Origin of the sequence: Liquorilactobacillus oeni DSM 19972, assembly GCF_001436275.1 — a bacterium.
Lineage (GTDB): Bacteria > Bacillota > Bacilli > Lactobacillales > Lactobacillaceae > Liquorilactobacillus > Liquorilactobacillus oeni.
In genome coordinates this window covers 301,336-416,678 of sequence record NZ_AZEH01000039.1, presented here as the reverse complement: position 1 = coordinate 416,678, position 115,343 = coordinate 301,336, and the positions used below count along the sequence as shown (strand labels likewise).

Here is a 115,343-nt window from a genome sequence, read left to right as displayed (position 1 = left end):
TGTTTTAAAAACAGAATTAAAATACACTGGGCTTAAGCAGCTGTTTACTACGGCAATTGCTATTTCACTTGGACAGACAGTCATTGCTTTGCTTCCCCTTGGATTCAATGATATTATGTATGGTTACTTCAGGACACTTTGTGTGGGTTATGGTTTGTATGCAATAGCTAATACAATCATGCTGCTGTTGCTGTATTTTGCTGATAACAAAGGTGCATTTATTGGAACTCTTGTTTTTGCAATTTGTTCGCCATTGTGTACCTTTTTAATGTTTAAGTTTACATTGCTGTACTACGGCTTCGGCTTTGTAATTGCGTGCGGTGTGTTCTTTATCGTGATGCTGGGAAGGCTGACAAGTTTTACAAATAAATTATCTTTCCATCTTTTAAGTATGCAGCCGATTTTTAAAGAAGATAAGGTAGGTTTCTTCACCAACTTAGGTCTGAAGCTGGATAAATTTTTTGAATAGTATTTTTACACAAATAAAATAACTAAGTAACCTGGAAAAGCATGCTAATAGTTATTATATTTCGGGCATTAACTGCAATTTACCAGTCGTTCGTAGCGCTCTTTTTGATACAGGCATACAGAATTAATTTATCACTTGGGCAACGGGGGGATACTCGTGCTTGCTTTGATGATTACTTCTAAAAAAATACTCAATATTTGCAAACTTCTGTTTTGAATGATAAGGGTAACTAAGAGAACAATGTGGATGCATTACAGTAGTCAATTTTTTAGTAAAATTATAATCTTTTTTGCTTAAGCTTTTCCAAATAGCTATGTTATTATGATGGTAGAATATAATTTTGTTCCTCATTGCTGCTTTGAAAACACAAATCGATTAGTGTAATAGGCTTCGAAACGTTTCAAAAGCTAGAAATACATATTATGTGAAAGTTTAAGTTAAAAGCTTTTTTGGTCGATATACAACTTGGGTCAAAGAAGCTTAAAAGCTTTGCGCATAGTGGATCATTATTTGGTTTGAAGACTGCAAATTCTTTAAAAGAGCAGAGATATTTTTAATTAAAACTTCTTTTGAATATCTTTTGACATACTATGTAGTTGTTTTTGGCGCAATGATAAAATGAGGAGCGATTTAATTGGAGGATATTTTATTTGTCATTAAAGATAAGAAGACCAAGTTTACTAAAAAAGAAGGTATATTAGCGGCCTATGTAACGGTTCATTACCGAAATGTTCCTGAAATGTCGGTCCAAAAACTTGCAAAGGAAGCAGGAGTCAGCGCCGCGACTGTTGTACGGTTTTGCCATACGATTGGTTTAAAAGGTTATTTTCAATTAAAGCTCCTGCTTATGCAGTTGAAAGAAAATATAGACAGTTATGGTGAGATTAAAAAGGGTGAAAGTGTTCAGCAGGTTATTAAAAAACTTGAGCAGCAGAGTTCAAATGCGCTTAACCTTACTATAAAAGCACTTGACCCGCACGTGGTTGAATCTTTGATCGACCAGCTTCATGAATCATCAGCTGTTTACTTGTACAGCGCACACAATTCTGAGCTGATTACGAGTTATATCCAGCAAAAGCTTGAGCTACTTAAAATTCCAGTAATTAAAACTGCAAGTTATAAAAATGCTATGGGTTACCTTGAACAAGCGCCGCAAAAGTCAGTTTTTGTTTATATTTGTGAATTGATCAAAACACAAGAGGTCAAGCAATTGTTTACGATTGCACGCAAGAAAGAAATTCACTCTGTAATGCTTACAACTAATCAAAATACGGCAAAACTTCAACTGGCAGAAACTGTTTTATTGACTAAAAATATCAAAAAATCCAGTTTCTATCCGCAATTTACCACTGTCATTGAAATGCAGTTCTTTATGGCTCAGGTCATATTTTACGGCTACCTAGCAAAATATGGTGATGAAGTTAAGAAAAAAAAATAAAAATGTAGTAAGTTTGTTTACAAGGAAAAAGGAAGACGTGATGAAAAGGAGATATTTTTGAGTAATGTTTATTAGTAATTCATGGTTATTGGCAAGTGATTGATTATTTGAGCATATTAATATCTAAGACATAAGGTGCTAAGGAAAGTTCTGGATTAAAACCCAGTTTTTCTTTAGTACCTTATTTTTTATAAATGTGTTCTTAGCTAATTAAAAAGTAAAATTTAAATAAAAAATTCATAATATATTTAATAACAACGCGTTTATGTTATGCTTACTTAACTCTTACTTAATCCTTACTTTAACAACATAGAACGAATACAATTCAGGATTACAATAAGGCACGAGAGGAGAGATTTAAGTGAAAAACAGTAGTAGTTGGATAAAGAGAGTAGTTGGAGCAATCACACTGTTAATGGTGGCAGTGCTTTTCGCAGGATGTTCAAGTGCCAAGGGGGCAGCCAAAAAAGTAGTACATATTTCTTATTGGCATGTTAATGCGCAAACACAGGGGGGAGCCTCTGTAGATGAACTTGTGAAGAACTTCAATAAAACACATAAGTACATTAAAGTTACGGCTAAGTATAACCCCAACATGTACCAAGGATTGATGCAAAATTTACAGTCAGCGCAGGCTTCAGGCAAAGTTCCTGACATAGCTCAAGTTGGTTGGGCATATACGAATTATTTTGCAAGTAATTTCAAATATTTAACACCTACAGATGCACAAAATAAATTTGATAGCAGTAAAACTTTTATCAGCAAGAATTTCAGCAAAAGGACTTTATCTTTTGCCAAGGATAGTAAAGGTAACTTGGTAGGTTTACCCTATTCGTTAAGTACACCTATCTTGTACTATAACAAAACTATGCTTGATAAATATGGAATCAGTGCCAGCAGCCTTTCTACTTGGGAAGGTGTAAGCACAGCTGCTAAAAAGATTAAAGAAGCAAGCGGCGAATATGGCCTTTACATTCAAGAACCTGGAGATACGTGGGCACAACAGGCAATGTTATTAAGTAACGGCGCACAGATTAAAAAGAATGGCAAAGCTACTTTCGCAAGTGCTGCTGGTGTCAAAGCATACCAGTTCTATCAGGATATGGTTGTCAAAGATAAAACTGCGCTGCATACTCCTTGGGCACAAGGAATCGATGACTTCGTGAACGGGAAGGTTGCAATTGCTTATACAACAGTTGCGCAAGCTTCACATATTAAAAAGAGTGCCAATTTCAATGTTGAAGCAATCACTTCACCTCATTTCAAGGGAAGCACAGCTACAGTGCCAGTTGGTGGTTCAATGCTCGCAATAACAGCACAAAAAACTGAAAAACAAAAGGCTGCATGGACTTTTGAAAAGTATATGTACAAAAACAGTTCTTTAGTGACATGGACTAAAGGAACAGGTTATTTACCGCCAACACAAGGTGCACTTTCCTCACAAGCATTTAAGAGTTATTTAAATGAAAATCCAATGTTGAAACCGGCTACTAGCCAAATTAAAACAGCGGTTCCATGGACTTCATTTCCTAAGAATGGTTTGCAGGCAGAACAAACAATGATTGATGCTCGTGACAAGATTTTATCTGGAAGTAGTGTGCAGGATACATTGAAATCTGCACAGGAGAAGATCAATGAGCAGCAATAGTAAAAAAAATAGGTTTTTAACAATTGCTTATCTTTCGCCAACAGCGATCATACTGTTGGTTTTTATGATAATTCCAATAATTTATACCCTTTATTTGAGCTTTTTTGACTGGAACTTGATTGCGCCAACGAAAGATTTTGTAGGCTTAAAAAATTATACTAGTATTTTTACTGATCCAGTTAATCGTAAAGTATTATTAAATACGGTCTTTTATATTTTGTTATTACTAGTTTTAAATTTCTTAATTCCATATTTTATATCAATAATAGTTAAATTTTTCATCAGTAAGATGCAAACTTCATATAAAATTATCTTTTTTATCCCAAGTTTGTTTTCACTTGTAGTTGGAGCAATGCTTTTTTCATGGATCATGAATCCTGTTTCAGGCCCTGTAGCTTTCTTTGTGAGATATCTAGGAGTTGCCTTGCCGAATTGGACTAATTCCGGTGCAATGGCAATTGTGATGCTATGTTTGATAACTAATTGGAAAGTCTTTGGATATAATTTTGTACTGCTTTTGACGGGTTTAGGAAGTGTTCCTCAAAATATTATTGATGCTACAAAGATGGATAACATCCCTAAATGGCGGATGGTTTGGGATATTGTACTTCCACTTAATAAAAGTATTGCTTTTTACGTGCTGATTTTAACGATTGTTCAAGGATTGCAGTACGTCTTTACTCCAATCAGTGTTATCACACAGGGGGGACCATATTATGGCTCATCTAATATTTTGTATCACACATACTTAAATGCTTTTGTGCTTTACAAAACGGGGAATGCTTCAGCACTGGCTGTGATAACTTTCTTAATTTTTCTAGTATTGCTTTATTTAGAAATAAGATTTGTGGAAGGGCGGACGGACAGATATGAATAAAATCAAAGAGAATGGATGGCATATTTTATTGTTGCTCATCTGTCTTGTCTTACTATTACCAGTTATTTTTATGATTTCAAATTCTTTTAAAACTTTGCGGGAATCATATCATTCAATGTTGCAGATAATTCCACTCCATCCCACACTTAGTAATTACAGTACCTTGGGAAGGCAAGTAAACCTTTTACGCTTGATTTGGAATACATTCTTTATGGCAACGATTGTCACTCTTGGCAAGCTCGTCACAGGTTTATTGGCTGCGTATGCTTTTAAATATTTTTCTTTTACAGGGAAAAGATGGCTTTACTTCATTTTTGTTTCAACAATCTTCGTGCCATTTACAGTAATAATGATTCCTAATTATCTGGTTATCTCAAAGATTAATTTGTTAAATACAGCACTTGGAGTTGCATTACCCCAATTATGTGATGCAACGGGTATTATGCTCTTTTTAAAAGCAATGGATAAGATTCCTAAATCTTTAATTGAATCTGTGCATATTGATGGAATTCCTTCATACAAGATCTTAAAAGACATTGTGGTTCCGATTTTACGGCCAAGTATTATTAGTATTGGTGCGATATTCTTTATTAATTCTTGGAATGAGTATGTTTGGCCAACATTGATCTTGAAAGATAAGAGTAGTTTCACTCTGCCATTAGCACTCGAAAATTATATTTCAAGTGAAGGTGGAACTAATTTCCCTCTGGCAATGGCATTATCGACTATTATGATTATTGTTCCGCTGCTTATTTATTTGATATTCCAAAGATATATTTTAAATAGTATTAGTAGCTCAGGATTAAAGTAAGGTGGTTAAGGATGAGTAACAAGGTAGCTTTAGAATTAAAAGGGGTCACAAAAAAGTTTAAAAAAACTGATGTTATCAGCAACATGGACTTAAAAATAGAAAATGGTGAATTTTTGGTTTTACTAGGTCCGTCAGGTTGTGGTAAGTCAACGACTCTACGTATGATTGCGGGACTCGAAAAACCGAGTGATGGTCAAATCTTAATAGATGGTAAAGATTCACAAACAATTTCAAGTGTTGAGCGTAATATTGCGATGGTTTTTCAGGACTATGCACTATATCCCAATATGACTGTGTATCAAAATCTAGAGTATGCCTTAAAGGTCCACAAAGTTAAAAAAGAGGAACGTCAACGTAGGCTAGAAAAAATTCTTGAAACGCTTAATTTGAAGGCGTACCGTGACCGCTTGCCTGGACAGCTTTCAGGGGGACAAAAACAACGCGTGGCCTTAGGAAGAGGGATGGCTAAGAAAAGTAAAGTCTTTCTCTTAGATGAACCGCTCTCAAACATTGATGTGCAGTTGCGCGAAAAAGCAAGAGATGAGATTCAAAGTTTGCATGAAGAGAATCATCAGACAATTGTCTATGTGACACATGATCAATTGGAAGCAATGGCTCTAGGAGACCGAATTGCGATTATTAATGAAGGCAAGATTCAAATGATTGATACACCTGACAATATTTATAATCATCCGGCGAATCTTTTCGTAGCTCAATTTGTGGGTACTCCACAAATAAATGTTTTGGAAGTTACGTATCAAAGTGAACAAATTTTGTTTAATGAGCATCCAGTATTATCTATTTCAAAACGCCTGAAAGATATAGGCATTGTACCAGAGGAAAAACTCTTTTTAGGTATTAGACCTGAGCATGTAATTGTTACACATGAACAAACAAATCAATTTGCTCTACCTGCGCAAGTTGAACAAGTAGTTGATTACGGTCGCTATCAACAACTTACATTGAATTTAGGTGAAGAGCAGGCCATTAAGGCTATCATTACTAACAATGATTTTAGAGCAGGGGACTTAGGATATTTTTCTTTTATAAAAGAAAGAACTTTATTCTTTGACCATGTAAATAAAAATAATATTGAGAAATAGTTTTTTGAAAGGAAGCATAATAGTGGCAAATAAAAGGATTGTTCAGATTTCTGATACACATCTAACACCAGCCGGAGAGGTTCCTTCTTTTAATCAGCAATTAGATCCGTTTGATAAACTCAGCCAGGTTTTTGCTGATGTAAAAAAAATGGAAGTTAAGCCTGATTATGTTGTTATAACGGGAGACCTTATTCATGAGGGTACTACAAGTGATTACGCTGAATTAAAGAAAAATCTGCATAAAGAAGAACAAAATCTAGGTATTCCAATTTTTGTATTACTAGGTAATCATGACAGAACAGAACCCTTTTATGAGGGATTTTTAGGTCAGCAAGCAAAAAGTAAATTTTATCAAAAAGTGACTTTGAAAGGGATAGACAACTATTTCTTGGACACTACATTTGGAAATATTGAACAAGGTTATCTTGACCAAAAGCAACTAGATTGGCTTAGCGAGCATTTGAGTAAGGATAATAAAAATCCAGCATTAATTTTTATGCACCACCCAATTGCAGGAGCCTCTTTAAAGCATATGAGGTTTAGTGTTTTACAAAATGGTTCAGAATTACTACAAGTTTGTGGTCAAGGAAATGTGAAGGGGATTTTTTCAGGACATATCCATTTTCCGACAACGTATCTCACTGAAGGAATTTTAAACAGTGTTGCTGAGTCAACTGCATATCATATTGATTGCCGTAATAATCAGCAACATTACGTAAATGATGCTGTTGGCTACAATATTATTACTCTTTCTGAAGAGAATAATATTGGTGTTGAAAACCGTTATTTATATTGGGGACAAAAAATTGTAAAAGAAATTCCTATTGGAGAGACTGGTTTTGTTGATCCATCAATTTTTAACTAAGATTAGAACACCGTTAATTTATGCTTTTAAATAGATAAGTCAGTAAAGCAACTAGGCCAAAACATGAGTTTGGGTCTAGTTTTTATTTATTGTTTTTAGACCCAGTAGTACGTGCGAAAATGGCGTATTTAATGCGCAGCAATAACGAAAATAAGGTAACACATGGAGTCATTATACTATTTGAACATAATTTGAGGGACTTTAAGACATTATTTTCAATAGTTTCAATTAGTCTGATAACGTAATGGTACCATAAAATTTTAACTATAAATCATAAATGAAATTTTTTTGTATTTTTCATAATTATAGCTTATTAAATTATTCAAAAATCAATTTATGTCAATAATTTTCTTTATGATATGTTTATAGCCCTTTTTAATAGTGAGTTCTGCACAAAAAAAATAAAATAAGCATTATTTTATAAAAAACGTTGACAATAGTAAGCTGTTCCTGTAAAGTTCATATCATGATATATTTTAATAAACATATTTTTTTATATGTAAATAAAGGGAGATAATAATGAAATTAAAAAAGGTTTTTATGGGATCAGTAATTGTGGTAGTATTAGGGTTCGGAGCTTTTGGGGTCAAAGCTGCTGCCGATAGTTTTTGGAGTGGGCATGCCGATATCGCAGCAATTAACAATGATATTGACACTTTGGATGCTAGAATTAAAGCTAAGCAGGCACAACTTAACAGTCTTAATTCCCAATTGAGCGATGCTAAACAGGCTCTAGCACAGGCACAGAACTCGCAGAATGATCTTAAAAACCAGTTAACTGCATTGCAGCAGCAAAAAGACACAGAAGAGGCTGGCTTGCAACAGCAGATTCAAGAAAAAATTAGAGAAATTAATCAGGCAATCGCAGATGGAAATAATAAGGTAGATGCAAAACAACAAGAAGTTGATGCAGCAAACCAAAAAATTAGCAATCTAAACAGTCAGGTTGCTGATCTTACAAATAAATTAAATGATGCTAATAGTAAAGTTGCGCAAAAAGACAGTGATTTAGGGCAAGCATTAAAAGATGTACAAGATACACGCGCTAAAGCTGATAAAGCAGTAAGCGATAATCAATAATTATCGAAAAGCACAATCAATAATGTCCAATTCTCCCTTTGATATCCTTTTTAAAGGAAGAGTGTGCCAATAGCCGTTGGACTTTAAATAAAAAAGTCTGACTATTGAAGCACATTAATGCGCAACTTTCAGATTAAAATAAGAGGGGATAGGTCAAAAAGCTAATTTTTGACTCATCTCTTTTTTTGATAATTTAGCTGATAATCTTGTTATTCTAGCTGCTTTCCGCCATAATAAAAAGAAAAAAGTCAGAAGGGGGGCTTTTTTTGGAAAACATATTAGTTGTTATTCAAAGTATGGTTTCAAAATTTAGTAAAAAGGAAGTTTTGCTAGCAGCTTTTATCCAGTCGCATCCTCAAAGTATAGTTGAGATGTCTGTTCAAAAATTGGCTAGTGAAGCACAGGTCAGCGCTGCAACAATTGTTCGTTTTTGCCATAAAATTGGCTTGACGGGTTATGCCAGTTTAAAGTTAGCTCTTTCAGCTGCTCAAAAAAGTATTGTCACAGGGGATTATCATGAGATTGAACCAGGTGAGGCTGCCTCTCAAATTATCGACAAGCTTTCAACTCACATTACAAGTGCTTTAGAGTTGACTAAGAAGGGGCTTGATGTAACTGTTATCGAAAAAGTAGTTGAGTTATTGCACAAAACTGCTTCAGTACAGCTCTTTGGCTTGGTTGCATCTTCATTGACTGTCCAAGATATGTATCAAAAGTTTAACAGGATCGGCATTCCGACCATTCAAAGCAGCGACCTTCATATGGCTGTAACAAGTTTATCGGCAGCTTCACCCCAGACCCTGCTGCTGTGCGTTTCAAATAGCGGAGAATCAGTGGAAGTCATTCAGCTTTTACGATTGGCGCGCAAAAAGAAAGTCATCAGTATTTTACTAACCTCCCGTGCAGCTTCTGGTGCTGCCGAATTAGCCAATCATGTTCTTTTAACCAAAAGCGTTGGTGAATCTGCTATTCGGCCGGGGGCAACCACTTCAGTCATGATGCAGCTTTTTGTAGCAGATTTGCTTTTGTTCCGTTACGTTGCAAAATTCTACTCTGAAGTTGAAGGGAATCTAAACCAATCTCAGCAGAATATTGAAAAAGTTGAGCAAAAAAAACTGTTGTAGAGTGTTAAACAGTGTAAATTAATCAAATATTAACTGCTGGACTACATTAATCATGCAGGTGAAAGAGAATGTAATAATAGTCGTTAAGTAGAGAGGGCTGACTATTGAAACACATTAATTTGCATTTTTTAGGTTAAAACAGAAGGAACCGGACCAAAAGTTGACTTTTGGCCCGGTTCCTTCTGTTATTTAGGACAAGGTGTTGGTTCTTTAGAAAGGCTTATTTTTAGCAAAAATATACCGTTTACTTTTTGGTATAAGAAATATTATTTCTTAATAAAGTTATTTATCTATGTTTTAAAGAAACTTTATTGCACATGTTTAAAAACAATGCTATTCTACATGAAAGAACAGTAAAGAAAAGGTTTTCATAAATAAAGGGGTGAGTTTTTGGAATATGGTTTTTCTGTTTATTTGGATCATGCGCTAACTTCAAATAGCGGGATTTATATCAAGCAAATGTCAAAAATGGGCTTTAGCGGAATTTTTACTTCAATTCATTTGCCGGAAGATAAAGTTGTTAATTATCGTGAACGTCTCTTTCAACTGGCTGCACTGGCTCGTGAAAATCACCTAAAGTTAATGGTTGATATTGCGTGCGATTCTCTAGAAAAAATTGGTTTATCTTTGTCTGATCCGCAAAGATTATCTGACCTAGGAATTACCGGCCTGCGTCTTGATGAACATCTCTCTCCTGCAATTATAAATCGCTTGAGCAGCAAGCTGAAAATTGGTTTGAACGCCAGTACCTTGACGCAAGCTGAAATTGAAGAATTACATTCAGCGGGTACAGATTTTTCAAAGCTTGAAGCTTGGCACAATTATTATCCGCGACCCGAGACCGGTTTGGAGAAGAGCTGGTTTACCCGCAAAAATCATTGGTTGCAAAGGGCTGGTTTAAAGGTACAAGCATTTGTTCCAGGAGATGAAAAGATGCGCGCACCGCTTTTTAAAGGATTACCTACATTGGAAGAACATCGCAGTATTCATCCCTTAGCAGCTGCCTTGGATCTTTTTAAACTGGGAGTTTCCTGTGTGTATGTTGGTGACCCTCAAATTAAGGAATCAACTCAGAAACAATTTGCTGCATTTATTCAAGAAAGCTGTTTAACATTTCAAGTTAAACAAGTAATCCCAAACAGCCGCTGGTTTGATTACGTTTTAGGAATTCATCAAAATCGCTTTGATCCTGCACGTGACGTTATCCGCTGTGCTGATTCGCGAATGCATGCTGTGCCTTTAATAGCAAAAGAAATACAGCAACAGCAGCATAAAAGAAAAATTGGTTCAGTTACACTTGATAATAAGGAATATTTGCGCTATATGGGAGAAATTGAGCTCTGTCTCACAGATCTGCCTGCTGATGAAAAGGTAAATACTGCCGGCCAGATCAATGCGCGGGATTGTGATCTTTTGCAGCATCTTGAGCCTGGAGCAAAGTTTAAACTTGTGAAGATGCAAAAAGAAAGGAACAGTTAGCATGGCAAAAATTGATTTAGACAGTTTGGTGACAGAAAGACGAAACAGCCAAACAATGAATTTGGATGAACTATCGCTTGAAGAAGCGTGCCGCATTATGAATGCTGAAGATCAAAAGGTTGCGCAATGTGTTGAAAAACAACTTCCGCAAATTGAGCGGGCAATTGCTGCGGTGGTTGCTGCTTTAAAAAAGGGAGGCCGTTTAATATACATGGGTGCGGGAACAAGCGGCCGTCTGGGAGTCTTGGATGCTGCTGAGTGTGTTCCGACTTTTGGTGTTTCTCCTGAACTGGTTGTCGGCCTGATTGCAGGTGGTCAAAAAGCGATGACGGTTGCGGTTGAAGGTGCTGAAGATTCAGTTGCTTTGGGTAGAAAAGATTTAGAGAAATTGCAGTTAACAGCTGCTGATGTTGTTGTTGGTATAGCTGCAAGCGGCAGAACTCCCTATGTAATCGGCGGCCTAGACTATGCCCGCAAAACTGAAGCAACTGCCGTTTCACTGGCATGCAACTTGCAAGCCTTAATTTCACAACATGCTCAAATTGCGATTGAGATCGATTGCGGACCGGAGTTTTTGACGGGCTCTACCCGCTTGAAGGCCGGAACAGCACAAAAAATGACTCTTAATATGATTTCAACACTTTCAATGGTAGGAATCGGCAAAGTGTATAACAATTTGATGGTTGATGTCAAAGCAACGAATGCTAAGCTGATTGAAAGGGCTAAAAGAATTATTATGGAAGCCACTGCCGTTGATTATGAAACGGCAGCACATTATTTTGAGGAATCAGGGCATGAAGTTAAAGTTGCACTTGTAATGCTTTTGACCGGCAGTTCAAAAAAACAGGCACAGCAGAAACTAAGACAAAAAAAGGGTTTTGTAAAAGAAACACTCAAGTAAATGGATTGGGGGAACCTGCAATGGCTAGTAACAAGTTCGATGCAGCAAAGATTGCTGAGGAAATTTATAAAAATGCTGGTGGGCTGGAAAACGTGCTTACTTTTAATAACTGCATGACACGTGTACGTTTGAATATCAAGGATGACAGTCTGGTAGATACTGCAGCATTAAAGAAAATCCCTGGTGTGCTGGGAGTAGTTCACGATGAAGAACTGCAGGTAGTAATTGGACCGGGCAAAGTTAATAAAGTAGCAGCTGAAATGGCAAAGATGTCCGGGACAAAACTTGGAGAACAGCTGCCGGATAATGCAGGTTTTAGCGGCAAAAAAGCTGTGGCAGAAAAAGCAGCGCGCATCAAAGAACAGACTAAGGCAAAACAGAAGCCCTCGAAGTTCAAAACAATCTTGAAGGATATTTCAAATATTTTCGTCCCAATGATTCCAGCATTCGTCGGTTCAGGACTAATTGCCGGTATTGCTGCAATTTTATCTAATTTGCTGACTTCAAAAACAATTAGCGGTACAGAATGGACACAAATTGTACTTGTTTTGAATGTTATTAAAAACGGGATGTTCACTTATCTGGTAATTTATACCGGAATCAATGCTGCGCGTGTATGGGGAGCAACTCCTACACTTGGTGGTGTTACAGGAGCTGTAACTCTTTTGACCGGAATGACTCCGGATGCACCTATTAAAAACCTCTTTACTGGTCAAGCACTTGTTGCTGGACAAGGCGGAATTATCGGTGTAATTTTTGCAGTTTGGATGTTATCAGTGCTTGAAAAAAAATTACATAAAATTATTCCGGATTCAATTGACATCATTATTACTCCGATGATCGCGTTGCTTGTTCTTGGCTTGGCGGAAATTTTCTTGATTATGCCACTAGCTGGATTTGTTTCAGACGGATTGGTCGGCAGTCTAAAGTGGGTATTAAATGTAGGCGGGGCTTTCTCCGGCTTTGTTCTTGGTGCTGCTTTTTTACCGATGGTTATGCTGGGACTGCATCAAATTTTAACGCCAATCCATGTGCAAATGATTCAACAATTAGGTTATACCCCATTATTACCGATTTTAGCAATGGCGGGCGGCGGTCAGGTCGGCGCTGCTTTTGCACTGTGGGTTCGGCTGCGCCGTGATAAAGAAATGACGGAAATGATTAAAGGAGCACTGCCGGTTGGAATTTTGGGGATCGGTGAACCATTGATTTATGGAGTAACTTTACCGCTTGGCCGACCCTTTATTACTGCATGTCTCGGTGGCGGAATTGGGGGTGCCGTGATTGGGTGGATTGGCCATGTTGGTGCCATCGCAATTGGTCCATCTGGTTTGCCGCTGATTCCATTAATTGCTAATGGTTATTGGTGGGCATATGTCCTTGGTTTGCTTGCAGCTTATCTTGGCGGTTTTATAATCACTTACTTCTGGGGAATTCCAAAAGATAGGCTGGCGCAGCAAAAACAATTGGCTGATGAATTTAAAGATGCCGCGATTGAACCGCAAGTTAAGGAAAACGTAAAAGAGACCTTGACAGCTTTAACGGATGGAAAAATTCAAGGAGTTGAGTATGCATCAGATAAAGCTTTTGCTAGCAAGAAATTAGGGGACGGTTATGTAATTGTTCCGGCATCAAACAAAATTTACGCTCCTGTTTCCGGGACAGTTTCTTCAATCTTTCCTACAAAGCATGCACTGGGTATTACTTCAGACGATGGGTTTGAGATTTTAATTCACCTCGGTATAGATACAGTTTCTCTTAAAGGGACGCCGTTTGACATCCGTGTAAGAGAAGGTCAGCATGTTTCAGCAGGCATCTTAGTGGCTGTTGTAGATTGGAGTGCAGTCGAGCAGATGAATAAGTCGACAGAGACAATGGTCGTTGTTACTAATATGGATGCCGTAAAACGCTTGATCTTAAAAGTTAGTTCTAATCAAAGTGTTAATGCAAAAGACGAAGTTGCAGAAGTAATTACTAGGTAAAAAGATATGCGGGTTAAGATGAATCCGCAAATAGATATTGGTCTTAAATGAACTGTAAGAGTAGGTACGAATAATTTATTACAAGAAAAACTACGTAAATTCCATTTAATTAATAATTAAATATTAAAAAAAGCTGGACCAAAACTTATATTTTGGCTCAGCTTTTTTGGGCTCTTTTGCAGTTTTATATCAACGTGTTTCAATAATCAGTCTTTTCTTGGATTCTTACGATTCCTCATTAAAGATGCTGCTGCGACAGCACCAAGTACTACTATAATACATGAACTGATTGCAACTGCCATCATGCCATTATTATAAGCATCAATAACAACTCGTTGAAGATCTTTAGCAAAGGGCGCTTTTTCCATGCGTGTGGAAAAAGCAATTGAATGTCCTGAAAAGGCACCGGCATTTATCAATGCTTTTTTGATTCCTTTCAAAGCTGAATCCGGCATTTGAACTTGATGCAGAGACTTGTTCAGGTAATTTTCGTACCTTATATTCTGAATGAGCCCTAAGCCGACAATCCCAACTGTTGTTCCTAATTGTCTAAAGACATTAAGCAAACCGGAGACCATTCCCATTTCACGTGGTAAAGCATTTTCCATTCCAGCTGTATTAAGCAGCGGATTTACCATACCGTTAGCAATTCCCATCAATACCATTCCAGGCCACAGATCTGTAAAACTGACAGTTGGACTGATACTTTTAGCCATGAGGAAGAAGCCGAGGCCGCCAACCAAAAGACTGATAGCAATCATCCATTTTTTTGAATAACGCGCACTTAAAATTCCGGTAAGCGGGCCTAAAATAAGTGCCCAAGCGCTGATTGTCAGTTGCCGTATTCCGGTTTGAACAGCTGAATAACCGATGTAGTTCTGCATTAAAACTGTTAAAAATGTGTTATAGGCATAAATACCGGATCCTAAGGTAAAAGCGACAGCGATGGTACCAAGAAAATGCGGTTTTTTAAACATATTAACGTCCATCATTGGGTCTTTAACATGTTTTTCGACAATAACAAAGACAATTAAAATAATGATGCCTGCTCCTAAAAATCCGCTGATATTCGGATTCAGCCATGATAAGGCGGGATGGCTTTCTTTAACAATCAAAGCATAGATAATTGCAAACAAACCAATTGCAGAAAGAAACATCCCAACAAGATCAAGGCGCTGATTCTTACCATAACTAGGCGTTTCTTGAACATATTTAATAGTAAGTACAACAGCTAAGATTCCAAATGGAACATTAACATAGAAAATAGCAGGCCACCCAAAGTGTTCAACCAAATAGCCGCCGATTAATGGTCCGGAGGCGGAAGAAACTCCGATAATTGAACCAAGAATACCTAAAGCTAAGCCGCGTTTTTTTCCTTCAAAGTTAGAAGCAACAAGAGCCATTGATAAAGACATTGTACCAGCTCCGCCGATTGCTTGGATTCCGCGGCTGATGTCAAGAATTAATAAAGTTGGAGCCATCCCATTAATTGCTGAAGCAACCGTAAAAAGGAGCAGTGAACCTAAAAAGATTTTTTTGCGTCCGTACATATCACCTAATTTAGACATAATCATCAAAGTCACTGCATAAACCAGAGTGTATGAGTTCAGCACCCACTGTAAATTTGTAAAAGTAGTATTAAAGCCGCGAGCCATTGTGGGCAATGCAACATTCACTACGGTAATATCTAACAATCCCATGAAGACACCCAATCCCATAGCAATAAGGGCGACCCATTGTTTAGTGTTCTTTTGTTCAGTCATTGTAAATATACTCCTATAAGTTTATTCTTTGCTCTAAACGAATTATAGCGACTGAGGCTTGCTTAAATAAATTTTTAGCACCATTATTTTTCTGCAACATAAGCAAAATAAACAGCTAAATTAGCAGCTATGCGCTTAATCAGTAAGGAATATTAATTATAGCATAACTTTTTTAAAAATTATGCAGGGAATCTCTTCTGAAAAAAAATAAAATAAATTAATAATTTTTTTGATTATAACTAAATATAAAACTATTAAATAAAATGTAGATATAAGAATTAATAAATGATATACTTTTAGCAACATTAGAGGCTGTCACTGACAAAGTTACTTAATTTTCCGCCTAATAATGCTACTAAGAGACATTACATTTGGGAGAAAAGTTTTTTTGTGCCTGCTATTAATAAATATTCATTTTTTAATATATATTTTATAGCAGTTTTTTGTATATGATTACTAGATTGTTTATCAGCATCATTAGAATTTTTGTTTAACTATACCAAGGAGAATAAAATGAACCGGATCTTTTCTTTAAGTACTCTGATTCCGCTTTTAGTCGCGGGTTTTATTTATGAGATGTATGTTTATAGTGAAAGCGAGTTTTTGCTGAAAGCCGGTAAAAAAGTTAAAGTTGTGATTATCTTTATCATCTATATCGTACAAGAATTTTTACTGATTTTTATTTCGGATCGAATGACAGGAACCATTTGTTTTCAATATAGTTTAGGAGTTTCTGCATTTATGCTCTCAAGAAAGTATGCAGGAGCAATGGTATTAACAACGCCAATGTTAGTCAATCTTTACTTGCTTTTTATTGGCCAAGCCAATATCTGGTCGCTTTACATTGCAGTCATCAGTGTTGTCTTTATTATTGCAGGCATGAGGATTATTGTCAGGCGAACTACTATTCAAGATCTATTTCAGTATTTTTTTATTCTTTTTTTTGCCAACATTACTTCAATTGAGCCCTTAGACAAAATTGATCAAGGAAGTCTGGTACATTTTTATTATGGCGATGTTACCTGGGCAGTTGTTTTTGGAAGCTGTTTGATATTTGCTTTAACGTTTCTTTTTTTCCATGAATTTGACATTAAAAGACAAAAAATCAAACAGCTTGTATATGAAGAGTCCCATGATAAGCTCACAGGTTTGAGAAACTATCGTCAATTTCGCCGTGAACTTGATAGAATTGAAGAAAAGAGTGATCTTGCTTATATAATTTTGATGTTGGATATTGACGATTTTAAAATTATTAATGATACGTACGGACATACGGAAGGTAATGCAGTTTTAAAATATTTTGCAGATGAGCTTAAGGCGTGGCGCAGATATGTTCAAAAAGAAACGAATAAACGAGTTAAACTGTTTCGTTTTGGCGGTGAAGAGTTTTTAGTTTTAATTGAAAATATGGAAATTGATGACGTGTTTTGTCGCATCGAACTTTTTAAAAAAGAATTTAGTACGCATGATTTTGTAACTGAAGATGGCCAACACTTTGAAATTACATTTTCAGGCGGAATAACTGATGCAAGAGAAACAACGAGTATCAGGCTCGCTGTTAAATTTGCTGATGAAGCGTTGTATGCTGCTAAGAGCAGCGGGAAAAAGCGAGTAGTTAAGCGAAGTCAGCATAGCTTAGTAGTTAGCTCAAAAGCACTTCGAAATGATTTTATGCCTAAAGAAAGTTATGGCAAGTAAAGTCATATCAAAATTAAAGAGTGTGTGTCAATAGTCGGTAGACTTTGAGTATTAATTGCAAATTACGAACATATTCTGAATTTGGCTATGGGTAATTTTGCGATCAGGCAAAAAAGTCTGGTAATCAAAATACATTGATAATTTAATGTTAAAACAGCGAGGCTGGATCAAAAGTTAACTTTTGATCCAGCCTCGCTGTGCTATCTTACAGTTTCCATGTTATTATTTTTAATAAATAATTCTTTTTGTTTTTTATACTTTATTCAGCTTCTTCAATAATCGGTGTTTCTACAGATTCAACATACTTTGCCGAGACTGGGGTATCGTAAAGAGGGGCACCTTCTTTATTTACAAAGATTGAAAGGGCTGCAATGTCATCCATTGCTTTTTGTACTGCAGCTTTATCCAATGCTGTGTTGGCATACTGCAGGCGAAAGTGACTTTTTGTTTTGCTGCCTGCTACGTTAAATACGAGATCCAATTGTTTCATTTATTTTCCTCCTTTTATTGATATACTGGCTAGCCGACATTATTGACACTGGTAAGATTGATCTGGCTGGTAGGCAAACCGGTCAGAGTGGCGAGGATATCTCCAAAAGCCGCAATGTTCTCATCGGATACATCTGCTTTAACATTGTTGAAAGTTCTCTTACGTTCGTTTCCGTCTTCTTCAATAGTTACTGCTCCAATGCTTGATTTGATCCATGTTTTAGCCATCTGTTATCGCTCCTTTTTATTTTTTGTAAGTGCTGCAGCTGCTTACACATATATAGACGTAGGGAAAGCAGAAAGTGTTAACAAAAAAATATACCGGTAAGCATTAAATTTTATACTATCTAAAATAATATCCGTTTATTTTAATGTGCAATCGTGTTAACCTTGAAATACTATCTCTTTAGGTTGATATTTTTTAAATAATTTCTACATTTCGTATTAAAAGTCAAAAAAAGTTATAATTAGCAGTAGATGAGGTGAAAGAATTGGTAGCAACTAGAAACATGGAATATCCGGATCAAGAGTTATATAATTTTGTCTTGAAAGAAATGAAAAAACGTAATATTAATAAAAAAACAGTTGGTGAAGCAGTATACGAACTGCAACACCAATACTTTCCTAATTTAAAACCAGAAGACTTTGGTAAGGAGCTTCCTAAAGTCTTGAAAAAACGTGAGGTCTTAAATTTGCTTGCCACTGGTTTTGTTTTGGATAATCTGGCTACTGAAAAAAAACTGCCGGAGCCGTACCAGCAGATTGTTGAGAATGACCTAGGCCAGTTTGGAGTGGATGAAACGCTTGCTATCGCAGTCTCACAGTTATATGGTTCACTAGGCAATACTAATTTTGGTTATGGTGATAAAGTGAAAGTCGGTTGGGCAAAAAATTTGGATACAGATACGAAACATAATCGGGTCAACACTTTTGCAGATGACTTATTCTTAGCGTTGGTTTCCGGAGTAGTTGGAAGATTTGGGCATGGACGTCCATTGAAAATGTCTGGTGAAGAAGAAATTCAATAAGAAGCTAAAAGAAAAGAGGATGGGTCAGAAGTTATATTTTGACCCAGCCTCTTGTTTTAATCTGCAGTATGCGAATTAATGTGTTTCAATAGTCAGACTTTTTTATTTAAAGTCTAGCGGCTATTGGCACACTCTTTTTCATTTTAGGTGAATAAATTAATTTTAAAGATGAAACCTTGAATTTACATTTCATGACATTTAGTAAGTTCTTATTTTTGAAAATTGCTTGACGCTTTCAAAAAATAAACATCGTGTAATTGTTATTTTTTGTTTAGAAAAAGAAGTTTTACCTGGTTTTAACGAAAAGTTATGTGATAAAAGGTAACTTTAAAATTTCTTATTATTTGACTTGGTTAAAAAATGATTATAGAATTATGAGCACATCGATGGAGGGTGATGTTACAATGAGCGACATTTTTAGAAAGAAAAGCGTGGAAGAATTAACTGCGCATGCAACACCGTTGCGCCGAACTTTACATACAGTGGATTTAACATTTTTGGGAATCGGCGCAATTATCGGTACTGGGATTTTTGTTTTAACAGGCAAGGGAGCGTTAACTGCCGGTCCAGCATTATCCTTATCATTTTTAATTGCAGCTATCTGTTGCGGGTTTGCAGGTCTGTGTTATGCAGAGTTTGCATCAATTGCACCAGTAGCTGGCTCAGCTTATACTTATTCATATCTTGCATTTGGAGAAATAATTGCGTTTATTATTGGCTGGGATTTAATTTTGGAATATGCATTAGGCGCGGCAACCGTATCGGTCGGGTGGTCCGGTTACTTTGTTAACTTGTTGACAAATATGGGTATTCATATACCGACTGTGCTAACGGCAGCTGCGGGAACTACAGCTGGGGTTCACACTATCTTTAACTTACCCGCATTCTTAATTGTTTTAGTAATTACTTGGATCATTTCTGTAGGTATTAATCAAACAAAGCGTGTGAATGATACGATGGTAGTTATTAAGCTGGCAGTTATTGTTCTTTTCATTGTTTGTACAGTATGGTTTATTAAGCCACATAACTGGGTTCCTTTTTCTCCATTTGGTCTTTATTCATTTAATCATGGAACTGCAGCTGGTATTATTCCTGCCGCTTCGATTGTCTTCTTTTCTTTCATTGGATTTGATTCTGTTGCTTCCAGTGCTGAAGAAACGGTCAATCCCAGCAAAACGTTACCACGCGGGATTCTGCTTTCACTGCTGATTTCAACAGTTTTGTATATTATTATGACTTTGATTATGACCGGTGTTGTTAAGTATACAGTCTTTGCAAAGTTTCTGAATGCACCTATTCTTGCTGTTTTACATGAAACAGGACAGACATGGTTGTCAGTCATTGTCAGCATCGGTGCAATTTTAGGAATGACTACCGTAATCCTTGTACAATTGTATGGTCAATCACGGATCACTTATTCAATGTCACGTGATGGTCTCTTTCCCAAATTCTTTGGAGAAGTACATGAACGGTACCTTACACCGTTTAAGGGAACTTGGTTTTTTGGAGTTGTGACAGCTATTGCCGGTGGTTTTATTAACCTGAATATTTTAGCTGAACTGGTTAACATTGGTACATTGACAGCCTTTATTCTGGTGTCTGCAGGGATACTTTGGATGAGAAAATCACATCCAGAGCTGCATCGTGGTTTTAAAGCACCTGGTGTTCCAGTTACTCCTATTATTTCAATCGTCTTCTGTATTGTATTAATTGCTGGTTTGAACTGGGAGACTTGGGTTCGTTTCTTGGTTTGGTTCCTTATTGGAATGGTCGTCTATTTCCTTTATGGGAAAAAGCATTCATTGATGAACGACTAAAATAATTGATGTTATAAAACGAGGTTATGCCAGATTATGGTGCGGCCTCGTTTTTTGTTTTGAAGTAAGCGAAAGAAAATAAAAACATCAGTTTATATTTGCTTTTTAAAATAAAATACTAAAATCGACATAGAAAAACACTTTCGGTTTCAATCCAGTTCTGCATTAGTAGTACCTTCATTTTCAGCAGTAAAATATTACTGCCTAATAGTATAGTTATTTTTCGGACAGGTTTTATTATTTAAAATACTTTTTATGTGTGTTCCTAATAAAAAAGCAAGAAATTAATAGATCATATATTAGCAGGGTAAAAAATATAATATAATATAAATTATAAAAATTTGAGGAGGGCTAATGCAATGAAACGTGACAAAGAGACAACCCTTAGTATTCCAATGAAACAACGAAGAACATCGTCTTGGGATATGTTTGCAACTTGGGTTGGAGCGAATGCTAACAACGGTACTTGGTATATTGGAGGAGTACTCGCAGCGTGCGGTTTTGTGCTAGCTTTAAAGGTATTGCTTTTTTCATCGACTTTATCATATGTTTTTCTATCATTAGTCGGTTTTATCGGTTACAAAACAGGTGTCTCAACAATGGGAATCAGCCGTGCATCTTTTGGGATACGAGGCAGCTACTTGCCTTCCTTGATTAATTTCACCCAGTTTATCGGTTGGACTGCTGTCAACACTTTTATTGCTGCGACTTCTGTCAGTTATCTGCTGCATGATCTTTTAGGTTGGCCGCTTTATGGTCATGCAGGTGGAGTTAAAGGAATGGTTGTTGGAATTATTGTAATGAGTATCCTACATATTATCAGTATCTCCAGCGGTTCGCGTTCCATACAATTAATTGAACGAATAGGAATCATACTTGTTTTTATTTTTGTTCTATGGGAATCGATTGTGGTTTTCCGTACGGTTTCACTTCATCAAATAACGGCGTGGCAGGTACCTGCTCACTTAAAAATGAACAGCGGCGTGGCAGTCGATACAGTAGCAGCTTTTAACTTGGCTTGGGTAACTGCAGGAGCCGATTTTACACGTTTTACTGCAAAAAAATCTTCTGCAACGATTATGCCGTTTTTAGGTGCTTTGTTTGGAGTTTTGTGGTTTGCGTTCATTGGTCTGATTGCTACAATCAGCATTGCAATTGCTTCGGGCGTATACGATCCAAATAATTCTGATCCGAGCACTATTGCAAGTAAGCTTGGTTTGGGCCTGCTTGCTTTGATTGTAATTATTTTAACCAGTATGACAGCTAACGCTGTTAACTTATTGGCTGCCGGTTCGGCACTCTCAAATGTTTTTCCAAAACTAAGCCTTAAGACTTCATTATGGATTGTGGCGATTTTATCGACACTTGTAACTTTTATTCCGATGATTTTAGGCAGCTTTTTGACGGCTTTTATTGCCTTCCTTGATTATATTGGCATGGTATTAGGACCGATCATCAGCATAATTATTGTTGATTTTTATCTGCGCAATAAGAAAAGCTATCGAGTTTCTGATCTCACAGTTAAGAATGGCCGCTACTGGTATTCTCATGGAATTAATTGGGTTGCAATTTTCTCGTGGATTTTGGGAGCAGCGTTGTTCTTCCTGCTGCGGCAGCTTGAGGTTCTTAATACTACAATCGGCGTAACTTTTATTGATATGCTAATCAGTGGAATTATTTATTATTTTTTAATGGGAATTGGCGAAAGAAAGAAGAGACAAAATGTTAATTAGAAATGTGCATATTAACAACCATAAAGAAGTTCAAAGCGTAAGGATTAAAGATGGAAAGTTTGCAGAAATTTCTGCTAGATTAAAACCGCAAGAAGGAGAAAAGGTACTTGAAGGACATGAAAATTTATTGCTGCCGCCTTTTATAGACTCGCACATTCACTTGGATGCAACGCTAACAGCAGGACAGCCTGAATGGAATCAATCCGGAACATTGTTTGACGGCATTCGGATCTGGTCAGAACGTAAAAAAGATCTGACTATTCAGGACGTAAAGGAGCGTGCCAAAAAAACAATTTTACAACAGCTTAAGTTTGGAATACAGTATGTTCGGAGCCATGTGGATACTACAGATCCGCATTTAATTGCTTTGCAGGCTTTATTAGAACTTCGTGAAGAATTAAAAGATGCAGTGGACCTTCAGCTGGTTGCTTTTCCACAAGAAGGAATCCTTTCTTTCCCGCAGGGCAAAGAGCTGTTAGAACAAGCACTTAAAGAAGGTGCAGATGTTGTCGGGGGGATCCCGCATTATGAATTCAACCGTTTTTATGGGGCTGACTCTTTAAAATATTTGATTGAACTAGCGGAAAAATACGCAGTTCTAGTTGATGTTCACTGTGATGAGATTGATGATCCTGGTACTCGTAACCTAGAAGTACTTGCAACTTTGGCTTATGAAAGCGGCTTAAAAGAAAGAGTAACTGCCAGTCATACTACAGCTATGGGTTCATATAATGACGCGTATACTTATAAACTTTTTCGTTTGCTGCAACTTTCACAAATGAATTTCGTTGCAAATCCGTTAGTTAATATCCATCTTGGCGGCCGTTTCGATACCTATCCTAAACGGCGTGGATTGACACGGATCAAAGAATTGACACAAGCACACATCAACGTTTCTTTTGGTGAGGATGATGTCCAAGATCCATGGAATCCTTTGGGAAATGGTAACATGCTTGATCCCTTACAGATGGGTGTTTATGCGGGACAGTTAATGGGTTATGAACAACTGCAGCATTCTTTTAACTATATAACTTATAATGCAGCGCGCACTTTACACCTTGGCGAACGTTATGGTATTAAAGTGGGGCTGCCAGCAAACTGTATCTTATTAAATGGCACAGACTTCTACCGTGTTCTTAATAAACATTCAGAGGTTCTTTTCAGTATCCGTCGCGGTCGTATACTAGCACAAACCCAACCAGCCCATACTGAACTTTTTATTGAACAGGAAAGAGAAGACAAAAATTAGTTAAGGGAGATTTTCAAGGTGAAAAGGATTGGTTGGATTGACATTGCACGTGCTTTAGCAATGTTGATGATTGTAACTGGGCACACATTATTCAGCTTTACATATTCGCCAGTAGCACGTGTGATCTTTGCGGTGCATGTGCCGATTTTCTTTGTGCTTTCGGGTTATTTGTTCAAAGAAAAAAGATGGAAGATAATTTTCAGCAAGGTAAATCATAATTTATTATTACCATACAGTGCGACATGTTTTTTAATTATTCTCTTTTCGTGGTTTGCGATTCATAACCCAAATAATTGGATTTTCAGAACCGGTATGGAGACACACCAAGTGGTATTAGCAGCTTTCTACGGTTTAGGAACACCAATGCAACTGCCAAACAAAGCCTTTACGATTCCTGCAATTGGAGCTATCTGGTTTTTAGTATCAATGTATTTTGGCGATCTTTTGTTTAATCTTTCTTTTAAGATAGTGCATAAGTATAAACATAAATTGATGTTATTGTGGTTGATTTCAATCATTGAATGCTGCATAGGTTTTTATTTAGGTGGTGTTTTGCATCTTCCCTTGCCATGGTCATTACCAGCAGCTTGTGTCAGCCAAATTTTTTACATCGCCGGTTTTACAATCAAAAAATATGATTTTATGGAAAAAAACGGTTTATGGGTAGTAGGCGGGCTTCTTTTATGGTTATTTTCAGTTCATTCAGGATTCTTTTACTTGAACACAGCTTACGCTGACAGTCCTTTTGCAGCAATGCTCGGCGGAGTTGGGGGCAGTTTTGTTTTGATGCGTTTTTCAAAATTTATTGAAAAGATTACAACACATTTCGGTATGGCTGGAATAGGGATGTTTGAGGCTTATGGCCGCCTCTCTCTCATAGTTTTGTGTGCGCATTTATTTGAAATGATGCTCGTGAGATTCGGTCCTGCAATTCACCAAGTTTTAGTGCCTGTTTGGGGTGAACTTGGTGCAACAATTGCAACAATCGGTTATCGAGTATTCTTTACGACCTTTGCAATACTTTTGATACCGCGAATCCCATTTTTACGCTCTTTTTACTTGAACAAGCGTTTTCCGTTTAAGGAAGCGGCTGAGAAGTTGAGTAATAATCCCAATTAACCCCCTCCGAGAGCTCAAAGTTGAAATAAAGTAGAAAACGGTGCGACAATAGAAAAAAGTAAATGAAGGAGTGTTGAGGAGAATGGATGAAACAATGAAAGCAATCGGTTTTTTGCAGAATCTTCCGATAGCGGACGAAAAAAGTCTTTTTGAGTTTGAAACAAAGAAACCTAAGGCAACGGGCCATGATTTATTAGTAAAGATTGAAGCAATTGCTGTTAACCCGATTGATGTCAGTATCCGAAAAAGTGCAACAAAAAAGCTGAAAAATCCGCGAATTATCGGTTGGGATGCTCTCGGGGTTGTAGAAGGCTGCGGCGAAGAAGCTACTCTTTTTAAAAGAGGAGAGCGGGTCTTTTATGCTGGAGCCGTTAACCGTCCCGGGTGCAACGCAGATTACCAACTAGTAGATGAGCGTCTGGTTGGGCATGCGCCTCAGAAGCTTTCAATCGTGCAAAGTGCAGCAATGCCATTGACATCTTTAACGGCTTGGGAGTCTCTTTTTGAAAAGTTGGGTATCAATCCTGATGCACAGATAAATAAGGGAAAAACGATCCTGATCATTAACGGGGCAGGAGGCGTGGGTTCCATTGCCACACAGCTTGCTCATTGGGCAGGCTTGCAGGTCATTGCAACAGCGTCTCGACCGGAAACAGTTAAGTGGACATTGGAACATGGGGCAGATGAAGTTCTCAACCACCATAAGAACCTGACAGAAGAATTAAGAAAGGCTGGTCATCAATCTGTAGATTATATTTTAGGCCTTAATGATATTGATGGTCACTGGAAAGAAATGGCAGAAATGATCAAGCCTCAGGGTAAAATTGTTTCGATCACAGGGAACAAACAACCGTTAGATTTGGGGCTCTTAAAGCCTAAGAGTGCAACTTTTTCTTGGGAATGGATGTATACTAAATCTTTTTACCAGCTTTCAAATATGATTACACAACATGAAACTTTAGAGAAAATTTCTGCACTTTTGGATGAAGGGGTTTTGAAGTCGACGGTAACTAAAGTCTTCGAACCGTTGAATGCCGCTAATTTACGTCAAGCACATAAAATGATTGAAACTAATAGGACAATCGGGAAGATTGTTATTCGCAAATAGTGTTTAAGATTTTAACTGTATAGCACATTTTGTTAATAAAAGCTGGGGGTCATGAGGATGGTAAAGGTATTATTGCTGGTTAAACCTAAGAATGAAGAATTACAACAGCTGCAAAAAGAATTTCAAGGAGTTACTTTTTCAACAGATCTGCAAGCTGCCCGAGATGCTGAAGTAATTTTGGGTTGGAACAGCAAATTGTCGCAGACAATTCTGGAGAATAAAAAACTACGCTGGATTCAAGCTAAATCAGCTGGAGTAGATTACTTTCCACTTAAGGAATTGAAAAATCGCGGTATTATTTTGACTACAGCTTCTGGAATACATTCACGCTACATCGCTGAAACTGTGGGAGCATATATTCTCATTGAAAACCGCGGGTTGAGGCCTATCATCAAAAATCCCGGAAAATGGATTGAACCGCAAGTCTTGGAGACTACAGAACAAACTGTGTTTATCTTTGGCACGGGTCATATTGGCACTGAAATTGCACGTTATTGTAAATTTTTTGGCATGAAAGTTATAGGTGTTAATCGTCATGGCGCCGATAAAAAGTTAATGGATATTTTTGATGAAGTTATTACTATGAATCAATTTAAGGAGCAGTCAAACGAAGTTAAAGCAGATTATGTAATTAATATTCTCCCAGGAACTGCAGCAACTAGGCATTTTTTTGATAAGGAAAGATTGAAAAAATTTACCCCTGATTATACATTCATTAATGTCGGCAGAGGAAGTTCAGTTGTAACTGCTGACTTGCAAAAGTTGTTGGCAGATCATTATCTGCGCAGTGCATACCTTGATGTCTTTGAAAAAGAACCATTGCCGGTTTCTTCGTCATTATGGCATTCACAAGAAGTTGTAGGTACTCCGCATATTTCAGGCTTGATACCCCATTTTAATGCTGCCTTATATCCACTTTTTTCTGAGAATCTCCGCCATTATTTCGCGGAAGAACCATTGCACAATACAATAGATTATGGAAAAGAATATTAAAAGGGCCGGGTCAGAACTTATGTTTTGGCTTTGTTTTTTGGGCTCTTTTGCAATTTCATATTAACGCGTTTCAATAGTCAGTCTTATCCGCTTAACCACGAATTACTCATAATTTTAATTTGAACCTATGTTTGTAATTAGCAGTTAATTGCTCGAAGTCCAACAACTAGTGGAATACTTCTTTTGTGCTTGTTTAAGACTGTAATAGTACTGGTTCAAAATTGATTTGGATTGAAAAAGAACAGTTATAGGTCAGTAAGATTACATACAGTTGTTAGAATACTGTCAGTGTGCGGATAGATTTTGCAGACTGATGAAGTTGACTGATACTGAGTAAATAGTTTTAAGAATTAATAATAGTTGTCAACGTTATGATTAGTTATAAAAAATACGATTAAGGTCAGTTGGATGAAAATAACAGAAATTAGTATAAATAAAAAGATTAAATGATGTAGGATACTGCAGAAGTGAATAATCAACTAAGTTTTGTTTAACTATTATTTAACGTAATAATTTGCGGTTTTTGCCAATAAAAGCCTTGTTGAATAAGAAAATCATTTGCTACTAAAGATTTTACGATTTCTAAATTATTGGTTCCTTCAATTACCAGTTCCAAGCCGTAGTGGTCTGCAAGTACATGCCAAGCTTTTAAAAAGGATAATAAAACTTGGCTGTCCAAGTTTTTAAAAGCTAAAAGTGAAATTTTAATACGATCAATGTTATGCAGGTTATCTGTAATTAATTTTAAAGTATTCTGTCCGCTGTCTATATCGTCAATTACCGTTGTAAAGCCCATTTTTTTCAGGCGGTTCAGGTAAAGTGTTGGTAGACTGTTTTGCATTTTAATACTGTTAGATTCAAGCGGGATTGCTTCAGTTAATTCAACTGCGATGTTTTTATTAAAAGCGGTCAGCTTCTTAAAGAAATTCCAGGTGGAAAGAAAACCCAGTTGTTGGGGGTCGATATTGATATCAAACTTTGAGGCTGCATGGCTCTTTATTACATTTGTTAATTCTGATGAAAACCATTTAAGCAATGCAGCATTGCTTTCTTCTCGAGCAGTCAATAGTTTGAATTCCTTGTAAGGAAAGCAATCATTTATTTTTGATCTTATTAGTATTTCGTAGTCGATAACATCGTTCATGGTCAGATTATGTTGAATTCTAACGACTGGCTGACATGCTAAATAAAAGTCACTTAATATCTTATTTGTATTTACTAATTTATAACTGTCCAATATCATCATTCCCTTTAACTAAAGTATCGGTACTTTTAACGATAATTTAAGATTGCTTTAGTAAATTATTTTCATTTTAAAAATAAGAATTTTGAAATTAATCTTCAGAAATGAATTTATTTTAGATAACCGTTATAATGAAAACTAATTAGGTTAATAAGCTAAGCGCTCAAGTTTTAAAGAAAGGGGCATGAACATAATGTTTGCTATACAAATAAAAGATTATGGTGATGTTAATGTTTTAGAAGAAGTTGAGGTTCCTCGTCCAGAAATAAAACCTAAACAGGTATTGGTTAAGCAGCACGCCACAGCAATTGACCCTTATGATGTCAAGTTTCGTCTGGGGCTTATGGGAAAGGATAAGAAAACACCGTTAATCACCGGTTCTTCTGCCGCTGGAGAAATCGTTGCAGTAGGCAGTGAAGTGGAACGCTTTAAAGTGGGTGATCGGGTTGCAGCAAGTCCGCATCTGCGTTCTTATGCAGATTACGTCGCAATAGGACAATCAAAATTAGCACAGATTCCGGCAGCTGTCGGTTATGAAAGCGCCGCTGCTTGTGCAATGGGAGTACAGACGGCTTATCAACTGACTGAACAGGTTCTAGATCTGAAAGAAGATCAAAAACTTTTGATTCATGGAGCTGCTGGAAGTATTGGTTTTGCTGTTTTACAATTCGCCAAACATCATGGAATAAAAGAAATTTATGCTACTGCAAGCGGGCAGGGTGTCGGTTTTTTACGTAATTTTGATTCACGAATTAAAGTTATTGATTATCAAAAAGAAGACTTTACAAAGAACGTTCCTCAGTTTGACAGAATCGTTGATCCGGTGGGAGGAGAAGTACTGCAAAAATCTTTAAGTGTGTTAAAATCTGACGGAAAACTCATTTCAACGGTTTCTACCTCAGATGATCCTCGTGCAGAACAATTTTTCTTTAAATCGAATGGTCATATTCTGGAAAAAATTTTACAGCAAGTAGCAAAAAATGAACTTTATCTTGAAATTGCCGCAAGTGCACCATTCAACTTGGAAAATTTAAAGTACTTTCAGCAAGCTCAGCATGTAGTCGGCAAGCTGGTGCTTGTATTTTAAAGTAAAGATTGTCAGCTGTTAAAGGCACTGTTTAAGGACGGTGCTTTTTTGTTTAGGTATATGAAAAGAGTTGGATTGAAAAGCGGATTATGATAAATTTTAAATATTAGGAAGTATATCTTAAAAGAAGTCAGTAAGTAATTTTAAAAAATTTTCAAACTTATTAAAATAACAGGTCTCGGAACAGAGGTAGATAAAAATGAAGCAAAGATATAAGATAAATAATCTTCTTGAGTTGAAAGTACCTGAATTAACTGATGCTAAAAAATTATATGAATTGATTGAACATAGTAGACAAGAGATGCAAAAATGGCTGCCTTGGGTTAAAAAAACATTGTCAGCAGCTGATGAGGAAGCTTTTATTCTTTATTCTTTGGGGAGGATCCAAGACGGTAAGCTTTGGTCAATGACAATCTGTGTTGATGGAGTGCCGGCAGGAAGTATTGATATTCATGAAATTAATGTTCAAAACGCACATGGACAAATAGGGTATTGGCTAGGCAGTCGTTTTCAGGGTAAAGGCATTATGACTCAGACACTTGAGGCTACAGTGGCTATCGCATTTGAAGAGCTGGGTTTGCACCGTTTGGAACTGATTGCTGATAATAATAATCAAAAAAGCAAGGCAGTTGCCGTGCGCGCAGGTTTTGCCTTTAACTGTATTTTGCAAGACTATCTTTTAAGTCAAGATGGTTTTCATGATGCTGTTCTTTATTCAAAGCTTTCTGCGCTGAAGAAACCGCAGTTTATTGAACCGATAAATTTATAAGAATGAAGGTTAAATCCGGGTTTTTAAAACTGGGGGGAATCTATTATGAAAATTAATTCTCTTTAATTAAGTTAAGTACAAGCTGCCTATAATTGGCTGAATTTCCGGCAAATTAATGAATTAATATATTACATATTTTTTGAATTTAGGAAGTGTAAGGATGAAAATACTGGGAATTTTGGGAGCACATAAAAGAAGTGGGATGACAGCTAAGATGCTGGAAACCGTTTTGCAGGCAGTTGAACAACCGAACACTGTTAAAATAATTTATTTGGAAGACTTGGTAATTAAGCCTGATATTGAGGGAGTACCTAATCCTGAACTTGACCAGATTGAAAAAGAATTGTTGGAAACCGATGTCTGGGTATTTGCTGCTCCGACATACTGGGGAACTTTAAGTGGCGTAATGAAAAATTTGTTTGATTGTCTGCGTCAGCGTCTTGTACGTTTCGATCATACGGGTGCCAGCCATCCTGACAGGTTTAAAGATAAACATTATGTTAGTTTAACATGTTGCTATACTGGTGCTTTTGAGAATCTGATCAGCGGAGTTACTGATCAGACATTCAAAACTATTGACAAAGTAATGAGTGCAGCGGGTGTCATCAAGGTTACTGAAGCTGTTGTTACAAATACTTGGGGTAAGACAGCTTTATCTTCAAAAAAAGAAAGAGAGTTTTTAGCAATTGGGCACAAGATAAATAATGCAAAAAGGAGAGATGATCGAACAGTGAAACGTTATGTTGAACTATTTTTTATGGTTGCTGCTATGTCTTTGATCACTATGCTGCTGCAAAGGATGTGCAGTTCCTTTCTATCATTAACCAATTTTTGGTTTAATTATGTTTCGTTTACAGTGATCTTTTTTGTTTTACTGGCTTTTTTACTGCATTTTGTAACATTTGTAAAGCATCGGCGCCATTAGATCTTAAAAAAATGTGGTTTGTGTATAGAAAACTAGAAAAGTGTGTCAATAGTCGGCAGGTTTTGAACATTAACTGCAAATTATGAATGCAAACTGAATTTAACTATAAGTAAAAAAATAGGGGGCGTGCCAATAGTCGTTAGACTTTGAGTATTAACTGCTAATTACGAACATAGTCCGAATTTGACTATGAGTAATTTGTGGTTAAGCGGAAAAAGCTGACTATTGAAACACGTTAATATGAAATGAAACACGTTAATATGAAATTGCAAAAGAGTCTAAAAAACTGAGCCAAAACATAAGTTTTGACCCAGCTCCTAGTGCTACTTTTCAATATTCAATCAATGTATCTCGTTTCTATAATTATTGTTCGGATAAACTACTGCACTGGTTAATTATTTTTTTGTTGTGCCCATTTAGCGGCATACTGTTTACCTGCAGTCAAATCATATTGAATTAAAAGATAATCATGCAATAGTTTGCGCTGTTTTGGGGTAAGACTCTTTTTGCTAATAATTTTATTTTCTTGAGAAACAAAGACGTTATATGAACCCTTGGAATTTGCATCATAAGTCGGGTTCGTATTCATTGCCGGCAATTTTTGTGTGACATCCGTTAAGAGAGCATAGTAAGGAGTAACTTTGTTATTACCAGCGGCTAAAGCAAGTGCAGGAAATTGATAAGGACTCGCAACATTTCGTTTTAAAGCTGTATTTTCTTGATTTGAATAGATAAAGTAGTCGGTTTCATGCAGCTGCAAACCATATTTTGACATACTATCGCCTGCATAAATTCCTGGAAGATGATCACCATACCAGACCAACGTGACAGGACGCTTGATCTGATTAATTTGATTGATAAGCGAATGCAACGCCCAGTCAGTATAGTGAATACCCTGAACAAACGTTTGCACTTTGCTGCTGTCTCCCTTAGCAATTGCACTTCCAGAAAGTTTATACTTTTTAGCATTATAGTAATTATTATAAGGCTGATGATTTTGCATAGTTGTCAGTTGAATAAAAGTAGATCCCTTTTGATGTTCTTTGGCTTGCTTGAGTGCTTCTTGATAGGCGGACTGGTCTGAAATGAAACCGCTTCTGTCGATTTTATCCGTATACTTTAGCTTATTTTTGCTGCCAACGTAATAAAATTTTTGGAAGCCAAACTTTTTAAAGACATTAATACGATTATAGAAAGTAGCCGTAAAGGGATGGATTGCAATTTTATTATCGAAAATGTCTGTAAATGCAGGAGCAATTTTTTGCTGCGGAACCAGTTGGTAATACGGAAGGCTGATTTCCGGTGACAAATTGCTGTAGGACAAGCCGGTAAGAGACTGCCATTCAAGGTTGGCGGTTCCGCCGCCATATCCGGTACTAAGCATTACACCCGATGGATTGTCATCTTTCAAGCTTAGTAAATAAGGGATCGGGTTGGGGCTTACTTTCAGGTTAGGAACACGATTAGGGTTACTGTAGCTTTCGCTTAAAACAAAAATAACTGTTTGATTTTTCAAGCTTTTTTTCCGGCTTCTATTCAAAGTTGCTGCTTTTTTTGTATACTCCTGTTGGATTCTTGTAATTTTTGCTTTTGAATATCCAGCCGGCTTAGCCATTATTTTGGAATTCATTTCATTGAAAAATTGAATAATGGGACCATTTGTCTGTGCGTTAGCAGTAGCTTCCCAAAAAATGTTTTGTACTGAAAAAGCATTTTGAATCACAGGGCGGACTATATTTTTTTCATTTGACCAAAGGGTGCAGACGAGAAATAAAGCTGAGCAGCAAAAAACAAATATTCGTTTATGCCAGCTGTGATGGACAAAAATATATTTTTTTTCAACTCTATGTGTAATCAAGATACTTAGAGTTAATAAGAATATTAAGATTCCGATAATAGTATAAAATGCAGCTGCGCCAATCATATTTGCTAATTCGCTAAGTGAGGTGATTGCTGAAAGATCTGCAGGAAGGATTGGCTCATTACGCAGCACGATTTTTAAGTATTCAGAAATAGAGATAAAAATTGAAATACCAGTAACTAAAAAGAGTGAATAGGTAAAACGATTAATCAGACTGTAGATGGCGAAAAAGAAACAAACAAACACCAAAACATTTAAAAGAAGCTGATTTTGTGAAGATATGAGTGTTTGCCGCACCATTTCCAGCGAGTAGGTGTTATTACCGCTTTTAACACAGATAAATTGTATAGCGGTCAGGATTGTACCCCAGAAGATAATAAGCAGCAGACGCCAGTTTTCTTTCAACAGTCGAATGACGAAAGTTTCAAATTCAAGTAAACATTTTAAATGTGGAATCTCAAAATGCTTGATTAATGCTTGGCATGATTTAAGCCGTGTTGCAAGTTCAAATAAAAATGTCAGTAACAAAGAAATTAAAAAGAGACTACCAACAAGTAATGCAAGCTTAAATGTCCAGTTTGTCAATGAAAGAGTGCTTTGGAAAAAGAAGTTTGTTTTTAAATGGTACTTAACTGTTTGAGCACTGACAAAAAAGTAACCAACTAAAAATATCCACGATGTACTGGGTAAAAGATGATCAAACCAAGCACGCGGGAATGTGAACTGCTTGAAAAGCCGAAAAAGCAGCAGGCTTATTAGCAACGCTAAGGGCGAGGTGCTGCTTAAGAAACGACTCTGCAAATCCGGAGATGTTTGTGAGATCGGTTCCAACTTTAATAAAAGTAAAACAAGAAAGATACAGAAAATAAGACCAGCAATTGTTTTAGAATAGTACCATCTCTTTTGCTTTGAATCCGTTGAAGCATTATCATTATGCAAACTTCCAAGCAAAAACAATGCTCCCAGCCAGACTAAGCTGCTGCCAGAATCAATTCCCCAAATAGAATGCCTGAAGAGCATGGGAACTATCACTGTCAGCCATACTGTCAAAAGAATAAGAGATTTTTTAGCACCGGCAGGTAAAACATTTGTTCTTTTAGCAATTGCAAAACCGCATAAATACCAAATCAGCATGGATACTGCAAAAGGAAAATCATTATGGCTGAAAGGAAAAAGCAAAATCCAAAAGTCGCTGGCTGAAAAGGATTTGTAAAAACAAATTGCAAGAATGACTGCGCTTAACCCAGTGGCAAAATAAAAAAGGCCACTTTTACTTAGATTTTTAATAGGATCTTTTTGCAAAATTGCACGAGAACCCAGGTATAAGGCAATCAAATTTGTTCCCGTAGCACTTACAATTAAGATCAGCCAATAAATAAAATAACGCCATGGTTGAGACTGCATATCGGGGGGAAGCGTTGCAATACTTAAAACCTGATTAACTGTAAATAAAAGCAATGCAAGGATTGGTACAAATGAATATGGAGTTTTTTTCAAGGGGATACACCTTCCAAATTAAAACTAATATCAGTTAATAATAGCACACAAATAAAATACTTTTAATTAAAAGGGAAGTTGTTTTTAGTATATTAGATAAATATATGCTATTAGTTTTTTACGTAAGCTTGACGTACTTTTTACCAAAATAAAACACTTGGCAATATTTTTTTATGTAGAATCAAGTTAGTTACCGGAAAGGAAGAGAATTTTTGAAATTTACTTTTACTAAGGAAGAAAAAAGCTGGATTTTATATGATTGTGCTAATTCGGCCTATTCATTGATTATTGTAACTGCAATTTTACCTGTCTACTTCAAATTTGTTGCAGGTAATGCTGGTGTGCCGGCACATGATACTACAGCTTATTGGGGATATGTGAGTTCATTTTCTACACTGATTATCTCAATACTTGCACCTTTACTGGGGTCTTTGGGTGATTATCTTGGCAATAAAAAACGTTTTTTCCGGTATTCTTTATGGATGGGCGTCATAATGACGGGAGCATTATTCTTTGTCCCTACTGATCAATGGCAATTGTTACTTTTTACATATACCCTTTCGCATGTTGGATACCAAGCAGCAAACCTGTTCTACGATGCATTTATCACGGATGTGACTAACAATGAACGAAATAATTTAGTTTCATCATACGGGTTTGGAATTGGTTATATTGGCAGTGCACTACTTTTTATAGTTGCTATGCTGCTAATTAATACTTCTGCTTTCGGTTTAATTTCTTCCACCCAGACAATTAGATTAGTATTTATAATGACCACGCTCTGGTGGCTGGCTTTTTCTATCCCGATGCTGCGTAATGTCGAGCAGCATTACGGGTTGGTTAAACCCCGTTCACCTCTAAAAGAAAGCTGTCACAGAATACTGGAGACATTTAAAAAAATTCGTAAATACAAGCAGGTAATTGGTTTTATGATTGCCTATTTCTTCTTCATTGACGGTGTCGACACAATTATTACTATGGCAACTGCATTTGGGGTTGACATGGGAGTAAAAACTAATACATTATTGCTTGTGCTGCTGGTTTTGAATATTGTGGTTTTCCCTTGTACATTGGTTTATGGTTGGCTGGCCCAAAAATATGGAACGAAAATAATGCTGCTGACAGCTATCGCTGTTTATTTCTTTATCTGTTTTTATGCCCTTTTTATGAAAACAGTTCTTGATTTTTGGATTCTAGGACTCTTAGTAGGATCTTCTCAAGGAGGTATTCAGGCACTCAGCCGTGCTTATTTTGCACGTATCATTCCTAAGAAACAGGCTAATGAATTTTTTGGATTTTATAACATTTTCGGTAAATTTTCGACTGTTTTAGGACCAATTTTATTTTCGATAACAACCCAGCTGACAGGTTATTCTCAGCTAGGTATTGCCAGCCTAGCACTATTATTTCTTTTGGGGGGCTTTTTTATGCTCCGTTTAAAAGAGGCTCCCATAACACAAGACACAAAGGAAGTAAAAGAGTAGCATTTTTTATCAAGAAGGTGAAAATAATGAAAGAAGATTACATTAAAATGATCAGAAGATTAGTAGGGCATACACCGATTATTTTGAACACTGCTGCGGGTATTGTACTCAATGACAAACACAAGGTTCTCTTGAATCTCAGAGCGGATACTCATAATTGGAGTTTACCTGGTGGTTTTCTTGAATATGGTGAAACTTATGCACAAGCTTGTGTTCGCGAAGTTAAAGAAGACAGCGGATTAGATGTAAAAACAAAATTGCTGTTAAAGACTTTTGATCGAGGGACAGTGGAGTATCCTAATGGTGATGTTGCCCAGACGATCACACAGCTGTTTTTGGTTCGACCTATCGGAGGAGAGTTGTTAGAAAAACAAACCGACGAAACATTAGCACTTAAATATTTCTCCTTTAATGAATTACCTGAGCTGCTTAATATTCAAACAGCAGAGATGATCGCACTTGCCGATAAATGGGTAAAGGACAATTATGATTTATGAAACCAGTAAAGGGATTGGGGCAAAATATAGTTTTTGACCTGATCTCTTGTTTTTTGACCTGGAGTATATGAATTAACGTGCCCCAATAGTCGAATCTGCCTAATCATGAAAATTACACATATAGCTGAATCGCAAAAAGCGTTCTTTTCAAAATCTTTGCTCTTTCGCCAAAATTACGCTACACTTTAATTATAATATAAAGCTGTAGCTCTAAAATAATTCAATTTCGAAGGTGTTTTAATGGAAAACTGGGAAAAGCAAAGAATAAGCACTTTTAAGACGTACTTCCTAGCTGGAATTCTTCCTTTGTTTTTAATGATACTTGTCTGGATAGTTAAGGGAATAGTCCCTTTCGGCACCAATAATTTTTTGGTGAGCGACCTAGGTACCCAGTATATTCCCTTTTTGACAGAAATGCGCCGGCAGATTTTAACAGGCCAAATTAACGCTTATAGTTTTTCTTTAGGTCTAGGCGATAATTTTTTCCCAGTAGCTGCTTATTATTTGATGAGTCCTTTCAATTTAATATGCCTTTTTTTTAGATCTGAGCAGGTGCCTCTAGCTGTAGAATTTATTATTTTACTTAAAATAAGTGCGATGGGACTCACTTTTGCTCACTATCTTTTACAAAAATGCCCTCAAAGAAAACAGATTTGGCTTTTTGCGACAGTGTATGCCTTGAATGGTTTTGTAGCGATGAATTTTTATAATATAATGTGGCTTGACGCGCTTATATGGCTCCCTTTAGTGGTATTAGGGCTTGAAAGGCTGACTCTACAAGGGAAACGCTGTCTTTTTGTAATAAGTTTGACTATCGCAATTTTTTGCAATTACTATTTAGGGTACATGATTGTTTTGTTTACTGCTTGTTATTTATGCTATCTATTAGGGCAAAGAGAGCATACGGGCAAACAAGTTATTAGGATTTTATTGACCTATTTCAAGACACTGGTACAAGTTGTACTTTTAGTGAGCTGTTTGCTTTTACCTACTTTTTTGGGGATGCAAAAGACTGCCAAGACTGGGATTAAAGCTAACTGGTTTTTGCCGCTGCCAGAATTTGGAATAAGTTTTTTTAAACAAATGGGTGTTTCCGGCAGTTCTTACTTGCAGCGATTGGATCATGCTCCTAGTGTCTTCATGGGAAGCTTAGTAGTGATTTTAGCAGTTTTTTATTTTCTTGATTCTAGATGCAATAAAAAAGAAAAAAAGGCAGCTTTTTTGCTGCTTTCATTTCTATTTCTTTCACTTTGGCTGCGGCCGCTTAATACTATTTGGCATTTAATGAATCGGCCGGCTGGTTTTCCTTATCGTAATTCGATTTTTTTGATTTTTTTTACAATTTCTTTAGCAGCCGAGCGATGGCAATTGAGTCAGCATTTTGATAAAAGAAAAATGCTGCTGGTTGCTGGAATTTTTGGCAGCTTGCTGCTGATTAACATTGTTTTTGTTCCATCAGATTATTTCTGGGTCTTATTGTCCTTTGCCGGGATTGGTTTGGTTGCAAGTGCCTTAGTATTTTTGCAAGGAAGAGTACAAAATGCAGTATTGATAATCGTGACCTTAGCAGCATTAAGCGCTAACTTGTATGGTAGTATGGCAGGCATGAAGCTAGGAAATCAAAACAGTTACGAAAGCAGCTATATAAACATACAAAAAAAGATTTTGCAAGCTGACCCCAAGAAAACGATTAGTTATCGTTTACTAGGACGAGGGAACTTTTTTACACACGCTTATCGACAAACTTACAATGATTATAATGATGGATTGTTACTTGGTTATGAAGGGCTTAGCCTTTACAGTTCGACCCTAGATAAATCCGTTAGGCGTTTTCTTATTAATATGGGTTATTTCAGTAAGAATGTACGAAGGATCAGCAGCATTGGCGGATCAGATTTTTCTGATTCACTATTGAATGTGAGGTATTACTTGAGTCAGAAAGATAAAAGCATAAAAATTATAAGGAACCCTACTGCTATAGGAAATGGACTCTTGACGTCTGCTGCTATTAAGAAGGGCAGCTTTAATAAGAGAAATATTTTTGAAAATCAGGAAAAAATTTGGAAAATACTTTTGCCTGGTGAAAAAACACTATTTCAGAATGTGCAGGTTTTGAAGGTTAAGCGTTTAGAAAGGGACAAGTATCTGGTTAAAATTAAAGCTCCTGCAGCCGGGATTTTGTATTGTGCCCAAAATTATTTGGATGAAGATGGGACGCAGCAACAAGTGCTGAAGAAAATAAAAAAGATTAGGGGCACTGAGACTATACAAATAAAGTTATCTTCTTATTCCCGGAAACAATTTAAAAGTAAAAATCTCAAAATTTTGAATCAGGCGCGCTTGCTTGCGGGAATGAAGAAGCTTAAAAAAAATGAATTTCAGCTCAAACATAAAAACGGCAGTTCGTGGCTGATCGGTGAAACTAAAAATATTGATACAAAAAGAATGTTGACATTCAGCATTCCCTTTGACACAGGCTGGCAGGTTTTTTGTAACGGTAAAAAGCTAAAAACAACTCGTTCATTAGGCACCTTTTTAGCTGTATCGCTGCCTAAGGGCAACTCAAAAATAATATTGCATTATCAGACACCAGGCAGCCGGGCAGGGTTGATTTTAAGTTTACTGGGTACTTTCTGGTTGGGAATTGAGTGGCTGTTATTGAGAAAAAAGAGTAGCAGCTGATTTTCTTTGAGATTTTTTTTAATTATATATGTATTTGCTGAAAATCAATAAAAAACTGAAATAATTGCAAACTGAAAGAGTACTTTACTTGACTTTAGAGAGCGTTTACATATACTTAAAGTGTAAGGAGAGATAACTCCATAATAAAAAGTTAGCCACCATATGAGTGGAAGAAGGATTTAAAATATATTTGGGGTTATAGTACTCCTTGAAGGCTGGTGCGTTGTAGATAGTTGCTGTTGAACTCCAATAAAGCTCTTCACACCAAAAGGTTTCACAGATCGATAGAACAAAACGACACTAGCCGAAAAAGGGGCTGTAACAAAACTTGGGTTTTGCTGCAGTTCCTTTTTATTTTATTTTTAATCCTTTATTAGTGTAAGTGAAAACTTTTGAATTTAGCATGATTCTTTAGAACTTAAAGAGTAGAGCTTCTACCATCTTATTTTTTGCTTAGTTTGTTCAGCTGCTAATGTTATTTTTGGAAGAAAGGGTGCTTTAAAATGTCTTCAGCACAAAGTGTTTTTCTAGCCGTTTCTATTCTAGCCATTTTATGTATGTTTTCTATAATACTAGGCCTTTCTTGGGGATTATCGTTTGAAGCTGTTATAGTAGGTGCAGTGACTTGTTTTGTAATTGCATGTCTTTCAACCTTAACAGCATTAATAATTGGGGTTGTTAAGCTTTTTAAGTAAACTTAAGAGTTATCCGTGTAAAAAGGTAGCCCCAAAAAATAAAAGACTGAAATATTATAATTACTGGTTTCAGTCCCTTAGGTAGTTAAAAAAATATATTTTTCTTAGCTTGAGGCAAGATTAAGTTGGCAAAGATTGTATAAATTTCACGATTAAGGCTTGTTTGAAGAAGGGTTTAAAGACTTTTTAATTTCTTTCAAGGAGGACACCATCTGCTCATTTTGAGCGATTATAATCCAATTTTGTTCAACTAGTGCGCGTAAGAATTCTACCTTCATTTCATTGCTTTCAGTATCAAAGTCTACGTGATCACTGTCACGCAACAGCCTATGTTTTTGAAGATTCCCCATAATAGCTTCAATTTGCTCGGATGTCTCTTTGCTGACTTCGTTAAGCCCGCGATCTGCAAGTATACCCTTGATTTTATTGTTATTAAAGATCCCCATTGTCTTGCTCCTTTCTGTCAGAGTTCCCAGTCGCTTTCTTCATTCACTCTTATTGTATCATTAGACTAATAATAATTTTAAAAAAACACTCAATGGTCCGTAAAAGAAGGTTTTTTACTTTTTAAATTTTGTATTAAGCGCTATCATTTTACTTGATTAATTGTTTAGACCATGTGATATTTAACTAAGTTATGTTTATCTTTGAGCAAACACCCCCAACTCAAAATGGAGGAATTAATTATGAAAAAAATAGCAGTGATTGGTTGTACTCATGCAGGAACTTACGTAGTTAAGGAAATTCTGAAGGAACACAAAGATGTGCAGGTTAAAGTTTTTGAACGCAACCAGGAAATCTCTTTTCTTTCCTGTGGGATTGCACTTTATTTAGGCGGTCAAGTAACAGATCCGGCAGGGTTGTTTTACTCAAATCCTCAAGAATTGCGTTCATTGGGTGCGGAGATTTTTGCACAGCACGATGTAATCGCTATCAATTCAAAGGACCATACACTACGAGTTAAAAATTTACAGACTGAAGAAGTCTGGGAAGAAGATTATGATAAGCTGGTAATGACGACAGGATCTTGGCCGATTGTGCCCCCGATTAAAGGTATTAAGAATGACAAGGTTCTGTTATGCAAAGATTGGAGCCACGCTCAAGAATTATTTGAGAGAGCCCCCAAGGCAGACAGGATTGCAGTCATTGGTGCAGGCTATATCGGCGTGGAACTTGCGGAAGCCTATAGACTGAAGGGACATGCAGTTACCTTGATTGATGAAAAAGAACGGGTTATGCCGAAATATTTTGATGAGGCTTTTACAACTAAAATTGAAAAAACTTTCACAGAAAAAGGAATTGATTTAGCACTTGGACAAAGGGTAATGGAATTTAAAGACGAAAAGGGTGAAATACTGGTTAAAACCGACCAAACTGAAATTCCAGTTGACCTAGCTATCCTGTGTATTGGCTTTCGACCAAACACTAGTCTTCTTACTGGTCAGATTGATATGCTTCCTAACGGCGCAATTATCACAAACGAATATATGCAAAGCTCAAATCCGGATATCTTAGCAGCGGGTGATAGCGTTGCTGTCCATTTTAATCCGACTGAAAAACCTGCTTATATTCCATTGGCTACTAATGCGATTCGTCAAGGAATTCTGGTAGGAAAAAATTTATTTGCACCTAGAGTACGCAGTATTGGAACACAGGCAACCTCGGGGCTGGTACTTTTTGGAATCTCGCTGTGTTCGACAGGATTGACTGCAGCCGCGGCAAAAGAACAAGGGATTGAAGCTGCACAGGTAATTTTAGAGGATAATTATCGTCCGGAATTTATGCCTACTACAGAAAAGGTGCTTATGTCGCTTGTTTATGATCCAAAGTCGCTGAAAATTTTGGGAGGAGCATTTCTTAGCAGACAAGATATTTCGCAAGCAGCTAATCTGTTGTCACTATGTATTCAAAATAAAAATACAATTGATGACCTTGCCATGGTAGATATGCTTTTTCAGCCTCATTTTGACAAGCCGTTTAACTATCTTAATCTTTTAGGCCAAGCAGCTCAAAAACATCAGACTGACCAAGTTTTGCAGTAGAGGTTAGTTAGCGAATTTTGATTGAGCGGGCACTGCGAGGTATTTACTACTCCAAACACCAAATGTTTTGTATACTAAGTGTATATTCTGTACGAAAATTTGGTTGTTGGGGGGTTTTTTATGGATAAGGAGAGTAGGTGGATCCGCTTTTTAGGCGGCCGCAACTTGATTTTCACGATATTGATAATTGGGCTGATCGGTGCTGTAATCCTATTGTACAGTAAGGTCAGTTTTATATTCATACCTATTGCGACGATTTTGGTAAATATTTTACCACCAGCTGTTTTTGGGCTGATTTTATATTATCTGATCAATCCATTGATAGTCAGATTTGAAAAGTATTTAGGCAGAACTTGGATTATTTCACTTGTATATCTTCTTATCTTAGGGCTTTTAACTTTTGGAGGGATAGAGCTGGTAATTCTTGCAAGGACACAGCTGCTTGATTTGTTAAATCAATCACCGCAAATTTTGCAAGGATTTCAGCGAAATCTAGATAAGATAACCAATGCTTTGCCTTATACGAAAGAAATTGAAAGGTCATTTTCAAGTATAGATTTATCTGGAACTAAAATTAACAGTTTTGTAGAAAAGTACTTGCAAAGCGGAGTAAAAAGTTTTGGGGGGTTCTTTTCAGCACTTTCCACGATGCTCCTAACTGTTATTGTGGGTCCTATTATTGCCTTCTTTTTATTGCGGGATAAAGAGAAATTTTTGAAGACTGTTCGAAAACTTGTTCCACCAGTATTCAGGTATGACTTTAATGAATTAGGGAAAATCGTTGACCAGCAGATTGGGGGATACCTTAAAGGACAAATAATTGTTTCAGCACTCCTTGGTTTAATATACTGGCCCTGCTTTTTACTGATTGGTTTAAACTACGCCGGCGCTTTAGCTTTATCAGCGGGTTTCTTGAGCGTCATTCCCTATATTGGTTCTTTTGCTGCATTTTTACCAGGATTGATTATTGCGTTTCAGAGTTCACTTTGGATGGCCGTGAAATTCGCACTCGTATGGTTTATTGTCCAATTCCTGCATGGCCAATTTATCGTACCGCGGATTATGGGGGACAATCTGCAGCTGCACATGATTACTGTTTTGTTGGTCCTATTAGTAATGGGAGATCTGCTTGGGATAGTAGGAGTCGTCTTTGGAATTCCGATTTACTGTCTTGTCAAAGCTGTTACCATTGATCTTTTCAGCCACTTTAAAAAACGTTACAATCGTTTTTACGGCAAATATGGTGAATATGAAGAAACAGGATTTTCAAAAAAAGACTATTTAAAAAAATAAACGGTTTACTTTTGATTTCTATTTGCTTTTCCTCACGGACTGTGAAATAATTGCTAAAGCAATTATCAAAATAAAAGACGACAGTGATCGTCAATTTTGGAGGAATCGAATAATGCAACAGTTAAAATCACCGGCACAAAGCCGGCTTAGTAGTGAACAGAAGTGGGTCATCGCGTCTACCTCAGCAGGTTTTTCACTCGAAAATATGGATATTATGTTTTTATCCTTTGCACTTGCACCCATTATTGCAAGCCTGCATATTTCGAGTGCAGCAGCTGGAATGATTGGTTCAGTTACCAATCTTGGTATGCTGGCGGGTGGCGCGCTTTTTGGTATTCTAGGAGATCGTTTCGGCCGCGTACGGACTTTTTCATACACTATTTTTATTTTTGCTATTGCAACCGGAATGATGTATTTTGCGAATAACCTTGCCTTGATTTATGTATTGCGTTTTATTGCCGGTATTGGGGCTGGCGGTGAATACGGGGTTGGGATTGCCTTGATTGCTGAAAGTTTTGAACAGCAGCATGTAGGCCGGATGACGTCTGTTGCTGCAATCGGCGGCCAATTTGGTGCAATTTTAGCTGCTTTGTCAGCCGCATATATTATTCCGCATTATGGTTGGAATACTCTTTTCTTGGTAGGATTGATCCCGGTAGCCCTGACGTATTTTGTCAGGCAAAATCTGCATGAAAGCGAAGATTTTATGAAAACTCACTTAACAGTTTCCTCAAAAAACAAAGTTTCATTCAAACGGCTTTTTGAAACACCCCAAATTGCTTTACAGACACTGGGATTGATGGTTATGACGATCGTGCAGATTGCAGGTTATTTTGGATTAATGAATTGGCTGCCTATGATAGTGCAGCAGAAACAAGGTTTGAGTGTTTCCGGTTCTTCCTTATGGATGATTTCAACAATTATTGGTATGTGTTTAGGAATGACAGTTTTCGGCAGCCTTTTTGATCGTTTTGGCGCACGAAAAGCATTCAGCATTTTTCTGCCTGCTTCAGCTTTAGTCACTTTTGCAATTGTTTTAGCGCAATCAACTTTGCAATTAGTAATCATTGGTGCAATCGTTGGATTCTTCTCAAATGGAATGTTTGGTGGATACGGAGCAGTGATCAGTTTTCTTTACCCTACTGAAATTCGTTCAACCGCAAATAATGTCATTATGAATGTAGGAAGAGCAATCGGAGGATTTTCTTCAGTTATTATCGGAATCTTAATGGATCATTTTTCTTTATTCGTGACGATGGGTTTTTTGTCCGCTCTGTATCTACTTAGTTTTACCGTAATGCTGCTTTTGCCTGGCTTGGCAAAAATCAGAAACAATCGCCCTTTAATTACAGAGAAATAGAATGGTAATTTAATACAGATTTGGTTGAAAGCAGGCTGACATGATAAACTGCGAGCGCAGCAAATATGATACTTGTGGCGATTGTGAAGATCTGGCATTTTGAGAATTTCAATAGCAAAAGCCTGTAGCTAGTACAAAGAGGGCGGGGTAAAACACGATGTTTGACTCATCTCTTAGTAAAAGATCACTTTAAAATACTTTTGTTGTTATTTTCAAGGAGGCAGGCCACAATGAATAAGCCAAATAAATTAAAAAAGGGCGATAAAATAGCCGTTGTCAGCCTTTCAAGCGGAATTTTAGGAGAAAAATCGGTTGAACACGAACTGGCATTGGGGTTGAAACGCCTACGAGAATTTGAGCTGGAGCCCGTCTTGATGCCGAATTCTTTGAAGGGATTGGCTTATTTAAAGAAATATCCGCAAGCAAGGGCTGCAGACTTGAAGCAAGCATTTTTAGATGATTCGTTTGCAGGAATTATCTGTGCTATAGGCGGCGATGATACTTATCGTCTGCTTCCTTATTTATTAGAGGACAAGGAATTTGTAAACGCAGTTAAAAAACACCCTAAAATCTTTACTGGATTTTCAGATACCACAATTAATCATTTATTATTCTATAAACTTGGAATGGTCAGCTACTATGGGCCTAGCCTGCTTAACGATCTGGCTGAATTAGAAATAAAAATGCTGCCGTATACACGCAAAACTTTCTTACGTTTCTTTGATAATTCTGTGCCGCAAATTGTAAAGAGCAGTTCTGTTTGGTATGAAGAACGCATAGACTTTTCGAAGGCTTCAATTGGGGTACCTAGAAAAATACATACGGAAAGCTTAGGTTATGAAGTTTTGCGAGGAGAAGGTATCGTTACAGGCAAATTTCTGGGCGGATGTCTTGACAGTTTGTACGATATAATTGCTGGAAAGCGCTATAGTGACGAAGCACAGCTCGTTTCTAAATACGGTATTTTTCCTAGCAGCGACGAATGGAAGGATAAAATTCTTTTCATTGAAACAAGTGAAGAGTGCCCTTCTCCAGCTCTATTCAGTAAAATGCTGTCCGCATTAAAAAAACGCGGTGTATTTGACCAAGTCAAGGCAGTTTTACTTGGCAAGCCTCAAAATGAATGTTTCTATAGTGAATATAAACAAGAGCTGGTTGAACTCACAAGAAGTGAAAATCTGCCGCTTATGACAAATCTAAACTTTGGACATGCCTATCCCCGTACGATTATTCCCTATGGTTTGTCAGCGAGAATTGATTTCAATAATGCAAAGCTGACAATTACAGAATCTTTATTTGAAACAGAATAACTTTTATTCGGGGTAAAAGTCATTTCCAAGGTAATTCGATAATAGAAAGATCATTTTTTGAAAAATAAAATTAAAAAAATAACGCCACAAATATTAATTTTGTTGTTATAATTAGTGCAAAGACATTTACAGGAGGAAAAGCATTGGGTATCCAGACTGATTTAATCAATATAAGTAATGGAGTCCAGCAGACCTCAGGATCTTCACAGAAAACAGCTGCCCAGACTCAAGAAGAACAACAGCTGTTTTCACAGCTTTTAACTGAAAAATTAGGTCAAACAGCGCAGCTAAAATCAACCGGTCGCACGATTTCTGTTGTAAAGGGTGACACTGTTTCAGAACTGGCTGAAAAATATGGATCATCTGTCAGTGCCATTGCTCAAAATAATCAGTTACAAGATCCGAATCTAATCTTAATTGGCCAGCAGCTTGTCATTCCGGCTAATGTGTCAGGGCAAACGACAAGCAATAACTCGGTTCCAAGTGTGAGCAGTATTTCGGATGCGACTGCTGCTTATACTACAGTTGCTGCAGATAATTCCAAAGAAACAGCAGAAAAAGAGGCACGTGCTTATATTGTCCAGCATGAGTCAGGTGGAGATTATAACGCACGTAATGGCAAGTATATCGGTAAGTATCAGTTGGATCAGAGCTACCTGAGCGGTGATTTTTCACCAGCTAATCAAGAAAAAGTAGCCAATGACTATGTTTCAAAGAGATATGGTTCTTGGGTTAGTGCAATGGCACATTGGAAAGTAAATAGCTGGTATTAATTTAAAGCAAAAAAATTAGAGATATAAAGACAAAAAAGAGGTAGTTTTAGAAAGAACGCAGTGGAATTTTGATGGCTGCGTTCTTTTTTATTTGAAAGTTAAATTTTGCGCATCTCTATAAGTTATGAAGAATCGCGTTATGGAATTACACCTGAAGCATTAATGTACAAATACTGCTTAGGACTAGTTATAATGAAGTGTGTAGTGGTTAACAAAAAGGGAGGTTATACAATGGCTTATAAAATAAAAACTGAACTGCGTGATGTCGGAGCACAAGTAAAAGTCCAAGTAAGAGAACATACTTTTTTAGCAGACGAACCAGTTCGCTTGAAAGGAACAGATGCTGGCCCTAATCCGGTAGAATATTTTTTAAGTGCGCTCGGCAGTTGCCTTTCAATCACAGCAGCAGACATTGCTAAACACCACCCTGAAATTAAACTAAAAAAGTTTGAAACTGAGATTAATGGTCGTGTACGTCGTTTCTCTGATAAAACGTCAAAGATTGATCAGATTACGATTAAGTTTAACCTTGACTCTTCTTTGGAAAAAAAGAGGGAAGATGCATTCATTAAATCAGTGATTAAATATTGTACAGTGCATTCATCTTTGAATGCTGACATAGAGATCAAGTATCTTTTTCCAGAGGGGGAACCGTGAAACATAAAGAAGGTTGAAAATTTTTATGCAACTTATAGTAACCTTTAGGAAACTGGTAGTTTAGCTAAACAAAAATTTTTACAGTGGAGAAGTATATTTTTGTAATTATTAATGAGTGCATTTTTGCCATCTATTGCATATTGCAATTATCAATATTGCAATATGCAATAGATGGCAAAAATCTAAACCAGAAAGTAACCAAGACTAAGATTGCAAAATTTTATGCACTCCAAATTATTGTTTGACATTCTTACACTGCTCGCAGTGATTGACTTTTTCAGCTGTATCCTTTTAAAATGAATGAGTATGCAGATGTTTGATGCACTGAGAAATTGCAGCAGTAGATTCATCTTCTTAGTGTTAAGTATTTAACCTCGTCTAAGAGTATTTAGGCATACTAAAGGGGAGAAGTAAGAATGATTGAGATTACACCGATTAACATCGGTTCTTTTAAAACTTGGCTGGATGTGAAAAACGCGCGGCAAGAAGATGCGGTTGTGCTGCAAGAAGAGTACGGCTTGACTCAAGATGTTATGGACTATGCAATGGATATTGATGAACCATCAAACTATGACTATGATAAAAAATCCAAATCGCAATTATTCATTTATCATTTACCCTATAAAACACAGCAGGGATATTTGACGATTCCTGTAGCTATCTTGTTAAAGGGCAGTTTGCTGATTACACTGACACATTTTTCAGATGACCACGTAGAAGATATTTTTCGTAGAGATATTTTAAAAAAAGCTTACACAAATATTAATTTAACTGTTTTAAAACTGCTCAAACATCTGAGTGATGTCTTTTCATTGCCCACACATGAACTTAGACGTCGCAGAAAGGAACTTAACGATTTGTTAAGCGAACGGGCAGAAAACAAACACTTGATTGAACTTGCTAATTTAAGGAAGAGTCTTATTTACTTTGCAAGTTCATCACAGAATAACTACATAATGCTGCAAAACCTGAAAAATAAATATTTCAGCCGAACTTTTCATGAAAATGAAAGCGAGTTTCTGATTGATGCCCAGATTGAAGCTAATCAGGTGCAGCAGTTAGTAGAAATGGAGTCAAAGATCGTTGCACAGTTGATTGCAACTTTTGATACGATTTTAAGTAATAACTTGAATGGGATCATGAAACTTTTAACAATCTGGTCTGTTGTTTTGGCAATTCCAACTATTATCACGGGTTTTTACGGTATGAATGTAAGTTTGCCGTTAATTCACGCGCACATGGCATGGATAATTATTGTTGGAATTACTTTTATATTAATTCTCTGGGTTTTGATGGTATTGCACCGGCACAGGATTATTTAAAAAATAGGATACAAAAAATACGTTTTAAGATTACCTAGATAAGGTATAATTAAGCTGTACTTTGGTTAATAAGAAATAATAAAGCACAAATTGAAAGATAGAGGAGAGATTTTTGTGAAGATTGTTTTAGCAAGTGACCATGCAGGGGTAGCCTTGAAAAAAGAAATCAGTGAATTGCTGACTTCCATGGGACATGAGGTTGATGACTTGGGACCCTTTACCAGTGATTCAGTTGATCTTTCTGATTATGTTTATCCTGCAGCTTTGAAAGTTGCTAAAAATGAAGGCGCACGTGGAATTTTTATCGATGGTGTCGGTTATGGCAGTGCAATGATCGCTAATCGAATTTATGGCATTGACGCTGTGGTTTGTCAAGACCCGTTTTGTGCTAAGCTCGCCCGCCAGCATAATGACAGCAACGTCTTGTGTTTAGGCGGTAAGATAATCGGTTCTGCAATTGCTCTTGAAATTGTTAAAGTCTGGATGACAACTGATTTTTTGGCACAGGAAAAATATATTCGCCGTGTAAAGAAAGTTAAACAGATTACGGAAAAACACCTTAAAAAATTAGACGAGATTAATTAAAATCACAGCTAGTGTATTAAGCAAGTAATGATATATATTTTTAGCAGCCTGTGTCGTTCAATGTTTCACTAACAAAAAGTCGAAACCAGGCAAAGTGTATGGTTAATTAATCATTGGAAGACTTTCAAAGGTGTATTGTCTTATCTAGATTAAAAAATTTTTAATGTAATGGATTTCGCTAACCATGAAAGAAGGCAGAGTGAAAATGAAGACAGAAGAAACTTTAATTTTAATAAAGCCTGATGGAGTTGCCGATGGGCACATTGGGGAAATCATTACGAGAATTGAACGCAAGGGCTTTGAAATTGCTGCTTTAAAAGTAACTTATGCAACTGACCGGCTTTTGCGGGTACACTATGCATCTAAAGCAGATAAAGAATATTTTAAGGATATCTGTTCATATATGAAGGAAGGCCCTATTGTTGCACTTATTGCCAAGGGAGTAAATGTAATTGCAGCTTTTCATCGTATGGCAGGTGCTACAAGCCCTATAAGTGCACTTCCAGGGACAATCCGCGCTGATTTTGGCAGGGAATATGCTGATGGTAATTTGCGCAATGTTGTCCATAGTTCAGATGAAGTTCAAAGTGCGGAAAAAGAAATCAAAATCTGGTTCCCAGAACTGATTTAGAAGTAAAATTCTGCTAGAATAAGCTTAAATTGTGGAATAGGGTGAGCAAATGGCACAACAAGGTTTTTCTGATTTTGAAAGAGCAGCGATGAAAGAAAGGGCAAAGGAGCTTAGGGAAGAAAGCAACAAAAAGAAGAATCCGCAGGCAGATCTCTTTGAAAAAATCGCGGAAATGCCAGAAAAGGAGGCTTTTATTGCTTCTTCACTACATTCGCTTGTAGAAAAGACCGCACCAGAATTACATCCGAAAACATGGTATGGAATGCCTGCTTATGCTAATGATGATGGCAAAGTAGTATTTTTCTTTCAACCAGCGACAAAGTTCAAGTCTCGCTATAACACTCTTGGATTCAACGACAGTGCTAACCTTGATGATGGTAAAATATGGCCCACATCATACGCCCTCACTGTTTGGAACGAAGAAATCAGCAACTTTGTTTCCATGATTATTAAGAAGGCTATTTCTAAAAACTAAAAACCAAATTTGAATTGAACAAAAACGCTTTGTACCTGTTCCAATGGGGTATAAGGCGTTTTTTTATCAGCATCTATAAATTGACTGCCTAGTCATTGACTTGCAGGTCAACATGGAATATACTCGGTTTGAAAATTAAAAATACCTTGGATGTAATTTAAGGAGGAGAATGACGATGTCAGAAAAAATTCTAGAAATTAAAAATTTACAGAAAAAATTCGGTAAATTTGAAGCTTTAAAAAATATTACTTTTGATATTAAGAAAGGAGAAGTTTTTGGTTTTATTGGACCAAATGGCGCGGGAAAATCTACCACAATCCGAATCCTTTTAGGAATTTTGCATGCTAATGGCGGCAGCGCAAAAATCTTTGGAAAAGACGTTTGGCAGAGTGCTGTTAGTATTCATAAAAGGCTTGCATATGTACCCGGTGATGTTTATCTGTGGCCGAATTTGACTGGCGGGGAAATCATCGATCTTTTCTTGAAATTGAACCAGCAAAGACATTCCGCAAGAACCGATGAATTAATTAAGCAGTTTGACCTTGATCCGACAAAAAAGGTACGAACCTATTCAAAAGGTAACAGACAAAAAGTTGCTTTGATAGCTGCGTTTTCAACAGCTGCGGATTTTTATATTTTTGATGAACCTACAAGCGGTCTTGATCCGCTCATGGAAGAAATTTTCCAAAAAAACGTAATGCATTTAAAAAATGAAGGGAAAAGTATTCTGCTTTCCAGCCACATTCTTTCCGAAGTTGAAAAAATGTGCGATCGAATCGGCATTATTAGGCAAGGAAAAATTATTGAAACAGGTTCGCTAGATGATATGCGGCATTTAACAAGGACAGTTTTTGTGCTGGAGACGCAAAAACCGCTAGAAAGTCTTTCTCAGCTGGAAGGTGTATATAATTTCAAGCCGGTTTTGGATAAAGAAGGTGTAAATAAGGCAACTTTCACAGTAGATTCTGAAAATATAAATTCAGTGTTAGAAAAATTAGTTGCATATAAAATTATTAGCATTCAAAGTACACCGCCCACTCTAGAAGATCTTTTCATGCGTTACTACAATCAAAAAGAAGGGAGCCGTTAGTCATGAGATATAATCTATTCAATCAAACTGGTTATATTATAAGGTTTTATCTAAGGCGTGATCGTTTTTTGATCGTTGGTTGGCTGATTCTTATTGTGGGACTGATGGGAGGAGCAGCTGCTAAATTTGATAGTATCTATGGTACTAAAGCTGCTCTTGCTTCAATCGTAACTACTTTAAAAACTCCTGCAATGAAAGCTATGTTCGGTTCGTTCACAGCAAAGCCGCCTTATACATCCGCTATCATTTATGCTAGTGAAATGATGGTTTTCATGGGTTTGGTATTTGCGATGATGAATATCTATTTTGCAGTTAAAAACTCACGTACAGAAGAGGACAATGGCACTTTAGAATTGATCAGAGCGCATTCGGTCGGTAAACTAAGCCCTTTAATTGCGGTAATTATAGAGCTTTTTGTTATTAATCTTATTAACGGTGTGTTGATTGCAATTTCCTTGGAGTTTGCAGGGATGACTGGAACAGATATACTGGGAAATTGTCTTTTTGGATTAGGACTTGCTGCATTCGGCTTTATGTTCGGCATGATGTCTCTTTTAGTATCACAGTTGGCCAATAACTCGCGAGGAGCGACAATCTTAAGTTACTTAATTTTAGGATTTACGTATATTGCCCGCATGCTGACAGATGTAAAGAATACTAACTACACTTGGATAACAATGTTCGGCTTGATCGAGAAATTGGAAATTTATACTGAAAATAATTGGCTGCCGGTGTTATATATGGTACTTTCAGCACTATTGCTATTATTTGTAACTATTTTTGCAAGTACCCATCGAGATGTTGCAGCAGGCCTGATTCCGACAAGACCTGGAAGAAGGAATGCTTCCTTTTTATTAGCTAATCCATTCAGTCTTATTTTACGCCTTGAAAGAATCAGTTTAATTATCTGGACTTGCGGACTGTTTGTTTTGGGAATCAGTTATGGTTCAATTTTTGGAAATATTGGGAATCTTTTAAAAACAAATCCTAGTGTTGCAAAGCTGATCGGATCTTCTGCAATCAAAAGCAGTAATCATGCTATTATCCTAAACTTTGCAGCTACTTTATCCGTAGTTTTTGCAGTAATTGCAACAATTCCAGCTGTTATCACAATTTTGAGGATTAATAATGATGAAAAAAAAGGCTGGCTGGAGCAGATTCATGCTAGGGGGATTTCTCGTTCGAACATCTTTTTTAGTTATATCGCAGTGGCTTTGCTTTGCGAAGCTCTTTGTCTTTTAGTTGCTTTGCTTGGTATGGGGTTTGCAGGTATGAGTGCAAAGGATCCCGTTTCACTGTTGCGATTCTTGCGCGCATTTTCAGGATATTTGCCGGCTATATATGTTGTTTCTGGAATTGCCGCTTTATTTACTGCACTTTTTCCCAAAATACAAAATATAGTCTGGATACTACCTATTTACGGTCTTTTTTCAATGTACTTTGGAAATCTTTTGAATTTTCCAAAGTGGGCAAAGCAACTGACACCTTATGGCTGGGTCAACCGCGTTCCTCTTAAAGAAGTGCAGTGGAATAATGGGGTAGTGATGATTGGGCTGACACTGGGTTTGTTTTTAATCAGTTATTTAATCTATTCAAAGAGAGATTTGCTTGAAAGTTAGGAATTATTTTTGGCTGAACGTATACTATCCAGCTATTACCAAAAAATTAAGGGGAATGATATAAGATGGCAAGTTCAAAAAAAAGCCCTAAAGATCCGCAAAAAATAAAAAGAATTATGAAAAGCTCACTTTATATCTTTGCGAGAAACGGGTACCAAGGAACAAAGACCGACCAGGTTTCTCAAATGGCAAAGGTTTCCAAAGGCACACTTTTTCATTACTATAAGAGCAAAGCGAACCTGTATCTTGAAACTTTACGTTACGCATTAAAGCAGATTGAAAAAGCTGCAGATTATTCTGTTTGGACAGATTCAAAGGATCTTGTGGAAATGATTGTCAGAGGAACCCAATATAAGATTGAACTTCAATTAAAATACCCGGTTGAATTCAGGTTGCTGATTCGTGCATACGCGCCCAACAACTCGTTGCCTTTAAAGTTGCAAAAAGAGATTCAGAAGATGTATGTACAAAGCAATCAAAAAACTTTAGGGGTGCTTATTACTCCCATCCTAAAAAGAATGCCGCTGCGTAAGGATTTCCCATTGCCTATGATAGAAAAAGCAATTGCTGCAATAGAAGAAGCAGTCCAACATGAAGCTCGTGACTTTATTAAAGAGCACCCTGAGGCCGTAATCAGTGACTTTGAGGAGATTATTGCTCAAGCAAAAATTTATATGGATATCTTGCAACGTGGTTTTATTGCTGATAAATAATACTTTAAAAAAGTAATTGCATATACTTAACAAATGGCTATTGATATATAAATGACGGGGCTGGGTCAAAAGTGAAATTTTAGCCTAGTTCCTCTACTTATTCCGGATAAATGTGTTCCATAAGTCAAAATTTTCCGTCTAACCTCGAATTACTCATAGCAAATTACTCGCTATGTTCGTAATTTCTTGTTAGTACTCAAATTTTACCGACTTATGTCACACTCTCTTTTATGTTTTTCAGAGGGTTTTTAAGGTTTAAAACAGATATTAATGGTTAAAGTAGATAATATTTGCAAAAAATTTGACGGTGCTTATAATAATAAGTGAGTGCTCACTTACTTATAAATGAGGTGAAAAAATGTCAACAGTTATTAAAGCTTCAAACTTGGTTCAGGGCTACGGTAAAACTATTGTTTTGAAACAAGTCAACTTAGAAATTAAAAAGGGTGAAATTCTTGCTTTAATAGGACCCAGCGGTTCTGGCAAAACCACTTTAATCAACTCAATTATGGGAATGATTAACCCTCAAAAAGGCGAAGTTACTTTATTGGACACTAGAATGCCTAACCGTAAGATATTGTCTAATATTGGATTTATGGCACAAACAGATGCGTTATATTGGACAATGACCGCCAGAGAGAATCTAGCCTTTTTTGGAATTATGCAGGGAGTTCCCAAGAAACAATTAAAAAAAAGAATTTCGTACGCAGCTGCAGTTGTGAACCTTGAACCAAGTTTGAATAAACAAGTACAATATTTTTCTGGAGGGATGAAAAGACGCCTGTCACTTGCAATCGCCTTGGTAGCCGATCCACAGATACTGATTTTGGATGAACCCACGGTAGGAATTGATCCAGAACTGAGGCAGCAGATCTGGAAAGAACTGCATCACCTTGCTTCTGAAGGCAAAACCATTTTGCTAACGACACATGTAATGAATGATGCTTGGGAAGCTGACAATCTTTTTTTGATTCGCAAAGGAGAGGCAATTGCCCAAGGCACACCGCGGACACTTATAAAAAAGTATGAAGTACAGACCATTGAAGAAGTATTTCTAAAGGCAGGGAGGCTTCAAGATGCGCATACTAGCAATGATTAAACGCATCATCACGGAAATGCTGCGTGATAAAAGGACCTTAGCATTGATATTCTTAGCTCCGTTAGTAATTTTATCTTTGTTCTATTTTATGTTCCAATCTAATGATAACGAAACGGCAGTACTCGGTGTTCGTAACGTTGATGCTGCACTGGTTAAAAATCTTAAAAATAAGCAGCTTAAACTTCAAAAGGTAAAATCGTCAAAACAAGCCAAAGAACTCATAAAACAATACGATTACGCAGGAATACTCTCGCAAAAAAATGAAAAATTAACACTTACTCTTCAGAATAGTGATCAGAATAAAAGCGCCCGGATCAAACAGAGTCTACAACTTGCGCAGATTAAATTACGCGGTAAAACTGCAAGTGCACAGATCAAAAAACAGATGAAGCTGATCCGACAGCTTAGCCGACAACTTGGTTCGGATGATAATCACGGATTCGCACAAAAAAATGCTATTACGTATACCACTGAAACACACTATGTTTACGGCAGCAGTAATTCAACTTTCTTTGACACACTTTTACCAATTATGATCGGTTTCGTCGTTTTTTTCTTTGTTTTTTTAATTTCAGGAATCTCGCTTTTGCGTGAAAGGACTAGCGGAACCTTAAATCGTTTGCTGGCAACACCGATAAAACGTAGTGAATTAATCAGCGGATATCTTCTCGGTTTTGGGATCTTTGCCTTATGTCAGACTGTCATAATTGTTTTATTCAGTATTTACGTTTTCAATATTCAGATTCTTGGAAGTATTTGGAATGTGTTGTTAATTAATATTCTTTTAGCACTAACAGCCTTAACGATTGGGTTATTTGTGTCAAGCTTTGCTTCTTCAGAATTTCAAATGGTACAGTTTATCCCATTAATAGTGATTCCACAGATTTTCTTTTCTGGGATTATTCCGGTTTCCCAAATGGCTAAGCCGTTACAGATTTTTGCTCGGTTTATGCCTCTTTATTATGGTGGACACTCTCTTTCAGAAGTGATTGAAAAGGGCGCAGGTTTAAGCAAAATCAGTCTTAATTTAGGGATACTTGCTATTTTTATAATTTTCTTTCTGATACTTAATCAACTTGTACTTCGCAGATATCGAAATGTTTAGGGGGCTTAGGAGAGAAAAATGATCATCAACAGTGTTAACACGCTTTTTGACCAGGCTTTAACCAAAACTTCACTCTCTGAAAAGCAAAAAAAAGTTTTAAAAGCGAGTCTGCTCCTTTTTTCAAAGAATGGCTTTGACAGGACCAGCACAAAAGAGATTGCTGAAAAAGCACAGGTGTCAGAAGGAACTGTCTATAAACAGTTTAAAACAAAAGAAGGTATACTGGCAGCAATTCTCAAACCATTTGTAAAATCAGTTATTCCAAGCGCTGCTGCAGAATTTATCACTGCTCTGTCGCAGGCAAACTATCCCTTGCTTGAAGAATTTTTGACCCAAGTAGTTCAAAATAGAATGGAATTCGCAATTGAAAATAAATTGCAGTTAAAGATTTTTGCGCAGGAAGTGCTGCATGATAAAAACTTGGCCTATACTTTAAAGCATGAAATCGGTGGAGAATTGGTAGTAAAGATGGGCCTAGCTTTAAAATATTATCAAAAACAAGGTCAACTGGTCGCCTGGGCTCCTCAAAGGATTGCACAATATATTATTAGCACTGTTATGGGGTATTTAGTCCCATGTATATTGTTAGACCAGCCTCTCGATGTACCCGAGGCCAGCAAAGAAGCAGTAGAATTTTTAATTAAAGGATTAAAAAAGAACAGCGAGTAATTTTTGTAAGAACCTGTAACGATAAAGGTCAAGCTTTCAAGAAGACTTTATTACATTTTCGAAGTATGATTGTTGGGAAAGTATGAGACTCGTATTCGGAATCTCAGCCTTTTTAATATCTTTATTGAAAGGGGTTTCTTAAAGATGTATTACTCAAGTGGAAATTATGAAGCATTTGCGCGTCCCAAAAAACCTGACAATATTGAGCAAAAGTCCGCTTATTTAGTGGGTGCCGGGTTAGCCTCGCTCGCTGCAGCAGCCTTTTTGATACGTGATGGCCAGATGAAGGGAAAAGAGATTCATGTTCTAGAAGAATTATCTTTGCCGGGAGGATCATTGGATGGAATCTTTAACCCAGAAGACGGATTTATCATTAGAGGCGGTAGAGAAATGGAGAATCATTTTGAATGCTTGTGGGATCTTTATCGTTCTATTCCATCGTTAGAAGAAGAGAATGCCTCCGTCCTTGATGAATTTTACTGGTTGAATAAAGAAGATCCTAATTCCTCAAATTGCAGGATGATTTACGATAGGGGTCAACGTGTTCCCGATGATGGAGCTTTTACTTTAGGCGAGTCAGCCAGAGAATTGATAAAGCTGGTATTAACTCCAGAAGAAAGTCTCACAGATAAAAAGATTGAAGATGTTTTTTCAAGTAAGTTTTTCACTTCTAATTTTTGGTATTATTGGTGCACGATGTTTGCTTTTGAAAAGTGGCATTCTGCAGTTGAAATGAGGCGTTATGTTATGCGCTTTATTCATCATATTAAAGGACTGCCCGATTTTACTGCATTAAAATTTACCAGGTATAATCAATATGAATCATTAGTATTACCATTAGTCAGCTATTTGAAAGATCAGGGGGTTGATTTTCAGTATAAGACCACTGTTACTAACATTATAGTCGAAGTTGAAGATGGCAAAAAGGTTGCTAAAAGTATTCAGCTGAAAAAAGCGGGTTTAGAAAAGGAACTTTCGTTAACAGAAGATGACTTAATATTTGTTACTAATGGTTCTATCACCGAAAGCACGACACACGGCAGTCATGATTCTCCTGCTCCAATAAACAATAGACTGGGCGGCAGCTGGAAATTATGGCAGAACTTGGCCAAGCAGTCAACTGAATTTGGACATCCGGAAGTTTTTTGTGAAGATCTTCCATCAAAGAGCTGGTTTATTTCAGCTACTATGACTCTGCAGAATGCAGATATTGAACCTTATATCGAAAGGCTGACACATAGAGAAATTCATAGCGGTAAAATCGTAACAGGAGGAATAGTTACGATCAAGGATTCTAATTGGCTAATGAGTTTTGCTGTTCACCGTCAACCGCATTTTAAAGCACAAAAGCCTAACCAAACTACTGTTTGGATTTATGGTTTATATTCGGATACTTTGGGAAACTACATTCAAAAGAAAATTGTGGATTGCTCAGGAGAAGAAATTGCGGAAGAACTTTTGTATCACTTAGGGATCCCTGAAACTAAAATTAAACGATATGCTCAAAATTCTTGCACGGTTGTCCCAACTTATATGCCATTTATCACCTCTTATTTCATGGTTCGGCATCTTGGAGATCGCCCTTTGGTAGTTCCAGACGGCTGTGTTAACTTGGCATTTATCGGTAATTTTGCGGAGACAAAACGAGATACTGTTTTTACTACTGAATATTCTGTTCGTACAGCAATGGAAGCTGTCTATACGCTGCTGAATATTGACCGCGCGGTACCAGAAGTTTTTGGTTCTGTTTATGATATACGGCAATTGCTGAGTGCACTATATTATCTTAACGATGAGAAAAAATTGACAGAACTTAACTTGCCGATACCTAAGCTGTTTTTAAAATTGGGGCTTAAAAAATGCAAGGGGACCTATTTAGAAGAGCTGCTTAAAGAAGCACACTTGCTATAAAATAATCATATAAAAAGGCTGCGGAGATTGAGAAATAAGCTGGGTCAAAACCTATGTTTTGGCTCAGCTTTTTTGTACCTTCTTGCAGTTGCCATATTAACGTGTTTTAATGCTCAGCCTTTTCCGCTCAGCTTTATTCCATAGAAAGCAGGATAATTAAAATTCAGTTAAAGCATGTGTATAATCTAAACAAAGATCTGTACAAGGAGGCGGTACTTTTGATGCAATGGCTTTTTGGAGACAATCAGATTGAATGGTGCTTACGTTTGGTTTTAGCAACTATCTGTGGGGGAATAATCGGCTATGAAAGAAGAAGCAAGATGAAAGCAGCCGGTGTGAGGACACATATTTTAGTGACAATGGGTTCAGCTTTGATTATGATTGTTTCAAAATATGCTTTTTTCGACATTGCACAAAAAAACGGGATGTCACTTGATCCTTCCAGAATTTCTGCCCAGGTAGTCAGCGGAATTGGTTTTATTGGTGCAGGTGCTATTTTAACGAAACACAAAATTATTGATGGCTTGACAACTGCAACCGGTTTATGGGTAGCAGCTGGAATTGGTCTGGCACTGGGAAGCGGGATGTATACAATTGCTATCGCGGCTACTGCGTGTGTTCTGTTGACCCAGGTGGTCATTTCGCGAATAGATTCTCATAAAATTCGTGGTAAAACAGGGATAAACATTTTTATCAGCTATCGAGGCAAAATGACGGAGATAGAAGATTTGCAAGAACGTTTAAAAAAGAGAGAATATCCGGATGTTAATTTTAATACTCTTTACTATGAAGAGGATCATTTTAAATTAAGATTGCATATCGCAATTTACAGCAGACAGGAGTTGAATCGTTTGTTTGACTATTTGGCGCAAGACCCTAAGATGATATATATGGAAGTTGAATAAAAAGATGAATGAGGAAGTCTAACATGTTTAAATTAGTTTTAAACGTTTTCGAAAAAGCTACAACACAACATTATCAACTATTGCTGGATGCAGATCCTTCCAAAAAAGCAGTTGATTCATACTTAGCACGCGGTATTTGTATTGAAGCTAAAAAGTCTGGGTCTGGAGTCCTTGTGGGGTGTGGTAGTCCTTCTTTTAACGCGTCCTGAAACGCTCGAAATTGTCAATCTTGCAGTTGTAAAAGAGTACCGTCAACAGGGAATCGGAACTTATTTAATAAACTATTCCTTAGAATGGGCGCGAAATAAACAGGTTAAAGTAGTTGAGGTTGGTACAGGAAGTACAAGTTTTAATCAGCTTTATCTTTATCAAAAGTGCGGTTTCAGAGTAATAGGAATTGATTCCGATTTTTTTGTAAAGCATTACGAAAAGCCGCTGTTTGAAAACGGCCTTCAGTTGCGTGATATGCTTAGGCTGCATCAATATTTATGATACTGCTGTAAGAGGAGCAGACTAGTTGGTTAGTAGCAGTTGAAAATGATATATTTAAACATATAAAGACTTGCAGGAAGGAGAGATTAAAAATGTCAATTTATGATTATGAAGCCACTTTGGAAAACGGCGAGACTTATTCTCTAAAAAAGTATGAAAATCATCCTTTAGTAATTGTCAATACTGCTACAAAGTGCGGTTTAGCTCCCCAATTTAAAGAACTCGAAAAAATCTATCAGGAGTATCATAAGAAGGGACTGATTGTTCTTGGTTTTCCTTCCAATCAATTTCACCAAGAAGTAAGCGATAGTAAGGAAGCTGCACAAAGTTGCCGAACAACATACGGAGTTTCATTTCCAATGCATCAAATTCATGATGTCAATGGGGAAAAGGCACTTCCGCTTTTTAAGTATTTGACAAGCCAAAAACCTGGTAAATTTACTAACGCTATTAAGTGGAACTTTACCAAATTTCTAGTAGATGAAAAAGGACAGGTAGTGGAACGTTTTGCGCCTACTACTGTGCCGCAGAAAATGATTCCTAAAATTGAAAAATTACTTGAAAAACAGCAAAGTTAATTTTGCTGTTTTATAGGCTCGCTGAACGTTTACTTGAAAAGTAAGGAGGGTCAGAATGGACTTCACACGAGATAATTTAATGTATGCTGCAATTTTTGGCTGGTTCAGCTTCGTTTGGTTTGGATGGGCACAAGAAGCACCACCGTCTGAGTGGAGAATCTGGCTAGGAATTGGAGCGGCTGTTGCTTTAATCACAGGAATAGCTGGGGCAATATTAAGTTTTTATCATTGGCATTCAAAGACTGCATTGGCTGCCATAGCTAATTTTAATTGGTACCTGATTATTTTCGCTGCTGAGGTAATTTTAATTTTGGCAGGTTCTTTGCTTCTTTTGTGGCTTCATAAAGAAGAACAGGTTGCCCCTTTTATTTCGCTGCTTGTTGCACTCCACTTTGTCGGACTTAAGTTCGTATTTCAAGATGAACTTTTGTTCCTCCTGGCTGGTTTGATGCTGATAGTGACTTTTGCTGCTTATCCTTTGGCAAACTATCTGCATGTTTCCCTCAGCGCACTTATAGGCGGAGGAAACGGCGTAATTTTGCTTGGTTTTGCGTGGGTAGGGTTGCTGCGCTTTCTTTCGTAGCAAAAATATCCAACTTATTAGACAAGCAGCAGTTGAAGAATTTATTTTTATGCACTTTGTTTAAATTCATTCAACTGAAAAGACGTAAAATAACATTGAGTTTCGGTGAGAGTTCTTAATACCCAGTTGTACTTTTTAAGCAGACATGGTAAGTTAATAATATTAAAAAACGAAACGAGGGATCCTGACGTTGAGAAATTAATCCAATTTGTTGAAGCTGCATTCAGATTGTTTTCCATTCTTGTGGAGCAGTGTGCAGATTTTCAGGATTAGGATTAATTTCTCAACCGAGGGGTTTTTTGTGTTCCTTAGGTTTCGTTAATTTCACTTCTTTTTCTGAAAATAGCTAAGATATTTGTATTTTTCAGAAAAAGGTGAACTGAATGACTAAAATTGAAATTAAAAATTTGACCTTTGGCTTTAATATTCGTGAACAAACTCTTTTTGAGAATATTTCATTAACAATGGACACAAATTGGAAGCTTGGTTTGATTGGACGCAATGGGCGCGGAAAAACAACGTTCTTAAAACTTTTGCAGGGTGAATATCCGTATGACGGCAAAATTGAAAGACAAGTTGCCTTTACCTATTTTCCTCAAAAAATAAATGATAAACAACAGTTGACATATTATTTGCTGCAGGAGCTATCGGCTTTTGAGGATTGGAAGCTCAAGAAGGAATTGAACCTGCTTCATTTGAATCCTGACATTTTGTGGCGCAGTTTTGACAGTCTTTCGGGTGGTGAGCAGACTAAGGTGTTATTGGCCGTGTTGTTTGCTGACGAATTTAATTTTCCCTTGATTGATGAGCCAACTAATCACTTGGATTTGCTTGCACGCAAACAAGTCGCACATTACCTGCAAGAAAAGCGGAAGGGTTTTATTGTTGTAAGTCATGACCGCAGCTTTGTAAATAGTATAGTGGATCATGTGCTGGCACTTGAAAAAAAGCAGGTAGTTTTGTCTCAGGGCAATTATGCAATCTATGAAGAACAAAAGAACATGCGTGATAGTTTTGAAGAAGAAGAGAACGTCAAGTTAAAAAAAGAAATTGGTAGATTGAAAAAAACTTCCTCTGAAAAGGCCCAGTGGGCGCATGGACGCGAAAAAGATAAATACGGATCGCCTTCTAAGCTGGGCAGCGGAGCTGTTTATGATACTGGTTTTATCGGAGCCCGGGCAGCCAGAACGATGAAACGTTCTAAAACACTTGTAAAACGTATGGAGAAGGAAACGGCAGCTAAAGAAAAACTGTTGAAAAACATTGAAAAAAATGAATCGCTTAAAATGAATTTTAAACCAAGCCATCACGAACTGTTGTTGAAAGCTGAGAATTTACAGTTATTTTTTGAAAATAAGCCTTTATTTGCTCCTGTTAACTTTGAGTTACGGCGAGGTGAACGTCTTTTGCTTAAGGGGCGTAACGGTGCAGGGAAATCTTCTCTTGTCAAATACTTGTTAAATGATTTTAAAGGCACAGCAAAAGGCAATATTATTAAGCCGCAAGTCTTGAAATACAGTTATGTGCGGCAAGATTATGAAGATAACAAGGGAACGTTGCAGCAGTTTGCAAAAAGATATCAATTGGATTATACAGATTTAGCGAACAATCTGCATAAACTTGGAGTCGAACGTGATGCTTTTGAAACTCCTATTGAAAAAATGAGTATGGGACAGAAAAAACGAGTAGAATTGGCAAAATCGCTTGCGGCATCTGCTGAGTTATTTATCTGGGATGAACCATTAAACTATTTGGATGTTTTTAATCAAGAACAATTGGAAGAACTTATTAAAACGGTTAAACCCACTATGCTGATCGTTGAACACGACGATGCTTTTATAAAGAATATTGTTACAAAGAGTGTAATTTTATGCTGAACGTTCAAGCCATGGCAAATCAATTGTTGCCTGCGAGAAACAGTTTATTAAATACTTTATTCTCAAGAACAGAGGTATTAAGAGCTAATTTGTACTATACTAAAATGAAAATATAAATTAGCAGGGGAAAATTAATGAAAAACTTTATCTTTGATTTTGATGGAACACTGGCAGATTCTGGAAAAACCGGGGTCCTTGCAACTCAGGCTGCTTTTCGTGATTTTGAATTAAAGCAGCCTTCTGCAGCGCAGGTTCAATATTATATGGGCATTCCGATTGAAATTTCATTTAGAAAAATGTCGGATAGAGAATTTTCTAATGCTCAGTTTGAAGAATTGCTAATTACTTTCCGTAAACATTATAAGAATCTTGAATTGAGCAGCCTTTCCTTATTTCCTAAGATGAAGGATGTTTTGGAACAACTTTATGCTGATGGAAAAAATCTTTTTGTTGTTTCCAGTAAGCATTCAGTAGCATTGCAACGCAATCTTGAACGTTTAGAAATTGCACAATACTTTAGAAGTGTTTGTGGTTCTGATCAGGTTGCACATTTTAAACCGGCACCAGATGGTATCCTGAATTTAATAGCACGCTATAAACTAATTAAAAAGGAGTGCATTATGATTGGTGATGCAATTTATGATCTTCAAATGGGAAAAGCTGCACAAGTGCGGACTTGTGGTGTTACTTGGGGAGCACATGAACGCAGTCTTTTACAAAACGAGAGTCCAGATTACTTGGTTTCACAAGTTCCAGAACTGCTAAACTTGGAATAACTTAAAAACGTATCAGGTAAATTGATGGAACTGGGTTAAATTAGTGTTTAACTCAGTTTTTTGTATTTTCTTGCAGTTTCCATGTCTAAATTTGACTAGTAATTCGCAGTTAATGCTCAAAGTCTAACGGCTATTGGCACATTTTCTGAGGTTCCGTGAGAAGAAAGGACTGATCATAGTGACAGAAAAAGTTTATGGAGAACGGGTTAAACTTGCATTTCTTCCAGTTGAATTAACAAGTAAGGAGTACCAGATTTTTAAGAATCCACATGTGGTTAAGTACACGAAACATGGGGCGTTCAAAAATGCAGATGAAGCTCTTAAATTCATTATGAAACATAATCAAGAAAAAGATTTTTTTGGTGTCTATTTAAAAAGGACCAATGAGTTGATTGGAAATTGTTAGCTCATTGTTAAACAAGAAACAGCTTCAGCTGAGCTGGCATATACTTTGGCAGAAGAATTCTGGGGAAAAGGATTAGGAACTGAGACTGCAAGAACCCTAATTGATTATGGTTCCAAGACTTATTCATTGAAAAAGATAATTGGTGCGTGCACTACTGGAAATATCGCTTCTAAGAAAATTCTGCTTAATAACGGTTTTCATTTTATTAGGCAACAAGACAATGCTTTTCAAAAGAAAGAACTCTCCTATGCTCTTTTGTATTTTGAAAAAAGATTGAGAAAATAAAAAACAAGAGGAGTTGTGCCAAAAATTATATTTTGGTCCAACTCCTCTTGTTTTAGCTTGATAGTATACGAATTAACATCGTTTCATATAGCCGAATATTCCCACTTAACTATGTTAGTAATTCGCAGTTAATGCCCGGGAAATAACGAATGTTGGCATATTCCCTTTTGTTTTTAAAAAAATTGATTTTTAAAGATTCTCAAGAGTATGCTTTTTATCCTTACCAGCAAGAAAGTATCCTACAGCGTAAATGGACCATGCCCAGACGATATGTCCAAAGAATTCGGAGAAGTGTTCATCAAAAGGTTGGTTCCATGGTGCGGGAACTGTTCCCATCGCTGGCATGATGATTATATGAAATGCTATCCAAATAGCAATCCCATAAGCAGCACCTTGCCAAAGAGTAACTTTACTCCAATATTGTGCTAGAAATAGGAATAAAGCAGCGAAGACGATCGAGAAAGCAAAATGAATAATAAGAGCAACATAAAAAACTTTCTGATCTGTAGAATAGTAGACAAATGCATGTGTTGTGGCATGTGACATCCCAAACTGCTCCAGTAGATGCTGAGGCGGATTTGTGGCATTGCGTGCTAAAGTCCGTGGCGGCAAAAGTGCTTCCCAGCCAATTTTGACCATCCCTGAAATCATACCAGCAATAAAACCGTACCAAATACTTTTTAATGCAATTGCACTAAATGGAGCTTTGGGTTTTGAAAATTGAAACATCAGATCACCTCATTAAAATTAAATACATTTTTAGTATAGAAGTATGTGAATTTTTTATCAAGAGCAAAAAGAATTTTTTTCAGCAACTTTCTTTTTAAAAATGAAAGCAGCTTTTTATTTTCCATAATACTTCTAAATAACAACAAACAAAAAGGATAAGCGCATTCATTGCTGTAAACAGTCTTGTATGCTATAAATAAGAAAAATCTTATTGGAATATTATGTTAGTTCTTATAAAAATCAGAGTAGTGAAACTTGAAACGACTTAACGTTGGCAAAAAAATTTTTTTAACTACCCACCATGGTGAGCTTTAATGAAAGTGAGGGAGAAGTATGACAATACAGCCTCTCAGTATTGATATTCCAGGTGAAGAACTTGTTTTTCTCAAAAAGCGTCTCAGACAAACGTTGCTTCCTTCAAGTTTATGTGCAACAGATTGGCATCTGGGTATAAAGGCCGACTACTTCACAAAAGTGATCTCTTATTGGAGTACAGATTATAATTGGAAGAAAGAAGAGGACAAGCTTAATCAATTCAACCATTTTCGGACAGCAATAAATGATTTTGAGATTCATTTTATTTATGAGCGTGGTGAAAGTAAGAATTCGATTCCTCTGCTTCTCACACATGGGTGGCCTGACAGTTTTTTAAGATATACTAAAGTAGTTTCGCTTTTAACTAAAAAAAGAAAGTTGAATGTTTCACAAGAATTTTCTTTTGATGTCATCATACCATCTCTTCCTGGTTTTGGCTTTTCCAACTATCCTAAGGTAGAACAATCAATTAATAATAAAACAATTGCAAATTTGTGGCACGAATTAATGACCAAAGAATTAGGTTTTAGTAAGTATATTGCAGCAGGTGGGGACCTTGGTTCGGGAATTTCCCGTTATTTAGCCGTTAATTTCCCTGCTGATCTGTTAGGAATTTATCTTAACGACGTTGGTTTAATTAGGGAGTTGTTAACTCCTAAAAATAAACAGCTGACACAAGCAGAACACGATTACCAAGATAAAACTTTGAAATGGATGGATAAAGAAACTGGTTATATCAATATCCAAGCTACCAAACCACAAACTCTTTCTTTTGCACTTGCTGATTCTCCAGCTGGAATGGCTGCTTGGATTCTTGAAAAGTTCTACACTTGGAGCGGTAACGATACACAGTTAGAATTGGATGATGTCTTAACGAACATTATGATTTACTGGATAAGCAATTCGATTTCTACAGCAAACAGAATTTATTATGAAAATAGCCATTTCTTGCCGGCAATTGATAAAATTGCAGTTCCCACTGGTATGGGTATTTTCCCCGAAGATCTAGTTTTGCCTCCAAAAGACTGGGTAAAAAGTCATTTTAACTTGATTCATTGGACAGAAATATCGAAAGGGGGACATTTTACAGCATGGGAAAATCCGCAGGAATATGCGGATGACCTTGCTGAATTTGCACAAAAACTACTATAAGCTCGTCTTTTTAAAAAGAGTTCTCTTGTAAAAAGCATCCGCTGCTTTTACAGAGATCTCTTATTTTTAATTACTTTTGTATGAACTACTGCATCTTATCAGCAAGCTGAATTATGGCTTTTTTTAAATTGAGTGTAAATAAGTTTTAAAATAGGACGTAAATTAACGTTTTTAAACTTATGTTATAATAAGCAGTATTGCCAAATTTTAAAGGAGTGAATATTTTATTAACGAAAAAAATAAAAAGATCAGTTTATTTAGCCTGGTGATGTTGGGTCTAGGTTCGCTTATCGGTTCCGGTTGGCTTTTTGGCTCATGGGAAGCAACCAAAGTTGCTGGACCAGCGGCACTTATTTCGTGGATTATCGGAGCAGTGATTATTGGTGTGATTGCATACAATTACATTGAATTAGGTACAATGCTGCCTGAATCTGGGGGAATGAGCAAATATGCACAATATACACACGGCTCACTTTTGGGTTTTATTGCATCATGGGCAAATTGGATCTCATTGATCACTTTAATTCCAATTGAAGCAGTTGCAGCCGTTCAATATATGGGTTCGTGGCCTTGGTCATGGGCAAAATTCACCCACTCTTTTGTTAGCGATGGTACGATTACCACTGCCGGGCTTTTGATTGTATTCTTGTTCATAATTATTTTTACACTATTCAACTATTGGTCTGTTTCTTTATTGACGAAGTTTACTAGTTTTATTTCTATTTTTAAAATTGGTGTGCCGTTATTAACAATTCTGATGCTTTTTCTTTCAGGTTTTCACCCTGGTAATTTTGGAAATAATTTGCAAACTTTCATGCCGTATGGTTCTGCTGCAATTTTTAAGGCAACAACAGTTTCAGGAATTATTTTCTCTTTTAATGCTTTTCAGACAGTAATCAATATGGGAAGTGAAATAGAAAATCCCAAAATGAATATTAGAAGAGGAATCGTTTTTTCCTTATTGATAAGTGCAATAATTTACATTCTTTTGCAAACAGTTTTCATTACCTCCTTATCACCACAGATGATTGCAAAAACAGGATGGGATGGGATCAACTTCAGCTCACCTTTTGCAGATTTAGCTATTTTGTTAGGCATTCACTGGCTCTCGGTTCTTTTATATATGGATGCGTTTGTGTCTCCTTTTGGAACAGGAGTCTCATTTGTGGCTTCAACAGGCCGTGCATTGGCAGCCATGATTGATAATAAGCACTTGCCGCATTTTTTGGGCCACATTGATAAAAAACTTGGGATTCCTAGGGTAGCGATTGTGACTAATTCATTATTAAGTATGGTTTTAGTTTCTGTTTTTCGTTCATGGGGAACATTGGCTAGTGTAATCTCAACTTCAACATTGATTGCTTATTTGACTGGCCCGGTTACTGTAGTGTCCTTTCGTAAGATGGCACCTGAATTTAATAGACCAGTTCGAAATTCCAACTTAAAATTCATGGCACCCTTAGCTTTTGTGCTATCATCCTTAGCTGTCTATTGGGCCATGTGGCCGACAACTATTCAAGTAATTCTTGTTATCTTGATTGGACTACCATTTTATGTTTATTATGAATGGAAAACTGACTGGGCTAAAACAAAAAAGCAGATTGCAGGGAGCTTGTGGATGATTTTTTATCTGATTTTTTTAACGCTGATTTCTTATATCGGCAGTAAAGATTTTAACGGACTAGGAATTATTGGCTATCCGTATGATTTTCTAGTAGTTATTATCGTTTCCTTATTTTTCTATCATTGGGGCACAGAAAGCCGTTTATTTACTAAATATTTTAAACAAGCCAAAAAAGTTAATAACCGAACAAGAAAACGAGCAGACAAACAGGAAAATAATTTAGAATAGAATTCTTTAAAATCGGGATGGAGTGCATATAAGCAGTGTCGCTTTTTTACAGATATTTATTATATGCTGCTGATTTTAGAAAGTGTGACATGAATCACTAGTGTAAAGGCTGGGAAGTACAGTGATATGAAAACTATAAGATAATACAAAACAGGGCCACGACCAAAACACAATTTTTGGGTCGGCCCTGTTTTGTATAGGAGCTGCTTTTCTTATTTTTGTATTAATAAAATGTTTTATTTTAATGAAACATGAAATTAAATGATATAATTTAGTTAAACATGTAATTATTTATATTTGTTGCCAAAATTCAATGAATTGAATAGAGAATGCAGCTTAAACGTTGAAAATTAAATAAAGTAATTGTTCGAATAAGGGATAGAATGCGTAATTAACGCTGCAAAAATAACAAATCGATTTCCAGAGTTCCTTTTTATTTGAATGAAAGGATAGAGAATATGAGCAAATACGATGCTTTGTGGATGTACTTTCATGATAGGACAGAACCTCAGATTAAGCTTAGCTTTGCTAAAATAAAAAAGATCGCTGGCATTGAATTGGATCATTCCTTTTTAAGCTATAAAAGGGAATTATTACGTTATGGATATACGGTCAGCAAAATTTCACTTAAAAATCAATATGTGATTTTTAACAGGATTGAGTAGTTTAATGCTACAGCTAAGGCCGCATATATTATTTTCATCTTCATTTTAAAATTATCATAGACAAAAGAGCTGCAGTTAAGTTGCCAGAATTTCGGCAACTTATTTTTCTATAAAAATAGAGCCTGGCATTGACGTGAATCTGCTTTTACATCAAGCTGGGCTTTTTATTTTAGAAAATCAATTTTTGCTGCTAAAGTGCAGACCATTCCTACCGTATCCCCATTTATAAATATAACTTGCAAGTTCTTCAGGTGATTCTTTAAGCCCGGTTTTCAACCAGTATCTGACTGAACCGATAATTCCATTAAGACAATATTCAAACATATAATGTTCCTCTGCTTTATTTTTGAAATCATAGTCTTGAATTTCTTGGTCATTTTTTAAAATTTCACTTTTGGCATTAGTTAAGAATTCTGTTAAAAACTTAGGGTCATCAGTTAATACGAAAAGAGCAACAGCAGATCTTTTTTTCACAACTTCTAAAATACTTGTCAAAACATTCTTTAGTGAATCCGGACTGGTTCTTCTATTAATAATGGTTAGTAATTTTTGAGTGGTTTCTTGTTCCATGGCACGCATGCAATCAGGGATATCTTGGTAATGAGCATAAAAAGTGGCACGATTCACGTCAGCAAGTTTACATAATTCAGTAACAGTGATTGCGCTAAGCAATTTTTTTTTCAACAATTCTATTAAGCTGCTTTGGATTATAAGTTTTGTCATCTGTACTCGGCGATTATTTTTGGTTCCAGGCATATAACACTTCTCCTTTATACGGTAAATTAAACATTTTTTCAGCAAGCGTTTATTTTTAAACATTCTTGAGATAATTGTCGGTTGAAAAATACTTTTCTTTATTCTAACATATTAATATCATTTAAACACATTGTTTAAATGATGTCACGGTGTAATAACAAAAAGTTAGAAGGAGAGTAAGTCATGAAGGGGAGTAAAAAGCAATTCATCATTCAAGCGGTTGTTTGGCTGTTTATTATGTGTACTGCAATTGTCTTGTTGCCTAACGTTAGCCAGTTAGTGCGTGACAAGGGTCAGACAAAGCTGCCAAGCAGTGCTAAAAGCCAGGTCGCACAAGTTATTCAGGATGATTGGGGCCGCAAGCAAAATAATACACGGCAGGTAGTCTTAGTCTTTAATAATGGAGATTCACCATTAACAGCGACACAAAAAAATGACATCACAAAGACCATTAGCCATTTTAAAAATAATAAAAATAAGTATGGAATCAAAGCAATCACAGCACCTAATGATAGTTCAGCGACAAAGAAACAGTTGATCTCAAAAGACAAATCAACTGAACTTGTACAGCTGATGGTTGACAAGAAACAGACGGTTCAAAAGATGACTGCTAAATTGTCTGCAGGTGCTAAGACACAAGGCGTAAAAACGTATGTGACAGGAAGCGATATTCTTAATGATGACTTCATTCAGGAAACTGAGCAGGGTTTAAAGAAGACAGAATTAATTACAATCATCTTTATCTTTATTATCTTGGCATTAGTTTTCCGTTCACCTATCACTCCAATAATTTCATTACTTTCGGTAGGAGTTTCATTCATTATTTCATTAAGCATTGTAATGAATTTAGTTGAAAAGTTTAACTTTCCGTTATCAAACTTTACCCAAGTTTTCATGGTTGTAGTTCTTTTCGGAATTGGAACGGATTATAATATTCTGCTTTTTGACCAGTTTAAAGAAGAACTCAGTCGTGATGACAATGTTCTGAATGCCACAAAGAATGCTTTAAGAATTGCCGGTCGAACAATTCTTTACAGCGGATCGTCAGTTTTAATCGGTTTTTCAGCTTTAGGTTTGGCAAATTTTTCGGTTTATCGTTCTGCAGTCGGCGTTGCGGTGGCAGTTGCGATCTTATTGCTAGTTCTGCTGACTTTAAATCCTTTTTTCATGTGGATTCTGGGACGTCGAATGTTTTGGCCTACTAAAAACTTCGGCAGTGGAAATAGCAGCCGTTTGTGGCATGGAATTTCGCTGCATTCTGTCAGACACCCATTCATTGCGCTTTTAATAGTAGCAATCGTTGGTGTGCCATTCTTATTAACGTATGATAATCAGTTAAACTACGATACTCTTGCAGAATTAAATGATTCTATTCCGGCAAAACAGGGTTTCAGGGTCGTGCAAAAGCATTTTTCAAAGGGAACAGCAGAGCCTTCTACTTTGTATATCAAAACAAATCGTCCCTTAAATAATGAAAAGGACCTAAAAGAACTTGATGCCTTGACTAAACGTCTAAAGAAAATTTCAGGAGTTAAGACAGTGGCTTCGGTCACCCAACCGGGCGGAGCTGAAATCAGTAGCTTATACGTTAATAAACAGCTTAAAACTGTTACGAATGGAATGGATAGTGCCAGCAGCGGTCTCAGTAAAATCGGCAGCGGGTTGAGCAGTGCTGACCAGCAGCTGGGAAATGCAAACCTGCAGCAGGGTGTGAATGGTGCGCAGAAATTAGCAAGCGGCACTAATACGTTAAAAAATGGCAGTCAGCAGCTTGAAAGCGGTGCGACGACATTGGCAAACGGGGCTTCTGCGCTGCAACAAGGAACCAACACCTATACCAATGGTATTAATACCCTCAGCAGTGCATTAAATACTCTGAATAGCAAACAAGCTCAAATTTCTTCTGGAGTAGGAACTTTAAATAATGGTGTTTCAAAGCTGCAAAATGGTTCGCAACAAGTTGCTGCAGGTCTGCAGGAACTGCAAAGCAAAGTTAATGCAGCTTCTAGTACCGGTGATACTTCACAAATTCAAGAATTAAAAAGCAAGTTGGGACAACTAAACAGTGCAATGGCTGAATTAGAAAAGTCGACTGGTAGTTCTACTTCATTACCGGATATGAACGGAATAAAAACAACTGCTGACGCATTAACAGCTTCAAGTACAAGTACTGAAAATGACGCAAAAAATTTGCAGGGTGTATTAGAAGATTTACAGAAAAAGGGTTCTGATTCTGCTACTCAGCAGGCAATGCTATCTCAAATCTTTGATGCAGTTGCCAAAAGTGGTACAGCTTTAAATAATTCACAAAAAGTGGCACTCTCTACTGTAATGGGTTCAATAATGGAGAATAATAATCAGCAACTTAAAGGAGCCTCAGAAGCTGCAGAAAAATTACAGACAGATCTTGCGGCACTTTCAACAAATGGCACTGATTTGACAAAAGAATTGGGCCAACTTAGTGCTCTTAGTTCGCAATTGACAAAATTATCAGACTTAAATAAACTCGCAGCAAATTCTATTCAAGCAAACAATGCCTCAATGCAGGCTTTGGATAAGCTTAGCCAAGCAGTTCAGGGCATGCAGCAGATTAAAGGTGCTTTGAATGGAAGTGCTGGCCAAACAGGCTTAACCAGCGGCTCACAACAGGTTGCCAGCGGTTTGGATCAACTTAGCTCAGGCACAGCTGAAATGTCCAGCCAGTTATCACAGTATACTAATGGGGTGGCAACTATAACTGCAGGTGCTAATAAGTTATCTGCTAACTCTGCTTCTTTGACTAACGGAACAGCACAATTGGCTGCAGGTAACAACCAGCTGGCTGCTAAACAAAGTGAATTGACGGCTGGGTTATCAACAGTTAATAATGGACAGGCAACTATGGTTACTTCTCTTCAAGGTTTGGTAGGACAAATGCAGACCTTAAAGAATGGTTTAGGTGCTGCAAGCACCGGTACTCAAAAGATCAACCAAGGTGTTGGTACAGCTAACAATTATTTGACAAAATTAAAAAATTCCGCGGCCGCTAAAGTTTACTATGTTCCTAAGAGTGTTTTAAACGGTAAGGAATATCAGCAAAGTATTGATAACTACATGTCAGGTAATAAGCATGCAACAAAGATGACAATTGTGTTAAATGAAAATCCAAGCTCTGCAAATGCTATGGATAAGGTTTCCTCTATTCAAAATCAAGTTCAAAAATCCTTAAAGGGAACAGCTCTTGCAGGAGCAACAGTTGCAATTGGCGGAGAAACATCTACAGTTAATGATCTCCATAAAACTGCATCAAATGATTTTCTCAGAACAGCAAGCATCATGTTAATTGGAATTTTGATTGCATTGATGGTTATTACGCGTTCAGTATTGCAGCCTTTCTATATTTTAGGTACACTGCTGCTTTCTTATGTGATGGCCTTAAGTATAACAAAACTTATCAGCAGCGTTGTACTTGGACAAAGCTTATTAACGTGGAACACACCATTCTTTGGCTTTATCATGCTGATAGCATTAGGGGTTGATTACAGTATCTTCTTGATGATGAAATATCGTGAATTTGCTAAGATTTCAGGAACTCCGATTGTCAGAATAGTGCGTGCTGCAGCAGTAATCGGTACAGTGGTTCTTTCAGCAGCCATTATCTTAAGCGGTACTTTTGCGGCGTTGATTCCATCGGGAGTTTTGACCTTGATCCAGGTAGCATTAGTTGTGATTATTGGATTAATTATTCTTGTCTTTGCAATTCCAACTATTATTCCGAGTCTTATTCGACTGACGTATCCTTTGGATGATAAAATGGAGAATGAAGAAAAATTTAAAGAAGCTGTAGAAAAAAAAGAGAAAAGAAAAAAAGATAAGTAATTATTTTCTAAGTATTTTGAAATAAAAGTCCCAAAAAGCAGCCTATACAAGGCTGCTTTTTATGTTATTTTCCAATTAAAATATTCTTAAATCAGAGGTTAAAGTAGTAGAAAATAAAATTGCAGTAGTTGCAGATAGTCATGGAAATGTAACTGCATTAAAGGCTGTACTTCAAGATGCTTTAAAAAAAGGTGCAAGTGAATTCTGGTCATTAGGGATATCGGTTTTAGTGGAGCAAATTCCAGAGAATGCTTCGAGCTGCTTGCAGAGCAGAACACAACACAATATTTGTTGGGAAACTGGGAAACAAGTTATAATGAAGTACTTGCTGAAAAAAGCTTTAACCCAGACGACCCCAGTGATGTCTATTTTGTAATGCTTGTTAAATATGAATATGAGCATTTAAATCAAGCTTGGAATAAAATAATTGCTGATTTACCTCTAAATTCAAAAAAGTGGGTTTGCGATAGACTCTTTTCTTTATCACACAATCTTCCTGAAAAAAACTATGGACCAGATTTACTGCCAGCTCAACCGCAAGATAATTTTGAACAATTAGTACTTGATCCATAAATTGACGTGGCGCTTTATGGGTACACTCATACTCCCTTATGGCGGTATACTAAAGAAAGAACAGCTAATCTTGAACCCCAGTTCGATCGGAGAGAGGTTCTTCCCTAGAAAACGTTTAATGAAAAATCGCAGTGCAAGTTATTTATTATTGTCGGTTTCTGAAAGGGGTATTACTGAAATTGGCTTTCGGCGTGTGGCCTATGATGGTGAACGTGAAATAAAAAAGGCGGCCGCGCAAAATTTTCCATATTTAAATTTGTACAAAAAAAACAGTTTTGACAGGTGCAGTGGAAACACATAACCAAAAATTATTAGCAAAAAGCAATCATGAAATGGGCTACTGCGCTGAAGCGCTGGCTTTTATCGAAAGTTTAAAATAGTGTTGCAAGATGCATCTGGTCAAAAGAATCCCTCACTACGCTACGTAAACAAGAAAGCTAGGCTGATTAATTTTGTAAAAGTGATAAGATAGAAACTGATTGTTTATTAAAAAATATAGAAGGGTTTGGTATCGACGTGATAACCTTAAAATCAAAACGAGAGATTGAAGGAATGAATAAGTCGGGCGCAATTCTTGCAGCGGCTCATTTAATGTTAAGAGATAGACTCTATGTAGGGATGGATACATGGGAGATCGAAAAAATGGTAGATAATTTTATTCAAGAACATGGAGCAACTGCTTCGGAAAAGGGTGTAGACGGATACAAGTATGCCACTTGTATCAGTATTAATGAAGAAGTTGCACATGCAATTCCCCGTAAAGGACTGAAACTTAAAAACCATGATGTCGTTACTGTTGACTTTTGTGTAAATTGGCAGGGATATCAAAGTGATTCTGCTTGGACCTATGTTATAGGCGAAACCACTCCTGAAATAGAACACTTGCTTGCTGTTACTCATAAGGCACTTTATCTTGGAATTGAACAGGCAAAAGTCGGCAATCGAGTCGGTGATATTGGTTATGCCATCCAAAACTATGTTGAAAACGAAGAGCATATGGGTGATGTCCGTGAACTAATTGGACATGGAATCGGGCCGTCAGTGCATGAAGAACCGGACATTTTCCATTACGGCAGACCTCATCACGGTTTGCGTTTAAAAGAAGGAATGGTAATTACAATTGAGCCAATGGTAAATGCTGGCGGCTCAAGCCATATTGACACTGAATTCATGCCTGATATTGACTGGGAATACTATGTTTCAGAAGACCGCAGCTTGTCGGCTCAGTTTGAGCATACTTTAGCGATAACAAAAGAAGGACCGAAGATACTTACTTCACAAGATAAAATATTCGATAAAAATTTTTTAATTTAAATATTTCCGCTAACCTTAAGTTTATTTGATTCTCAAAACTGCAGTTAGCGGTTTTTTTCGCGTTATTTAGTAATCAGTTTGCCTTATGAAGGTTAAAGATCCTCCACCTTGAAACAAATAGTGATTCAATTCTTAAATAATTAGTCTTTAAGCCGATTAATTATATAAATAGCATTTTAGTTTTAGATGGAGGAAAAAAATATGAGCATTACAAAAAAGATTACTTTGGTAGTAACGGCCATAGTTTTCTTCAGTGCAGCTGTTCTTGGAATCACAAATTATTTTTTCAGCTATAAAGAAACGTTAAAATCTGCGGGGATCGAGCTAACCGGATGTGCTAGTATTACGACTGGGATTGAAACACCTTCTTACTTGCTGCAAGTTGAGCAGGGCAATCTGAACAACTTAAAAAAACTTGAAAATCAAGTAGACTGGATTGTACAGCACAAAAAAATTTTTTCTGAAGCGTATGTTTTGGATCCGCAGGGGAAGCTTTTAGTGGCTGATAAGCATGCTCGTCAGCTGGGTTTTAAAAGAGGTGATAATTTTAACCTTTCCACAGCTGCACTTAAACAGATAAAAAGCGGTAAGACATATTATACGAAAATTTATAGCCTTAGAGGTAGAAAAGTAATTACAGGATACGCGCCCGTTTATGAAAAACAGCAGGGTTCTTTAATGTCTGGCATGCACGGTATGTCTGGAAAGGGAAAAGTAATTGCAACTAATGCAATTGATTTTGATGGCGGAATCGTCAGTTCCAGAACTTGGGAAATGAATAAATTTATCATTCTGTTAAGTATTTTACTACCGATTATTGCTGCTATTATTACTATTGTTTTTGTGCAGTGGCTAACACGTCCTATTAAGAAAATCGGTGATCATGTTGAAAAGGTTTCAAAAGGAGACCTTTCACTGAAATCATTAAAAGTAAAGTCAAAAGATGAGCTAGGCCAACTGGCACATGATTTCAATAAAATGGTTTCTCAACTGCAAGTGTTAATTCGTAATGTTGCGCAAACCAGTAAACAAATTACATCAAATTCTCAAGGCTTGTTAACCGGGTCAAAAAAAGCAAAATTATCAACTGAACAAGTTGCTGCTCAGATTGATGAAGCAAATAAGAGTGTCGAACAACAGTCTTTTTTGACTAAACAAGCTAACAATGAGCTTGGAACGATGTCAGGTCAGGTTGAAGAAATCAGTAGTCATATTAATGCCGCAGCACTTAAAGCTGATAAAACAAATTCTCTTTCCCAAAATGGAAATGCAGTTGTTAAAAGTACAATCGAGCAAATGAATAGAATTAGGCAGAACAGTATCGAAATAAAACAGATTGCTGTGAGTCTTAATGGGAAGTCCCAAGAAATTGATAAAGTCATGACTCTCATTAATGGAATATCAAAGCAGACTAATCTTTTGGCTTTAAATGCTTCAATTGAGGCAGCACGAGCGCAAGGACACGGGCGCGGCTTTGCTGTTGTTTCTGAAGAAATCCGACAACTCGCTGATCAGACTGATGTAGCTACACGTGAAGTTGCGGATGTCATCGTTGAAATTCAAAAAGAATCTAATCAATCGGTCAAAAAAATTATTCAAGGTGAGAAAATTGTCAAAGATGGTCTCTTACTAATTGAAAAAACGAGTGATTCCTTTACAATGATTTCAACTAAATCCAGTGAGACCTCGCAAGATCTTGGGGAATTACTGCAAGAAATTTTGCAGATTCAAAATAAAATGACAAGTATGGTAGAAGAAGTTGCTCATATCACAGACTTTGCTGAAAATATCGCTGCTAATACAGATAAGATAAGCCGATCCGGCAAGCAACAAAATATAATGATGCAGGAATTCGTTTCGGTAGCAGAGAGTCTGTCAAAAATCGCAAGCGAATTAACCGGATTAGTTAATAAATTTAAATATGAAAAATAAAAATAAGTTTCATTGGTATACGTCAAAACTAATTTTTTGAGAAAATTGTCAATAAAAAATTTCCATTTCTGCGCTTAATAATTACGTGTAGAAACGGAAACTTTTTATTTTTTATGAAAAAATACCAAAGTAAAAACTTATCTTAATTAATATCTCTTGCGGATCAGTAGATTAATGATTACAAGAAACACTTGGAAATTTACCAGACAGCGTCAACAGATTTTGTATGTCATTTGATTATTGACAAACCGGTGTTATAAGCGTTAACCTACACGTAATATCTAGGTTAAAATAGTTAATCCATTGAGTTGTGCTCTTTAAGCTGATGTCTTTATCAACTTAGGAGAAGTTGTGTGCTTTAAAATATAAACGAGGTGACGCAATTGCGTAATTTAGAAAAAGCAACAGGACTAATCGCGCAAGAAGATCAGTACTACGCTCGTTCTGCCCGTATCAAGTATTTTGATTTAGTTGTTGATCACGCTCAAGCAGCGACACTGGTAGATGTAGATGGCAATCGTTATATTGACCTATTGGCGAGTGCTTCTGCAACTAATGTCGGTCATAGTGATGAAAGAGTTGTCAAAGCAATTACACAGCAAGCACAAAAGCTAATTCATTATACACCGGCATATTTTCACCATACACCAGGTATTGAGCTAGCACGCAAGCTTGCAAAACTTGCTCCAGGTCCATCCACTAAAATGGTTACTTTTGGCAACTCCGGTTCTGATGCTAATGATGCAATCATCAAGTTTGCACGTGCTTACACAGGTCGGCAGAATATTGTTTCTTACATGGGTTCTTATCATGGATCTACCTATGGGTCAGAAACACTTTCCGGTGTCAGTTTGAATATGGTTAGAAAAATTGGCCCCTTGCTGCCGGGAGTTGTTCATGTCCCGTATCCTGACCTTTACCGCAAATACCCCGGTGAAAGTGAGCATGAAGTTGCAGTACGCTACTTTGAAGACTTTAAACGCCCATTTTCATCTTTTTTGCCGGCAGATGAAACAGCTTGTGTTTTGTTGGAAGCAATTCAAGGTGACGGTGGAATTGTTAAAGCACCGGAGGAATATCTGCAGCTGGTTTATGAATTTTGTCATGAACACGGAATCTTGTTTGCAGTTGATGAAGTTAATCAAGGACTTGGCAGATCAGGGAAATGGTGGAGTATCCAACACTTTAAGGGAATCGAACCAGACTTGATGTCAGTGGGCAAATCGCTAGCTTCAGGATTGCCATTAAGCGCTGTTGTCGGGAAAAAGGCAGTCATGGAATCTCTTGACGCTCCAGCACATTGTTTTACTACAGCAGGGAATCCAGTATGCTGTGCTGCTGCACTGGCAACTTTGAAGATTATTGAAGATGATCAGCTCGTTGAAAGATCGGCTTCTATGGGCGAATATGTTAAACAACGATTTCTTGATATGCAAAAAAGTCATCCGGTCATTGGCGACGTCAGGATATGGGGATTAAATGGCGGTATAGAATTAGTTAAAGATCAAAAAACTAAGGAACCGGATAATGAGGCTGCCACCAAAGTTATTTATTATGCATTTGCGCATGGTGTAGTTCTTATTACCCTTTCCGGTAATATTTTGAGGTTTCAGCCGCCACTGGTTATTCCACGCGAGCAGCTTGACAAAGCACTTTCTGTACTAGATGATGCATTTACTGCAGTTGAACAGGGGACAGTCGCGTTGCCAGCTGATAATGGAAAAATTGGATGGTAATATTTTAGTCTGTAAGAAAATAACAAAAAGCTAGAATCTTGAGAATTATCTTCAAGGTTCCAGCTTTTTATTATTTTACAAGAGATATTTTAAATTCGTTGTTTATAAGTACCATCTGTAGTGTTGATTGTCAATATATCACCAACTTGAATGAAGTTAGGTACTGTAACAACCAGACCTGTTTCCATCGTAGCCGGTTTGCCGCCATTTGCAGCTGTAGCTCCCTTAATATTCGGCTCTGTTTCTGCAACTTTCAAGTTAATAGTCGCAGGCAGGTCCACACCAATTAATTCTTCGCCGCAAAAGCTTAGTTGAAGCTCCATGTTAGGAATCAGATACTTGATTTCTTCTGTAACCTGTTCCAGCGGAAGTTCATATTGTTCATACGTGTCGAGGTCCATGAAAACAAGACTCTGGTCTTGTCTATAAAGAAACTGTGCTTGCTTCTTATCAACAACTGCCAGGTCAACTTTTTCTGTTGGCCGCATTGTTGTCTGTACAATTGCACTTGAACGCACATCTCTCAACTTCATCTGCATAACTGTATTGCCCTTGCCAGGCTTATGATGGTTGGTTTTCAGCACTTTAATAAGTTTCCCGTCTTTTTCAAAAATCATTCCTGCTTTTAAGTTTATTGCTTCTACCATGTTTTAATCTCCCTTTTCTTGGTTAAGTATCAAAGTTGCTAATTTCAAAGGGTTGAGGGAGGTGCTAGTGATAAAGCAAAACCGCGATGTGCCATCTTCCTGCCACCAATCATTTATGTATTTCATCTTTTTTAAGTGTACCATAGTTAACTGTGAATGCGAAATTACGTTTTTAAAGCAGATAGACACGTTAAAATTCAAAAAAACGTCATATAATAGTTATTATATCTGGTGACAATTTTTAGTTACGGGGAAGTTTAAAAATGTGCTTAATATGTGAAAGAATACAACAGATTAAAAAGGGTGATAATAGATTTTTTGTAAAAGAACTTGCTACAGGATATGTGGTAATTGGAGATAATCAGCATTTTAAAGGATATACACTATTCCTTTGCAAAAAACATGTAACTGAACTGTACTGCCTTGAACCGGACTTTAAGCAAAACTTTTTAGTTGAAATGGCACTTGTTTCTGAAGCAGTCAGCCATGCATTTAAAGCAAAGAAAATGAATATTGAACTATTAGGCAATGGCAATTCCCATCTTCACTGGCATCTTTTTCCAAGGCAAGATAGGGACCTTGAAAATTACGGAATAAATGGTAAAGGTCCTGTGTGGTGGTACCCGAAAGAAAAAATGTTTGCTGAAGATAGTTTGGTGAAAGAACAGGAACTAAAAGAGATGAAAAGCAAGCTTTTGTCAGAGTTAAATAAATTGATTTGAGAACTTTTTAAACAGAGTATTTTATTTTACACAAAGGGGTCAAACAAGTTGACTAAATTAATTATTATTCGTGGTAATTCCGGCAGTGGAAAAACAACAACTGCAAAAAAATTACAGTTTTTTTTTAGGACAAGCAATGCTTGTATCTCAAGACGTTATTCGGTTAGGAATTTTAAACGTCAAAGATCATCCAAATAATTCGGCTGTAGAATTGATAAAACTGATTTGTGAATTTGGCAGGGACAAAGTCGATTATGTTATCTTGGAAGGAATTTTAGGTGCTCAAAAATATAAACAGATGATTTTAGAATTGCTTCGATTTTTTAATAATGAAGCTTTTATCTACTACTTTGATATACCTTTCGCTGAAACTTTGAGGCGGCATAGCAGCCGAAAAAAGGCACAAGGATTTGGAGCCGCAGAAATGAAGAAATGGTGGCTGAAAAAAGATTTTTTAAAATTACCCAATGAAAAGAACCTAGGTGCAGAGCTTAGTCAAGATGAGATTGTTAAACTGATTATTAAAGATGTTACCAGTTAGGATAATATACTGTATTTTTTTGTTTGGACATTCTGACACTAGTGCAGTTGTTTAATTTTTTGAGCAGGAGTGCTAGATTGAACTCTTAGCTTAGGTTATACTGAATAAAAGAAAGGGCTTTAATTACAGGAAAATATCTGGTATAAGCAGATCAAATCTAAGGGGGCTTCTGGAAATGGACAACAAAAATGAAACACTTCTTGAAGATCTCTATAACTTGATTTTGAATCCGGCCACTCGTGACTGGGAACGCTCATTACTGATAAGAACAAAGAATGCACTTACTGACGGAAAGGATTTTACGTCGCAAATTGCTAAGCTAGAATTTGAACTGAGGCCTCTTGCAATTAGGAATAATTTAACTCCTGATGTAACAGACTTTTACCTGAAGATTACTGGAGAGGCAACAGGAACTCAGCATTTTGACATAGCAAAACATACAGGCCAGAATTTACCTTATCAAGAGCGTGCCATTTTTGCAGGAGGATGTTTCTGGTGTTTAGTTGAACCCTTTGAAGAAAAACCGGGGATTGTTTCGGTTCTATCCGGCTATACAGGAGGAAAACAACCGCGCCCGACGTATGAGCAAGTAATAAGTAAAGCTACCGGACATGTTGAGGCAGTTGAGGTGATTTTTGATACCCGAGTGGTTAAATATGAGGAATTAGTTGAACTTTACTGGCAACTGACAGATCCTACCGATGAACTTGGCCAGTTTGATGATCGTGGCAGTAATTACCGTCCTGTTATCTTTGTTAAAGATGAAACGCAAAGAAAAATTGCGCAAGCTTCTAAAAAAAGATTAGCGGAGTCAAAACGTTATAAGAAGCCGATTGTGACTGCGATCGAACCTGCAAGCATTTTTTGGCCTGCAGAAAATTTTCATCAGCAATTTTATCGCAAAAATCCTGCCAGATATAAACGGATAAAGCGGACTCGACAGCAGTATTTGGCGTTTCAACATTTACGCGGCAGCTTTCGCAGGATGTTCAGCAGTTCATAAATAATGAAGTTGACTGTTGCACTTTATTGTATGCGCTTTAATAATTTTAAAGTGCAAATTCTAAGATGTACCGGAAATTATGCAATTACTGTGCCGAAACAAGATTGACCTGCAGCAAAAAACGAGACATATAATTACCAAGGAGGACGAAAATGATCAAGCACATTTTTTTAGATATGGATAATACACTCTTAAACTCTGCCGGAAATCTTTCAACAGGTAATATAAGCACAATCCGAAATTGCGGTGTTCCAGTCACACTGGTAACTGCTCGTCCGCCAATGGCTATGCGGACTGTTATTGAACAATTGGAACTAACTGACGAACAAGTTGCTTTTAATGGGGGATTAATCTTTAAGGCAAGAGGAGCTCGTTACCAAAAAATTTTCAGTAAAGGGATTGCCTTTGAAAAGGCTGCTTACATTTTAAAAACTGTTCAAAAAAAATTTCCTAAAACTTCAGCTAACTGGTTTACTATAAAGGATTGGTATATAGGAAGAAGAAGCAGTGAAATCGAAAGAGAAGCAGCAATTACACACTTAAATCCGCGGTTAATGCCGCTAGAGCAGCTAGAGCAGCTGAAAGAAGATATGCTTTATAAGATAATGCTGATCAGTCCTACAAATACTGAAACGGATGTCATCTTAAACTACCTTTCTGGTCTTCACATACAAGGAGTGTCAATCACCCGTTCAAATAGTAATTACTTGGAGCTGACAAACGATTGCATTTCTAAAAGAAATGGAATTGCGCATATTCAAAAAAACAACCGATTAGCTAAAAGTGAGCTTGCAGCTTTTGGAGATGGGGAAAATGACATTGAAATGTTTAAGGTTGTAGGGACTGCTGTAGCGATGAAAAATGCTGCTGAAATGGTTAAAAATTATGCTGATTTTGTGACGCTCTCTAATGATGAAGACGGAGTTGGCTATGGAATAAAAAAGATACTGATGTCCGAAGAACTGTCTTTTCATAGCGGATTACAAGGCTAAACCTTTTTACAAGTAATTCAGATTATAAACAAGCAGTTTATCCTAAAAAACTTACTTGCCAACTAAAAATACTAATAATTGGTTTTCCTAATAAAAAGTGAATATGGTATATTAGTTAGGTAGCGGATATAGAGTTTACATCCGCTATTTTTAAATGATTTTATAATCGCTCCGCTTTAAAAATTTTTTAAAGTTCGCAATATTATTTAGAAAAGTTAAAAGAAAGAGAGTTTTATAGCATGACTGCAAGAAGCAAAAGAAAAAAGAGAATTAATCTGATTACTGTATTATTTTTACTTGTTTTTTTTGCGCTAAAGGGCAATTGGCGTACCATAGAGGCTAATCTGAACGAAACGTTGAATACAGTGACAAGTACCTTTGAAAGTGATAAAGACGATAAAAAGTCAGCCGGCGATAAGACAACTGAAACACAGCTGGCAGAATTAAACTACATCTCAGGGGAAGGTGCAGTCTTAAATATAAACAACGGTAAAAGCACTTTAAATTTTGCCAGCTGGAAAAAGAACCAAGTAATTTACAGTAATTTAGATGCTCTTAATAGAACTGCAACAGCAAATACTGCCTATCTCGAGCCGCGCAATATTGCAGACGATAGTTTACGCGAACGTCAGTACATACAGCCTACTGGCTGGCACCAAAAGCTTGTGAATAAAAATTCGATTATTAATCGCGGACATTTGATTGCTTATTCATTGTCAAAAGGAATTGCTGAGGATGGTCAGTACAGACCTGACCTTCAAAGCGGTGACCAAAACAACCCTAAAAACTTGTTTACCCAAACAGCATTTGCAAATCAAAGAATTCAGACGGTTTACGAAAGCAAGGTTCGAACGGCGCTTAAGGAAGGACATAAGGTAATTTACTATGCACATGCTATTTTTCGCAGTGACGAATTAATGGCACGAGGGATACACCTGCAAGCACTTTCTGATGATGGCAGCCTTAACTTTAACGTCTTTATTTACAATGTTCAGCCAAATATTAAGTTTGATTATGCAACTGGGCGTTCTGTAATTGACAAAAACATGCAAGTACCGGTTCCAAATAACTATTTTAGTTTAAAACTAACAAATTTAAACTTAAAGGCCTAGCCTTTGAACATTGCAGTGATTATAGCAGCATACAGCAAGTTGACAATTCTTGCCTTTAATAAACATAATATACCAGATAGGATATACGTAATTGAGAGGTAAAAAACCTGCTGTTTTGTGCAAGTAACTTAAATGAGCAGTTATCGTATATAAGGATAATTATTCTTATAATTTAGAGCTGAAAGTTAGGCTATTCTTTTTGTATTATTTGAAATATATTATTCAGAAAGGTTAAAGAAAAATGCAAGAAAATTTGAAAAATGATGCAAGTGTTCTCTTTTTTGGTTTCCTCGGCGGTTGTCTGCGCTATTTTTTTACGTCATGGTTGGGCCCTGATGGAACTATTCTAGTTAATTTAAGCGGTTGTTTTTTATTGGCATTTTTAACATATTTCTTTTTAACATTCAAAAACTTTTCAGACTGGCTGTCTATCGGATTAGGAACTGGTTTAATCGGGTCTTTCACAACATTTTCGAGCTATAACCTTGACCTTTTAAAGTTTATATTACTGCATGCAACAGGCACCTTGATTTTTTACCTGCTGGTCAGTATTCTAGGGGGCGTTTTTTTTGCCTATACTGGTGCTTATACCGGCACATTTATTGGCAAAAAGTTAATGAAAGGAGCGAAGCATTCATGATCTTTTTAGTGGGTCTAGGATCAGCAATCGGCTCGCTTCTGCGTTTTGAAGTGACCAAAGATGTAAAGAAACGTTATCAGCAGAACTGGCCATTAGCAACTTTTTTAATCAATTTAAGCGGCGCATTATTACTAGGAATATTATTTGGCTTTCAACTGCGGACAAAGACGTTCTTGTTTTTAGGAACGGGAATACTTGGTGGTTTTACAACCTTTTCAACGTTGAACACGGAAATACTCGGGCTTTTTAATAATAAACATCTGCATATTGGTATGAGTTATTTGGTTCTAAGCTATTTTTGCGGTGCAGTACTGCTATTTCTCGGCTATTTCTTGGTAAAAGACTTTTAACTTTTTAAATATGACGAGTTGAACGCAAGTATGTCAAGCCAATCTAAAAATAAGAGAGTGTGCCGATAGTCGTTAGGCTTTGAGCATTAACTGCGAATTGCGAACATAGTCAAAATTTGACTATGAGTAATCCGTGTTAAGCGGAAAAAACTGACTATTGAAACACGTTAATATGGGAACAGCAAGAGAGTAAAAAACTGATATCTTAAAAATTTTTATTAAATCCTTATCAAAGAAATAAAGTTGTGTTCATCAGATATTCACATTTATCGCCTATATTAGTTACAGTGAAACGAGCTAAGAAAGGTTCACTAAAGGAGATAATGATTATGGAAAAGGGTTCAGACATTGTTTCAGCAAAAGTCATCGGTATTAAGAAGCAAAAGTTCATTTGTGAAACAGAGTCCAAGGAAATTTTGGTGATTAAACGGCCATTGAAATTAAAAAGCGATAAAATATTTACGCAAATTATGTTTGATATATTACAAAATGAATTATGGATTCCAGTTAACCGCAAACTAAGAAGATTTATTAAGTATGACTGGCTTGACATTTCAGTTAAGCAATTTGCATTTTAAAACATAGACTAGCAGCTTTGCCAGATAATAGAAAGGGTAGTGAGTATGTCTGCAAAAACAGATCAGTGCACTATCTTTTTTGTTTTTCTAATTTTATGATCAAAGTTGTCTTTTATGAGAGGTACTTCCTGTCTTAACAAACAAACAGCCCACCAAAAATGACAAAATAGAGAGTGCCAGCATTAAGTAAAGCGATGCGTGCCAAGTACCGACATTCGTTTTTATCAATCCTAACAATGTGGGACTAAAACAAGCCAGCAGGTAGCCGATAGATTGAACTACTCCTCCGATGCTGCTTGCTTCTTTTGCATTATGAGCCAAGGTCGTAATCAGGCTTAAGGAAAGTGAGAAGGTAGCAGAACATGTAAGTCCAAGACAAGTTATGGCAATTACCAAAAGTACAATAGAGGAAATCCCGGTATTCAATAAGCCCAAACCACATAAATATCCGCAAAATGAGATAAAAAGCACTGCTTTAAGTGCGCGTAAAGAGGAGCTTATTCGAGGGACAAGGTATGAAATTGGGATACCGATAAATTGAAACAGTGCCAGTAAGGCCCCGATTGTTAAAACTGAAAGCTTTAGATCCGCTAAAATACTAGGAAGCCAAGCAACTAATCCGTAAAAGATAAACGATTGCAGGCCCATATAAAAGGCTAAGGTAAGTATTTGAGAACGCCTGCTTGTTATTTGCGAAAAAGAAACTTTAACGGGCGAAGGAATCTGCTGTGCATGTGGCTTCTTTTTAGGGAGAAAGTACCAGCCGCAAATGGCGATAAGTGCTGGAAGTGAAATAAGCTGAATAACCAGCTGCCAACCAATATGTTCTGCTAGAAAAGCTGCAAAATAGCCGACTAATGCTGCCCATAACCCTAATGAAGCAGTGTAAAGGCCATTTAATGTACCAGCTCGTTTAGGAGCATATTCCATGATAATAGCAGGAACCAAAACATTCAGCAGGGTAATTGCTATTCCACAAAGTATTGTCCCTAAAAAAAGCAATGACAAAGAATAAATGCGTAAAAAATTTGCACTTAGAAGTAAAACTAATGCCGCCATTAAGACTTTATGTACACCAAATTTATGTATTATAAGCGGAGCTGCGATAGAAAGCATTCCAAAACAAATTAACGGAATCGTTGTTAAAATCCCCATTTGTGCAGCAGTGAGATGAAAAGCTGGAATAATGTACATACTTAAAGGCGGAATTACAATGATTGCCAGTCTTAAATTCCCTGCAATCAAAAAAACTTCCCAACTGAGGTTAAAGCTCTTTCTACCCATATTTTTGTATTTTCTCCTTATTTTTAATATGTAAGCCCATAGGTCGTATCCAAAAAACCACCTAAACAAGCATTCTTGCCTAGATGGTTATCTTCTAGTATCATGACGAATTAATTATTCGCTATCAGAATTATTACTAAGAAAGTCTACCATCTAGACTTACAAAAAGTCAATCAGTGATGTTGTTGCAGCACTGAGCTTTTTACTGATATTTAAAAGACAGCAAAAAGTATTTGCAGTTTTTAATAAACTAATGGTGCTGGTATTTTTTATTGTTCTTAATATTTTAAATAAGTATTGCTATAAAAGGTAATATATAATAGAATTATTCTTAAATACGAACTATATCACACTGTATACGTGAAATGTTTATTATAAGGAGAAAGTATTATGCACTTTATAGCTGACCTCATGGCGGCACTCGGTGTTGTTTTGAACGGGATACCTCAAGGAATCATGGCGATGGGTCTTGGATTTGCTGTTTTTCCCACTACCTTTTCATTTGTTTTTGCTTCAGCAATCAATGGTTTTTACGGTTCTGTTGCACCTCTTTCTTTTCAGGCTGAATCCTTAGCGTTAACCGGTAACCTTGGGAAGACCATTCGAGAACGGACTTCAATTATTTTCGGCGGTTCTTTAATCATGGTTTTTATTGGATTAACGGGAACATTAACTAAAATTGTTTCTTATTTAGGAAATAACATTATGGCTGGAATGATGGCCGGGGTAGGTTTGATGCTTGCTAAGATAGCAGTCGAAATGACTAAGAAGCAGCAAAAAATAGGTTGGATTTCAATAGCATTGGCTGCCGTGACATATCTTTTTACAAAGGACCTTGTTTGGACGATTACAATCTCTGTTATTTTTTCCAGCCTGTATGCAGTGAAAATCGAACATTACCGAGCTGAACTTCCTTCATATGTGACAGCACGCAAGTTTAATTTTATGCGTCCGCAATTCAACCTGCGGGTATTACGCGGCGCTCTTGGATTAGCTTGTTTGAATATCGGTGCAAATATTTCCTATGGATTGATAACTGGGCAGATGACCGGAATTAAACCTAATCCAGTTAATTTAAACTTACTGACCACAACACAGGCGCTTGCAGACATGGGAACAAGTTTATTAGGTGGAGCTCCAGTTGAAACTATCATTTCTGCGACTGCAAGCGCGCCGGAACCTGTCCTTGCAGGGATCATGATGATGCTGATCATGGCAGTTATTCTGTTTGCCGGCTGGCTTCCAAAAATTGGACGTTATGTGCCAAGTACCTCAATTGCTGGATTTTTGTTTATTTTGGGTGCGGTTGTTATTTTCCCGGAAAACGCTGCGGCAGCAATGAGCGGTTCCGGAATAGCAATTGCAGCAATTACGCTGGTTATTACAGCAATTTTTGATCCATTTGCTGGATTAGTAACAGGAGCAGTTTTAAAATTCATTTTGCCGCTATTAGGTCTGGGGGTATAGTTGATGAAAAATTTTTATGAATTAAAAGTAGCAGGATTGACTCGAAAACTTCCTTTGATTAAACTCAACGATGATCTTACAATTGCTTCTTTTGTATTATTAGGAGATGCTGAGCTGACACATTGTGCAGCTGAGCAGTTGGCAAAAAAAATCGATTTTGACTTCGACTACTTGGTAACGATGGAGAGCAAGGGTATTCCATTGGCTCAAGAATTGTGCCATTTTTTGCAGAAGCCGCGCTATGTGGTCCTGCGTAAAAGTATAAAGGACTATATGAAAGAACCTATAAGCATTTCTGTTAGTGCGATTACTACCAGTACACCACAGGAATTGGTACTTGATGGAAGCGATGCGCAACTGTTAAAAGGCAAAAAGGTTGTTATTATTGACGATGTCATAAGCAGCGGAGGATCTGTTGCAGCGGCTGAAAAGCTTTTACATAAGGCCGAAGCCAATGTTGTAGCGCGAGTTGCAATTTTAGCCGAAGGACAGGCAGCTAAACGGACTGATATTAAGTTTTTAGAAGAATTACCGCTTTTTTAACTGTAATATTTGTTATAATCCAGAATGGTAAATTTTGAGTTTTAAGAATGGATGATGACCATAGTATCGGTTTGATTATGAAAAAGTTTTGGTTAGGATGGTTAGAAGAATACAAAGACTGACTATTAAAATACGTTAATGCGTAATTTAATATTAACGTGTTTCAATAGTCAGTCTTTTCCGTTTAACTACAAATTACTCATAGTCAAATTCAGACTATGTTCGTAATTAGCAGTTAATGCTCAAAGTCTAATGACTATTGGCACACCTCCTCTTTAAGGATTGCATTATAATTTCTATAGTAATGTACTTCAGCCCTGATTTTGTTAAGTTGTTGGCTCTTTCAATAAATGGTGGGTGAGCACAAGATCAAATAACATCAGCCCGGCTAAACAGATACCGGAAACAGCAAAAACAATTCCTGGAGTTTGGATACTGAATAAGAAGCCATACACTAATGTACCAACTGGCATTAAAAGCTGGCTGAGAGTATTTTGCAAAGCAAAAACTCTGCCTTGCAGATGCTGAGGAATTGTTTCTTGCATAAAAGTCAGCATTGGAGTGTTAATCAGTACCACTAAACTTCCAGAGAGCAGATTAGCGATAATAAAGAAAAACAGACTGGCAGTCTGAGACCAGTTTAATAAACCTGGAAGCAAAAAACTGATGAATATGATACTAAAGAGCAGTACCCCATTTATCGAGAGATATACTGGGTTTATTTTTAAAGCTGTTTTGCTAAGAAAGACTGAAAACAAAAGCATTCCAACAGCAAAGGCAGTTTCAGTCCAGCTATATTGTGCATTGGAAAATTTCAAAATATTAATCATTAAAAAGGGCAGTCCAACATTTAAAGCTGCAAAAAAAAAGTTGATGAAGGCTGCCATACCAAGCAGTGAAAGAAGCAAAGGCTGACTGTGCACATATTTTAGCCCGCTTACTAGGTTTTCAAGCAGGTTTTCGCTTTGAGAAGCTGTTCCATGGGGATTAAAGTTAAAATCAGTGAGTCCAACGAGAATAATTGCACAAATTTCTGCGAAGACTTCCACCATTCCAAACCATGCAAAGGGCAGCAGCGTATAAAGCACGGCTCCAAGCAGAGGGCTGATAATTATTGCTAAAGAGGTTGCAGATTGGTTCAGTGAGTTTAGTTTTTGCAAATGGCTGGCAGGAACAATTTGAATAATACTGGCAGATAAAGTAGTACTTAATATCATATCAGCGATGCGTAAAATCACCAGTAAGGCTAGTAATTCCGTGTAATACAATTTGGGCCAAATTGTGAATAAACTCCCAAACAAGAGTAATGCTCCAATTGCCAACAGTTGTGACCACCAGAGAATCTTACGGTGGTCATAACGATCGACAAGATAACCAAAAATCGGCATTAAGAAGAGGCTCACTATGGGACCGATAATTTGCGATCCACTAAAACTAAGGGCGGAACCTGTTTTATGCAGAATGTACAGCCCACTGCCGAAGCTGAAAATATTGCTGCCGAAATTACCAAAAAAATTGATCCCCATAACTTTAATAATTTGGCGGGGCACTGGATTCTTTAATGCTTTCATTTTAATCACCTTTATCGATAAAAAATATTTTAACGTTAATAAAAATATAATCAATTGATTTAATCTTGTCAATCTTTTAAGATGATTTTATGAGGTGGACATGCATGCAGAATAAAAAAATTGCAAACTTAGCTAAATTAATGGCTGATGAAAAAGTAAATCGGATTCTAACAGCTGCAAGCAATAACCGGGGAATGACAACAAAAGAAATTGCCAAAGCAGTTAAACTGCCGGTCAGCCAATTGTACTACACGATTAATAAGATGACAGATGCAGGTTTGCTAGAAATTGTCAGACAAGAGAAAGTTAAGAATTTGGATGAATACTACTATTCTAGTGAAAAACTGGTAGGAAAAGCTTCTGTACGTAGACTAAGAGAATTCGGTTTCCCTGATGATGAACTCACAGAAGAGCTGGAAAGGGGAGAAGAGCTAAATATCTCGCCTGAATGGACGGCTGGTCATTTAAATGAAATTACCCAGTTAGTTTTATACCGCAATAACCAATTTCTGGCCGCCCTACAGAAAAATATAAAGAAATATGATGAAAAAAAAGATAACAAGCCGCTTGAATTTACAAAAAGCTCATTTATGGATAATCGTTTAAGATTATCTCCAGAAGCTGATATGCGGCTTTGGCGCGACTTTTTAGTATTGGCTACTAAAGCTGAAAAAGAAGATCAGGGGAAAAATAAGCATGAGGTTAATCTGATGATGACGCGCTGGGTTGAAGAGAATAATGGGAATTAATATAATATAAAAAGTACTTAAACTGTGCTTTCAGACTTTTAACTAGCAGTTTAAATACTTTTTTACTATTAATCAAATCTTCAACCAAAAAACCGACATAATAATTGGGTCAAAGTTTAAAAAATCTGTTAATAAGGCGGGCAGCCTAAATTTTTTTAAAATAATGAATGGAAGTACTCTGGAAAGCTATGTTACTAATGCACAGTTCAAAATAATCAATAAAACATAGTTAAAAGAAGGTAGGTTTAATCACTACTCCAAATCCGAAACCTAACGGTGTCACTAAAAGAATCAGTATATTAGCCGGTATAAGGAAAGAACCAAGCCTAAGTAAATAAGTGCAAGTACGAAAAAGACAACAATTAATTGAAGCTTGATTTGGATAGACCTGTCAGCGATTATTTGAAGGTAAAGCAAGCCTTCGAACATTGCTACCAGTGTAAACTTCAAACCGTACTTGCGTGGATTTGTCAAAAGCTCCTGCTAAAGCACTGGCAAGAGAAGCAAAGCCCCATCCATGATCAATATAATTAATTTTATTCATACTAAGAGCAAAACTTTCATCTGTTAAGAAAGAACCCAGCAAAATATTTTTTGCAAGTGATTTGTTTCTAAAGAAAGGTACAACTGTCATACTAATTAAAATTATCCTTGAATTTACCAGAAATGTTGAGAAAATGATTAATAAAAAGGTACTATGACTTAACAGTAAACTGATAATAATAAACTGTGTTGATCCAGCATATGTGATGAGAAACATTAAAAATATCTCAACTGATGTAAGTCCGGAAGCTCTTCCAACAATACCAAAAGCGATTCCAATGCTTATGTAACCAAATATGGTTAGAAGAGTTTCTTTTACGGCAGTTTTTATAGTCAACTTGTCGTTCACTAAAAAAACTCCTTTATGTTTAAAACTAACATGTAAATTATATTCCAAAATTTAACGTTTACTCATGGATTTATCAACCGATGTATTGTGAAAACAAATTATTTTTTGATTAATGATTAGAAAACAATAATATAGTTGAATTTTTTACGTAATTATAGTAGTCTAATTTATTATGGTAAATAAAACAAGAAAAACATATTTTTCGCTTATATTCAGCCCGTTTGCCTCACAACTGGGATCTGCTATTTATGTTCTGGGCCTTAATTGGCTGGTGGTCAGAGCGACAGGAAATACTCGGTTGCTGGGCTTGATTGAAGGTCTGGGAGGACTGGCATTTCTTCTAGGTGATTTCATGGTCGGCTTACTAGTTGATCAGCATAATCGCAAACAGGTTTTAATCTGGACTGACGTTATTTCCACATTAATGTGCTTTACAGGCAGCTTCTATATTAATAATCATGATCCGCAGATCGCGATGTTGATCTTAATAACCTTTGTACTTAATCTAATGCTTGCGTTGAATTATCCAGCAGCAAAAGCAATTACTCCTGAAGTAGTAGCAAAGACACAACTACAAAAATTTAATGCGTTAGCTAATACTATTTTTAATTTGGCTAATGTTGGGGCGCCGCTTGTTGGCGGTGCATTATTAGCAGTCAAAGGGATTAATTTCAGCAACTTTTTGCTGATTAACGCTTTTTCCTACATCAGTGCTCTTTTACTGAACTTACTAATCCCTTATTCAACAAAAAAACAGCAGGGGAAAAAGAAAGAGTCAGCTGTTGCCAGTACGCTAATCGGCCTCAAATATGTCAAAAATCATCAGAACTTGTTAATTTATATGTTGGTAATGGGAATCTTTAATTTCTGTTATGCAGGTTTTTTGTTGACCACGCCATTCATCGCCAATCACTTTTTTGGCGGTCATTCGGCAAACTATAGCATCTTTCTCATAGTTTCAGCCGTGGGAGGTTTGTTAGGGGGGTTGTGGTTGACACTGCAAAAAAGAGAAGTAACACCTAAAACAATATATTGGGAACAGCTTTTCTATGGTCTGGTACTTATTACGTGTGGCAGTTTTCTCACTGCCCCGGGCTGGTTTTTGATTGCTTTTGTCTATGGTGTTTTCCAAGCCAGATTCTTTGGCAGCATTACAACATTCATTCAAAATGAAACCGCAATTTCTTTTTTGGGAAGAATTTTTGGATTAGTCTTCTTATTTTTTGATGGTGTGCAGCCGATAGGCAGCTTCATCTTCGGTTTTTTTATTAGCTACTGGCAGCAGTGGACCTATGTGATTTTAGGGATTATTCAAGTAACATTTTTTGCTTTGATGCTGTTCTTTAAAAGGAAAAGTAAACTCTTTTGAAAATTATCATTAAATTCAATGTAAGTTAATGCGGTTATTGCAAGACAACAAAAATAAACAGGGACTGAGTCAAAAGTTAACTTCCGATTCAGTCCCTGTTTAATTCTGCAATAGCCGCATTAACGTGCTTTAATAGTCAAGATGAGTAAAGATGATTCAATAATTATTTTTCACGAAGTTCATTAATTTTTTAAGCATCTCTGCAAACTTTTTAAGTTATTATTAGCAAAAAAGGTACCTAATTCGTTTAAATTTCCGTTTTTTCCTTATGATACTGAGCATGCAGATGCGCCAGAAGTTGACCATCAGCGGTCCGTTCCAGACACATCTCTTTTTTGTTATCAGTTCGATGATATTTCTTTACTAAGTTTTTTTTCACAAGCCGATTAACTATTTTCGAAACTGTTCCTTGAGGAAAATAGGTGGCTTCTACTAATTCTTTAAGCTTCAATTCAGGCGTGCAAAAATCACTTGAATAATATCCGAGTCGGTAACAGAAATATTTTTAATAACCTCATTCATTTGAGTTTGAGCGTACCGTAATAAATGTCCTGAATTTTCTTCGTATTCTCAAATGCAAGGTATCTATGCAGCTTATTATAGAAATAGCAATCTATTAGTTTTAGATGAACCGACAAATGGTTTGCATGAGAGCAACATTTAAAATCTAATCGATCTTTTAAAAAAATTAACCACCAACCATGGGCTTGACTGTGATTGTAATAGAACATAACCTGCGCGTGGTGAGGGCAGATTGGCTGATTGATATGGGGACCTTATGCGGGGGCTCACGGCGGGAAAATTATTTTTGAAGGTGCGCCGAAGATGTTAATGAAACCCGACAACACCTGGACTGCTCAGGCTATGAGAGAGTACTTTAACCCGTCATAAAAACAGCACGATAAAAAGGGCCTCAAACCAGCAGTTTAATTACTGTTTGATCTAAGGCTTTTTAAAATTAATTTAGAACTATTACCTGAGCTGTAAAATTTTCTTGGTGGAGCTGATAATAGACTCCTTGGATTTCAGGTTCAAATCCTGGAAATTCAGCTGCAGCGCCTAAAAGAGTTTCAAAATAGTTTACTGCTTCTACTGTCCATTTTTCACCGGGTGCAACCACAAAAACTCCAGGCGGATATGGCAAAGCACCTTCTAGAGCAATTTTTCCCACAGCTTGTTTTAAATCCACTAATTTTCCTTGGTTGCGGCGAAAAGCAAATTCAGCTTGTTGCGGTCTCATCTGGTAGTTATTGTTAAAGACTGGCGCTTGAAATAACTGACGCTGTAATTTAAAAGTCTGGTGGTCACGATAGTATTCGTGCATCTGCTGACACAGCTGATCAATAGTATAATCTTCATAACGTTGTTGTTGCCGCTGATAAAGCTTTGGCAATACTTCACTTAGGGATGCATTTTCTAGATATAAGTGTTCAAATTTTAATAAAGTTTGCAAAAGCAGTGTCAGCTCTTTTTCCCCGTTTCCTGGAGTTAAAAGAAACAGCAACGAGTTTAAATCATCTTTGCCGCGGATGATGCCATTCTCCATTAAAAATTCTGCAACTACTGCTCCAGGAATACCGGTTGTTTCATACGATTGATTTTGCTGATCGATTCCCGGAGTAATAATCGTTAATTTGAACGGATCCAAACGTACTTGGTTCTCAGCTACCTTACCAAAACCGTGCCAATTATCTTTAGGACAAAAGTTCCAGAGGGCTGGGTCCGAAACAAGCTGTGCAAGCGTAATATTCTGCCATTTTTTTCCGTTGATACTCCGCGGCAGCCAGGGTCTGAATAGTTTTGAGCGCTTTAGCAATTTTTTGCGAAACTCAATGCTATCTGCTAGGAGTTCTTGCCACCACTGCTTTTGTGCTGTTTTATCTGCAGCCATTGTCGCATTGACAGTGAGTGAAGCATATAGCGGATAAGAATAACTTGAGGTAACGTGTTTCAAATAAGCATTATTGAAGTGTTTATGGTCTACATAACGTGGTTGTCCCTTAAGATGCCGGTCTTTTTTCAGGATCTGAGATACTTGCCCCATACCGGCTTGTTGTTTATGAATCGACTGTGTAACCAGAATACCGGGGTCCGTTGGCTGATATTGTTGATTTAGTGGGGATAGTCCAGACAATAATGGTGAAAACTGTTCATAGCCGCCCCAGGCACAATCAAAAAGAATGTAATCACACAAGTGACCGATTTTTTTCAAAATCCAAGCTGCATTGTAAAAAACGCCATCATAGGTTTCTAACTGCAAAACAGCTAGTCGAAATGGGCGTTTTGCATGAGCTTTTAGTGGAGCCTTTTTAAAAATTTCCTGCCTTAATTTTTGTTCGTCAAAAGCAGTAGGGTCTGTTTCACCGATCAAGCCTAAAGCATTGCGATCAGCCGGCAAGTAGACTGGAATTGCACCGTTTTCCAGCAATGCGCTATTATAGAGTGACTTATGGTTGTTGCGATCAAACAAAACTAAATCTTCCGGGGTTAATAAGGCACTGGCACAAATTGTGTTGGCACTGGTTGTGCCATTAGTACAAAAATACACTTTATCAGCGTGATAAGCTTTTGCAGCAAGTTGTTCAGCTGTCAGCGGCGAACCATTATGAGTCATAGTATCTCCTAATTGAGGTACCGTATCGCTGGTATCAGCATAAAATAAGTTATCTCCTAAAAATTCTTTGAAGACTTCACCAGCCGGATGTTTTGCATAGAAACTGCCATTATGATGACCTGGAGTGGTAAAACTAACAGGGTGTTTTTGAGCAAAGTCAAATAAATCCAGTAAAAAAGCTGGGACATTCTTGTTTTGATATTCATCAGCTGATTGAGCAATTTCTTTTTTAATTGATTGAGTTGTTTTTGAATCACTAATTTGAATGATTGGTAGCTTTAAGCCGGACCTCTGACGGAGTTCTTCTGCTTGCTGCAGCTGATCTTTATTATTTCTAGAAATAACAATGGCTGCTAAACATGCTGCCGAGGTCTTTTTGTTCAAAGTTGTTTTTCCCCAATTATCAGGCAAGTATTCCCATAAAGCTTGGGGAGCAGCAATTTTCAAATAATTCATTTAAATCCCTTTCTTTCAGACGTTGTTTTAGTCTGATAATTTATTTTAAAATCAATAACTGTGATTCTCAGTCTTTTTTATTATACCGCATGAAGAGTAAAGATAGATCTGATAAATACAGCTTTTATTCAAAGGCCACGAAGCTTATAGATTAAATAAGACAGCTGAATTCCAATTCAAAAAATTGTATTCAGAAATTGTGATTTGATCAGTCTTGCAGTCAATATATTTATGAATATTTGCCGGCAGTGATAAGATTTAAGTGTACAGTTCTTAAATTTGTATATTTGGAGGTTTTTAAATGAAAAAAATAAGAATAGGGGATACAAACTTTACGGTTTCGGCTGTTGCATTAGGAATAATGCGGATGGAAGCCTTGAGTGTTGAAAAAGCAGCTGAAAGTTTAAAGACTGCTTATGATGCTGGGATCAATTACATTGATTCTGCAGATATTTATGGAACGGGGAAATCTGAACAGGTTTTCAAAGAGGCTTTGAAAAAATCAGGAATTAGTCGCGATCGGCTTTATATTCAGTCAAAAGGCGGCATAATCCTTGATCCTAAACGTAGTCACGGCAGTTATGTTTTTGGCAAACGCTATGACTTTTCCAAGAAGCATCTTCTCGAAGCTGTTGATGGTATCTTAGAAAGAATGGGAATTGACTATCTAGATGCTTTCTTGCTTCATCGTCCTGATCCGTTAATGGAGCCTGAAGAAATTGCTGAAGCTTTTGATGTGCTTCAACGCAGCGGTAAAGTTAGACATTTTGGGGTCTCAAATTTTAATCCGCAGCAATATGAATTGGTGCAGGAAGCTGTTAGTCAAAAATTATTAATAAATCAGCTGCAATTCAGTATTATGCATACTGGGATGATTGATTTTGGTATCCATACTAATATGCAAGACGAGCGCAGCATAGATCATGACGGCGGTATTTTAGAATTTGCCCGGCGTAAAAAAATAACAATTCAGGCATGGTCACCTTTTCAATATGGTTATTTCGATGGAACTTTTATTGATAGTCCTAAATTTCCTGAATTGAATAAAGAAATGCAGAAATTAGCAGCTAAGTATCAAGTTTCAAAGAATGCGATTGCAACTGCATGGATTCTGAGACATCCGGCAAATATTCAAGTTGTTTTAGGAACAATGACACCGGCGCATATCAAAGACAGTGCAGCAGGTGCTGACGTTGAACTGACTAAACAAGAATGGTATGACGTTTATTTTGCTGCTGGCAATGATCTTCCTTAAATAATACTCTGCAGATACCGTTGAAAAGATATTGCAAAGAATAATGAAAAACCTTTTTTGAATTCAACAAAACATACTCAAACGGTAAATTTTTTAAAATATTAAAGCTGCCATTAGTTGAAATGAGCCAGTAGTTGAACTATAATTTTGTTAAAATATGAAGCGGGCTTTGCGGAGCATAAATCGCAAGAGCCTGCTTTTTATTTTATGGATTTTATTATATAGAAGAGGAGAGTTTTATGAAAAACGAAGTAGGAATAAAAACGAATTTTTCTCTTGCAGCAGTAGGTATTTTAACTTTTGTGGGAATCTTGGTAGAAACCTCCATGAACGTGACCTTTCCAACCCTGATGAAAAATTTAGACGAATCATTAGGCACTGTTCAATGGTTGACTACAGGCTACCTTCTGATGGTTACATTGACCATGGGAACAACTTCTTTTCTGCTCAAAAGATTTAGAAAACGGACTTTATTCTTGTATTGTATAGGAATATCTGTAACAGGCATTTTATTTTGTTTATGGTCGCCAAATTTCTGGGTTTTACTAGCAGGCAGATTATTACAGGCAAGCAGTACAGGAATCAGCACTCCCTTGATGTTTTCTATTATTTTTTCGGAAATTCCGCTTGTATATTGGGGCACATATTCTGGGTTCGCAGCAATGCTGATCTCTTTAGCACCGGCTCTGGGACCGACCTATGGCGGTATTATGAATCATTATTTGTCATGGCGTGCAATTTTTGGTTTTGCTTTATTATTAGTGCTGGTGTCTTTTTTATTGGGAATATTCAGTCTTAAAGCTGACGATAAATTAAAGAAATCTAAATTTGACTTTTGGGGCTTTGTATTTTTGTCTCTTTTCCTAATCTTACTTGAAGTCGGAGTTCAACAACTCAGCATAAATTACTTGCGTGGGGGTCTGCTTTTACTTTGCGGGGTTGTTACGTTGATATTTTTTATCAGACACGCTCAAAGAAGAGCAAACCCGCTAATTGACTTGCAAATTTTCAAAAATAAATATTTGATGTTGCGGTTGGTTAACTACTTTACTCTTCAATTGGTCAACATTTCAATGTCTTTTGTAATTCCGCTCTTTGCAGAAAATGTCTTACATGAGAATTCTTTGACTGCTGGACTAGTTCTTCTTCCCGGATCAATCTTAGGAGCATTTATTGCTCCTTTTGCCGGCAGGTGGTATGACCATGCAGGGCCGCACAGACCATTATTAGTTAGCAACTTGTTGGTAGTGGCTGGTATGTTGTTATTTTCCTTATTTGTGAATTGGCTAACTATTATGTTTATCGGCCTATTCTTCATTGTCATGCGTCTAGGTTTCAACACGGGTTTCGGAAATACGATGTCTGATGCCAGCAAAGCTGTCACCAAAGAGCAAAAAAATGATCAAAACTCATTATTCAGCATGAGTCAACAGTATGCCGGTTCAATCGGTACCGCAATTATGGCAGCCATAATTGGTCTTCAAGAAAAGATTAACGCTGGCCGAGGCTTTGTGATCGGAAGCCGGTTCAATTTCATTTTTCTTTTAGCATTCAGCCTGTTTGCTTTAGCCTGCACTCTATTTTTAAATAAGACAGAGAAGCAAGAAGCATTCAAAAAATAATTGACATTTTAAAGTTTCTTGATTGTCATTAATATCATTTTCTTTCTGATATTTCTGAAAAAATTTTAAGACACAGCACGTCTGAAATAATACTTTATTTTTATGCTACATTGTTTATACATGAATACAATTATTGAAAATTTGAAAAGTTTAAACTAAGATTTTGCTGGAAGAAGGCAGACAATTATGAAAGCATTATATTTTAACAGCTTTGGAGACAACTCGGTTCTTCAATACGGAAACTTACCGGACCCAGTGCTTAAGGCCAACGAGGTCCTAGTAAAAACTGAATATATCGGTTTAAACTTCGCGGATATTTACAGACGTCGCGGCAATTATCATATTAAACCAAACGAGCCCTACATAAATGGATATGAAGGACTTGGTACAATTGTTGAATCGGGTAAAAGTAATAATATCCGCAATGGCGATAAAGTTCTTTTTGTGGATGTTCCGTTAGCAAACGCAGAACTAGTTTCTGTTCCAGTTTCAAAAATAATACGTGTACCTTCTAGTATTGATGAGAAAATCGCAGCCTCAATTGGATTGCAGGGTCTAACAGCTGACTTTTTGGCACATGATTTGGCTAAAAATAAAAGACAGGAACATGTCTTTGTGCAAGGAATCAGCGGAGGGGTCGGTCAGATACTTTTGCAAATGCTTGTGGCAGATGGTATCAATGTTTCTGGAGTGACTTCGACAAAACAGAAACAAGCTTTAGCTATAAAACAGGGTGCAACTAAGGCCTACTTGCGTTCCACCGAATGGGAAAACCAAGTTAAAGATAGTTTTGATACTGTTTTTGACGGCGTCGGTAAGACTTTGGAGCAAAGTCTCTCTCTTATTAAACATAGAGGGAAAGTAGTCTTTTTTGGGATGGCAGGCGGTAATCCGACCAAAGTTGATATGGTAAAATTGCTGGAAGAATCAAAAAGTATTCTAACAGGAGACCTTTGGGATTATTTGACCAGCCAAAAAGAACGTCAGTTAAGGTTCAACAGGCTGGTCAGTTATTTCATTACTAAAAAGATTATTATTAATCCACCCAAGTTATTTCCTTTGTCTAGAGGTAAAGAAGCATATGAATTTCTTGAATCCGGCCAAAGTAATGGAAAAGTTTTGATGACGACGGATAACAGATAACATTGAAGACGGAGGACTCTTAATGACTTCAGAAAAGAAAATGATGATTGCAGGTAAGCTTTATAATTCAAGTGACGAAGAATTAGTGAGAATGCGGCTGAACATGAAACACAATGTCTACAAATATAATCAGACATTGCCTGAAGAAAATTCCGAAAGAAAAACGCTGCTTAAGAAGATGCTGGATTGTCCCAGTGCAGACGCTCATATTGAAATTCCCACAAGAATGGATTATGGTGAAAATATTCATCTAGGTAAGAGATTTTATGCAAATTATGACAGTATTTTTTTAGATATAGCACCGATAACTATCGGAGATAACGTATTGTTAGGTCCGCGTGTAGGATTGTATACAGCTGGTCATCCAATTGTTGCAGCCATCAGGAACGAATCCTTAGAGTATGGCCATCCGATTACTATCGGGAATAATGTATGGCTTGGCGGTGGTGTGACTATTTGTCCGGGTGTTACAATCGGCAGTAATGTAGTAATCGGAGCTGGTTCGGTTGTTACTAAAGATATCCCAAGTAATGTGGTTGCTGTAGGAGTACCCGCACATCCAATACGAAAAATAGATAGTAGGGATGAAGAGTTTTGGCAAAATGAAAAAGCTAATTATCTAAAAGAAAAAAAGTGTGAGCAACAGGCTGGATATTGAGATCTGTTAATGAGCATATTACTATTTAAAAATAGGTTTTTAATCTTCAGTAAAGTTTCCTGTGCTAACTTGTTAATTTGAACCCCCGTAAACAATTGATTGAATTTTTTTTGTAATTGCAGCTATTCTTGAGAAGCCGCTAAAACCGCTTTGATTATGGCCATGTGTCATTATAACGAGAACATACCTTTGTCCATTTGGTAAAGTTACAATACCGGCATCATTATTGACATCATTTAAAAAGCCGACTTTATCTTGCACAGTTGTGCCCGCAGCAGCTTGTGCAGCTCCAGTAGGAATACCAGTACGGTAGACTTGCGAACCCATCAAATTCAAAATAAATTTCCGATCATCACTGTTACTAAATGGTCCGGTCCCATGGTGCAGTTGCAATAATAAATTTGTAAGGCTCAAAGCGGTTGTCTGTGCAGCAGTATTCTCTGAGAAAACAGGTGAATACCAGTTTTCATTGGCAATAAACTTATTTATTTTAGCGCTGCCGATAGCCGCAAGCTGTTCTTCAGCATAATCGTTTTCACTATAGATAATCATACTTTTAAAACCAGAGGTATTATCTTCAGTCCAAGAAAAATTACCCTTCTTTTTCTGTTCCATCAAATAAGCTGTAATGAAAAGTTTATATGTACTTGCTGACGTTTGAACCGAATTTGCATTTGCAGAAACCGCCAAGTTGCCTTCGGTATAAGTTGCCGCGTCTTTTTCCGCAGCAGCTTTGCTTCCAGAAACAGGGGACAAATTATAAAAACTTACACTGGCAGTTCCGTCTGCGGTCACTGAATTCAAATAAACTTGCAATTTGTTTTTTATTTTATTTTGTTTTTTATGTTCAGAGGATACGGATGAACGTTGAACCTTATTTTTAGAACCGCTTTGGGAAGAAGACTTCGCAATTGTACCTGCGTATAAAATAAGTATTAGTGTTAGTGTTGAAAAAAAGGCAAACTTCTTCATAAAATTTTCTCCATCTTAAAAGGGATAATATAGCATTTTTATTACTAATAAACTTACTCTGCTTTTTAGAAAAAACTGTGAAGTTTTCTCACAAAATTTGGTTATTTTGTGTATTTATTTTAAATGGTCTGCAAAAATATAAATATAAACGCTCATTTTTTTGAATCTTGTATACAAATAAAAACAGCAGAAAAATTAAACTGAGTTTTTGTCCAGTGTGATTGCTTTCTGCTAGTTTTCTTTTTGTTTCTTCAAAGTTTTTATTTTAAGGCGTACCTTTTCTAAATATAGCTGCTGCTGTGCTATATTTTTTTTAATCTGCTTTTCCTGTCCCTGAAGCAATTTGATTCGATTGTTTAATGTATTTTTGCCCTCATACGTTGAATCGACGAAAAGTTTAATTTCTTCTAAAGGCATATTTGTATTTTTTAAACACTTGATCATATCAAGCCACTGCAAGTCTTCTTCTGTGAAACGGCGAGCTCCATTTTTATCCCTGAATACTTTCGGTAATAATTTCTGGTTATCGTAGTACCTCAGTGTATAAGGACTAATAGACTTAAGTTCAGAAACTTGACCAATTCTGTATCCAGGTGTTTTCCTTGCTGCAGGCATTTAAAAATCTTCCTTTCTAGTTAAGTACTGATATGGAATTCATAATGGTACCTCAGTCCATATTAAAAATTATAGTCAGCTCTAACTCAAATAAAAAGATTATGCTTTTTCGAAGCTGAATCTTTGCCTTACAGTCGACTCAAAGGGGTAAAGTGAAAATAATCTAAAAAGGAGGAGTTAAAATGACTAAATATAATAGTTTGGAAAATAAGGTTATTGTAATTACCGGCGGTGTAAAAAATTTAGGTGCTCTGACTGCCAGAACCTTTGCAAAAGAATCGGTAAAACTTGTCTTACATTATCATCAAGCCAAGGATTCTAAAACAGCAGAGCATTTAAAAACAGAGTTAGAAAATGCTGGTGCAGAAGTAGCTCTTTTTCAAAGCGATCTGTCAGAAGAAAAACAAATTGCGCAACTTTTCAAACTTGCAGTAGATAAGTTTGGCAAAGTTGACATTGCAATCAATACGATTGGTAAAGTTCTTAAAAAGCCGATAGTTGAAACAACGGAACAGGAATTTGATTCAATGGACACTATCAATAATAAAGTTGCCTACTTTTTTATCAAACAAGCTGCTAAACATTTGAATAACAATGGGCATATCATTACAATGGCTACCTCGTTGTTAGCTGCATATACCGGCTATTATTCCACATATGCTGGAAATAAAGCTCCTGTTGAGCACTATACTCGAGCAGCTTCTAAAGAACTGCTTGATCGTCAAATATCAGTTAATGCTATTGCACCCGGACCAATGGACACGCCATTTTTCTATGGTCAAGAAACAAAAGAATCAACAACGTTTCATAAATCACAGGCTATGGGAAACCAGTTGACTAAAATTGAGGATATTGCTCCGATCATAAAGTTCTTAGTTACCGATGGCTGGTGGATAAACGGGCAAACTATTTTTGCTAATGGCGGTTACACTACACGTTGAACGTAAACCTAAGAACTAAAAGAGGGACTAAGTCAATTTTGGCTTAATTCCTCTTTTTAAACTAAAGTATACAAATTAACGTGTTTTAATAGTCAGATTTTTTACGTTCGTATTAATACGTTTGAGTAGCCAGAGTAGACTGACTAAAGAGAGCTGAGCGATAGCAGCGTATACTTGTTGTCTTTTGCAATGCTTTAGGTAGTGCTCACATAGTTAAAATGATAAACTTATTGGTAGTTGCTATTTACTTATTCTGCCATCTCAATTTCTCGAACGGAGTGTTTTTTAATGTCTTTTATCGGTTCATTAGTTATCATCTTGTTATCTACAACTCTTGCTGGACACCTAAGTGCAAGAGCTGGGATTCCCGCAGTCTTGGGTCAGCTACTAATTGGAATTTTGATTGGTCCTGGGGTCTTTAATTTAATTCATTCAACGGACTTAATAGACCAGTTTGCTGAAATTGGCGTGATTTTATTAATGTTTATGGCAGGTATTGAAAGTGATACACAGCAATTGAAAAAATACCTTAAACCTGCTTTGTCAGTTGCTTTATCCGGTGTATTATTACCTGTGATTATCATGGGAACAATCAGCCTGTTATTTGGATATCATTTTCAAGAAGCTTTATTTATCGGTGTTGTCTTTTCAGCAACCTCAGTCAGCATCTCTGTAGTAGTATTACGTGAATTTAAAGCATTAGATAGTAAAGAAGGAGCAACAGTTCTTGGGGCAGCAGTTGCCGATGATATTTTGGGTGTTCTGCTCTTAAGCTTGATGATTGCACTTATTGGCAGTAACGGTGAGACACATGGAAGCTCAAATAATGTTTTAGCTCAACTCTTCTTCCAGAGTCTCTTTTTTGCAGGAGTTTTTCTTTTGGTTCGCTGGATTGCACCCGGTATGATGTATTTAAGTAATAAACTATTAGTTCCAACCAGCAGAACTATCTCAGCAATGGTTATTTGCTTATCAATGGCGTATCTGGCTGAATTAGTTGGTTTATCCGGTGCAATTGGGGCTTTTTTTGCGGGAATTGCAGTTGGACGAACCCCAACTAAGAAAATTGTTGACGCTAATATTGAACCAATCAGCAATGCTCTTTTTGTTCCTGTTTTCTTTGTTAGTATTGGCTTAAGTGTTTCATTTAATAACTTTTTGACTTCATTACCGTTTATCATCATTATGACAACTCTCGCAGTTATAACTAAATGGTTTGGTGGTGAGGTAGGGTCACTATTAGCCGGATTTAACAGAAACAGCGCTCGCGTGGTTGGTACAGGTATGATTGCACGAGGAGAAATGGCCTTGATAACAGCGCAGATTGGTTTCAATGCACATCTGCTTGATAAAGACTTATACGTAGATATCATTTTTGTGATTGTAATCGCAACAATGCTGGCGCCGTTGCTGTTGCGCTGGTCGTTAAAAAGGTTAAGCAGCAATAATTAGTTTACTTAGGAAATGCTAAGGAGCAGCAACTTTATTTACTGGAATTTATATATGTCGGGATAAAAATAAATGAACCTTAAAAAAATGGATTTTAAAATTATGAAAAATATATTACTGGTGCCATTAAGGAATATGCAGCCAAAGAAGTTAAAGCAGGGGCACTAAAAAGGAAATTATATCTGTACTGATAGTTGTCGCTGTAATCAACAATTATACAGACGTGAAGATCTAAATAACTCTTTGAGACAAATTGAGTAAAATTTAGTCATAAAACATACCTTCCAACTAAAATAGGAGGTATGTTTTTATTTCAAGAAAATTACCAGCTTTGGTAACTTATTTTTTGAAGCTAAACAATTATAGCAAACATTGTGATACAGAAAAAGCAGAATAAAGATCTGATAAAAAGTGTCAAAGGTCAGCTTACGAGTATTCCGCTACAAAGAATAATTCAAAAAATAGCTGGGGTGTTATGATAAACTTATGAAAGCAGTTATACTGCGAAAAATCCAGTTTATTATAACAATGCATGCAGGTTCAGCTTTTGTAAAATTCAAACATGTTAAAATAATAATCTGCTTAATCATGCGGAAAAATTAATCTCCGTTGAAAAAAATAAACAGCTAAGTCTGTTGGATTTAATTGTATCCGTGAAACGTTAATAATATTCATTTTAATTTTGGAAAGTGGAGTTTGCCGCTATGAATGTTTCTTTGCTAAATAATCAAATTATTATTATCTTTTTGCTAATGCTGCTTGGGGTTTTAATCAATAAGGTTGGTTTTATGCATCCGCAAACATCAAATGATCTTACTAATATTTTACTTAATATTGTTTCTCCTTGCCTCATCATAAATGCTTTTGAACAACCATATTCTAATGACCGAATTCGGCAGCTTTTACTTGCCGGACTGGGAATTTTAGCCATTTATCTGCTGGAAATAATTCTTGCTGCTGTTTTTTTCAAAATGGTCAGAGATGCTAATCTGCGAAGAATTCTTAAGTATGGCTGTATTTTTTCTAATGCTGGTTTTATGGGGATTCCGCTGGCTAGTTCACTTTTTGGAAAAACTGGGGTATTCTTTGCAGTTGTTTCATTGGCTGGATTTAATATTTTTAATTGGACATATGGCCTATCCTTATTTAATAAAGACCAGGTTTCTGTAAAAAAAATAGTTAAATTAAGAATAGCGCTTTTAAATCCCAATATTATTTCAATAATCCTTGGATTATTTTTATTTATTTTTTCTATTTCTTTGCCAAACACTGTTAGTCAAACTGTTAAGTACGTTGGTACCATTAATACGCCCCTTTCTATGATAGTAATCGGTAACAGTTTGGGGAACATTAAGTTACGCAAAGAAATAAAGGGTTTTTATCTATGGTTGACTATTTTTTTAAGAAACTTACTATTCCCAGTTTTGGCAATAATAATTCTTAAATTTCTGGGTATTTCTGGAATAGCTCTTGAAACTACAGTTATCATGATGTCATGTCCAGTTGCGGGTATCGTAGTCTTATTCACCTTGCAAAATGACGATGACGTTTCGCCTGCTATTGCGTTGATGGGCATCTCCACAATACTAAGCTTGGCAACAATTCCAATTGTGTTCTTTTTAATTCCTTATGTTTAATCCATTAAAGTGTTAAAACCATGGTTATCAGCCATTATCAGGCAAGATACCACTGTTTTAAAGCGGATTAAAGATCACACACTTAAGGGAAGTTGGAGCGGATACAGTGAATTTCACCCTGCCCGTTATGGGTAGCTATGGTAAAGAGTACGATAATTGGGTTGTCACCTATAAACTGAATCATGATGAATTGGTTTTATTGTTAGTGGCAATAGGCTCTCATGAAATATTAAATCAGTAAATTCAGCAATGATAGAATACTTTTTAGCGATACTCAAAAACTGCTGGGATCAATTTATCATTAAATTCATGCAACTTATTATCTTTATTTCAGCAAATAGTCTCAATTTCCAGTTTGCTGAGATGATATTGCAGACAGATAAACTTACAATATTGAATAAAGCGGATAGAATCCGCTTAGAATTACAGTAGTAATTTTCTAACAGTTTTGCAATAAAAAACCAGCATAAATGTGTGCGTTGGCTTTTTTTATAGAATTAATAAGACAAAACATATCAATAAACCTTATCCACTAGCATTAAAGTAAAAAAGCGGATAGTGATTTAATGCCTTCATTTTGTTTGAGGCAAATAATGAGTTTAATAATTAAAACCATCGGAGGTTCCAGTTTGAAGAAGATAGGAATGATTAATCATATCGAAATATATGTTAGTGACCTCTTTGTTTCCAGTAAGTTTTGGAAGTGGTTATTGGTGGGACATTTAGGCTATAAAACATATCAGAAGTGGGAGAAAGGCATCAGTTATATTAAAGATTCATGCAGCTATATTGTTTTTGTCCAAGCTGACAAGAAAAAATTAGCGTTGTCTTACAACAGAACCCGCATAGGTCTTAATCACTTAGCATTTTCTATTCCGGATAAATCGACACTAGCACAGATAAAAATGGAACTGAATGCTTTAAACTACAGAGAATTGTATGCAGATAGATATCCGCATGCAGGTGGGAAAGATCGTTATGCTCTTTATTTTGAAGATCCTGATAGAATTAAGGTAGAAATAGTTGTAGTTGAATAGGCTCTCTTTAAAAACCTGCTTATTCACTGTATTTTTTACAACCATGGAAAAGTAACCTAAAATCTACAACAGTACAAGCAAAAGCACGCTCTCTATGGGCTAAATTAATTTCATTCTTCCTTGCCCAAGGGAGACAGCTTAGCACCTAAACCGGCTAATGTCCGGATACTTCCTGCTAGTAAAATGACTGTAAACATTGATTGGCCATGAGCTAATAATACTCCGCCAAACCAAGAACCAACCGGAATTGAAGCATAGGAAACCATCCGGGTAACTGAAACAACTCTGCCTAATAATTGTTTAGGAACCGTTTTTTGTCGCAAAGTAAAATAAGTGATTACGTTAATTGTTCCAAAAAAACTAACAATCCCTAAAACGGTTCCAATATAAATATAATTGGTATTAATCAATAATAATAATGTGCTTAAACCAGCCAAAAGCGTACTCGACGATAATAAAAAACCGGCTTTAAAATAATTAACAATCCGGCTGCCTAAAAGCCCGGCAATTAAGGCACCGACACCGCCAAGTGCCATAGCTGAAGTGGCCTTAAAAATAGGATAGTTCAGTGATTCAGTCATATAAAAAATAAAATTTGCCTCAAACATATTAAGCGCAAAATTGGTAAATAAGAACATCATCGAACCGCTAAAGATGACTTTTTGATGAATACTGTATTCGGCTCCTTCAACTACATCAAGCCATAGTTTCTTTATCGTATGAATTATCTGCTTTTCCTTGACCTCATATTTAGGAAGCCCTGATAAGGTAACCGCGGTTATTAAAAAAGAAACAAGTTCAATCCATAAGGCATTGCTGCCGCCTAACAACGTGACTAATGATCCGCCCATCAAGGGTCCGATAATCGATAGGGTATTATCAATTATTTGGATAGCTGCATTGGCGCCGGTAAGCTGTTTTACGTCAACTATTTCTGGAATAATGCTTTGAAAACTTGGATGAATTAACGGATCTACTGATGCAAGCAAGAAAACTGCAAAATATAAAAAAACGAAGTTGATTTGATTTCTCATTAAAACAAAAATCAGCAACAGACTAACGAAAGCAGCAAAAAGATTCCCGATAATTAAAATTTTCTTTTTAGCATAATTATCAGCTAAGCTTCCGCCAACCAAAGAAAATACAATCCAAGGAATAAAAGAAATTCCAAAAGTGGTAGCTGCATGATAGGCCGAACCGGTTCTAGTTAGAATAATAAGTGGTAAGGCTATGCGATACAACCAATCTCCAAGTGACGAAATCAAAAATCCAACCCAAAGACAACTGAAATTACGGTTTTTTATAAACAAAATAGATCCTCCTAAAATATTAATGATTGCTTTTATGCTACGACCATTTTAAAATTAAGAATAAAAAGTTGCATATAGGTTAAAAATATGAAAATAGGAAAAATATTTAAGCATTTGAGAAAAAGTAAACATATTACGCTCCAAGAAGCTGGTCAAGGGATTGTTTCAACCCCTTTTTTATCTCGCTTTGAAAATGGGTTAACAGATATTTCTTTTACTCATTTATTAGAACTTTTAAACCGAATTAACGTTCAGTTATCAGAATTCGAATTTTTGTATCAAAGGCAGAATACTGACAATAATGATCAATTACCAAATTTTCAACGTGCCTATCAAGCTGGTGATGTCAAAAAACTACAAGAATACTTGCTTGTTTGGCAAAAAAGGAAGGGAAAATTTGCCCAGTTGCAAGCTATTCAGTTAAAAATGATGCTAGTGACTTTAGGTAAGGGGAAAGTTAGTAAACGCGAGCTTTCAGTACTGACAGCTTATTTTCAAAGTATTAATAATTGGACTTTTTTTGAGCTATATCTTTTTGGACATGCCATTTTGTTTTTAAAAGTACCAGTAATGCTCAATCTATTTAAAGAATTACAAAAAAAGGAACTTATCTACGAAGATTTTAGAAACGATAACTTCTCAATGCTTTTTTATATTTATAACAACGTTATTTTGCGTATGTTAGATGAACGCTTTTTAGATACGGCTGAGACATTGGTAACTAAATTAGAGAAATATTTCAAGGATCAAGATAAAGATTATTATCATCGTACAAGGCTCTTTAATTTGAAAGGTTTAACACTGTATTTGAAAGGTCAAAAAAAAATTGGATTGAGTCTAATCAAAAAAGCTAACTTAATTACTTATCTAACTGATCATGAGGAAAGTTTTTTATGGAATGAACGAGCATACTTGAAAAAATATTTAACGCCAAAAGAATTGGATACGGTTTTTGACTTTTCAGATAGTGGTTATTAATTTTTTATCAGCTAAAAGAATCCTGCTTTATTTCAATAACTTCATTCAGTCAGGAAGAGACAAAGTAATTACTTTCAATAATGTCTTCCAATTACCAAATGTTGCTCATTTTGCTGAAATTTTCTTTCCATTAGGAGGCCTCAATGTACAGATTATCTTCTCAATACCGTTGGTTCAATATAGCATTAGCATTTTCTGCCATCTTAATGTGTGTTATATATGCATCCCAGATTCTATATTTTTTTTGGGCATTTACCCATGGGACAACTGCCAATAATATCAACAATATCAGCAGTCTCAGCGGTGCAGTATTTGCATTGGTAACGCGAGTTATTAAAACAGTTTTGATGTTTTGTGCAGTTACCAGCTGTGTACTTGCCGTTACACAATTTCAGAAAACAGGATACTTGCTGCGACATATTGTTGGTCCAGTGATAGTGCTTATCGGATTACTGTTGCCAATGTTATTTGCTCCTTTAGTCTTTTTACGATTTTTCTTTTTTCTGACCGGTGGTATCTTTGCGTTGATTTATCGTTAAAGATTTACTGGGCATACCTTGTTTACAAATTTTTGGTTTTTTGTCGATTTCTCTACTATATAATAAAATAATAAATATAGGATATTACCTCAATGTAATCTGCTTATACCATAGGAATTTAGAGAATTAATTGTTGAGCTAGTGAAGTTTTTAGCCGAGGAATGTAATGTTTCAACCAATAAAAAAAGAATCTACTATCTAGATTCTTTTTTTATTTATTAGCTCGAAAATCAAAGTATGATGATAGATTTTTTTAAACATTCATTATCAATATGAAGGTGAGTTGAAAACATAGTAGAGGACTTTTATTAAGAATACACTAAGCAACTGTACTATCCTTAATTATTTAATGTGTTTAGATATCGCCATAATTCAGTTTCTCGAGCAGTATCATATGACTCGTCTGATGACGGAATAACTTTATTGCCATCCCAATACTTGCCGCTTTTTAGTTCAAAGTTAGTGTAAATTTCTGCTAAATTTTGACTGGACAACTTAACCGTATGGACAAAATTAGGCAATACAAAACGCATTAAAAGAAAAACATGGGTAAACATCCACTTAGCAGTTGAATTGTAATCACGTACTAACCCAGAGTCTTTCCCCGGCATAAAACCCGGATTGAAACTAACATAGGTATGCTTTGGATCATTAATGGCGAATGCGTGGACTAAATAAATAACTGCCAATTTACTGGTTGTGTAACGAATCTGACCAAGTTGGGAAATGCTATGGTATTTAATTTTTTCGCTAGATTTTTTTTCATCTGATAATAATACCGGTGATAAATATTGTGGGTTGGGCATCCCAGTAAACTTATGACGATCATGGGTATCTGAACTCACTAAAATGATTTTGGCATCGTCTGTGAATAATAATTGTAGCCCTTGAATCAATAAATACTGACCGATAACATTCGTTGCAAAAGTATCCTCTATTCCTTGACTATTCAAGGTTGGTTTAGCATATTGACTACCAGCATTCGCAATTACACCGTTAATTTTGACATGCAGTTTTTGAACATTATCGATAAAGCGTTGAACGGATTCTGGTTCGCTTAAATCTACGGATAAGGGAATCATATTTGGAAAATTATCCGAAACGGCTTTTGCACTTGCTAATTTTCGGGAAGTGATGATAAAGATATCTTTTGGATGTTGGTTTGCTAATAGCCGTGCTGTTTGCAGTCCTAATCCGCTAGTAGCACCCGTAATAACTGTTGTAGACATATTTTTCCTCCTTTTGAAACTAGCCAGTATCGATATTGCTAAAAAATAAAAGTTGTTACTGATATGCAGTTAACAACTGATGAAGTCCGTTTTTTAAAATAGACGGAGTTTGTTCAATGGATTCCATTAAGAATACACCGATTGAATAGTGTAAAAGCAAATCTGAAAGTATCAAACTGTCAGTATTGATATCGAAGTGATCGAGTACCTTTGCAAATGCCTCGATTTGAATCAGCCCATGTTTTTCAAAATAGAGCTTAGCAATCTCGTTATTAGCATTCAAGGTTTGAAAAAGAACGCTTAACATTGAGCGCGCAGTTTTATTATTGTACTGTTTTAAAAAGCGGTCTGCGATAATATCGACAGTTTCCTTAAGATCAGTGAAGGGTAATTCGGATAAGTCTAATGATTTAATATTAATTAAAGCAGCTAAGATAATATCTTTTTTACTGGCATAGCGCCGATAAATTGTTGACTTCGCGACACCAGCCTGCTGTGCAATTTGATCGATAGTGATATTGTCAGGCGTATAACTTACCAGTAGCTCTTGTGTTGCTTTGATTGTACGGGACTCGATATCGGAATCACGCGGCCTTCCCGGTAACATTTTAAACCTCCTTTATGATTATATACGATACTATATAGTTTCATAATAAGCTTGTCAATTAATATCTAGTGTTAAAGTTAAGGTTGAGGTTGTCTGAGAAAGATGGGTTTGAATGCGTACTTTGTGATTATTATTTCCTTACTTTTTAAAACCAGAATGACTCGAAAAATATGTTTTAAAGCTTAAAGATGTCTTAATTTCATTCATATTTTGTAGAAAAACGTATTTAATTGTCTGAAAACAAAAATACAGAGTTATGAAAGCTCTGACCTATCAGTTATATCGTTTTATTGGGTAAAACCAAGAGGACGGTGGATATAATAGAGATAATAGTTATGAGTGATAGTAACTAAAAAAATTAACAATTACTTTAAAAAGAGTATCGTGAAAGCGGTAAAAGGAAAATAGAAGGGCTATTTTTCTCGAACTTTGCTGGCAAAAAGAGGATGCGACGTCATATTAAAGAATGACAAGATAATATCCTATAGTGTAATTAACCCTAGCCAAACTTATTAAAACAAAATATAGTGGTGTGGATTAATAAGTGAGACAATAATATGTGTTTGGTACTTGGGGAGACTATATAATGCATAAACAAATTAACAACATTTCCATTCACTATGAAATAATTGGTAAAGGACAATCGATTATTTTTCTTCACGGCTTATGTTTAGATTTAAATTCTATGAAACTTAATTATGAACCACTACTTCTTCAAAGCAGGTATCAACGAATTTACATCGATCTGCCTGGTATGGGTGAAAGTGACTCTTTTTCAAAACCACAACCAAGTGGTGATTATTTATTAGAATTAATTGTGAAATTTATTGATAAATTAAACATTGGTAATTTTTACCTTTGTGGTCATTCATATGGAGGCTATCTAGCCTTAGGGATTGCTTATAAATACCCTAAACGAGTAAAGGGATTGTTCCTGTCTTGTCCAGTAGTTACAGCTAATCCCGATAATCGCATAACTGAAAATCATGTAGTTATCAAAAATAAAAACACCAGTTTTAACGAAAAGATTAACTATAATAGTAATTTTTTAAAAATGAACGTTATCATCAATGACTCAGCTTTGAAAAAATATCTTGATGAAACTGTTACTGGATTGAAAAAATGTAATTTCAATTTCGTTAAAAGACTACGAGACAATAACTTTAGTTATTATCAATTGAATGAGGAACCAAGAATTAAAAAAATGCCTTCAAGAATTCCAATTTTTTTGCTTTTGGGTAAACATGATCACTTTGTTGGCTACAAAGAGCAAGTTAAACTAGCAATGAATTTCAAAAAATGTAATTTATTGGTTTTAGAAAATGCAGGCCATAATCTACAAATTGATCAACCAGAATTATTTGCCAGTTGTGTGAAATATTTTTTCGCTTGATTTAAGTCAAGCGCTGTCAAACTCTATCAACAACTAATAGCCGAGGAACGTGGGAAAATTGAAATATATCTAAATACTGGTAAGTCTCAGGCTGAAATTGTCGGCTCCACTGTACCCAACAGTAAATCCAGCAGGGATTCAACGCTACTTAAATTATCATCTTATGCCATATAAATGGCGAGCATATCGCAAGAAGCCCAACAATATGTCGACTTAAGGCAAAGTCGAATTGGAACTAAAAAGAAATATACCAAGAAAAAAGCACAAATTATCGCTAAATGAATCTTAGACGATAAGTGTTCACCACAAATGATCGCGGAAACGCATAAGGAGCTTAAATTGAGCCGCAACACGATTTATAACTGGATTTATCGCGACATGATTCCAAGAGTCTCAGAAGATAATTTGCGCTATCAAAAACGTTTTAAATGTCGAAAGTCAACGCGCTTACTTGAGATGAATGCCAAAAAACGACAGACAGAAGAACTAAAAATTCAAGAAAGAAGGGTGAAATAACAAGAAAAAAAGGTGATTAGACCAATTAAACATTCGATTGAGGAACGTCTATTAGTGGTGAATAGTCGTCGCTTATTCGGACATTGGGAAGTTGACTGTGTTTTGCCGAAAAAAGGCTATAAAAAAGTTTTTGTGACGTTTTGTGAACGTAAAACGCGTTACTACATTGCTTTAAAAGCAGATTCACAATCAGGAAAAGCAGTCTGTAAAGTTTTGGATCAGTTTATGCATCTTTTTGGAAAGCGTTCCAAATGCATTGTTCAATCATTCACATTTGATAATGGATTTGAATTTACAAATCATTTTGTGATCAACAAAGTTCAAAAGGAATTTCAGATTATGGCGTACTTTGCACATCCATATAGTCCTGAGGAACGTGGCTCTAATGAAAATGCTAATCGAATGCTGCGCGAGTACTTTCCAAAGAAAACACACTTTGAACACGTTACAAATGATGATTTAAGGCGTGCTTTGCATAAAATCAATAGCAGACCAAAAGCCGTTTTGAATTATAAGACGCCGAGAGACATTTTTAGACGTAAATTACAAGAAATTGACCGTACATACGGCTATAAACGACATTTAAAAAAACCCAAAAACACTTCAAAACGTTGATTTTTAAGCGAATTCAATAGCAAACTTTAATTATTTTGAAAATACACAATTATTACTAATTGACATAATTTAAGCAAAAATCAGCCGTAAATCATTGAATAAACTAATAAAATGACAAATTTAAACTCGAAAATCAAAATCAGCCACAAAAATTTTACCAGCGATTTGAAGAAATTTTGCCGGTCAAAAATTTATGTGACTGATTTTTTTCGTAACTTTTTGCAATTTTTTTGAATTTACTTTTCTTTTTCAAATTTATTTTTTATTTTTTCATGCGTTAAAACGTTGTTTTACCAGCATTTTAAAAGCTGTATAAATCGAAGAGAGAGACCGTTAAAATTTGGG

General features: G+C 36.5%; 104 protein-coding genes and 2 pseudogenes (1 of these 106 running past the window's edge). 87 read left to right on the top strand and 19 right to left on the bottom strand.

Annotated features, from left to right (window positions below; genetic code table 11):
* The 12 genes from pelG to FD46_RS07110 all read left to right on the top strand — a co-directional run.
* Positions 1–469 carry the final stretch of an exopolysaccharide Pel transporter PelG gene (pelG, locus tag FD46_RS07165; RefSeq protein ID WP_057896472.1) on the top strand. 977 nt of this gene lie to the left of the window's left edge, so 469 of the gene's 1,446 nt are visible here — the last part of the coding sequence; its start codon lies beyond the left edge, outside the window; the stop codon is at positions 467–469.
* A 634-nt stretch (positions 470–1,103) separates the two neighbouring features.
* Positions 1,104–1,907: a MurR/RpiR family transcriptional regulator gene (locus FD46_RS07160; protein WP_057896471.1), complete on the top strand. Its 804-nt coding sequence runs from the start codon at positions 1,104–1,106 to the stop codon at positions 1,905–1,907.
* Positions 1,908–2,268: 361 nt separating this feature from the next.
* The gene (locus FD46_RS07155; RefSeq protein ID WP_235805599.1) at positions 2,269–3,555 is read left to right on the top strand and encodes an ABC transporter substrate-binding protein; all 1,287 of its coding nucleotides are present in this window, start codon (positions 2,269–2,271) and stop codon (positions 3,553–3,555) included.
* On the top strand, positions 3,542–4,432 hold the full coding sequence (locus FD46_RS07150; protein ID WP_057896470.1) for a carbohydrate ABC transporter permease: 891 nt from the start codon (positions 3,542–3,544) through the stop codon (positions 4,430–4,432). The genes FD46_RS07155 and FD46_RS07150 overlap by 14 nt, the downstream gene beginning before the upstream one ends.
* The gene (locus FD46_RS07145; RefSeq protein ID WP_057896469.1) at positions 4,425–5,243 is read left to right on the top strand and encodes a carbohydrate ABC transporter permease; all 819 of its coding nucleotides are present in this window, start codon (positions 4,425–4,427) and stop codon (positions 5,241–5,243) included. The genes FD46_RS07150 and FD46_RS07145 overlap by 8 nt, the downstream gene beginning before the upstream one ends.
* A gap of 11 nt (positions 5,244–5,254) precedes the next feature.
* Entirely contained in the window at positions 5,255–6,346 is a 1,092-nt protein-coding gene (locus FD46_RS07140) for an ABC transporter ATP-binding protein (protein WP_057896468.1), read from the top strand.
* Between the two features lie 22 nt (positions 6,347–6,368).
* Positions 6,369–7,211, top strand: coding sequence for a metallophosphoesterase (locus FD46_RS07135; protein WP_057896467.1), 843 nt, complete (start codon positions 6,369–6,371; stop codon positions 7,209–7,211).
* A 519-nt stretch (positions 7,212–7,730) separates the two neighbouring features.
* Complete coding sequence (locus tag FD46_RS07130) at positions 7,731–8,291, top strand: hypothetical protein (RefSeq protein ID WP_057896466.1); 561 nt, start codon at positions 7,731–7,733, stop codon at positions 8,289–8,291.
* A 266-nt stretch (positions 8,292–8,557) separates the two neighbouring features.
* Complete coding sequence (locus FD46_RS07125) at positions 8,558–9,415, top strand: MurR/RpiR family transcriptional regulator (protein WP_057896465.1); 858 nt, start codon at positions 8,558–8,560, stop codon at positions 9,413–9,415.
* A 390-nt stretch (positions 9,416–9,805) separates the two neighbouring features.
* A complete protein-coding gene (locus FD46_RS07120; RefSeq protein ID WP_057896464.1) occupies positions 9,806–10,894 on the top strand; it encodes a DUF871 domain-containing protein in 1,089 nt (362 codons plus the stop codon).
* Position 10,895: 1 nt separating this feature from the next.
* Positions 10,896–11,795 (top strand): N-acetylmuramic acid 6-phosphate etherase, encoded by a 900-nt coding sequence (gene murQ / locus FD46_RS07115; RefSeq protein ID WP_057896463.1) that lies wholly within the window; start codon positions 10,896–10,898, stop codon positions 11,793–11,795.
* 20 nt (positions 11,796–11,815) lie between these two features.
* Positions 11,816–13,777 (top strand): glucose PTS transporter subunit IIA, encoded by a 1,962-nt coding sequence (locus FD46_RS07110; RefSeq protein ID WP_057896462.1) that lies wholly within the window; start codon positions 11,816–11,818, stop codon positions 13,775–13,777.
* Between the two features lie 206 nt (positions 13,778–13,983).
* On the opposite strand, the gene FD46_RS07105 is transcribed toward FD46_RS07110, so the two are convergent.
* Positions 13,984–15,540: an MFS transporter gene (locus tag FD46_RS07105; protein WP_057896461.1), complete on the bottom strand. Its 1,557-nt coding sequence runs from the start codon at positions 15,538–15,540 to the stop codon at positions 13,984–13,986.
* 513 nt (positions 15,541–16,053) lie between these two features.
* Here FD46_RS07105 and FD46_RS07100 point away from each other — a divergent pair.
* Positions 16,054–17,238: a GGDEF domain-containing protein gene (locus FD46_RS07100; RefSeq protein WP_057896460.1), complete on the top strand. Its 1,185-nt coding sequence runs from the start codon at positions 16,054–16,056 to the stop codon at positions 17,236–17,238.
* 259 nt (positions 17,239–17,497) lie between these two features.
* On the opposite strand, the gene FD46_RS07095 is transcribed toward FD46_RS07100, so the two are convergent.
* Together FD46_RS07095 and FD46_RS07090 are read right to left on the bottom strand one after the other, a co-directional pair.
* Positions 17,498–17,728, bottom strand: coding sequence for a DUF2922 domain-containing protein (locus FD46_RS07095; RefSeq protein WP_057896459.1), 231 nt, complete (start codon positions 17,726–17,728; stop codon positions 17,498–17,500).
* A gap of 29 nt (positions 17,729–17,757) precedes the next feature.
* Positions 17,758–17,955: a DUF1659 domain-containing protein gene (locus tag FD46_RS07090; RefSeq protein ID WP_057896458.1), complete on the bottom strand. Its 198-nt coding sequence runs from the start codon at positions 17,953–17,955 to the stop codon at positions 17,758–17,760.
* 254 nt (positions 17,956–18,209) lie between these two features.
* Here FD46_RS07090 and FD46_RS07085 point away from each other — a divergent pair, with 254 nt between their 5' ends.
* From FD46_RS07085 to FD46_RS07055, 7 genes are all read left to right on the top strand, one after another.
* Entirely contained in the window at positions 18,210–18,755 is a 546-nt protein-coding gene (locus FD46_RS07085) for a phosphatidylglycerophosphatase A family protein (protein ID WP_235805598.1), read from the top strand.
* 404 nt (positions 18,756–19,159) lie between these two features.
* Positions 19,160–20,572, top strand: coding sequence for an amino acid permease (locus FD46_RS07080; RefSeq protein ID WP_057896456.1), 1,413 nt, complete (start codon positions 19,160–19,162; stop codon positions 20,570–20,572).
* 359 nt (positions 20,573–20,931) lie between these two features.
* Positions 20,932–22,305, top strand: a complete 1,374-nt coding sequence (locus FD46_RS07075; RefSeq protein ID WP_057896455.1) for a cytosine permease — start codon at positions 20,932–20,934, stop codon at positions 22,303–22,305.
* Positions 22,295–23,554, top strand: a complete 1,260-nt coding sequence (gene codA / locus FD46_RS07070; RefSeq protein WP_057896454.1) for a cytosine deaminase — start codon at positions 22,295–22,297, stop codon at positions 23,552–23,554. Before FD46_RS07075 ends, codA begins: the two co-directional genes overlap by 11 nt.
* An 18-nt stretch (positions 23,555–23,572) precedes the next feature.
* Positions 23,573–24,673 (top strand): acyltransferase family protein, encoded by a 1,101-nt coding sequence (locus tag FD46_RS07065; protein WP_057896453.1) that lies wholly within the window; start codon positions 23,573–23,575, stop codon positions 24,671–24,673.
* 82 nt (positions 24,674–24,755) lie between these two features.
* Positions 24,756–25,781, top strand: coding sequence for a zinc-binding alcohol dehydrogenase family protein (locus tag FD46_RS07060; RefSeq protein ID WP_187329025.1), 1,026 nt, complete (start codon positions 24,756–24,758; stop codon positions 25,779–25,781).
* Positions 25,782–25,838: 57 nt separating this feature from the next.
* Positions 25,839–26,774, top strand: a complete 936-nt coding sequence (locus FD46_RS07055) for an NAD(P)-dependent oxidoreductase (RefSeq protein ID WP_057896452.1) — start codon at positions 25,839–25,841, stop codon at positions 26,772–26,774.
* Positions 26,775–27,264: 490 nt separating this feature from the next.
* Here the strand turns inward: FD46_RS07055 and FD46_RS07050 are convergent, their stop codons facing one another.
* A complete protein-coding gene (locus FD46_RS07050) occupies positions 27,265–28,017 on the bottom strand; it encodes an EAL domain-containing protein (protein WP_268872852.1) in 753 nt (250 codons plus the stop codon).
* 193 nt (positions 28,018–28,210) lie between these two features.
* Between FD46_RS07050 and FD46_RS07045 the strand changes: the two genes are divergently transcribed.
* From FD46_RS07045 to FD46_RS07035, 3 genes are all read left to right on the top strand, one after another.
* Positions 28,211–29,104, top strand: a complete 894-nt coding sequence (locus FD46_RS07045) for an NADP-dependent oxidoreductase (protein ID WP_057896450.1) — start codon at positions 28,211–28,213, stop codon at positions 29,102–29,104.
* A gap of 199 nt (positions 29,105–29,303) precedes the next feature.
* Positions 29,304–29,873 carry a GNAT family N-acetyltransferase gene (locus FD46_RS07040; protein WP_057896449.1) on the top strand — a complete coding sequence of 190 codons (570 nt, stop codon included), beginning with the start codon at positions 29,304–29,306 and terminating at the stop codon, positions 29,871–29,873.
* Positions 29,874–30,033: 160 nt separating this feature from the next.
* Positions 30,034–30,798, top strand: coding sequence for an NAD(P)H-dependent oxidoreductase (locus FD46_RS07035; RefSeq protein WP_057896448.1), 765 nt, complete (start codon positions 30,034–30,036; stop codon positions 30,796–30,798).
* A 391-nt stretch (positions 30,799–31,189) separates the two neighbouring features.
* On the opposite strand, the gene FD46_RS07030 is transcribed toward FD46_RS07035, so the two are convergent.
* On the bottom strand, positions 31,190–34,156 hold the full coding sequence (locus FD46_RS07030; protein ID WP_057896447.1) for an LTA synthase family protein: 2,967 nt from the start codon (positions 34,154–34,156) through the stop codon (positions 31,190–31,192).
* Between the two features lie 212 nt (positions 34,157–34,368).
* Between FD46_RS07030 and FD46_RS07025 the strand changes: the two genes are divergently transcribed.
* The 4 genes from FD46_RS07025 (at position 34,369) to FD46_RS07010 (ending at position 39,514) form a co-directional block, all read left to right on the top strand.
* The gene (locus FD46_RS07025; RefSeq protein ID WP_057896446.1) at positions 34,369–35,640 is read left to right on the top strand and encodes an MFS transporter; all 1,272 of its coding nucleotides are present in this window, start codon (positions 34,369–34,371) and stop codon (positions 35,638–35,640) included.
* Positions 35,641–35,666: 26 nt separating this feature from the next.
* On the top strand, positions 35,667–36,137 hold the full coding sequence (locus FD46_RS07020; protein WP_057896445.1) for an NUDIX hydrolase: 471 nt from the start codon (positions 35,667–35,669) through the stop codon (positions 36,135–36,137).
* A gap of 240 nt (positions 36,138–36,377) precedes the next feature.
* Positions 36,378–38,819: a YfhO family protein gene (locus FD46_RS07015; protein ID WP_057896444.1), complete on the top strand. Its 2,442-nt coding sequence runs from the start codon at positions 36,378–36,380 to the stop codon at positions 38,817–38,819.
* Positions 38,820–39,322: 503 nt separating this feature from the next.
* Complete coding sequence (locus FD46_RS07010) at positions 39,323–39,514, top strand: hypothetical protein (RefSeq protein WP_057896443.1); 192 nt, start codon at positions 39,323–39,325, stop codon at positions 39,512–39,514.
* 152 nt (positions 39,515–39,666) lie between these two features.
* Here FD46_RS07010 and FD46_RS07005 read toward each other — a convergent pair whose 3' ends face one another.
* On the bottom strand, positions 39,667–39,960 hold the full coding sequence (locus tag FD46_RS07005; RefSeq protein ID WP_057896442.1) for a hypothetical protein: 294 nt from the start codon (positions 39,958–39,960) through the stop codon (positions 39,667–39,669).
* Positions 39,961–40,200: 240 nt separating this feature from the next.
* On the opposite strand from FD46_RS07005, the gene FD46_RS07000 reads away from it, so the two are divergent.
* From FD46_RS07000 to FD46_RS06880, 26 genes are all read left to right on the top strand, one after another.
* Entirely contained in the window at positions 40,201–41,556 is a 1,356-nt protein-coding gene (locus FD46_RS07000; protein WP_057896441.1) for an FAD-dependent oxidoreductase, read from the top strand.
* 120 nt (positions 41,557–41,676) lie between these two features.
* Positions 41,677–42,849, top strand: coding sequence for an AI-2E family transporter (locus FD46_RS06995; RefSeq protein WP_057896440.1), 1,173 nt, complete (start codon positions 41,677–41,679; stop codon positions 42,847–42,849).
* 112 nt (positions 42,850–42,961) lie between these two features.
* Complete coding sequence (locus FD46_RS06990; RefSeq protein WP_057896439.1) at positions 42,962–44,209, top strand: MFS transporter; 1,248 nt, start codon at positions 42,962–42,964, stop codon at positions 44,207–44,209.
* A 230-nt stretch (positions 44,210–44,439) separates the two neighbouring features.
* Positions 44,440–45,519, top strand: a complete 1,080-nt coding sequence (locus tag FD46_RS06985) for a S66 family peptidase (RefSeq protein WP_057896438.1) — start codon at positions 44,440–44,442, stop codon at positions 45,517–45,519.
* Between the two features lie 143 nt (positions 45,520–45,662).
* Positions 45,663–46,292 (top strand): LysM peptidoglycan-binding domain-containing protein, encoded by a 630-nt coding sequence (locus FD46_RS06980; RefSeq protein WP_235805596.1) that lies wholly within the window; start codon positions 45,663–45,665, stop codon positions 46,290–46,292.
* Between the two features lie 231 nt (positions 46,293–46,523).
* Positions 46,524–46,949, top strand: coding sequence for an OsmC family protein (locus FD46_RS06975; RefSeq protein ID WP_057896437.1), 426 nt, complete (start codon positions 46,524–46,526; stop codon positions 46,947–46,949).
* A 416-nt stretch (positions 46,950–47,365) separates the two neighbouring features.
* Positions 47,366–48,271: a magnesium transporter CorA family protein gene (locus tag FD46_RS06970; RefSeq protein WP_057896436.1), complete on the top strand. Its 906-nt coding sequence runs from the start codon at positions 47,366–47,368 to the stop codon at positions 48,269–48,271.
* A gap of 114 nt (positions 48,272–48,385) precedes the next feature.
* Positions 48,386–48,856, top strand: coding sequence for an RpiB/LacA/LacB family sugar-phosphate isomerase (locus FD46_RS06965; RefSeq protein ID WP_057896435.1), 471 nt, complete (start codon positions 48,386–48,388; stop codon positions 48,854–48,856).
* Between the two features lie 205 nt (positions 48,857–49,061).
* The gene (locus FD46_RS06960) at positions 49,062–49,487 is read left to right on the top strand and encodes a nucleoside-diphosphate kinase (protein WP_057896434.1); all 426 of its coding nucleotides are present in this window, start codon (positions 49,062–49,064) and stop codon (positions 49,485–49,487) included.
* 49 nt (positions 49,488–49,536) lie between these two features.
* Positions 49,537–49,962, top strand: coding sequence for an iron chaperone (locus FD46_RS06955; protein ID WP_057896433.1), 426 nt, complete (start codon positions 49,537–49,539; stop codon positions 49,960–49,962).
* Between the two features lie 169 nt (positions 49,963–50,131).
* Entirely contained in the window at positions 50,132–51,052 is a 921-nt protein-coding gene (locus tag FD46_RS06950) for an ABC transporter ATP-binding protein (RefSeq protein ID WP_057896432.1), read from the top strand.
* Positions 51,053–51,054: 2 nt separating this feature from the next.
* Positions 51,055–52,671 carry an ABC transporter permease gene (locus FD46_RS06945; protein WP_057896431.1) on the top strand — a complete coding sequence of 539 codons (1,617 nt, stop codon included), beginning with the start codon at positions 51,055–51,057 and terminating at the stop codon, positions 52,669–52,671.
* 65 nt (positions 52,672–52,736) lie between these two features.
* The gene (locus FD46_RS06940; protein WP_057896430.1) at positions 52,737–53,384 is read left to right on the top strand and encodes a TetR/AcrR family transcriptional regulator; all 648 of its coding nucleotides are present in this window, start codon (positions 52,737–52,739) and stop codon (positions 53,382–53,384) included.
* A gap of 358 nt (positions 53,385–53,742) precedes the next feature.
* On the top strand, positions 53,743–54,483 hold the full coding sequence (locus tag FD46_RS06935; protein ID WP_057896429.1) for an ABC transporter ATP-binding protein: 741 nt from the start codon (positions 53,743–53,745) through the stop codon (positions 54,481–54,483).
* Positions 54,461–55,588 (top strand): ABC transporter permease, encoded by a 1,128-nt coding sequence (locus FD46_RS06930; RefSeq protein ID WP_057896428.1) that lies wholly within the window; start codon positions 54,461–54,463, stop codon positions 55,586–55,588. The genes FD46_RS06935 and FD46_RS06930 overlap by 23 nt, the downstream gene beginning before the upstream one ends.
* An 18-nt stretch (positions 55,589–55,606) precedes the next feature.
* Positions 55,607–56,257 (top strand): TetR/AcrR family transcriptional regulator, encoded by a 651-nt coding sequence (locus FD46_RS06925; RefSeq protein ID WP_057896427.1) that lies wholly within the window; start codon positions 55,607–55,609, stop codon positions 56,255–56,257.
* A gap of 144 nt (positions 56,258–56,401) precedes the next feature.
* Positions 56,402–58,168: an oleate hydratase gene (locus FD46_RS06920; protein WP_057896426.1), complete on the top strand. Its 1,767-nt coding sequence runs from the start codon at positions 56,402–56,404 to the stop codon at positions 58,166–58,168.
* 221 nt (positions 58,169–58,389) lie between these two features.
* Positions 58,390–59,073: an MgtC/SapB family protein gene (locus FD46_RS06915; protein WP_057896425.1), complete on the top strand. Its 684-nt coding sequence runs from the start codon at positions 58,390–58,392 to the stop codon at positions 59,071–59,073.
* Between the two features lie 23 nt (positions 59,074–59,096).
* Entirely contained in the window at positions 59,097–59,282 is a 186-nt protein-coding gene (locus tag FD46_RS10635) for a hypothetical protein (RefSeq protein WP_235805595.1), read from the top strand.
* Positions 59,254–59,565 carry a GNAT family N-acetyltransferase gene (locus FD46_RS06910; RefSeq protein ID WP_235805594.1) on the top strand — a complete coding sequence of 104 codons (312 nt, stop codon included), beginning with the start codon at positions 59,254–59,256 and terminating at the stop codon, positions 59,563–59,565. Before FD46_RS10635 ends, FD46_RS06910 begins: the two co-directional genes overlap by 29 nt.
* Before the next feature lie 92 nt (positions 59,566–59,657).
* A complete protein-coding gene (locus FD46_RS06905; RefSeq protein WP_057896424.1) occupies positions 59,658–60,143 on the top strand; it encodes a glutathione peroxidase in 486 nt (161 codons plus the stop codon).
* A gap of 55 nt (positions 60,144–60,198) precedes the next feature.
* On the top strand, positions 60,199–60,726 hold the full coding sequence (locus FD46_RS06900; protein ID WP_057896423.1) for a hypothetical protein: 528 nt from the start codon (positions 60,199–60,201) through the stop codon (positions 60,724–60,726).
* A gap of 383 nt (positions 60,727–61,109) precedes the next feature.
* Entirely contained in the window at positions 61,110–62,603 is a 1,494-nt protein-coding gene (abc-f, locus tag FD46_RS06895; RefSeq protein WP_057896422.1) for a ribosomal protection-like ABC-F family protein, read from the top strand.
* A gap of 134 nt (positions 62,604–62,737) precedes the next feature.
* Positions 62,738–63,379: an HAD family hydrolase gene (locus FD46_RS06890; RefSeq protein WP_057896421.1), complete on the top strand. Its 642-nt coding sequence runs from the start codon at positions 62,738–62,740 to the stop codon at positions 63,377–63,379.
* Positions 63,380–63,557: 178 nt separating this feature from the next.
* A complete protein-coding gene (locus tag FD46_RS06885; RefSeq protein WP_057896420.1) occupies positions 63,558–63,785 on the top strand; it encodes a hypothetical protein in 228 nt (75 codons plus the stop codon).
* Between the two features lie 3 nt (positions 63,786–63,788).
* Positions 63,789–64,070 (top strand): GNAT family N-acetyltransferase, encoded by a 282-nt coding sequence (locus tag FD46_RS06880; protein ID WP_083479389.1) that lies wholly within the window; start codon positions 63,789–63,791, stop codon positions 64,068–64,070.
* A gap of 189 nt (positions 64,071–64,259) precedes the next feature.
* Here FD46_RS06880 and FD46_RS06875 read toward each other — a convergent pair whose 3' ends face one another.
* Positions 64,260–64,799, bottom strand: coding sequence for a YagU family protein (locus FD46_RS06875; protein ID WP_057896418.1), 540 nt, complete (start codon positions 64,797–64,799; stop codon positions 64,260–64,262).
* A gap of 333 nt (positions 64,800–65,132) precedes the next feature.
* On the opposite strand from FD46_RS06875, the gene FD46_RS06870 reads away from it, so the two are divergent.
* From FD46_RS06870 to FD46_RS06860, 3 genes are all read left to right on the top strand, one after another.
* A complete protein-coding gene (locus tag FD46_RS06870; RefSeq protein WP_057896417.1) occupies positions 65,133–66,266 on the top strand; it encodes an epoxide hydrolase family protein in 1,134 nt (377 codons plus the stop codon).
* Positions 66,267–66,492: 226 nt separating this feature from the next.
* The gene (locus tag FD46_RS06865; RefSeq protein ID WP_268872851.1) at positions 66,493–68,118 is read left to right on the top strand and encodes an APC family permease; all 1,626 of its coding nucleotides are present in this window, start codon (positions 66,493–66,495) and stop codon (positions 68,116–68,118) included.
* 458 nt (positions 68,119–68,576) lie between these two features.
* Positions 68,577–68,783, top strand: coding sequence for a hypothetical protein (locus FD46_RS06860; RefSeq protein WP_057896415.1), 207 nt, complete (start codon positions 68,577–68,579; stop codon positions 68,781–68,783).
* 177 nt (positions 68,784–68,960) lie between these two features.
* Here the strand turns inward: FD46_RS06860 and FD46_RS06855 are convergent, their stop codons facing one another.
* Positions 68,961–69,539, bottom strand: coding sequence for a TetR/AcrR family transcriptional regulator (locus FD46_RS06855; protein WP_057896414.1), 579 nt, complete (start codon positions 69,537–69,539; stop codon positions 68,961–68,963).
* A gap of 183 nt (positions 69,540–69,722) precedes the next feature.
* Between FD46_RS06855 and FD46_RS06850 the strand changes: the two genes are divergently transcribed.
* The 6 genes from FD46_RS06850 (at position 69,723) to FD46_RS06825 (ending at position 78,952) form a co-directional block, all read left to right on the top strand.
* Positions 69,723–73,397 carry an MMPL family transporter gene (locus FD46_RS06850; protein WP_057896413.1) on the top strand — a complete coding sequence of 1,225 codons (3,675 nt, stop codon included), beginning with the start codon at positions 69,723–69,725 and terminating at the stop codon, positions 73,395–73,397.
* A gap of 291 nt (positions 73,398–73,688) precedes the next feature.
* The gene (locus FD46_RS06845; protein WP_235805593.1) at positions 73,689–73,970 is read left to right on the top strand and encodes a hypothetical protein; all 282 of its coding nucleotides are present in this window, start codon (positions 73,689–73,691) and stop codon (positions 73,968–73,970) included.
* Positions 73,971–73,986: 16 nt separating this feature from the next.
* A complete protein-coding gene (locus FD46_RS10380; protein ID WP_157047101.1) occupies positions 73,987–74,271 on the top strand; it encodes a hypothetical protein in 285 nt (94 codons plus the stop codon).
* Between the two features lie 215 nt (positions 74,272–74,486).
* Positions 74,487–75,284: a type I methionyl aminopeptidase gene (gene map, locus FD46_RS06835; RefSeq protein ID WP_057896410.1), complete on the top strand. Its 798-nt coding sequence runs from the start codon at positions 74,487–74,489 to the stop codon at positions 75,282–75,284.
* A gap of 201 nt (positions 75,285–75,485) precedes the next feature.
* The gene (locus FD46_RS06830; RefSeq protein WP_057896409.1) at positions 75,486–77,216 is read left to right on the top strand and encodes a methyl-accepting chemotaxis protein; all 1,731 of its coding nucleotides are present in this window, start codon (positions 75,486–75,488) and stop codon (positions 77,214–77,216) included.
* Positions 77,217–77,599: 383 nt separating this feature from the next.
* The gene (locus FD46_RS06825) at positions 77,600–78,952 is read left to right on the top strand and encodes an aspartate aminotransferase family protein (RefSeq protein ID WP_057896408.1); all 1,353 of its coding nucleotides are present in this window, start codon (positions 77,600–77,602) and stop codon (positions 78,950–78,952) included.
* 89 nt (positions 78,953–79,041) lie between these two features.
* Here the strand turns inward: FD46_RS06825 and efp are convergent, their stop codons facing one another.
* Positions 79,042–79,599, bottom strand: a complete 558-nt coding sequence (gene efp / locus FD46_RS06820; RefSeq protein ID WP_057896407.1) for an elongation factor P — start codon at positions 79,597–79,599, stop codon at positions 79,042–79,044.
* A 263-nt stretch (positions 79,600–79,862) separates the two neighbouring features.
* Here efp and FD46_RS06815 point away from each other — a divergent pair, with 263 nt between their 5' ends.
* The 8 genes from FD46_RS06815 (at position 79,863) to FD46_RS06780 (ending at position 85,537) form a co-directional block, all read left to right on the top strand.
* Positions 79,863–80,321 (top strand): HIT family protein, encoded by a 459-nt coding sequence (locus tag FD46_RS06815; RefSeq protein ID WP_057896406.1) that lies wholly within the window; start codon positions 79,863–79,865, stop codon positions 80,319–80,321.
* A gap of 85 nt (positions 80,322–80,406) precedes the next feature.
* On the top strand, positions 80,407–80,862 hold the full coding sequence (locus FD46_RS06810; RefSeq protein WP_235805592.1) for a P-loop NTPase family protein: 456 nt from the start codon (positions 80,407–80,409) through the stop codon (positions 80,860–80,862).
* Between the two features lie 175 nt (positions 80,863–81,037).
* A complete protein-coding gene (gene msrA, locus FD46_RS06805) occupies positions 81,038–81,865 on the top strand; it encodes a peptide-methionine (S)-S-oxide reductase MsrA (RefSeq protein ID WP_057896405.1) in 828 nt (275 codons plus the stop codon).
* Between the two features lie 152 nt (positions 81,866–82,017).
* Positions 82,018–82,857, top strand: coding sequence for a Cof-type HAD-IIB family hydrolase (locus FD46_RS06800; protein ID WP_057896404.1), 840 nt, complete (start codon positions 82,018–82,020; stop codon positions 82,855–82,857).
* 239 nt (positions 82,858–83,096) lie between these two features.
* Positions 83,097–83,969, top strand: coding sequence for a DNA/RNA non-specific endonuclease (locus FD46_RS06795; protein ID WP_057896403.1), 873 nt, complete (start codon positions 83,097–83,099; stop codon positions 83,967–83,969).
* 241 nt (positions 83,970–84,210) lie between these two features.
* Positions 84,211–84,609: a fluoride efflux transporter FluC gene (locus FD46_RS06790; protein ID WP_057896402.1), complete on the top strand. Its 399-nt coding sequence runs from the start codon at positions 84,211–84,213 to the stop codon at positions 84,607–84,609.
* Positions 84,606–84,959, top strand: coding sequence for a fluoride efflux transporter CrcB (crcB, locus tag FD46_RS06785; RefSeq protein WP_057896401.1), 354 nt, complete (start codon positions 84,606–84,608; stop codon positions 84,957–84,959). Before FD46_RS06790 ends, crcB begins: the two co-directional genes overlap by 4 nt.
* A gap of 329 nt (positions 84,960–85,288) precedes the next feature.
* Complete coding sequence (locus FD46_RS06780; RefSeq protein WP_057896400.1) at positions 85,289–85,537, top strand: hypothetical protein; 249 nt, start codon at positions 85,289–85,291, stop codon at positions 85,535–85,537.
* Between the two features lie 99 nt (positions 85,538–85,636).
* Here the strand turns inward: FD46_RS06780 and FD46_RS06775 are convergent, their stop codons facing one another.
* The gene (locus tag FD46_RS06775) at positions 85,637–86,821 is read right to left on the bottom strand and encodes an MFS transporter (RefSeq protein WP_057896399.1); all 1,185 of its coding nucleotides are present in this window, start codon (positions 86,819–86,821) and stop codon (positions 85,637–85,639) included.
* A 390-nt stretch (positions 86,822–87,211) separates the two neighbouring features.
* On the opposite strand from FD46_RS06775, the gene FD46_RS06770 reads away from it, so the two are divergent.
* Entirely contained in the window at positions 87,212–88,288 is a 1,077-nt protein-coding gene (locus FD46_RS06770; protein ID WP_057896398.1) for a hypothetical protein, read from the top strand.
* Between the two features lie 3 nt (positions 88,289–88,291).
* The gene (locus FD46_RS06765; protein WP_057896397.1) at positions 88,292–88,831 is read left to right on the top strand and encodes a phosphoribosyltransferase family protein; all 540 of its coding nucleotides are present in this window, start codon (positions 88,292–88,294) and stop codon (positions 88,829–88,831) included.
* Positions 88,832–89,157: 326 nt separating this feature from the next.
* On the opposite strand, the gene FD46_RS06760 is transcribed toward FD46_RS06765, so the two are convergent.
* Positions 89,158–90,402 (bottom strand): MFS transporter, encoded by a 1,245-nt coding sequence (locus tag FD46_RS06760; RefSeq protein ID WP_057896396.1) that lies wholly within the window; start codon positions 90,400–90,402, stop codon positions 89,158–89,160.
* A gap of 104 nt (positions 90,403–90,506) precedes the next feature.
* Between FD46_RS06760 and FD46_RS06755 the strand changes: the two genes are divergently transcribed.
* On the top strand, positions 90,507–91,151 hold the full coding sequence (locus tag FD46_RS06755; protein ID WP_057896395.1) for a winged helix-turn-helix domain-containing protein: 645 nt from the start codon (positions 90,507–90,509) through the stop codon (positions 91,149–91,151).
* Positions 91,152–91,380: 229 nt separating this feature from the next.
* Here the strand turns inward: FD46_RS06755 and FD46_RS06750 are convergent.
* A pseudogene (locus FD46_RS06750) lies at positions 91,381–92,043 on the bottom strand (AzlC family ABC transporter permease).
* Between the two features lie 172 nt (positions 92,044–92,215).
* Here FD46_RS06750 and FD46_RS06745 point away from each other — a divergent pair.
* Positions 92,216–93,412: an MFS transporter gene (locus FD46_RS06745; protein WP_057896394.1), complete on the top strand. Its 1,197-nt coding sequence runs from the start codon at positions 92,216–92,218 to the stop codon at positions 93,410–93,412.
* Between the two features lie 247 nt (positions 93,413–93,659).
* On the opposite strand, the gene FD46_RS10630 is transcribed toward FD46_RS06745, so the two are convergent.
* The gene (locus tag FD46_RS10630) at positions 93,660–93,863 is read right to left on the bottom strand and encodes a MarR family transcriptional regulator (protein ID WP_235805591.1); all 204 of its coding nucleotides are present in this window, start codon (positions 93,861–93,863) and stop codon (positions 93,660–93,662) included.
* A 507-nt stretch (positions 93,864–94,370) separates the two neighbouring features.
* Entirely contained in the window at positions 94,371–96,482 is a 2,112-nt protein-coding gene (locus FD46_RS06735; RefSeq protein WP_057896393.1) for a putative ornithine decarboxylase, read from the bottom strand.
* A gap of 301 nt (positions 96,483–96,783) precedes the next feature.
* On the opposite strand from FD46_RS06735, the gene FD46_RS06730 reads away from it, so the two are divergent.
* The 4 genes from FD46_RS06730 to FD46_RS06715 all read left to right on the top strand — a co-directional run bounded on the left by FD46_RS06730 (position 96,784) and on the right by FD46_RS06715 (position 101,160).
* The gene (locus FD46_RS06730; RefSeq protein WP_057896392.1) at positions 96,784–97,737 is read left to right on the top strand and encodes an aldo/keto reductase; all 954 of its coding nucleotides are present in this window, start codon (positions 96,784–96,786) and stop codon (positions 97,735–97,737) included.
* 239 nt (positions 97,738–97,976) lie between these two features.
* Positions 97,977–99,359, top strand: a complete 1,383-nt coding sequence (locus tag FD46_RS06725) for an MFS transporter (RefSeq protein WP_057896391.1) — start codon at positions 97,977–97,979, stop codon at positions 99,357–99,359.
* 186 nt (positions 99,360–99,545) lie between these two features.
* Positions 99,546–100,502 (top strand): zinc-binding dehydrogenase, encoded by a 957-nt coding sequence (locus FD46_RS06720; RefSeq protein ID WP_057896390.1) that lies wholly within the window; start codon positions 99,546–99,548, stop codon positions 100,500–100,502.
* 22 nt (positions 100,503–100,524) lie between these two features.
* A complete protein-coding gene (locus FD46_RS06715) occupies positions 100,525–101,160 on the top strand; it encodes a sugar O-acetyltransferase (RefSeq protein ID WP_057896389.1) in 636 nt (211 codons plus the stop codon).
* Between the two features lie 72 nt (positions 101,161–101,232).
* Here FD46_RS06715 and FD46_RS06710 read toward each other — a convergent pair whose 3' ends face one another.
* On the bottom strand, positions 101,233–102,132 hold the full coding sequence (locus FD46_RS06710) for a serine hydrolase (RefSeq protein WP_057896388.1): 900 nt from the start codon (positions 102,130–102,132) through the stop codon (positions 101,233–101,235).
* A 231-nt stretch (positions 102,133–102,363) separates the two neighbouring features.
* Complete coding sequence (locus FD46_RS06705) at positions 102,364–102,747, bottom strand: MerR family transcriptional regulator (protein ID WP_057896387.1); 384 nt, start codon at positions 102,745–102,747, stop codon at positions 102,364–102,366.
* Between the two features lie 182 nt (positions 102,748–102,929).
* Here FD46_RS06705 and FD46_RS06700 point away from each other — a divergent pair, with 182 nt between their 5' ends.
* The 5 genes from FD46_RS06700 to FD46_RS06680 all read left to right on the top strand — a co-directional run bounded on the left by FD46_RS06700 (position 102,930) and on the right by FD46_RS06680 (position 107,811).
* On the top strand, positions 102,930–103,688 hold the full coding sequence (locus FD46_RS06700) for an SDR family oxidoreductase (RefSeq protein ID WP_057896386.1): 759 nt from the start codon (positions 102,930–102,932) through the stop codon (positions 103,686–103,688).
* Positions 103,689–103,976: 288 nt separating this feature from the next.
* Complete coding sequence (locus FD46_RS06695; protein WP_057896385.1) at positions 103,977–105,140, top strand: cation:proton antiporter; 1,164 nt, start codon at positions 103,977–103,979, stop codon at positions 105,138–105,140.
* Positions 105,141–105,841: 701 nt separating this feature from the next.
* Complete coding sequence (locus FD46_RS06690) at positions 105,842–106,774, top strand: AEC family transporter (RefSeq protein WP_057896384.1); 933 nt, start codon at positions 105,842–105,844, stop codon at positions 106,772–106,774.
* A 9-nt stretch (positions 106,775–106,783) separates the two neighbouring features.
* On the top strand, positions 106,784–106,909 hold the full coding sequence (locus FD46_RS10625) for a type II toxin-antitoxin system YafQ family toxin (RefSeq protein ID WP_235805590.1): 126 nt from the start codon (positions 106,784–106,786) through the stop codon (positions 106,907–106,909).
* Positions 106,910–107,418: 509 nt separating this feature from the next.
* On the top strand, positions 107,419–107,811 hold the full coding sequence (locus FD46_RS06680; RefSeq protein ID WP_057896860.1) for a VOC family protein: 393 nt from the start codon (positions 107,419–107,421) through the stop codon (positions 107,809–107,811).
* A 110-nt stretch (positions 107,812–107,921) separates the two neighbouring features.
* Here the strand turns inward: FD46_RS06680 and FD46_RS06675 are convergent, their stop codons facing one another.
* Positions 107,922–109,121 (bottom strand): MFS transporter, encoded by a 1,200-nt coding sequence (locus tag FD46_RS06675; RefSeq protein ID WP_083479386.1) that lies wholly within the window; start codon positions 109,119–109,121, stop codon positions 107,922–107,924.
* Positions 109,122–109,208: 87 nt separating this feature from the next.
* On the opposite strand from FD46_RS06675, the gene FD46_RS06670 reads away from it, so the two are divergent.
* Together FD46_RS06670 and FD46_RS06665 are read left to right on the top strand one after the other, a co-directional pair.
* Positions 109,209–110,099, top strand: a complete 891-nt coding sequence (locus tag FD46_RS06670) for a helix-turn-helix domain-containing protein (RefSeq protein ID WP_057896383.1) — start codon at positions 109,209–109,211, stop codon at positions 110,097–110,099.
* A 143-nt stretch (positions 110,100–110,242) separates the two neighbouring features.
* Positions 110,243–110,638, top strand: a complete 396-nt coding sequence (locus FD46_RS06665; RefSeq protein WP_057896382.1) for a hypothetical protein — start codon at positions 110,243–110,245, stop codon at positions 110,636–110,638.
* Between the two features lie 338 nt (positions 110,639–110,976).
* Here the strand turns inward: FD46_RS06665 and FD46_RS06660 are convergent, their stop codons facing one another.
* Both FD46_RS06660 and FD46_RS06655 read right to left on the bottom strand, forming a co-directional pair.
* Positions 110,977–111,867: an SDR family NAD(P)-dependent oxidoreductase gene (locus FD46_RS06660; protein ID WP_057896381.1), complete on the bottom strand. Its 891-nt coding sequence runs from the start codon at positions 111,865–111,867 to the stop codon at positions 110,977–110,979.
* A gap of 55 nt (positions 111,868–111,922) precedes the next feature.
* A complete protein-coding gene (locus FD46_RS06655) occupies positions 111,923–112,474 on the bottom strand; it encodes a TetR/AcrR family transcriptional regulator (RefSeq protein ID WP_057896380.1) in 552 nt (183 codons plus the stop codon).
* Positions 112,475–113,060: 586 nt separating this feature from the next.
* Between FD46_RS06655 and FD46_RS06650 the strand changes: the two genes are divergently transcribed.
* Both FD46_RS06650 and FD46_RS10760 read left to right on the top strand, forming a co-directional pair.
* Complete coding sequence (locus FD46_RS06650; RefSeq protein WP_057896379.1) at positions 113,061–113,867, top strand: alpha/beta fold hydrolase; 807 nt, start codon at positions 113,061–113,063, stop codon at positions 113,865–113,867.
* A gap of 36 nt (positions 113,868–113,903) precedes the next feature.
* Positions 113,904–114,998: pseudogene (locus tag FD46_RS10760) on the top strand (IS30 family transposase).
* The last annotated feature ends 345 nt before the right edge of the window (positions 114,999–115,343 follow it).

Coding starts and splice junctions, on each gene's coding strand:
- FD46_RS07055 (WP_057896452.1), top strand. CDS start 25,839: ATGGTAAAGGTATTATTGCTGGTTAAACCTAAGAATGAAGAATTACAA.
- FD46_RS06705 (WP_057896387.1), bottom strand. CDS start 102,747: ATGCCTGCAGCAAGGAAAACACCTGGATACAGAATTGGTCAAGTTTCT.
- abc-f (WP_057896422.1), top strand. CDS start 61,110: ATGACTAAAATTGAAATTAAAAATTTGACCTTTGGCTTTAATATTCGT.
- FD46_RS07140 (WP_057896468.1), top strand. CDS start 5,255: ATGAGTAACAAGGTAGCTTTAGAATTAAAAGGGGTCACAAAAAAGTTT.
- FD46_RS06690 (WP_057896384.1), top strand. CDS start 105,842: ATGAATGTTTCTTTGCTAAATAATCAAATTATTATTATCTTTTTGCTA.
- FD46_RS10380 (WP_157047101.1), top strand. CDS start 73,987: ATGGGTACACTCATACTCCCTTATGGCGGTATACTAAAGAAAGAACAG.
- FD46_RS06855 (WP_057896414.1), bottom strand. CDS start 69,539: ATGCCTGGAACCAAAAATAATCGCCGAGTACAGATGACAAAACTTATA.
- FD46_RS06670 (WP_057896383.1), top strand. CDS start 109,209: ATGAAAATAGGAAAAATATTTAAGCATTTGAGAAAAAGTAAACATATT.
- FD46_RS06710 (WP_057896388.1), bottom strand. CDS start 102,132: ATGAAGAAGTTTGCCTTTTTTTCAACACTAACACTAATACTTATTTTA.
- FD46_RS07010 (WP_057896443.1), top strand. CDS start 39,323: ATGTCTTCAGCACAAAGTGTTTTTCTAGCCGTTTCTATTCTAGCCATT.
- FD46_RS06680 (WP_057896860.1), top strand. CDS start 107,419: ATGATTAATCATATCGAAATATATGTTAGTGACCTCTTTGTTTCCAGT.
- FD46_RS06735 (WP_057896393.1), bottom strand. CDS start 96,482: ATGAATTATTTGAAAATTGCTGCTCCCCAAGCTTTATGGGAATACTTG.
- FD46_RS06905 (WP_057896424.1), top strand. CDS start 59,658: ATGTCAATTTATGATTATGAAGCCACTTTGGAAAACGGCGAGACTTAT.
- FD46_RS07060 (WP_187329025.1), top strand. CDS start 24,756: ATGGATGAAACAATGAAAGCAATCGGTTTTTTGCAGAATCTTCCGATA.
- FD46_RS06745 (WP_057896394.1), top strand. CDS start 92,216: ATGGTAAATAAAACAAGAAAAACATATTTTTCGCTTATATTCAGCCCG.
- FD46_RS10635 (WP_235805595.1), top strand. CDS start 59,097: ATGTTTAAATTAGTTTTAAACGTTTTCGAAAAAGCTACAACACAACAT.
- FD46_RS06715 (WP_057896389.1), top strand. CDS start 100,525: ATGACTTCAGAAAAGAAAATGATGATTGCAGGTAAGCTTTATAATTCA.
- FD46_RS07090 (WP_057896458.1), bottom strand. CDS start 17,955: ATGGCTAAAACATGGATCAAATCAAGCATTGGAGCAGTAACTATTGAA.
- FD46_RS06975 (WP_057896437.1), top strand. CDS start 46,524: ATGGCTTATAAAATAAAAACTGAACTGCGTGATGTCGGAGCACAAGTA.
- FD46_RS07015 (WP_057896444.1), top strand. CDS start 36,378: ATGGAAAACTGGGAAAAGCAAAGAATAAGCACTTTTAAGACGTACTTC.
- FD46_RS06950 (WP_057896432.1), top strand. CDS start 50,132: ATGACGATGTCAGAAAAAATTCTAGAAATTAAAAATTTACAGAAAAAA.
- FD46_RS07050 (WP_268872852.1), bottom strand. CDS start 28,017: ATGATATTGGACAGTTATAAATTAGTAAATACAAATAAGATATTAAGT.
- FD46_RS06730 (WP_057896392.1), top strand. CDS start 96,784: ATGAAAAAAATAAGAATAGGGGATACAAACTTTACGGTTTCGGCTGTT.
- FD46_RS06900 (WP_057896423.1), top strand. CDS start 60,199: ATGGACTTCACACGAGATAATTTAATGTATGCTGCAATTTTTGGCTGG.
- FD46_RS06830 (WP_057896409.1), top strand. CDS start 75,486: ATGAGCATTACAAAAAAGATTACTTTGGTAGTAACGGCCATAGTTTTC.
- FD46_RS06795 (WP_057896403.1), top strand. CDS start 83,097: ATGACTGCAAGAAGCAAAAGAAAAAAGAGAATTAATCTGATTACTGTA.
- FD46_RS06770 (WP_057896398.1), top strand. CDS start 87,212: ATGCACTTTATAGCTGACCTCATGGCGGCACTCGGTGTTGTTTTGAAC.
- FD46_RS07040 (WP_057896449.1), top strand. CDS start 29,304: ATGAAGCAAAGATATAAGATAAATAATCTTCTTGAGTTGAAAGTACCT.
- FD46_RS07045 (WP_057896450.1), top strand. CDS start 28,211: ATGTTTGCTATACAAATAAAAGATTATGGTGATGTTAATGTTTTAGAA.
- FD46_RS06915 (WP_057896425.1), top strand. CDS start 58,390: ATGCAATGGCTTTTTGGAGACAATCAGATTGAATGGTGCTTACGTTTG.
- efp (WP_057896407.1), bottom strand. CDS start 79,599: ATGGTAGAAGCAATAAACTTAAAAGCAGGAATGATTTTTGAAAAAGAC.
- FD46_RS06775 (WP_057896399.1), bottom strand. CDS start 86,821: ATGGGTAGAAAGAGCTTTAACCTCAGTTGGGAAGTTTTTTTGATTGCA.
- FD46_RS06655 (WP_057896380.1), bottom strand. CDS start 112,474: ATGTTACCGGGAAGGCCGCGTGATTCCGATATCGAGTCCCGTACAATC.
- FD46_RS07000 (WP_057896441.1), top strand. CDS start 40,201: ATGAAAAAAATAGCAGTGATTGGTTGTACTCATGCAGGAACTTACGTA.
- FD46_RS06665 (WP_057896382.1), top strand. CDS start 110,243: ATGTACAGATTATCTTCTCAATACCGTTGGTTCAATATAGCATTAGCA.
- FD46_RS06890 (WP_057896421.1), top strand. CDS start 62,738: ATGAAAAACTTTATCTTTGATTTTGATGGAACACTGGCAGATTCTGGA.
- FD46_RS06695 (WP_057896385.1), top strand. CDS start 103,977: ATGTCTTTTATCGGTTCATTAGTTATCATCTTGTTATCTACAACTCTT.
- FD46_RS06870 (WP_057896417.1), top strand. CDS start 65,133: ATGACAATACAGCCTCTCAGTATTGATATTCCAGGTGAAGAACTTGTT.
- FD46_RS06760 (WP_057896396.1), bottom strand. CDS start 90,402: ATGAAAGCATTAAAGAATCCAGTGCCCCGCCAAATTATTAAAGTTATG.
- FD46_RS06935 (WP_057896429.1), top strand. CDS start 53,743: ATGTCAACAGTTATTAAAGCTTCAAACTTGGTTCAGGGCTACGGTAAA.
- FD46_RS07075 (WP_057896455.1), top strand. CDS start 20,932: ATGAAACGTGACAAAGAGACAACCCTTAGTATTCCAATGAAACAACGA.
- crcB (WP_057896401.1), top strand. CDS start 84,606: ATGATCTTTTTAGTGGGTCTAGGATCAGCAATCGGCTCGCTTCTGCGT.
- FD46_RS06960 (WP_057896434.1), top strand. CDS start 49,062: ATGAAGACAGAAGAAACTTTAATTTTAATAAAGCCTGATGGAGTTGCC.
- codA (WP_057896454.1), top strand. CDS start 22,295: ATGTTAATTAGAAATGTGCATATTAACAACCATAAAGAAGTTCAAAGC.
- FD46_RS07100 (WP_057896460.1), top strand. CDS start 16,054: ATGAACCGGATCTTTTCTTTAAGTACTCTGATTCCGCTTTTAGTCGCG.
- FD46_RS06995 (WP_057896440.1), top strand. CDS start 41,677: ATGGATAAGGAGAGTAGGTGGATCCGCTTTTTAGGCGGCCGCAACTTG.
- FD46_RS06650 (WP_057896379.1), top strand. CDS start 113,061: ATGCATAAACAAATTAACAACATTTCCATTCACTATGAAATAATTGGT.
- FD46_RS07110 (WP_057896462.1), top strand. CDS start 11,816: ATGGCTAGTAACAAGTTCGATGCAGCAAAGATTGCTGAGGAAATTTAT.
- FD46_RS07150 (WP_057896470.1), top strand. CDS start 3,542: ATGAGCAGCAATAGTAAAAAAAATAGGTTTTTAACAATTGCTTATCTT.
- msrA (WP_057896405.1), top strand. CDS start 81,038: ATGGACAACAAAAATGAAACACTTCTTGAAGATCTCTATAACTTGATT.
- FD46_RS07145 (WP_057896469.1), top strand. CDS start 4,425: ATGAATAAAATCAAAGAGAATGGATGGCATATTTTATTGTTGCTCATC.
- FD46_RS06860 (WP_057896415.1), top strand. CDS start 68,577: ATGAGCAAATACGATGCTTTGTGGATGTACTTTCATGATAGGACAGAA.
- murQ (WP_057896463.1), top strand. CDS start 10,896: ATGGCAAAAATTGATTTAGACAGTTTGGTGACAGAAAGACGAAACAGC.
- FD46_RS06720 (WP_057896390.1), top strand. CDS start 99,546: ATGAAAGCATTATATTTTAACAGCTTTGGAGACAACTCGGTTCTTCAA.
- FD46_RS06765 (WP_057896397.1), top strand. CDS start 88,292: ATGAAAAATTTTTATGAATTAAAAGTAGCAGGATTGACTCGAAAACTT.
- FD46_RS06990 (WP_057896439.1), top strand. CDS start 42,962: ATGCAACAGTTAAAATCACCGGCACAAAGCCGGCTTAGTAGTGAACAG.
- FD46_RS06800 (WP_057896404.1), top strand. CDS start 82,018: ATGATCAAGCACATTTTTTTAGATATGGATAATACACTCTTAAACTCT.
- FD46_RS06925 (WP_057896427.1), top strand. CDS start 55,607: ATGATCATCAACAGTGTTAACACGCTTTTTGACCAGGCTTTAACCAAA.
- FD46_RS06985 (WP_057896438.1), top strand. CDS start 44,440: ATGAATAAGCCAAATAAATTAAAAAAGGGCGATAAAATAGCCGTTGTC.
- FD46_RS06940 (WP_057896430.1), top strand. CDS start 52,737: ATGGCAAGTTCAAAAAAAAGCCCTAAAGATCCGCAAAAAATAAAAAGA.
- FD46_RS06930 (WP_057896428.1), top strand. CDS start 54,461: ATGCGCATACTAGCAATGATTAAACGCATCATCACGGAAATGCTGCGT.
- FD46_RS06725 (WP_057896391.1), top strand. CDS start 97,977: ATGAAAAACGAAGTAGGAATAAAAACGAATTTTTCTCTTGCAGCAGTA.
- FD46_RS07130 (WP_057896466.1), top strand. CDS start 7,731: ATGAAATTAAAAAAGGTTTTTATGGGATCAGTAATTGTGGTAGTATTA.
- FD46_RS06815 (WP_057896406.1), top strand. CDS start 79,863: ATGTGCTTAATATGTGAAAGAATACAACAGATTAAAAAGGGTGATAAT.
- FD46_RS06920 (WP_057896426.1), top strand. CDS start 56,402: ATGTATTACTCAAGTGGAAATTATGAAGCATTTGCGCGTCCCAAAAAA.
- FD46_RS06945 (WP_057896431.1), top strand. CDS start 51,055: ATGAGATATAATCTATTCAATCAAACTGGTTATATTATAAGGTTTTAT.
- FD46_RS07105 (WP_057896461.1), bottom strand. CDS start 15,540: ATGACTGAACAAAAGAACACTAAACAATGGGTCGCCCTTATTGCTATG.
- FD46_RS07095 (WP_057896459.1), bottom strand. CDS start 17,728: ATGAAACAATTGGATCTCGTATTTAACGTAGCAGGCAGCAAAACAAAA.
- FD46_RS06700 (WP_057896386.1), top strand. CDS start 102,930: ATGACTAAATATAATAGTTTGGAAAATAAGGTTATTGTAATTACCGGC.
- FD46_RS07005 (WP_057896442.1), bottom strand. CDS start 39,960: ATGGGGATCTTTAATAACAATAAAATCAAGGGTATACTTGCAGATCGC.
- FD46_RS07080 (WP_057896456.1), top strand. CDS start 19,160: ATGAGCGACATTTTTAGAAAGAAAAGCGTGGAAGAATTAACTGCGCAT.
- FD46_RS07020 (WP_057896445.1), top strand. CDS start 35,667: ATGAAAGAAGATTACATTAAAATGATCAGAAGATTAGTAGGGCATACA.
- FD46_RS06790 (WP_057896402.1), top strand. CDS start 84,211: ATGCAAGAAAATTTGAAAAATGATGCAAGTGTTCTCTTTTTTGGTTTC.
- FD46_RS06875 (WP_057896418.1), bottom strand. CDS start 64,799: ATGTTTCAATTTTCAAAACCCAAAGCTCCATTTAGTGCAATTGCATTA.
- FD46_RS06955 (WP_057896433.1), top strand. CDS start 49,537: ATGGCACAACAAGGTTTTTCTGATTTTGAAAGAGCAGCGATGAAAGAA.
- FD46_RS06755 (WP_057896395.1), top strand. CDS start 90,507: ATGCAGAATAAAAAAATTGCAAACTTAGCTAAATTAATGGCTGATGAA.
- FD46_RS06850 (WP_057896413.1), top strand. CDS start 69,723: ATGAAGGGGAGTAAAAAGCAATTCATCATTCAAGCGGTTGTTTGGCTG.
- FD46_RS07035 (WP_057896448.1), top strand. CDS start 30,034: ATGAAAATACTGGGAATTTTGGGAGCACATAAAAGAAGTGGGATGACA.
- FD46_RS06780 (WP_057896400.1), top strand. CDS start 85,289: ATGGAAAAGGGTTCAGACATTGTTTCAGCAAAAGTCATCGGTATTAAG.
- FD46_RS06970 (WP_057896436.1), top strand. CDS start 47,366: ATGATTGAGATTACACCGATTAACATCGGTTCTTTTAAAACTTGGCTG.
- FD46_RS06660 (WP_057896381.1), bottom strand. CDS start 111,867: ATGTCTACAACAGTTATTACGGGTGCTACTAGCGGATTAGGACTGCAA.